The organism is Aeromonas sp. s3 (assembly GCF_040907805.1).
GTDB lineage: Bacteria > Pseudomonadota > Gammaproteobacteria > Enterobacterales > Aeromonadaceae > Aeromonas > Aeromonas dhakensis.
On record NZ_JBFOCQ010000033.1, the window covers coordinates 173,015 to 288,357 of the forward strand.

At 62.3% G+C, this 115,343-nt stretch carries 87 protein-coding genes and 1 other annotated feature (2 of these 88 running past the window's edge); of the genes, 35 read left to right on the plus strand and 52 right to left on the minus strand.

Annotated features, from left to right (window positions below; genetic code table 11):
* From AB5Y98_RS19095 to apbC, 4 genes are all read right to left on the minus strand, one after another.
* Positions 1 to 792: the 5' portion of an inorganic phosphate transporter gene (locus AB5Y98_RS19095; protein ID WP_005300957.1), read on the minus strand. It extends 678 nt beyond the left edge of the window; the window shows 792 of its 1,470 coding nt (coding positions 1-792); the start codon lies at positions 790 to 792; its stop codon lies beyond the left edge, outside the window.
* Positions 793 to 1,191: 399 nt separating this feature from the next.
* The gene (dcd, locus tag AB5Y98_RS19100) at positions 1,192 to 1,773 is read right to left on the minus strand and encodes a dCTP deaminase (RefSeq protein ID WP_005300960.1); all 582 of its coding nucleotides are present in this window, start codon (positions 1,771 to 1,773) and stop codon (positions 1,192 to 1,194) included.
* A 63-nt stretch (positions 1,774 to 1,836) separates the two neighbouring features.
* Positions 1,837 to 2,481, minus strand: a complete 645-nt coding sequence (gene udk / locus AB5Y98_RS19105; protein WP_005300963.1) for a uridine kinase — start codon at positions 2,479 to 2,481, stop codon at positions 1,837 to 1,839.
* Positions 2,482 to 2,591: 110 nt separating this feature from the next.
* The gene (gene apbC, locus AB5Y98_RS19110; RefSeq protein ID WP_005300966.1) at positions 2,592 to 3,674 is read right to left on the minus strand and encodes an iron-sulfur cluster carrier protein ApbC; all 1,083 of its coding nucleotides are present in this window, start codon (positions 3,672 to 3,674) and stop codon (positions 2,592 to 2,594) included.
* A 186-nt stretch (positions 3,675 to 3,860) separates the two neighbouring features.
* Here apbC and metG point away from each other — a divergent pair, with 186 nt between their 5' ends.
* Together metG and AB5Y98_RS19120 are read left to right on the plus strand one after the other, a co-directional pair.
* Positions 3,861 to 5,894: a methionine--tRNA ligase gene (metG, locus tag AB5Y98_RS19115; protein ID WP_368232545.1), complete on the plus strand. Its 2,034-nt coding sequence runs from the start codon at positions 3,861 to 3,863 to the stop codon at positions 5,892 to 5,894.
* A gap of 197 nt (positions 5,895 to 6,091) precedes the next feature.
* Positions 6,092 to 6,727 carry a glutathione S-transferase family protein gene (locus AB5Y98_RS19120; protein WP_010633965.1) on the plus strand — a complete coding sequence of 212 codons (636 nt, stop codon included), beginning with the start codon at positions 6,092 to 6,094 and terminating at the stop codon, positions 6,725 to 6,727.
* Between the two features lie 89 nt (positions 6,728 to 6,816).
* Here the strand turns inward: AB5Y98_RS19120 and AB5Y98_RS19125 are convergent, their stop codons facing one another.
* A complete protein-coding gene (locus tag AB5Y98_RS19125) occupies positions 6,817 to 7,089 on the minus strand; it encodes an acylphosphatase (RefSeq protein ID WP_005300975.1) in 273 nt (90 codons plus the stop codon).
* An 85-nt stretch (positions 7,090 to 7,174) separates the two neighbouring features.
* Between AB5Y98_RS19125 and AB5Y98_RS19130 the strand changes: the two genes are divergently transcribed.
* The gene (locus tag AB5Y98_RS19130) at positions 7,175 to 8,605 is read left to right on the plus strand and encodes a methyl-accepting chemotaxis protein (RefSeq protein ID WP_123246150.1); all 1,431 of its coding nucleotides are present in this window, start codon (positions 7,175 to 7,177) and stop codon (positions 8,603 to 8,605) included.
* A 113-nt stretch (positions 8,606 to 8,718) separates the two neighbouring features.
* On the plus strand, positions 8,719 to 9,912 hold the full coding sequence (locus AB5Y98_RS19135) for a class I SAM-dependent methyltransferase (protein ID WP_005300980.1): 1,194 nt from the start codon (positions 8,719 to 8,721) through the stop codon (positions 9,910 to 9,912).
* Positions 9,913 to 10,385: 473 nt separating this feature from the next.
* Here AB5Y98_RS19135 and AB5Y98_RS19140 read toward each other — a convergent pair whose 3' ends face one another.
* Positions 10,386 to 11,030: a glutathione S-transferase family protein gene (locus tag AB5Y98_RS19140; protein ID WP_368232547.1), complete on the minus strand. Its 645-nt coding sequence runs from the start codon at positions 11,028 to 11,030 to the stop codon at positions 10,386 to 10,388.
* 254 nt (positions 11,031 to 11,284) lie between these two features.
* Here AB5Y98_RS19140 and AB5Y98_RS19145 point away from each other — a divergent pair, with 254 nt between their 5' ends.
* From AB5Y98_RS19145 to AB5Y98_RS19160, 4 genes are all read left to right on the plus strand, one after another.
* Complete coding sequence (locus tag AB5Y98_RS19145; protein WP_368232549.1) at positions 11,285 to 12,469, plus strand: acyltransferase family protein; 1,185 nt, start codon at positions 11,285 to 11,287, stop codon at positions 12,467 to 12,469.
* Between the two features lie 385 nt (positions 12,470 to 12,854).
* Entirely contained in the window at positions 12,855 to 13,892 is a 1,038-nt protein-coding gene (selD, locus tag AB5Y98_RS19150) for a selenide, water dikinase SelD (RefSeq protein ID WP_368232550.1), read from the plus strand.
* Entirely contained in the window at positions 13,889 to 14,989 is a 1,101-nt protein-coding gene (mnmH, locus tag AB5Y98_RS19155) for a tRNA 2-selenouridine(34) synthase MnmH (RefSeq protein WP_368232552.1), read from the plus strand. Before selD ends, mnmH begins: the two co-directional genes overlap by 4 nt.
* 25 nt (positions 14,990 to 15,014) lie before the next feature.
* On the plus strand, positions 15,015 to 15,659 hold the full coding sequence (locus tag AB5Y98_RS19160) for an MBL fold metallo-hydrolase (RefSeq protein ID WP_005300995.1): 645 nt from the start codon (positions 15,015 to 15,017) through the stop codon (positions 15,657 to 15,659).
* Here AB5Y98_RS19160 and AB5Y98_RS19165 read toward each other — a convergent pair.
* The 7 genes from AB5Y98_RS19165 to AB5Y98_RS19195 all read right to left on the minus strand — a co-directional run bounded on the left by AB5Y98_RS19165 (position 15,649) and on the right by AB5Y98_RS19195 (position 27,040).
* Positions 15,649 to 16,650: an HD domain-containing phosphohydrolase gene (locus AB5Y98_RS19165; protein WP_017779003.1), complete on the minus strand. Its 1,002-nt coding sequence runs from the start codon at positions 16,648 to 16,650 to the stop codon at positions 15,649 to 15,651. The two genes, AB5Y98_RS19160 and AB5Y98_RS19165, sit on opposite strands and share 11 nt — an antisense overlap.
* Positions 16,647 to 19,817 (minus strand): response regulator, encoded by a 3,171-nt coding sequence (locus AB5Y98_RS19170; RefSeq protein WP_368232554.1) that lies wholly within the window; start codon positions 19,815 to 19,817, stop codon positions 16,647 to 16,649. The genes AB5Y98_RS19165 and AB5Y98_RS19170 overlap by 4 nt, the downstream gene beginning before the upstream one ends.
* Before the next feature lie 205 nt (positions 19,818 to 20,022).
* Complete coding sequence (rplY, locus tag AB5Y98_RS19175; protein WP_005301003.1) at positions 20,023 to 20,310, minus strand: 50S ribosomal protein L25; 288 nt, start codon at positions 20,308 to 20,310, stop codon at positions 20,023 to 20,025.
* Between the two features lie 106 nt (positions 20,311 to 20,416).
* The gene (locus tag AB5Y98_RS19180; RefSeq protein ID WP_368232556.1) at positions 20,417 to 21,268 is read right to left on the minus strand and encodes a hypothetical protein; all 852 of its coding nucleotides are present in this window, start codon (positions 21,266 to 21,268) and stop codon (positions 20,417 to 20,419) included.
* Positions 21,269 to 21,331: 63 nt separating this feature from the next.
* Positions 21,332 to 25,246: an ATP-dependent RNA helicase HrpA gene (gene hrpA, locus AB5Y98_RS19185; protein ID WP_368232558.1), complete on the minus strand. Its 3,915-nt coding sequence runs from the start codon at positions 25,244 to 25,246 to the stop codon at positions 21,332 to 21,334.
* 216 nt (positions 25,247 to 25,462) lie between these two features.
* The gene (locus AB5Y98_RS19190) at positions 25,463 to 25,885 is read right to left on the minus strand and encodes a CBS domain-containing protein (protein WP_005301012.1); all 423 of its coding nucleotides are present in this window, start codon (positions 25,883 to 25,885) and stop codon (positions 25,463 to 25,465) included.
* Between the two features lie 84 nt (positions 25,886 to 25,969).
* Positions 25,970 to 27,040 carry a transcriptional regulator gene (locus AB5Y98_RS19195; protein ID WP_005301015.1) on the minus strand — a complete coding sequence of 357 codons (1,071 nt, stop codon included), beginning with the start codon at positions 27,038 to 27,040 and terminating at the stop codon, positions 25,970 to 25,972.
* A gap of 595 nt (positions 27,041 to 27,635) precedes the next feature.
* Here AB5Y98_RS19195 and AB5Y98_RS19200 point away from each other — a divergent pair.
* The 3 genes from AB5Y98_RS19200 to katG all read left to right on the plus strand — a co-directional run bounded on the left by AB5Y98_RS19200 (position 27,636) and on the right by katG (position 34,160).
* Entirely contained in the window at positions 27,636 to 28,958 is a 1,323-nt protein-coding gene (locus AB5Y98_RS19200; RefSeq protein WP_368232560.1) for a YjiH family protein, read from the plus strand.
* A gap of 582 nt (positions 28,959 to 29,540) precedes the next feature.
* Positions 29,541 to 31,229, plus strand: coding sequence for a phospholipid carrier-dependent glycosyltransferase (locus AB5Y98_RS19205; RefSeq protein WP_368232562.1), 1,689 nt, complete (start codon positions 29,541 to 29,543; stop codon positions 31,227 to 31,229).
* A 744-nt stretch (positions 31,230 to 31,973) separates the two neighbouring features.
* The gene (gene katG, locus AB5Y98_RS19210) at positions 31,974 to 34,160 is read left to right on the plus strand and encodes a catalase/peroxidase HPI (RefSeq protein WP_368232564.1); all 2,187 of its coding nucleotides are present in this window, start codon (positions 31,974 to 31,976) and stop codon (positions 34,158 to 34,160) included.
* 481 nt (positions 34,161 to 34,641) lie between these two features.
* On the opposite strand, the gene AB5Y98_RS19215 is transcribed toward katG, so the two are convergent.
* From AB5Y98_RS19215 to AB5Y98_RS19230, 4 genes are all read right to left on the minus strand, one after another.
* Positions 34,642 to 34,971: a YbaB/EbfC family nucleoid-associated protein gene (locus AB5Y98_RS19215; RefSeq protein ID WP_005301028.1), complete on the minus strand. Its 330-nt coding sequence runs from the start codon at positions 34,969 to 34,971 to the stop codon at positions 34,642 to 34,644.
* A gap of 113 nt (positions 34,972 to 35,084) precedes the next feature.
* Positions 35,085 to 37,631: a DNA polymerase III subunit gamma/tau gene (dnaX, locus tag AB5Y98_RS19220; protein ID WP_368232566.1), complete on the minus strand. Its 2,547-nt coding sequence runs from the start codon at positions 37,629 to 37,631 to the stop codon at positions 35,085 to 35,087.
* Positions 37,632 to 37,815: 184 nt separating this feature from the next.
* Positions 37,816 to 38,361, minus strand: a complete 546-nt coding sequence (apt, locus tag AB5Y98_RS19225; protein ID WP_005301034.1) for an adenine phosphoribosyltransferase — start codon at positions 38,359 to 38,361, stop codon at positions 37,816 to 37,818.
* A gap of 131 nt (positions 38,362 to 38,492) precedes the next feature.
* The gene (locus AB5Y98_RS19230) at positions 38,493 to 38,870 is read right to left on the minus strand and encodes a YbaN family protein (protein ID WP_368232568.1); all 378 of its coding nucleotides are present in this window, start codon (positions 38,868 to 38,870) and stop codon (positions 38,493 to 38,495) included.
* A 179-nt stretch (positions 38,871 to 39,049) separates the two neighbouring features.
* Here AB5Y98_RS19230 and dusC point away from each other — a divergent pair, with 179 nt between their 5' ends.
* The 3 genes from dusC to AB5Y98_RS19245 all read left to right on the plus strand — a co-directional run bounded on the left by dusC (position 39,050) and on the right by AB5Y98_RS19245 (position 41,322).
* Entirely contained in the window at positions 39,050 to 39,994 is a 945-nt protein-coding gene (dusC, locus tag AB5Y98_RS19235) for a tRNA dihydrouridine(16) synthase DusC (protein WP_010633946.1), read from the plus strand.
* Between the two features lie 97 nt (positions 39,995 to 40,091).
* A complete protein-coding gene (locus AB5Y98_RS19240; RefSeq protein WP_005301043.1) occupies positions 40,092 to 40,460 on the plus strand; it encodes a TraR/DksA C4-type zinc finger protein in 369 nt (122 codons plus the stop codon).
* A gap of 94 nt (positions 40,461 to 40,554) precedes the next feature.
* Positions 40,555 to 41,322: a substrate-binding periplasmic protein gene (locus tag AB5Y98_RS19245; protein ID WP_368232570.1), complete on the plus strand. Its 768-nt coding sequence runs from the start codon at positions 40,555 to 40,557 to the stop codon at positions 41,320 to 41,322.
* Positions 41,323 to 41,361: 39 nt separating this feature from the next.
* On the opposite strand, the gene rnd is transcribed toward AB5Y98_RS19245, so the two are convergent.
* The 7 genes from rnd to AB5Y98_RS19280 all read right to left on the minus strand — a co-directional run bounded on the left by rnd (position 41,362) and on the right by AB5Y98_RS19280 (position 49,016).
* Positions 41,362 to 42,474, minus strand: coding sequence for a ribonuclease D (gene rnd, locus AB5Y98_RS19250; RefSeq protein WP_226008459.1), 1,113 nt, complete (start codon positions 42,472 to 42,474; stop codon positions 41,362 to 41,364).
* Between the two features lie 96 nt (positions 42,475 to 42,570).
* Positions 42,571 to 44,247, minus strand: coding sequence for a long-chain-fatty-acid--CoA ligase FadD (fadD, locus tag AB5Y98_RS19255; RefSeq protein ID WP_010633942.1), 1,677 nt, complete (start codon positions 44,245 to 44,247; stop codon positions 42,571 to 42,573).
* A 198-nt stretch (positions 44,248 to 44,445) separates the two neighbouring features.
* Positions 44,446 to 45,312, minus strand: coding sequence for an alpha/beta fold hydrolase (locus tag AB5Y98_RS19260; protein WP_201880616.1), 867 nt, complete (start codon positions 45,310 to 45,312; stop codon positions 44,446 to 44,448).
* Positions 45,313 to 45,321: 9 nt separating this feature from the next.
* The gene (locus AB5Y98_RS19265) at positions 45,322 to 45,837 is read right to left on the minus strand and encodes a Slp family lipoprotein (protein WP_368232572.1); all 516 of its coding nucleotides are present in this window, start codon (positions 45,835 to 45,837) and stop codon (positions 45,322 to 45,324) included.
* Positions 45,838 to 45,932: 95 nt separating this feature from the next.
* Positions 45,933 to 46,634 carry a tRNA (adenosine(37)-N6)-threonylcarbamoyltransferase complex dimerization subunit type 1 TsaB gene (tsaB, locus tag AB5Y98_RS19270; protein ID WP_017784293.1) on the minus strand — a complete coding sequence of 234 codons (702 nt, stop codon included), beginning with the start codon at positions 46,632 to 46,634 and terminating at the stop codon, positions 45,933 to 45,935.
* Between the two features lie 157 nt (positions 46,635 to 46,791).
* Positions 46,792 to 48,702 carry an ATP-dependent DNA helicase gene (locus tag AB5Y98_RS19275; protein WP_368232574.1) on the minus strand — a complete coding sequence of 637 codons (1,911 nt, stop codon included), beginning with the start codon at positions 48,700 to 48,702 and terminating at the stop codon, positions 46,792 to 46,794.
* 71 nt (positions 48,703 to 48,773) lie between these two features.
* Complete coding sequence (locus tag AB5Y98_RS19280) at positions 48,774 to 49,016, minus strand: hypothetical protein (RefSeq protein WP_005301068.1); 243 nt, start codon at positions 49,014 to 49,016, stop codon at positions 48,774 to 48,776.
* 186 nt (positions 49,017 to 49,202) lie between these two features.
* Positions 49,203 to 49,327, plus strand: a sequence feature (His leader region).
* Between the two features lie 28 nt (positions 49,328 to 49,355).
* Here AB5Y98_RS19280 and hisG point away from each other — a divergent pair.
* The 11 genes from hisG to hisIE all read left to right on the plus strand — a co-directional run bounded on the left by hisG (position 49,356) and on the right by hisIE (position 64,147).
* The gene (hisG, locus tag AB5Y98_RS19285) at positions 49,356 to 50,252 is read left to right on the plus strand and encodes an ATP phosphoribosyltransferase (protein WP_005301071.1); all 897 of its coding nucleotides are present in this window, start codon (positions 49,356 to 49,358) and stop codon (positions 50,250 to 50,252) included.
* 12 nt (positions 50,253 to 50,264) lie between these two features.
* Positions 50,265 to 51,575, plus strand: a complete 1,311-nt coding sequence (hisD, locus tag AB5Y98_RS19290) for a histidinol dehydrogenase (protein ID WP_368232576.1) — start codon at positions 50,265 to 50,267, stop codon at positions 51,573 to 51,575.
* Positions 51,572 to 52,639: a histidinol-phosphate transaminase gene (gene hisC, locus AB5Y98_RS19295; RefSeq protein WP_368232578.1), complete on the plus strand. Its 1,068-nt coding sequence runs from the start codon at positions 51,572 to 51,574 to the stop codon at positions 52,637 to 52,639. Before hisD ends, hisC begins: the two co-directional genes overlap by 4 nt.
* 15 nt (positions 52,640 to 52,654) lie before the next feature.
* Positions 52,655 to 53,794: a bifunctional histidinol-phosphatase/imidazoleglycerol-phosphate dehydratase HisB gene (gene hisB / locus AB5Y98_RS19300; protein ID WP_368232580.1), complete on the plus strand. Its 1,140-nt coding sequence runs from the start codon at positions 52,655 to 52,657 to the stop codon at positions 53,792 to 53,794.
* The gene (hisH, locus tag AB5Y98_RS19305) at positions 53,794 to 54,435 is read left to right on the plus strand and encodes an imidazole glycerol phosphate synthase subunit HisH (protein ID WP_368232582.1); all 642 of its coding nucleotides are present in this window, start codon (positions 53,794 to 53,796) and stop codon (positions 54,433 to 54,435) included. The genes hisB and hisH overlap by 1 nt, the downstream gene beginning before the upstream one ends.
* A gap of 5 nt (positions 54,436 to 54,440) precedes the next feature.
* Complete coding sequence (gene hisA, locus AB5Y98_RS19310) at positions 54,441 to 55,190, plus strand: 1-(5-phosphoribosyl)-5-[(5-phosphoribosylamino)methylideneamino]imidazole-4-carboxamide isomerase (RefSeq protein ID WP_368232583.1); 750 nt, start codon at positions 54,441 to 54,443, stop codon at positions 55,188 to 55,190.
* 151 nt (positions 55,191 to 55,341) lie between these two features.
* Positions 55,342 to 56,451 carry a two-component system response regulator gene (locus AB5Y98_RS19315; RefSeq protein ID WP_368232585.1) on the plus strand — a complete coding sequence of 370 codons (1,110 nt, stop codon included), beginning with the start codon at positions 55,342 to 55,344 and terminating at the stop codon, positions 56,449 to 56,451.
* Entirely contained in the window at positions 56,444 to 58,597 is a 2,154-nt protein-coding gene (locus AB5Y98_RS19320; protein WP_368232587.1) for a PAS domain S-box protein, read from the plus strand. The genes AB5Y98_RS19315 and AB5Y98_RS19320 overlap by 8 nt, the downstream gene beginning before the upstream one ends.
* The gene (locus tag AB5Y98_RS19325; RefSeq protein ID WP_368232588.1) at positions 58,594 to 62,565 is read left to right on the plus strand and encodes a PAS domain S-box protein; all 3,972 of its coding nucleotides are present in this window, start codon (positions 58,594 to 58,596) and stop codon (positions 62,563 to 62,565) included. The genes AB5Y98_RS19320 and AB5Y98_RS19325 overlap by 4 nt, the downstream gene beginning before the upstream one ends.
* A 180-nt stretch (positions 62,566 to 62,745) precedes the next feature.
* Complete coding sequence (hisF, locus tag AB5Y98_RS19330) at positions 62,746 to 63,519, plus strand: imidazole glycerol phosphate synthase subunit HisF (RefSeq protein ID WP_011706044.1); 774 nt, start codon at positions 62,746 to 62,748, stop codon at positions 63,517 to 63,519.
* Entirely contained in the window at positions 63,512 to 64,147 is a 636-nt protein-coding gene (gene hisIE, locus AB5Y98_RS19335; protein WP_017782810.1) for a bifunctional phosphoribosyl-AMP cyclohydrolase/phosphoribosyl-ATP diphosphatase HisIE, read from the plus strand. Before hisF ends, hisIE begins: the two co-directional genes overlap by 8 nt.
* A gap of 91 nt (positions 64,148 to 64,238) precedes the next feature.
* Here hisIE and AB5Y98_RS19340 read toward each other — a convergent pair whose 3' ends face one another.
* From AB5Y98_RS19340 to AB5Y98_RS19350, 3 genes are all read right to left on the minus strand, one after another.
* Complete coding sequence (locus AB5Y98_RS19340) at positions 64,239 to 64,559, minus strand: hypothetical protein (RefSeq protein WP_017764440.1); 321 nt, start codon at positions 64,557 to 64,559, stop codon at positions 64,239 to 64,241.
* A gap of 66 nt (positions 64,560 to 64,625) precedes the next feature.
* Positions 64,626 to 65,324, minus strand: coding sequence for a YafY family protein (locus AB5Y98_RS19345; RefSeq protein WP_017788109.1), 699 nt, complete (start codon positions 65,322 to 65,324; stop codon positions 64,626 to 64,628).
* A 193-nt stretch (positions 65,325 to 65,517) separates the two neighbouring features.
* Positions 65,518 to 67,140, minus strand: coding sequence for an acyl-CoA synthetase (locus AB5Y98_RS19350; protein WP_368232591.1), 1,623 nt, complete (start codon positions 67,138 to 67,140; stop codon positions 65,518 to 65,520).
* 635 nt (positions 67,141 to 67,775) lie between these two features.
* Here AB5Y98_RS19350 and AB5Y98_RS19355 point away from each other — a divergent pair.
* Positions 67,776 to 69,302: a YfcC family protein gene (locus tag AB5Y98_RS19355; protein WP_368206603.1), complete on the plus strand. Its 1,527-nt coding sequence runs from the start codon at positions 67,776 to 67,778 to the stop codon at positions 69,300 to 69,302.
* A gap of 54 nt (positions 69,303 to 69,356) precedes the next feature.
* Here the strand turns inward: AB5Y98_RS19355 and AB5Y98_RS19360 are convergent, their stop codons facing one another.
* Positions 69,357 to 69,545 carry a hypothetical protein gene (locus AB5Y98_RS19360; protein ID WP_017764436.1) on the minus strand — a complete coding sequence of 63 codons (189 nt, stop codon included), beginning with the start codon at positions 69,543 to 69,545 and terminating at the stop codon, positions 69,357 to 69,359.
* A gap of 503 nt (positions 69,546 to 70,048) precedes the next feature.
* Between AB5Y98_RS19360 and AB5Y98_RS19365 the strand changes: the two genes are divergently transcribed.
* Entirely contained in the window at positions 70,049 to 70,594 is a 546-nt protein-coding gene (locus AB5Y98_RS19365) for a glycine zipper 2TM domain-containing protein (RefSeq protein WP_016350791.1), read from the plus strand.
* A 134-nt stretch (positions 70,595 to 70,728) separates the two neighbouring features.
* On the opposite strand, the gene AB5Y98_RS19370 is transcribed toward AB5Y98_RS19365, so the two are convergent.
* From AB5Y98_RS19370 to mocA, 12 genes are all read right to left on the minus strand, one after another.
* Positions 70,729 to 73,947: an ExeM/NucH family extracellular endonuclease gene (locus AB5Y98_RS19370; RefSeq protein ID WP_368232593.1), complete on the minus strand. Its 3,219-nt coding sequence runs from the start codon at positions 73,945 to 73,947 to the stop codon at positions 70,729 to 70,731.
* A gap of 525 nt (positions 73,948 to 74,472) precedes the next feature.
* Positions 74,473 to 74,958 carry a xanthine dehydrogenase iron sulfur-binding subunit XdhC gene (gene xdhC / locus AB5Y98_RS19375; RefSeq protein WP_368232596.1) on the minus strand — a complete coding sequence of 162 codons (486 nt, stop codon included), beginning with the start codon at positions 74,956 to 74,958 and terminating at the stop codon, positions 74,473 to 74,475.
* Positions 74,955 to 75,833, minus strand: coding sequence for a xanthine dehydrogenase FAD-binding subunit XdhB (gene xdhB / locus AB5Y98_RS19380; protein WP_368232599.1), 879 nt, complete (start codon positions 75,831 to 75,833; stop codon positions 74,955 to 74,957). The genes xdhC and xdhB overlap by 4 nt, the downstream gene beginning before the upstream one ends.
* Entirely contained in the window at positions 75,826 to 78,144 is a 2,319-nt protein-coding gene (gene xdhA, locus AB5Y98_RS19385) for a xanthine dehydrogenase molybdenum-binding subunit XdhA (RefSeq protein WP_368232602.1), read from the minus strand. The genes xdhB and xdhA overlap by 8 nt, the downstream gene beginning before the upstream one ends.
* Before the next feature lie 330 nt (positions 78,145 to 78,474).
* A complete protein-coding gene (locus tag AB5Y98_RS19390) occupies positions 78,475 to 79,851 on the minus strand; it encodes an NCS2 family permease (RefSeq protein WP_368232819.1) in 1,377 nt (458 codons plus the stop codon).
* A gap of 285 nt (positions 79,852 to 80,136) precedes the next feature.
* The gene (gene guaD, locus AB5Y98_RS19395) at positions 80,137 to 81,453 is read right to left on the minus strand and encodes a guanine deaminase (RefSeq protein WP_368232604.1); all 1,317 of its coding nucleotides are present in this window, start codon (positions 81,451 to 81,453) and stop codon (positions 80,137 to 80,139) included.
* A gap of 24 nt (positions 81,454 to 81,477) precedes the next feature.
* On the minus strand, positions 81,478 to 82,995 hold the full coding sequence (locus AB5Y98_RS19400; RefSeq protein WP_017780980.1) for a nucleobase:cation symporter-2 family protein: 1,518 nt from the start codon (positions 82,993 to 82,995) through the stop codon (positions 81,478 to 81,480).
* A 95-nt stretch (positions 82,996 to 83,090) separates the two neighbouring features.
* Entirely contained in the window at positions 83,091 to 85,988 is a 2,898-nt protein-coding gene (locus tag AB5Y98_RS19405) for a molybdopterin-dependent oxidoreductase Mo/Fe-S-binding subunit (RefSeq protein ID WP_368232606.1), read from the minus strand.
* Positions 85,985 to 86,761 (minus strand): molybdopterin-dependent oxidoreductase FAD-binding subunit, encoded by a 777-nt coding sequence (gene ygfM / locus AB5Y98_RS19410; protein WP_113995511.1) that lies wholly within the window; start codon positions 86,759 to 86,761, stop codon positions 85,985 to 85,987. Before ygfM ends, AB5Y98_RS19405 begins: the two co-directional genes overlap by 4 nt.
* Before the next feature lie 79 nt (positions 86,762 to 86,840).
* The gene (gene ssnA, locus AB5Y98_RS19415) at positions 86,841 to 88,169 is read right to left on the minus strand and encodes a putative aminohydrolase SsnA (RefSeq protein ID WP_368232608.1); all 1,329 of its coding nucleotides are present in this window, start codon (positions 88,167 to 88,169) and stop codon (positions 86,841 to 86,843) included.
* Between the two features lie 27 nt (positions 88,170 to 88,196).
* Complete coding sequence (ygfK, locus tag AB5Y98_RS19420; protein ID WP_368232611.1) at positions 88,197 to 91,307, minus strand: putative selenate reductase subunit YgfK; 3,111 nt, start codon at positions 91,305 to 91,307, stop codon at positions 88,197 to 88,199.
* A gap of 420 nt (positions 91,308 to 91,727) precedes the next feature.
* Positions 91,728 to 92,381 (minus strand): molybdenum cofactor cytidylyltransferase, encoded by a 654-nt coding sequence (gene mocA, locus AB5Y98_RS19425; protein WP_368232613.1) that lies wholly within the window; start codon positions 92,379 to 92,381, stop codon positions 91,728 to 91,730.
* Here mocA and yqeC point away from each other — a divergent pair.
* On the plus strand, positions 92,362 to 93,210 hold the full coding sequence (yqeC, locus tag AB5Y98_RS19430) for a selenium cofactor biosynthesis protein YqeC (RefSeq protein WP_368232615.1): 849 nt from the start codon (positions 92,362 to 92,364) through the stop codon (positions 93,208 to 93,210). The genes mocA and yqeC overlap by 20 nt on opposite strands.
* A 19-nt stretch (positions 93,211 to 93,229) precedes the next feature.
* Positions 93,230 to 94,822 carry a selenium-dependent molybdenum cofactor biosynthesis protein YqeB gene (gene yqeB, locus AB5Y98_RS19435; RefSeq protein WP_368232618.1) on the plus strand — a complete coding sequence of 531 codons (1,593 nt, stop codon included), beginning with the start codon at positions 93,230 to 93,232 and terminating at the stop codon, positions 94,820 to 94,822.
* Positions 94,823 to 94,891: 69 nt separating this feature from the next.
* On the opposite strand, the gene AB5Y98_RS19440 is transcribed toward yqeB, so the two are convergent.
* The 7 genes from AB5Y98_RS19440 to AB5Y98_RS19470 form a co-directional block, all read right to left on the minus strand.
* Complete coding sequence (locus tag AB5Y98_RS19440) at positions 94,892 to 95,815, minus strand: DMT family transporter (RefSeq protein ID WP_368232620.1); 924 nt, start codon at positions 95,813 to 95,815, stop codon at positions 94,892 to 94,894.
* A 185-nt stretch (positions 95,816 to 96,000) separates the two neighbouring features.
* Positions 96,001 to 96,933 carry a carbamate kinase gene (gene arcC / locus AB5Y98_RS19445; RefSeq protein WP_368232623.1) on the minus strand — a complete coding sequence of 311 codons (933 nt, stop codon included), beginning with the start codon at positions 96,931 to 96,933 and terminating at the stop codon, positions 96,001 to 96,003.
* A gap of 95 nt (positions 96,934 to 97,028) precedes the next feature.
* Positions 97,029 to 98,450 (minus strand): dihydropyrimidinase, encoded by a 1,422-nt coding sequence (hydA, locus tag AB5Y98_RS19450; protein ID WP_368232625.1) that lies wholly within the window; start codon positions 98,448 to 98,450, stop codon positions 97,029 to 97,031.
* A gap of 99 nt (positions 98,451 to 98,549) precedes the next feature.
* The gene (locus AB5Y98_RS19455; RefSeq protein ID WP_201989081.1) at positions 98,550 to 99,767 is read right to left on the minus strand and encodes a YgeY family selenium metabolism-linked hydrolase; all 1,218 of its coding nucleotides are present in this window, start codon (positions 99,765 to 99,767) and stop codon (positions 98,550 to 98,552) included.
* A gap of 97 nt (positions 99,768 to 99,864) precedes the next feature.
* Complete coding sequence (dpaL, locus tag AB5Y98_RS19460; protein ID WP_368232627.1) at positions 99,865 to 101,064, minus strand: diaminopropionate ammonia-lyase; 1,200 nt, start codon at positions 101,062 to 101,064, stop codon at positions 99,865 to 99,867.
* A gap of 127 nt (positions 101,065 to 101,191) precedes the next feature.
* Positions 101,192 to 102,379, minus strand: a complete 1,188-nt coding sequence (ygeW, locus tag AB5Y98_RS19465; protein WP_187267270.1) for a knotted carbamoyltransferase YgeW — start codon at positions 102,377 to 102,379, stop codon at positions 101,192 to 101,194.
* A 428-nt stretch (positions 102,380 to 102,807) separates the two neighbouring features.
* Positions 102,808 to 104,742, minus strand: a complete 1,935-nt coding sequence (locus AB5Y98_RS19470; RefSeq protein WP_368232630.1) for a sigma 54-interacting transcriptional regulator — start codon at positions 104,740 to 104,742, stop codon at positions 102,808 to 102,810.
* 338 nt (positions 104,743 to 105,080) lie between these two features.
* Between AB5Y98_RS19470 and AB5Y98_RS19475 the strand changes: the two genes are divergently transcribed.
* Entirely contained in the window at positions 105,081 to 105,995 is a 915-nt protein-coding gene (locus AB5Y98_RS19475; RefSeq protein WP_368232632.1) for a HEPN domain-containing protein, read from the plus strand.
* A 139-nt stretch (positions 105,996 to 106,134) separates the two neighbouring features.
* On the opposite strand, the gene AB5Y98_RS19480 is transcribed toward AB5Y98_RS19475, so the two are convergent.
* From AB5Y98_RS19480 to fadI, 5 genes are all read right to left on the minus strand, one after another.
* On the minus strand, positions 106,135 to 107,019 hold the full coding sequence (locus AB5Y98_RS19480; RefSeq protein WP_042051728.1) for an AEC family transporter: 885 nt from the start codon (positions 107,017 to 107,019) through the stop codon (positions 106,135 to 106,137).
* A gap of 11 nt (positions 107,020 to 107,030) precedes the next feature.
* Positions 107,031 to 107,588, minus strand: coding sequence for a YaeQ family protein (locus AB5Y98_RS19485; RefSeq protein ID WP_010633897.1), 558 nt, complete (start codon positions 107,586 to 107,588; stop codon positions 107,031 to 107,033).
* A 192-nt stretch (positions 107,589 to 107,780) separates the two neighbouring features.
* Positions 107,781 to 107,921 (minus strand): TIGR02808 family protein, encoded by a 141-nt coding sequence (locus AB5Y98_RS19490; protein WP_005301193.1) that lies wholly within the window; start codon positions 107,919 to 107,921, stop codon positions 107,781 to 107,783.
* 294 nt (positions 107,922 to 108,215) lie between these two features.
* Complete coding sequence (gene fadJ / locus AB5Y98_RS19495; protein WP_368232634.1) at positions 108,216 to 110,339, minus strand: fatty acid oxidation complex subunit alpha FadJ; 2,124 nt, start codon at positions 110,337 to 110,339, stop codon at positions 108,216 to 108,218.
* Positions 110,339 to 111,649, minus strand: a complete 1,311-nt coding sequence (gene fadI / locus AB5Y98_RS19500; RefSeq protein WP_206220119.1) for an acetyl-CoA C-acyltransferase FadI — start codon at positions 111,647 to 111,649, stop codon at positions 110,339 to 110,341. The genes fadJ and fadI overlap by 1 nt, the downstream gene beginning before the upstream one ends.
* A gap of 193 nt (positions 111,650 to 111,842) precedes the next feature.
* Between fadI and AB5Y98_RS19505 the strand changes: the two genes are divergently transcribed.
* The 5 genes in view from AB5Y98_RS19505 to AB5Y98_RS19525 are tightly spaced (at most 34 nt apart) and all read left to right on the plus strand, a layout consistent with a single transcriptional unit that may run on beyond the window.
* Entirely contained in the window at positions 111,843 to 112,793 is a 951-nt protein-coding gene (locus AB5Y98_RS19505; protein WP_368232637.1) for an AAA family ATPase, read from the plus strand.
* A 34-nt stretch (positions 112,794 to 112,827) separates the two neighbouring features.
* Positions 112,828 to 113,718: a DUF58 domain-containing protein gene (locus tag AB5Y98_RS19510; protein ID WP_368232639.1), complete on the plus strand. Its 891-nt coding sequence runs from the start codon at positions 112,828 to 112,830 to the stop codon at positions 113,716 to 113,718.
* On the plus strand, positions 113,703 to 114,275 hold the full coding sequence (locus AB5Y98_RS19515) for a DUF4381 domain-containing protein (RefSeq protein ID WP_124249788.1): 573 nt from the start codon (positions 113,703 to 113,705) through the stop codon (positions 114,273 to 114,275). Before AB5Y98_RS19510 ends, AB5Y98_RS19515 begins: the two co-directional genes overlap by 16 nt.
* On the plus strand, positions 114,272 to 115,282 hold the full coding sequence (locus AB5Y98_RS19520) for a VWA domain-containing protein (protein WP_139724567.1): 1,011 nt from the start codon (positions 114,272 to 114,274) through the stop codon (positions 115,280 to 115,282). The genes AB5Y98_RS19515 and AB5Y98_RS19520 overlap by 4 nt, the downstream gene beginning before the upstream one ends.
* Positions 115,282 to 115,343, plus strand: partial view of a VWA domain-containing protein gene (locus AB5Y98_RS19525; RefSeq protein ID WP_368232821.1) — the 5' portion only. The gene runs 1,429 nt beyond the window's last position; 62 of the gene's 1,491 nt are visible here — the first part of the coding sequence; it begins with the start codon at positions 115,282 to 115,284; its stop codon lies beyond the right edge, outside the window. Before AB5Y98_RS19520 ends, AB5Y98_RS19525 begins: the two co-directional genes overlap by 1 nt.

Consider the following 115,343-nt stretch of genomic DNA (forward strand, 5'->3'; position numbering starts at 1 on the left):
CTGGTTGGCATCCTGGGTGCGATCCAGATCGTAGGAGCGGCTGTTCATATCCAGCGCGAAGTAGGCCGGCGCCATGCAGATCAGTACCAGCATCACCAGACCGATCCCCTTCTGGCCATCGTTGGAGCCGTGCACGAAGCTGACCCCCATGGCAGAAGCTACCAGCGTGAGGCGAGCCCAGAACGGCGGATGCTTCTTGCCATCCACCAGCAGGCGCTCTTCCGGCGTTTTGTGGATCTTGCTGCCCTGCCAGACACGTTTCATGGCAAACAGCAGTATGGCCGCGATGATGAAACCGACGGTGGGCGAGATGATGAGGGAGAGCATGATGTCGATGGCTTTACCGACGTTGATGCCTTCCTGCAGCGGTTGATGGTTGATCCAGGCATAGGCGCCGCCTACCCCCAGGATGGAGCCGATCAACGTGTGCGAGCTGGATGCGGGGATCCCGAAGAACCAGGTGCCCAGGTTCCACACGATGGCGGAAAACAGCAGGGAGAACACCATGATCAGACCCTGGGTAGAGTCCATTCCGAGCAGCAGATCGATGGGCAGCAGGTGAACAATGGCATAGGCCACCCCCAAGCCGCCCATCATGACCCCGGCAAAGTTGAACAGACCGGAAGCCACCACGGCCGTATGTGCCGGCATCGCCTTGGTATAGATGACCGTTGCTACCGCATTGGCGGTATCGTGAAAGCCATTGATGAATTCATAGGCCAACACAAAAAAAACGGCCAATACCAAACCGATTGACCACCACAAACCCAAACCACTAAACATTTCAAACATAAAAAACGAACCTGTTTATGAGTTGCGGCGGATTATGCCAGAAGGCTGATAACGCCATACCCGTTGTTGAAATATTTCAGTAAGAAAAAAAAAGAGCATTCAGCCAAAAAATAGCTTAGCGCCAGTCTCCATGCGGCTTGTCTTGGATTAATTAAACAGACCTTGCCTGACAAAAACAGTCCCCAAACGGGAACAATTCATCATCTCTGGCCCCTTCAATCCCCCTCCACAGGTGCGTGCTGCGTCAATCCTGGACCGACCCAAAAGGGAAAATTGCACAAGGAACCGACAACTTCCCTGCCGACGCAGGTTGCCACCACCATGGATAAGGGCGCCGTTGCGGGCGCCCTTCTTTAGCATATTGTTTCTTGTCGACGGGCAAGGATCACGCAGGCCAGATCAGTCCTGGTTGATGCGGCTGGCCACGGCGCCCTGCTGGCTCTTGTACTTGGCGTTTTCCCGCTTGTTGTAGGGACGCGCCGCCACACCGGAGAGCATCTCGAAGTTCAGTGCACCTATCTTCATCTTGGGGCGCAGCGCCAGCGGCAGCTTGCCGCCGTTGTAGAACTCCAGCACGATGCGGCCGGACCAGCCCGGATCGATGCGGTGTGCGGTCACATGTACCATGAGGCCCAGGCGAGCCAGGGAGGAACGGCCGTCGAGCCAGCCGACGATATCCGCCGGCAGGGTGACCGATTCATAAGTGACCGCCAGCGCCAGCTGACCCGGGTGCAGATAGAAGGCTTCCCCATCGGGAATGTGGATTTCGTCACTCATCACCCGATCGATGGCATCGGCCATCTCGCTGCTCGGCCCGCTCAAGTCGATGTAGGGGGCGGTGTGATCGCGAAACACCCGAAACTCGTTGCCCAGCAGCACGTCGACGCTGACGCCACTGATCCTTTCAATACCGGGTCTTGGCTCAATGACGATCTTGCCTTCATCCAGATGACGTTCGATATCGGTATCACAAAGACGCATTGGGCGACTCTCCTGACAAATTGTTCATTTAAAAAAGCCGGGCATCACCCGGCTTGATATCTCTCAACCAATCAACATATGGCGGATCCGCGCCTTGAGCATGTCGATGGCGATGCGGTTCTTGCCGCCACGGGGCACGATCACGTCTGCGTACTGCTTGGAAGGCTCGATAAACTGCAGGAACATGGGACGCACCGTCTTCTGGTACTGCTTGAGCACCGAATCCATGGTCCGGCCACGCTCCTGCACGTCACGCACCAGGCGGCGCAGCAGGCAGATGTCGAGCGGAGTATCCATGAAGATGGAGGCATCCATCAGATCGCGCAAGCGGCTGTCGGTCAGCAGCAGGATCCCTTCCAGAATGATCACCCGGCGCGGGGCAAAGGGGGTCACATCGCTCATGCGGGTGTGTTCGGTATAGGAGTACTGGGGAATGTTGACGGCATCCCCCTGCACCAGCTGGCTCAAGTGTTGTACCAGCAGGTCGTGATCCAGTGCGTTGGGGTGGTCATAGTTGGTCTTGACCCGCTCTTCCATGGTCAGGTGGGTCTGATCGCGATAGTAGCAATCCTCGGTGATCACGCCAATTTGACCGGCTCCCAGCTCGGCCACCAGCTCTTCATAGATGGTTTGGGCTATAAGACTTTTGCCGGACGCGGATGCACCAGCAATACCGATGATCACACACGAATGTTGAGTATCAGACATTGAAAAATACCTAAAGAGAAGAGCAGTGGGGATTGTTTAAACCGATCCATTATATAAAAAAGGGTGAGCCCTGCCCACCCTCAAATCCACCCCAAACGGCCGACCGCCGATTATTCATCCAGCGCCATGGTATAGAGGGGGGTCGCAATCGGTTTTCCGCTGAAATAGAGTTCAGCCCCCACCCGACGGGCCAGTTTCAGATAGGCCTCTGCCAGCTCCCCTTTCGGTGCGCCGAACACGGTCGGGCAGCCATCGTCCATGTGTTTGCGTATGTCGATGTGCAGTGGCAGCTGACCCAGCAGGGCCACCTGATACTGCTCGGCCATCTTCTGGCCGCCGCCGGTACCGAACAGCGCCTCATGATGACCACAGGCGCTGCAGACGTGATAACTCATGTTCTCGACGATGCCGAGCACGGGCACATTGACCTTGTTGAACATGGCTACCCCCTTGCGGGCATCCGCCAGCGCCACATCCTGAGGGGTGGTGACGATCACCGCTGCCGTGGTCGGTACCTGCTGGGCCAGGGTGAGCTGGATGTCACCGGTGCCCGGCGGCATGTCCACCACCAGGTAGTCCACCTCGCCCCAGCGGGTCTCGTGGAGGATCTGGGCCAGCGCCTTGCTCGCCATGGGGCCGCGCCAGATGGTGGCATCCTGCTCGGAGACCAGATAGCCGATGCTGTTGCTCTTGAGGCCACAGGCCATCACCGGCTCCATCAGCTTGCCGTCATGGCTGACGGGACGCTCCTTGAGGGTTCCGGTCATGGTCGGAATGGAGGGACCGTAGATGTCCGCATCCAGAATGGCGACCCGCGCCCCCTCCTTTTGCAGTGCCAGCGCCAGGTTGACGGCGGTGGTGGACTTGCCCACCCCGCCCTTGCCGGAGGCAACCACAATGATGTTGCGAATGCCCTGCACCGCCGCCAGCCCCTGCGCCCGCGGCATGCTGGCCACCTCGATCTCGCCGACCCAGTCGATACGGGTCGCGCCGGTGACGCTGCGCAGCCGGGCATCGAAGTCCTGCTGGATCTGCTCGAACAGGGAGTGGCCAGCGAAGGGCAGCACCAGCTTGATGGTGAGCGCCGAACCTTGTTTGTCGATGCTGCGCACGAAGCCGGCAGCCACCAGATCCTTGCCCCACCCTGTCGGCTTAAATTCGGCCAGGATCTGTTTTACTGAATCAATCACCATTAACTCCTCATTATCTTGTCATTATCTTGAGGTGAACGGTTACCGCACACAAATCAGTGGCTTGCCTGCTTGCCGACCAGCGTGCGCCGGCGGGTAGGACGAGCCACAACCCTAGGCAGGCTACCCCCAATTCGGGTAACATGCACGGCACTCTATCATCCCAACAAGCACATCAAGAACGACTATATGGCAACTGATCCTCGTACAATGCTGGTAACCTGCGCCCTTCCCTATGCCAATGGCTCCATCCATCTTGGCCACATGCTGGAACACATCCAGGCCGATATCTGGGTTCGTTATCAGCGAATGCGCGGTCACCAGGTGCACTTTGTCTGTGCCGACGATGCTCACGGCACCCCGATCATGCTCAAGGCCCAACAGCTGGGGATCACCCCGGAAGAGATGATCGCGGCCGTCTCCCAGGAGCACCAGGCCGACTTCGCCGGGTTCAACATCAGTTTTGACAACTATCACTCCACCCACAGCGACGAGAACCGTGAGCTGGCCGGGCTTATCTACGGCCGTCTGCAGGCCGGCGGCAAGATCAAGAGCCGCACCATCTCCCAGCTGTTCGATCCGGAAAAATCCATGTTCCTGCCGGATCGTTTCGTCAAGGGCACCTGCCCCAAGTGCAAGTCCCCGGAGCAGTATGGCGACAACTGCGACAGCTGCGGCGCCACCTACAGCCCGACCGAGCTCATCGATCCGAAATCTGCCGTCTCCGGTGCCACTCCGGTGATGAAGGACTCCGAGCACTTCTTCTTTGACCTGCCACAGTTTGAGACCTGGCTGGCCGACTGGGTGCGCGGCTCCGGCGCCATTCAGGAAGAGATGGCCAACAAGATGCAGGAGTGGTTCGAAAGCGGCCTGCAGCAGTGGGACATCACCCGTGACGCCCCCTACTTCGGGTTCGAAATTCCGGGCGCCCCGGGCAAGTACTTCTACGTCTGGCTGGATGCCCCCATCGGTTACATGGCCTCCTTCAAGAACCTGTGCAACAAGCGCGGTGACATCGATTTCGACAGCTACTGGAAAGCGGACTCCGAGGCCGAGCTCTACCACTTCATCGGCAAGGACATCGCCTACTTCCACTGCCTGTTCTGGCCATCCATGCTGGAAGGCGCAGGTTTCCGCAAGCCGACCAAGGTCAACGTGCACGGCTACGTGACCGTCAACGGCGCCAAGATGTCCAAGTCCAAGGGTACCTTCATCAAGGCCTCCACCTATCTGAACCACCTGGATCCGGAGTGCCTGCGTTACTACTATGCCGCCAAGCTCAACAGCCGCATCGACGATCTGGACTTGAACCTCGAAGACTTCGTGCAACGCGTCAACGCCGATGTGGTCAACAAGCTGGTCAACCTCGCTTCCCGCAACGCCGGCTTCATCGCCAAGCGCTTCGACGGCAAGCTGGCCGCCACCTGCGCCGAGCCTGAGCTCTACGCCGAGTTTGCCAATGCCCGCACCGTGATCGCCGAGGCCTACGAGAGCCGCGAGTTCAGCCGCGCCATCCGCGAGATCATGGCGTTGGCCGACAAGGCCAACCGCTACGTGGACGACAAGGCCCCCTGGGTCATCGCCAAGCAGGAAGGGGCGGATGCCGAGCTGCAAGCGGTCTGCTCCGTCGGCATCAACCTGTTCCGCGTGCTGATGGCCTACCTCAAGCCCGTCATGCCGCTCCTGGCCGAGCGCGCCGAGGCCTTCTTGGCCGAGACCCTCAGCTGGGATGGTATCGCCGCCCCGCTGGTCGACCACACCGTCGCCCCGTTCAAGGCGCTCTTCTCCCGCATCGAGCCGGCCAAGATTGACGCCATGATCGAGGACTCCAAGGAGGATCTGGCCAAGGAGCAGGCACCGAAAGCAACCGGCCCGCTGGTTGATGACCCCATCAGCGAAACCATCGCCTACGATGACTTCGCCAAGATTGACCTGCGCGTGGCGCTGATCACGAAGGCCGAAGCGGTGCCGGAAGCGGACAAGCTGCTCAAGCTGCAACTGGACATCGGTGGCGAGACCCGTCAGGTGTTTGCCGGCATCAAGTCCGCCTACAACCCCGAAGATCTGGAAGGCAAGCTGACCGTGATGGTGGCCAACCTGGCCCCGCGCAAGATGCGCTTTGGCATGTCTGAAGGCATGGTGCTGGCCGCCGGCCCGGGTGGCAAAGATCTCTGGATCCTGGAGCCACAGGAAGGTGCCCAGCCTGGCATGCGCGTCAAATAAGCGCTGCCGCAGCCGTTAGCAACGAGGGAGGCCTGGGGCCTCCCTTTTATTTTCTCTCTTTCCTCCTCCCCCTCTCCCGCTGATTGCGCCGTTTTGTGCTTTGCCTCCCCCCTTGGGTGCTTGTTGCTCCCAAGCAATTTGCCTAGACTGGCGATTCACTTCGGGCCCATGGCCCATTCATCAGGCAAGGAGCAAGCATGATCACCTTATATGGCACCCCCGTCAGCCGGGCCCTGCGCGTATCCTGGTTACTGGAAGAGCTGGACGTGGCATGGCAGTTCCAGTTTCTCGACTTCGCCAAGGGCGAGAATCGCAGCGACTGGTTTTTGACCCTCAACCCGAGCGGCAAGATGCCGGTGCTCAAGGACGGGGAGTTCGTGTTGACCGAGTCCGCCGCCATCATGCAGTACCTAGCCGAGGTGTATGGCCCGAACTGGCTGCCGGCCAGAGGGACCCAGGCCTCGGCGCTGCACGCCCAGTGGGTCAGCTTCATCACCTGCGAGCTGGAGCAGCCACTGTGGACCATCGGCAAACACCGCTTCGCCCTGCCCGAGGCCCAGCGCCTGCCGGCCATCTTCCCCACCGCCAAATGGGAGTTTGACAAGGCGGCGGCCATCGCCGAATCCTGGGTGCCCGAGCAGGGTTACCTGCTGGGTGAGCAGGTAACCATCGCGGATCTGCTGCTGGCCCATACCCTGATGTGGGCCACCCGCTTCGAGCAGACCATTCCGCCCAAACTCGCGGCCTATCGGGATCGTCTGGCCAAGCGCCCCGCCCTGCAGGCGGTGCTGGCCAAGACCCAGGCCATCGCCGACGCCGCCCAGGCCGGCTGACCTGCGGACAAAAGAGCGTCAATGCAAACGGGAGCCTGTGTGGCTCCCGTTCTTTATGGCTGTTCGGCATCATTGGCGTGGCAAGGCGCTCAATTGGTATGAAAGCCGCTCCCCTTGGGCGGTGGTGCCACCTCATATTCCATCCGGGTCACCTCGGCGGTACGCGGGCCGCGCTCCAGCCAGCCCAGCATCATTTGCACGCTCTGCTCCGGCCCGCAGATGAGGATCTCCACCGAACCATCTTCCAGGTTGTAGGCATGGCCCCGCAGCCCCAGTTGCAGCGCCCGCTCCCGGGTGAAGTAACGAAACCCCACCCCCTGCACCAGGCCCCACACTCGCACGACAAACGATTGCTCTCCCATTTCTCACACCTTCCCCTTAAGAAATTTCCCTCCAAGGCGATAATGAGCGCGACACTCTCATCCCCTTGCAGGACGCAATACCATTATGAAAGAAGTAAAGTTTCGGTGGGTTGACCGTTATCTCATTCACCTCACGATCAGCGAAAAATTTCTCATCACCTTCTGGTGCCCGCTGCTGTTCATCGCCTTTATCAGCTGGTACCTGCTGGCAGACGGCCATCAGCAGGAGATGCAACTGCGCCTGGATCAGCTCAAGCAGCGGGTCGAACTGAGCGCCCAGCTGGCCAGCCAGCACGCCGATCTGACCCTGCCCGCCGAGCTCACGCTGAGCCCGACCGGCAGCACAGGGTTGACCCAACAGGGCGACATCTATCGATACGGCGCCAGCGCCGGCCAGGCCGGGATCGTCACCGGTACCCTGGATGCCTCCCGCTACTCCCTGTGGGATGGCCAAGGAACCACCCTCACCATCATCGCCGTGCTGGCCGCCCTGCTGGCCCTGGTGACCCACTACCTGATGACCTTCGTGTCGGGGGCGCTCTACTCCACCAACAAGGCGCTGCAGACAGTGGCGGATGGCGATCTCACCTTCCGCCTCAACTTCTTCCCGGTGCGCGACGAGTTCTCCATTCTGGCCGGCAGCATCGACCGCTTCACCGACCGCCAGCACAAGATAGTACAGCTGGTGGAGGAGTCCGCCGAGGCGCTGACCATGGCCGCCGACGAGTTTCGCGATCATGCGAGTGAAGGCGAAACCATGGCCCGTTCCCAGCGCCAGCACATGGACTCCCTGGCCGCCGCCATGGAGCAGATGTCCGCCGCCATTCGCGAGGTTGCCCGCAATGCCAACGACACCCTGCAGCAGACCCGCCAGTCGAGCGAAGAGGCGGCCAACGGCGCCTCCCGGGTATCGCGCACCATCACCGCCATCCGTACCCTGGCCGACGAGATCGGCAACGCCTCCGGCGCGGTAGAGCGGCTGACCCACAATGCCAATCGCATCAACGAAGTGGTCAACGTCATCAACGCCATCTCCCAGCAGACCAACCTGCTGGCCCTCAACGCTGCCATCGAGGCGGCCCGCGCCGGTGAACAGGGTCGAGGCTTTGCGGTGGTAGCCGACGAGGTGCGCACCCTGGCCAGTCGTACCCAGCAGGCCACAGTAGAGATCCAGCAGATGATTGAAGAGCTGCAGGCCGGCACCGGCGCGCTGAACGACATCATGGAGAAGACGGTGGAGCGGGCGGCCAGCAGCCAGCAGCTCATCAGCGAGGTGGGGCTAGACATCGACAAGCTCAGCAACCACAGCGATGCGGTGCTGGAGATGAGCACCCAGATCGCCACTTCGAGCGAACAGCAGAGCTCGGTGGCCGAAGAGATCACCCGCAATCTGGATCAGGTGCGCCACGAAGCGGGCCAGGTGGAAGCGTCCGCCAGCGCCTCGGTGGCCGGCACTGCCGGCCTCAAGGCCACCGCTACCGAGCTGACCCAGGCATTGAAAGGGCTAAAGATCTGATTTTTCTAACAACAAGCTCCCAGAGCCTGACGCTATCTGCCAAGGTTGTTTGAGTTTTGCCAGCGGGCCACATAGAATGTGGCCCCTTTTCTTTTGACCATCTGGCAACTCCCATGAGCGCTTCCATCTATCTCGTCAAAGGCCGCGAAAAATCCCTGCTGCGTCGCCACCCCTGGATCTTCTCCAAAGGGATCGAGCGGGTTCAGGGCAACCCCATTGACGGCGATACCGTCGAGATCCTCACCCATGACGGCAAGTGGCTCGCCCGTGGCGCCTGGTCCGGCAGCTCCCAGATCCGCGCCCGGGTCTGGACCTTCGACAAGGATGAGACCGTCGATCTCGACTTCTTCATCCGCCGCCTGAAATACGCCCAGGAGTCCCGTGACGGGCTCATCAAGCGTCAGGGCCTCACCGGCTATCGCCTGTGCGCCGCCGAATCCGACGGTCTGCCGGGCTTGACCATCGACCGCTACGCCGATTTTCTGGTGTGCCAGATCCTCTCCGCCGGCGCCGAGTTCCAGCGCGAGCTGATCACCCAGGCGCTACGCACCCTCTACCCCGAGTGCAGCATCTATGAACGCTCCGATGTGGCGGTGCGCAAGAAGGAAGGTCTGAAAGAGCGCACAGGCGTCATCCATGGTGAGACCCCGAACGAGCCGGTGGTGATCGAGGAAAACGGCGGCGTCAAGATCCTGGTGGACATTCGCAACGGCCACAAGACCGGCTTCTATCTGGATCAGCGTGACAACCGCCAGGCCGCCGCCAAGTACACCGAAGGCAAGCGGGTGCTCAACTGCTTCTGCTACACCGGTGGTTTTGGCGTCTATGCCCTCAAGGGCGGCGCCAAGGAGGTGGTCAACGTGGATCTCTCCCAGAATGCGCTGGACATCGCCCGCCAGAACGCCGAGCTGAACGGGCTGGATACCAGCAACACCCAGTTTGTCCGTCACGACGTGTTCAAGCTGTTGCGCGAATACCGCGAGAAGGGCGAGAAGTTTGACGTCATCGTGCTGGATCCGCCCAAGTTTGCCGAGAGCAAGGCCCAGCTGCTGGGCGCCTGCCGCGGCTACAAGGACATCAACATGCTGGCGTTCCAGCTGTTGGCGCCGGGTGGCGTGCTGCTGACCTACTCCTGCTCCGGCCTGATGGAACAGAGCCTGTTCCAGAAGATCGTCGCCGATGCCGCGCTCGATGCCGGCCGCGACGCCCAGATCCTGGAGCTTTTGTCCCAGGCATCCGATCACCCCATCGGTACCGCCTATCCGGAAGGCTTCTACCTCAAGGGACTGGTGGTGCGCGCCCGCTAAGCAGAGCAGACCAGCGCTGACAACCCCTTCTCCCCGGTTCCAGATCCGGGCCAGGACGAGGTCCGGCAAGCCATCAAAAAGCCCGCGATCAAAGCGGGCTTTTTTTATGCGGCCGCCAAAGAGATAACCTCACCCCCGACTTTGCCACCAACAGCGATGGGTGCCCCTATCTCTCCTCTTCCACTGTCTGCAGCCATCCTCAATCTGGAATTGCCCCATCGTTAGCCCGCTTCTCATGCCTCTTTCACCCTTGGCATGGCATACACAGCCCACCAGCAGGGACTGCCCGGCATTTTTTTTATGCAAAAACATGAAATGTTACGCACCAACATTAAAAATTACTCGGGAAAATATCGGCCATAAACGCATACTCACTCACCTGAGTGAATATTGTTGTTTTCCCCTGTGGTTGGTCACACCCTGCCTCTCCCGGCTCGTCAAAGCACCAGGTCGGTAGGAATGCATCATTCCATTCAGTCACGCGCTGGCGCCCCCAACGGGAAGTAGTGTCGAAATGGTCTGGCCTCCTCCACCACCCGCACGATGGAGGGACAGCTGAGTAGACGGGCGCGATAGGCACGCAGGCAGCCATGGCTAGCGGGGATCTCGTGGGCCCAGTCGGCGTAGAAGAGCGAGGGCGCGGCGGCGCAATCGGCCAGCGTGAAGTCTGCGCCGGCAATCCAGTGGCGCCCTTCCAGCCGCTGATCGAGCCAGGGGTAGATCTGATCGAGCAGCTCGCGGGCCTCCACTACGCCATAGCGGTCACGCTCAGCGGCCGGGCGCAGCATATCCAGCACCACTTTTTGCATCGGCGTCATCACATAGTTGTCGAAGACGCGATCCAGCATATGCACTTCCAAGCCCGCATCGCCAGGCGGGATCAGGCAGACGGGGCCCGGGTGGTGCGCCTGCAGATGGGCGACTATGGTGCTGCTCTCGAGGATGCAGCGACCGTCATCCAGCAGCACCGGGAAGCGCTTGAGCGGCCAGAGGGCGGCAAGTTCGGCGTTGGCCGCCGGCTCTTCCAGATTCCGGTACTCGAACGGGGTGGCATTCTCGTAGAGGGCGATCAGCACCTTCTGGCTGTAGGACGAGAAAGGATGGGCATAGAGTTTCATCGGGATGCACCTGGCACGCGGATGGATGACTCACCTAGTCTAGATCCCTTCTCCACTTCAGATGCCGCGCTGATCCCTTGCTGGCTTTTGGATGATAAATGCGCATTCATGACGACAATCACACCCGTATGGCTCTCTTTTAGGTAAGGTGATCCCGCCTGTGGCCGCCAAGCCTAGGCGGCCGACTCATTGATGAGCAGCACCACAACAAAAATTGATGTCAGGCCAAGCTGAACATCATCAAGGATCCCGTCATGAATCAATCATTGCCGCTGTTGACGCCGCTGCGGGGCATCGCTGCCCTGATGGTGGTGTTGTTCCACGCCCGCTTGCTGCTCTTTCCCCAGTGGATGGAGTCGATCGCCGGCCACACCCAACTCATCGAGAACGGCTACCTCTGGGTCGATCTCTTCTTTATTTTGAGCGGGCTGGTGCTGGCCCACGTCTACGGGGAAGCCTTCGCCCGCACGCCCCGCACCATAAGTTATGGCCGCTTCCTCTGGCTGCGGCTGACCCGGGTTTATCCCCTCTACCTGGTGACCCTGCTGCTGCTGGTTGGCTGGGAGCTCTACAAGGCCCACCATGGGATTGGCTTCTACGCCGGCCCCCTGTTCAAGATGTGGGAGTGGGAGGGGATGCCTCCTTTCGGCTCCCCCTTTACCCCGGCCGAGGCACTGCCAAGCAGCCTGTTGCTGCTGCAGGTGGTGACCGATCACGGATTGACCTGGAACTTCGCCGCCTGGTCGCTGAGCGTGGAGTGGATTAGCTATCTGCTGTTTCCGCTGCTCATTCCCCTCGCCGTCACCCACAGCCGCTGGAGCAACCTCGCCCCCTTGCTGGCCCTGACTGTGCTGGCCTTTATCGTGCACAGCCGGGGTACCCTGGATGTCACCAGCGGGGCACTGGCCATCGGGCGCGGGGTGAGTGAATTCGTGCTCGGCCTCTGGCTGCTGCCGAAGGTCAAGGCTGCCCGCCAGTGGCCCATGATGCAGAAAGATCTGCCGCTGCTGCTCGCCTTTCTGCTCCCCTTCGCGCTGATGCAGTTCACCATGACGCCGCAGCTGACCCTGCTGCTGATCAGCGCCTACGTGTTGCTGATCTGGATTGCCGCCTGCCAGGGCAATCGCCAGAGCCCGCTGCTGCGCCTCCTGGATAACCGCGTCACCAACTGGCTGGGGGATCTCTCCTACTCTATCTACCTGCTGCACGCCCTGGTACTGCTCACCGGCTGCGAGCTTGTCCACTATCTGGCGCCGGGGCTCACTGCGTGGTGGTATGCCCAGACCACCCCCCTGCTGGGGGTGCTGGCCACCTTGTTGATGCTGGCAGTGCTGATCGGGCTCTCGTCCCTCAGCTACACCCTGCTGGAGCGGCCGCTGCAACGGCGCCTGCGCCGGCTCGGCAAGGCTCGCCAGCCGGTGATGGAGCAAGCCGGCTAAGTTCCCCACCAATGGCCCCGAAAGCAGCATGGCTCGCCTTCGGGGCTACCTTGGGGAGAGCCTTGCCAGCGTCATGCCCAAGACGGATCCCTTCCTCTAAACCCGCCAATTCCCTGCGCTTTGTGTGAATTCCAGTTCGAACCAGAGCGGCTATTTGTGGCATAATGGCCCGTCCTGTGGCCCTTGGCGGGGCTGCGCCGGCGCATCTATCGCCTCTCCTCCCCCGTCCTGCCAGACTGCCTTACACGGCTGCCTGACATCGCTGCGCTCAAAGCCAGCCAAGGCCACCCGAATTTCGCGCGCATGCGCACCCATTTGACGGCTCCGCAGAGCCGCTGCACTTATTTTGTTTGTACACGCACGTTTGCACACACAAGGGGAAAGTATGTCTTCCATTCGTCTGACCCAATACAGCCACGGCGCTGGCTGCGGCTGCAAAATCTCTCCCAAGGTGCTCGGCACCATTCTCAAGAGCCAGATCCCGGGCTTTGACGACCCGACGCTGGTAGTCGGCAACAGCAGCAAGGATGACGCGGCCGTGGTCGATATCGGCAACGGTCAGGGTATCGTCTCCACCACCGACTTCTTCATGCCCATCGTCGATGATCCCTTCACCTTCGGTCGTATCGCCGCCACCAACGCCATCAGCGACATCTACGCCATGGGCGGCAAACCCATCGTCGCCATCGCCATCCTCGGCTGGCCCATCAACACCCTGGCGCCGGAAGTGGCCCAGCAGGTGATCGACGGCGGCCGTCAGGTGTGTCACGAAGCGGGTATTTCTCTGGCCGGCGGCCACAGCATCGATGCCCCCGAGCCCATCTTCGGCCTGGCGGTGACCGGTATCGTACCGCTCAACGCCATCAAGCAGAACGACACCGCCAAGGTAGGTGACACCCTCTATCTGACCAAGCCTCTGGGCATCGGCATCCTCACCACCGCCCAGAAAAAGGGCAAGCTCAAGCCCGAGCACGAGCAGCTGGCCCCCAACGCCATGTGCACCCTCAACAAGATCGGCCAGTGCTTTGCCGAGCTGCCCGGTGTGCATGCCATGACCGACGTGACCGGCTTTGGTCTGGCCGGCCATCTGCTGGAGATGTGCGAAGGTTCCGGCGTCAGTGCCCGTCTGGATTTCAAGGCGCTGCCGCTGCTGGACGAGGTGGATTACTACCTGAGTGAGGGCTGCGTACCGGGCGGTACCCTGCGCAACTTCGACTCCTATGGCGACAAGCTGGACGCCATGGATGACCGCACCCGCAACATCCTGTGCGACCCGCAGACCAGCGGCGGCCTGCTGGTAGCCGTCGGTAAAGAAAGTGAAGCCGAGCTCCTCGCCATTGCCGCACAGGCAGGGCTGACCCTCTCCCCCATCGGCCAGCTGCAGGCCCGCACCGGCAACCAGTTCATCGAGGTTGTCCAATGAGTGCACTGCCACTGGCCACGTATTACGCCCGGATTTTTCTGGATGACGTTCCGCTCATCGACCTGCGCGCCCCCATCGAGTTCAAGGAGGGGGCCTTCCCCTGCTCGACCAATCTGCCATTGATGACGGATGATGAGCGGGCCCAGGTCGGTACCTGCTTCAAGCAGCAAGGTCAGGCGGCCGCCATCGCGCTGGGTCATCAACTGGTCGGTGGCGCGGTGCGGGCCGAACGCCTCGAGGGCTGGCTGGCCCAGCTGCGCCGGCAGCCGGATGCCGTGCTCTACTGCTTTCGCGGCGGTCTGCGCTCGCAAACGGTGCAACAGTGGCTGCATGAGGCGGGAGTCACCCGCCCGCGGGTGGCCGGTGGCTACAAGGATCTGCGTCGCTTCCTCATCGACACGCTCGACGGAGCGGCAGCCGAGTGCCACTGGAGCGTGCTGACCGGCATGACCGGCTCCGGCAAGACCCACATGCTGGCCAAGGTGGCCCAGGCGCTGGATCTGGAGGGGCACGCTCACCACAGGGGGTCGTCGTTTGGCCAGCTGCCCGGCGGCCAGCCCAGCAACATCAACTTTGAAAACAACATGGCCATCGAGCTGCTCAAGCGCCGCCAGCAGGGGGAGCAGCGTTTCGTGGTGGAAGACGAAAGCCGCCTCATCGGCCGCTGCTGCCTGCCCAATTCGCTGTTTGACACCATGAGCCAGGCCCCGCTGGTGGTGGTCGAGGTGCCGCAAGAGGAGCGCGCCGAGCAGATCCGCCAGGACTATGTACACGATCTCTGGCTGCGTTATGAGGAGCGTTTCGGCGCCGAAGAGGGCTGGCCGCTGTTTGCCGCCTACCTCACCGACGCCCTGGCCAGGCTCAAGCGCCGGCTCGGTGATCAAGCCCATCGCGAGCTGGATCAGTTAATGCAAGTGGCCCTCGAAGAGCAAGGCCGCAGTGGCCACACCGAGCTGCACCTGGCCTGGATCACCCTGCTGTTGACCCGCTACTACGACCCGATGTATCTCTACCAGCTTGGCAACAAGCGCGAGCGCGTCATATTCCAGGGTGACAAACAGGCCTGCCTCGATTTCTTTGCCCAGCAGCGCGCCTGATCTTCACCGTACAAGAGGACCCCATATGTTGAAATTCGAGGTGATCCCGGTCACCCAGTTTGCCCAGAACTGCTCCCTCATCTGGTGCGACGAGACCCATCAGGCCGCCCTCATCGATCCGGGCGGAGAAGCGGACAAGCTGCTGGCCGCCATCGCCAAACGGGGGCTGACCCTCACACACATCCTGCTGACCCACGGTCATCTGGATCACGTGGGCGCCGCCGCCGAGCTGCGCGACAGAACCGGCGTCACCATCACAGGCCCCCACAGGGAAGATGCCTTCTGGCTCGACATGCTGCCCCAGCAGAGCCAGATGTTCGGCTTTGCCCATACTCCGGCCTTTACACCGGATAGCTGGCTCGAACAGGGTGACAAGGTGCAGGTTGGCAAGTGCGAGCTGGAGGTCTACTTCTGCCCGGGTCACACCCCGGGCCATGTGGTGCTGCTCAGCCAGGCCGAGCAACTTGCCTGGGTGGGCGATGTGCTGTTTGCCGGCAGCATAGGTCGGACCGACTTCCCGCGCGGGGATCACGGGACGCTGATCAAGTCGATCACCGAGACCCTGCTGCCGCTGGGGGACGACATCGTCTTCATTCCGGGGCACGGCCCCAGCTCGACGTTCGGCCGCGAGAAGGCAAGCAATCCCTACCTGACGCAACCTATCTGGTGATCTCCCGCTCCTCGCGGGTGTCCCATTGGCTCTTGAGGCGCAAGATCTCCGGCATGATCTCGAGAAAACGGGCGAGCAGCCGGGGATCAAAGTGCTGGCCGGCACCGTCACGCAGCGTGGCCAGCACCTGCTCCAGCGGCCAGGGCTCCTTGTAAGGGCGACGCACGCTCAGGGCATCAAACACATCGGCGATGGCCACGATCCGCGACGCCTCGGGGATCTCTTCGCCGGTCTCCCCTGCGGGGTAACCCGAACCATCCCACTTCTCGTGGTGATGCAAGGCTATCTCCGCCGCCATCCGAAAGATGGGGGCGTCTGAGCGGCTCAAGATCTCGTAGCCGATGCGCGGGTGGGTGCGCATGATGACCCACTCCTCTTCGGTGAGAGGACCGGGCTTCTTGAGGATGTGATCGGGGATCCCAATCTTGCCCATGTCGTGCATGGGGGCCGCCAGCTCCAGCAGCTCCGACTGCTCCGGACTCCAGCCCGCCGCACTGGCCAGCGCGCGGGCGTAGGCGGCCATGCGCCAGATATGTACCCCGGTGTCGGTGTCGTTGTAATGACCCGCCTCGCTCAGCATCACGATGGCAGTGCGGTAGCTGTGCTCGAGCTGATCGAGGCGCACCAGAGAGAGGTGGTTGCGCACCCGGGCGCGCACCGTGCTCGGGCAGACCGGCTTGTAGATATAATCCACCCCGCCCGCTTCGAACCCCTGGCTCTCGCTGTCTGCGTTGTCGCTCGCCGTGATAAACAGCACCGGGATCCCGGCGTGGGCCGGATCGGCCTTGAGCCGGCGGCACACCTCGTAGCCATCCATGTCAGGCATACGCACGTCAAGCAGGATCAGGGCGGGCTCGTGGCGCGCCACGGCGGCCAGCCCCTCCTCTCCTCCCTTGGCGAAGAAGAGGCTGTACTCCTCCTTGAGGATTTGTCGCAGCAGCCCGAGGTTGCTCGGCTCGTCGTCGATGATCAGCACACGCGGTCGGTTCATGATCCAGGTGCCTCCCGATTCTCCAGATAATCCTCCAGCTTACAGGTGGCAAGCTGGATGTCGAACAGCTCCAATGCCGCGCTGATCTCGCTCACCAACTCAGCGGGCAAGTAACTCTTGGCCTGACCCAGCGCAGGCTCGATCAGCTCCAGATCCTCGCTCATGAGGGCCTGACGCAGGGCGTGCAGGCACACCTCCTGCGCCTCCCCCTGCGCCAGCGGGGAGCTGACAGCACCTGGCTCGCGCCCGGCATAGATGTCGATGGCCTGCTGCGCCCGCTCCAGCGCCTCGAGCAAGGGGGCGATGAGCTGACTGGTGTCTCCCCCCTGTTCGATGGCCTCGTTCAATTCCGCACTGATGCGCGCCACATCGGTGAGCGACAGGCTGCCCGCCACCCCCTTGAGCTTGTGGGTCAGGCTCGCGGCAGCGTCCGTCTCGTGCTGGGCGATGTAACCCGGCAGCACGGTACCGACCGTCATGTAGTCATCGCGAAAACGCCGCAGGTATTTGAGATAAACCGACGCCTCGCCCCAGTTGCGCAGGCCGGTATCGATGTCGATGCCCGCCACCGGCTCCTGGGCTGGCGGCGCGTCGCTGACCGTGAGCGGCGCCACACTGTCGGGCAGGTAGCGCAGCAGGGTTGCGATGAGCTGCTCCACGTCGAGCGGCTTGGCGATAAAGTCGTTCATGCCAGAGGCCAGCGCTGCTTCGCGTTGATCCTTGAACACCCCAGCGGTGAGTGCCAGCACGGGGATATCCTCCCGTCCCGGCAGCTGGCGCAGACGACGGGTCGCCTCGTAACCATCCATCACCGGCATCTGCACATCCATGAGCACCAGATCGATGCGCTGCGCCGAGTCGGCAAGGCAGGCCAGAGCCCGCTCCCCATCGATGGCGGTGATCACCACGGCCCCCTCCCGCTGCAGCAAGCGGGTTGCCACCTCCAGGTTGATGTCGCTGTCATCGACCAGCAGTATGTGCACGTCCGGCAGGCGCTGATGGCGCTGACCGCTTTCCAGCGGCTCCACATGTTCGCGCTTCTCGTGAATGAGGCGCGCCACCGCATTGTAGAGACTGGAGCCGGTGACTGGCTTGTGCAGCACCAGATCCACCTGCTCCGAGCCGGGGCGGCGCATCAACTCTTCCTGGGAATAGGCGGTCGCCATGATGATGATCGGCGAGCGATCCTGCTGCTCGAAGGCACGGCGAATAGCCACGCAGGTCTCGAGCCCGTCCATGCCCGGCATCATCCAGTCGAGCAGGATCACGTCGAAACGCTCCCCCTGGCGCAGCAGATGGTGCAAGGCCTGCTCGCCCGACTCCACCACCCGTGACTGCCAGCCGAGGGAGCCCACCGTCATCGACAGGGTATCGCGGGTCACCTGGTTGTCGTCGGCGATAAGCAGCGAAACATGTTGCAGCCGCTCGTGGAAGACCTCGGGTCGCTCTACCTGAGCCAGCCGGACACGGAACCAGAATTCGCTCCCCTTGCCCAGTTCGCTGGTGACACCGATGCCGCCCCCCATCAGACTCACCAGACGGCGGCTGATGGTCAGGCCAAGCCCGGTTCCGCCAAACCGGCGGCTGGTGGAGGAGTCGGCCTGGGAGAAGGCATTGAAGATGTTGGCCTGCTGCTCGGGAGGAATGCCGATCCCGGTGTCGCGCACCCGAAACAGCAAGGTGGCCGTGCCATCTTGCTCGTCCTCCAGCTCGACCTTGACCTCCACCTCCCCGCGCTCGGTGAACTTGATGGCGTTGCCGGTCAGGTTGAGCAACACCTGTTCGAGGCGCAAGGCATCCCCTATCAGGTGCGTGGCTCGCTCGGGGGCACTGCTCACCACCAGCTCGAGGTGTTTTTCGCCCACGCAGGTGGACATGATGGCCGCCACGTGATCGAGTACCTCTTCCAGACTGAATGGCACCTGCTCGAGCTCGAGCCGGCCCGACTCAATCTTGGAGAAATCGAGGATGTCGTTGATGATCCCGAGCAGTGCCTGCCCGGCCTGGTGGATCTTGCGCACCAGGGCCCGCTGGCCATCGTCGAGCCCTCCCTGCTCGAGCAGGTAGGTCAACCCCATGATGGCGTTCATGGGGGTACGGATCTCGTGGCTCATGTTGGCGATGAAATCCCCTTTGACCCGCGCGAGCCTGGCCGCCTCCTGCTGCGCCAACTGCTCCCGATGCCGACTGTGCACCAGCGAGGCCACTCCGGCACCAAACAGCAACAGCAAGGTGGCGCAACTGGCCGAGATGAGCCCCCAGATGTGAGTGCGGATGGCCAGCAGCTCGCTGCGTGGCACCATGGAGGCGGCTTTCCAGATCAGCTGATCGTGATTGAGTGCCGGGTACAGGGTAGTCCAGCTCCACAGCCCGTCTGCCAGCTCAACCTGGCCACTCGACGCGCCCCAGAATGCCTGCCAGGCCCGGGGAGAAGATTGCTTCAAGGTGAGGTCCGGGCGCTCGAGCATGAACCCCCACTCTTGCGCCGGATCCGGGCTGCGCAGCCAATAACCGTCCTGGTTGAGCAGCATGGTGTGATCGGCGGCCTTGCCACTGCTGTTGGTGAACTCCTTGAGCATGCGAGCGGCCTGCACGTTGATAAGCAGCAAGCCCAGATCGCGGCCCCCCAGACGCATGCGCTTGGCGATGCGGATCATGGGATTGAAGGGGCGATCGATCACGCCGTGTTCGACGTTGAGATCGAGCGGCGAGACGTAAACCCGCTCCCAGGGCAGCGCCATGGCATCGCGAAAATAGTAACGCTCCCCTTTGTTTTGCAGCTGGTCGTCGGCCACACGCTGCAGATGCTGACCCTGACGATCGATACGCACCCGCTCCATGCCGTCCGGCGCCAACCAGCGCACCTGGGCATAGTCAGGATTGCGGTTCATCAGAACGGTAAACTGGGCAGCCATGGTGTCACGCTCGCCGCGGCCCGCCGCCTCGAGCAGAATGGGCTCTTCCGACATGCTGCGCACATGGCGCAACGGCACCGCCAGTTCGTCATCGAGACGACTGCTGGCGAGCGCCAGGAAGGTGCTCTCATCACTGCGAACACGATAGAGCTCGCGCTCGACCAGTGCGTCCCCCAGCAGGTATCCCCCCACCAGGACCAGCACCAGAATGGGTGAGAACAGCAGGAAATATCCCCGTATGATTCCCTTCATGACGGTCAACACCACCCCGCAATTGGACTTGTTCGAATACTTTATATATGTCAGAGCACCACAATTGGTGTCCTGCTGTCAATCATGCCTACAAGTAAAGACTAACAGCACTAGTTGAGTATTTTATTTTTATCGGGAAAAAATGCCGTAAAAACAAAGAGGCCACCCGATTGGGTGGCCTCTTCACAGGAACGTTCGTGGTCGATTAGACGCGAACGAAGTCCAGGTGCAGCAGCTTGTAACGTACCGGGTGACGCTGGATAGCTTTCACTTTTACGTTAACTTCTTCACCGTTGATAACCAGAGTCAGTACGGACTCATAGAATTCCGGCTTTTCTTGGGCCAGGATGAACTTCTTGTGGTCAACGGTGATGGACACGGCTTCTTTGCCTGCACCGTAAACGATGGCAGGAACTTGGTCAGCGTGACGCAGGCGGCGGCTCGCACCTTTCCCCAGGTCAGAACGGACTTCAGCTTGGAATACGAAAGACATAGTATGTATCTCTTTTAGATGAATTTATGGTGCAGACTGCGACCGGTCGGCACCTCGCAAAACGAGCGCGAATACTATCACGGGCCCCGAGCAGTGACAAGAGACCTCAGCGTCCCTGTTCCAATCTGGCAAAACGCTGCAATCGCTGGGCCGGACTCAGGGCATCGAAACGGGCCAGCGTCTGCGGCGCCGGGCAGTAGAGGGTATCTCCCGCCTTCACCTTGATGCCCTGACCCATCAGCGCCTGGTTGTCATCGACGATGGCCAGCAAATAGCTGTAGGTATCCCCCGCTACCCCGGTCACGGTCCCGTTCTGGGCCAGCATGGCAGCGATGCGCCAGAGGGTCTCTCCTGCGGCGACCTGATGACAGACCCGCTTGCCGCCAGCCGCCGGCGCTGCCAGCGTCAGCGTGCTGCTGACAGGCACCATCATCCCCTGCCCATCCCCCTGCGATGACTCAAATTGCGCCAACCGGGTAGCTGGCGTCTGCCAGCTGGCCTGCTGTGACAAGGCAGCCAGCAGGGGTTCCCCTTGCTCATTTGCCTTGGGTTGGCCCGGTGATGGGGGCACGGCAAACTCCGCCATGAAGGGCACGGCTAGGGTCGCCACCTCTTGTGTCGGATGAGGTTGATAGGCCGCCGGGGTAATGGGTGCCAGCCCGTAGGCCGCTTCGTCGATGCGCCGCAATCTTGCCAGATAAGCTTTGGAAAGCTCGGCCTCCCCCTCGAACAGATCGAAGGGAGGCACCAGCCGTGCCGGAAACAGCACCTGCCAGCGTCCCTTCTTCTTCTTGAGCTCGAGGATGGGAAATTGATTGCCCCGCCAGGCCACGAACATGGCGGGCGGGGTGCGATGCAGCGGGTAGTACTCCGGGTTCAACTGTACCCAGGTTTGCTCGGCAATGGGCTGATAGCCACTGATGTTGACCATCGCCATCCCTAACCAGAATCCAAGCATCCTTGCTCCTCCGTTAGCGTCCAGGCAGCCGGTAGCGCACCCGCGGCCTTTCTCCTCAGCAGATTAGCACTGGGCGATGGCGTTTAGCACCCGTTTATCGGAGACCGGATAGGGGGTCCCCAGATTCTGGGCAAAGAACGACACCCGCAGCTCCTCGATCATCCAGCGGATGTTGGCCACCTCGGTGGGCACCAGCTGGGATTTCGGGATCTTGGCCAGCAGCGCCTTGTATTCCGACTCCACGCTGTGCACCTTGAGCATGTAGACCCGATCCCGGTTGGGATCGATGGCCAGCTTCTCCAGGCGCCGCTCGATGGCGCGCAGGTAGCGCAAGAGATCCGGCAGCCGCTGCCAGCCGGTCTCGGTCACGAACCCCTTGTGAATGAGGTTGCCGAGCTGCTGCTGGATGTCGGACATGGCAAAAGCGGTGTCGAGCTGCATCTTGCCCTTGAGCCGCTTCTTGATCTCATGGGAGAGGGTCAGCACGGCTTCCACCTGTTTGGCCACTTCCACCACCGCATCGTTGAGCTCGGCACGGACATACTCCTTGAGCGCCTCGAAACCGGCCTCGTCCCAGGCCATGCCGCCGTGCTGCTCAATCAGCTTGTCGCAGCCGCAGGCAATGCAGTCATCGATAAGCTCCGCCACCTTGCCAAACGGGTTGAAATAGAGCCCCAGCTTGGCCTTGTTGGGCAGCTTCTCCTGCAGGTACTTGATGGGAGATGGCACGTTGAGCAGCACCAGCCGGCGCTGACCGGCCCACATCAGCTGCTGTTGCACCACCGGGCTCTCCACCAGCTGGATGGCGACCGAATCCTTCTGATCCACTAGGGCCGGATAGGCCTTCACCTCGAAGCCGCCGCGCTTCTGGCTGTACTCCTTCGGCAGCTCGCCAAAGCTCCAGAGGGTGAGGCCGGACTGCTCGATGTCGTCGTCCGCCACTTGCGACAGGGTCTCCTGCACCTTGCCGCGCAGGGACTCTTTCAATGCCTCCAGGTCTTTGCCTTCCGCCACCTTCTTGTGTTTGTCGTCTACCACCCGGAAGGTGAGTTTCAGGTGATCGGGCACCGCAGTCCAATCCCAGGATTCGCGGGGCACGGTGACCCCTGTCATTCGCCGCAGCTGACGCTCCATCTCGTCCAAGAGCGGCCCCTGCTCGGGGTTGATGCTGGCGAGCAGCGCATCGGCATAGTTGGGGGCCGGTACGAAGTTCTTGCGCATCGGTTTTGGCATCGACTTGATGAGGGCCACCAAGAGCTCGTGACGCAGCCCCGGGATCAGCCACTCGAACCCCTTCACCTCCACCTGGTTCAAGAGCGGCAGCGGAATATGCAGGGTCACGCCATCGGCGGCCTCCCCCGGCTCAAACTGATAGGTCAACTTGAGCTTGAGGCGCCCCTGCTGCCAGAAGTTGGGATAGTCGAGATCGCTGATGTGGGCCGCATCCCCCTTCATCAGCATCTCTTTTTCGAAGTTGAGCAGCTCGGGATCCTGCTTCTGCGCCTCCTTCCACCACTTGTCAAAGTGACGGGCGGAGATAATTTCTTCCGGCAGGCGGGCATCGTAGAAGCGGAACAAGTCCTCGTCATCCACCAGGATGTCGCGCCGACGGGATTTGTGCTCCAGCGCCTCCACCTCGGCCAGGAGCTTGCGGTTGTCACTGAAGAAGCGGTGGCGGGTCTCGAAATCCCCCTCCACCAGGGCGCGGCGGATAAACAGCTCGCGGCACAGGGCCGGATCGATGCGGCTGAAGTTGATGGTGCGCTCGTTGACCAAAGTCAGGCCGTAGAGGGTCACCTTCTCCTTGGCCATGACGGCGCCATTTTTCTTCGACCAGTGGGGGTCGCTGTGGTGCAGTTTGATGAGGTGGCCCGCCAGCGGCTCCACCCACTCGGGTTCAATCTTGGCGTTGATGCGAGCGTAGAGACGCGAGGTCTCAACCAACTCTGCGGCCATCACCCACTTGGGCGGCTTCTTGAACAGGCCCGAGGCCGGGAACAGATGGAAACGGCCGTTGCGGGCACCAAGAAACTCCGGCTTTTCCAGATCCTTGTTGCCGATATGGCTCAAGAGGCCGGTCAGCAGGGCGCAGTGCACCGTCTTGAAATCCGCCGGCTCCTGGTTGGCTTTAAAACCCAGCTCTTTCACCGTCTGACGCAATTGGAAGTGAATGTCCTGCCACTCGCGCACCCGCAGATAGGAGAGAAACTCCTTCTGGCACATGCGCCGGAACGGGTTGCTGCCAAGGGCATCCTGCTGCTCTTTCAGGTAGTTCCACAGATTGACGAAGGCGAGGAAGTCGGACTCCTTGTCTTCAAAGCGTCTGTGCTGCTCGTCGGCGGCCTGCTTCTTCTCCATGGGCCGCTCGCGAGGATCCTGGATGCTGAGGGCGGCGGTGATCACCATCACCTCACTCAAACAGCCGGTTTGCGCGGCGCTGATCACCATCTTCGCCAGGCGGGGATCAAGGGGGATGCGCGAGAGCTGGCGACCGGTCTCGGTCAGCTGAAGCTTGGCTTCGCGATCGCCGGTGGCAGGCAGCTCGCGCACCGCCTCCAGCTCTTTCAAGAGGGTCAGACCATCCTTGATATGGCGCGATTCCGGCGGCTCGACGAAGGGGAACGCCTCCATGTTGCCAAGGCCGAGCGCCAGCATCTGCAGGATGACGGAAGCCAGGTTGGTGCGCAGGATCTCGGGGTCGGTAAAGGCCGGACGGCCGTTGAAATCTTCCTCGGAGTAGAGGCGGATACAGATACCGTCCGCCACCCGGCCGCAACGACCCTTACGCTGGTTGGCACTGGCCTGGGAAACCGGCTCGATGGGCAGGCGCTGCACCTTGGTACGCCAGGAGTAGCGGCTGATACGGGCCGTACCCGGATCGATCACGTAACGAATGCCCGGCACCGTCAGCGAGGTCTCCGCCACGTTGGTGGCGAGCACGATGCGCCGTCCGGCGTGGGGCTGAAACACCTTGTTCTGCTCGGCGTTGGAGAGGCGAGCGTAGAGCGGCAGCACCTCGGTGTCGCGCAGGTTGAGCTTGCGCAGGGCATCGGCGGTATCGCGGATCTCCCGCTCGCCGTTCATGAAAATGAGGATGTCCCCGAGCCCCTCGCGGGCCAGCTCTTCGACTGCATCGAAGATCCCCTGCAGCTCGTCGCGCTCCTCCAGCCCTTCGCTCTTGTCACTGCTTTTTTTATCAACAAACAGTGGGCGGTAGCGCACCTCCACCGGGTAGGTGCGACCGGAGACCTCGATCACCGGCGCCTTGTTGAAGTGGCGGGAGAAACGCTGCGGGTCGATAGTGGCCGAAGTGATGATGACCTTCAGATCGGGGCGCCTCGGCAGCAGCTGCTTCAAGTAACCCAGGATGAAGTCGATGTTGAGGCTGCGCTCGTGGGCCTCGTCGATGATGATGGTGTCGTACTGGGTGAGCATCCGGTCGTTCTGGATCTCCGCCAGCAGGATACCGTCGGTCATCAGCTTGATATGGGTCTGCTCGCTCACCTGATCGGTAAAGCGCACCTTGTAACCCACGTAATGGCCAAGCTCGGACTCCATCTCCTCAGCAATACGGGCCGCCACGGTACGGGCCGCCAGACGCCGCGGCTGGGTGTGGCCGATAAAGCCTTTCACCCCGCGCCCCAGCGCCAGACAGATCTTGGGGATCTGGGTGGTTTTGCCCGAGCCGGTTTCGCCGGCGATGATCACAACCTGATGTTCGCTGATCGCCTTGGCGATCTCCGCCTGCTTCTGGCTGACCGGCAGGTTGTCCGGGTAGGTGACCCTGGGCACACCGGCCAGACGGGATTGATAACGCGCCTCGGCCACATCCAGGTCGGCGGCAATGGTCTCGAGCACGGCGGCCTGCTTGGCTTCCGGCAGCTTCTTGGCCCCGTGCAGACGGCTGGAGAGACGGCGGGCGTCGAGGTTCATGCAGGCAGATAGACGGCGGCGCAGCGCCTCGATAGAGAGAGACAAGGTACGAATTCCTTAAAAGAGTGCCCATCAAGGGCCATATCGATAGCTGGGGGAGATCCTAAAGAGCGAGGCTGGACGGTGCAAGCCTTAAAGCGGTGCCGAGGGGGATGAGGCCTGTATCACGGCGGGCATCGGCATTCCCCATGCGGCAATAAAAGAGCAGGCATGGTGCCTGCTCTGTGCTGCCAACGTGCTGACGAGGTGGAAACAGCGTCCTCAGGCACGTGCCTTGTGTACGAAACAGGTTCCCAGCTGGGCGTGGATGGCCTGCATCACGTCGTGGCGGCTGATGACCCCGAGCAGATGCCCCTCCTCCACAACCGGATAGATCTTGGGCTTTTGTCCCATCATCATCTCGGCCAGCTCGAGGATGCTGGTATCGGGGCCGACGGCCAGCACCTCCTTGCGCATCACATCCCTGACCTGGGCCACCTGTTCACAGTGATAGGCCTCTTTCAACATGACGGCGATACAGTCCTGCTCGGAGACCCAACCCACCAGGTGACCCCGTTCGTCCACTACGGGGCCGCCAAGCTGGCGACTGTTGAGAAACTTTTCCACTGCCGCCTGCACCATCATCTCCGCGCTGAAGGTGATGGGACGAGTCTGCATGTAATCCTTTGCCTTGAGTGATTCCATCGTGCGTTCCCCCAACCTGCCTCCCGGGCGGGAGGCGCGAGCCGGGCACTATGTCCGGCTCACTCCAAGCATAGCTCGCATGGATCAGGAGATGGATTGCAGCAACAGCAGCAGCTCGTTCTGGCTGTGGCAGTCGGTCTTCTTGAACACCCCTTTCAGGGTCGAGCGCACGGTTTCCACCTTGACGCCACGCAGCTCGGCGATGTCGTTGCTGCTGTAACCCTTGCTCATCAGCACCAGCAGCTCTTTCTCGCCGATGGTGAGCGGATAGAGGCTGGCCAGCGCTTCGATGTCGGGGTTGAAGGAGTGTTCGGGATCCCGCAGCACCACCTCCACATACCGCTCGAAGCGATTGAGACCGCTCATCAGAGTGCACTGGATCAGCAATGGCCGCAGATTAGGCTGACGAGGAATGGACATATAGGCGCTGGCGCCGGGCAGCAGATAGGCGAAGCCATTCAATATCTCTTTGAACTGGCGCTGCTGCTCCTTATTTTGCAGCGAGAAAATACCATTGCCCGCTCGCAGTTCCACGTTCTCGTCGGCAATACGATTGAAGGCCACGTTGGAATAATGGATATGCCCTTTGTCATCGACGATAGCGCTGGGTTTATTATGGTTTTTTACCAGCTGTTGCAACTGATAGTTCTGGGTTTCCAGGGCCAGCAAGTTCCAATAATGTTGGCTCCAGGCCGCCAGGCCAGAATAAACTTCGCCAAGGGAAGAAATTTCCTGCGCGCTGAAATCATCCTGCGTCGCCGCACGATAGGTAGACAGGCTGCTCAGCCCCCGCCCCTTCACCCGGCAGACACCGCCGGCCGCAAACTGGGCGCCGAAACTGGCCAGCAAACCCGCCGAATTGGAGAGGCTGTTGGCACTGACGATCCCCTGGCAGCCCTTGTCCAGATAGTGATTGAACCACACATCCTGGCGATGGTGCTGGACATAGAACTGCTGCTGGGCTTCGGTCAAACCACTGGAAAAGAGCTTGATGCCGTCGCTCTTGTCGTCATCCCGCAACAAGAACAGCGACGAGCTGCCTGACACGTCGGAGCGGAACTGATCCACCACCAACTTAATGTCAGAATCATTAATACCGCACTCATATAACTGGCTTATATAGGGCGATACCCTTTCTTTTACTAATGCCTTCACACCCGAACTCCTAATTTCTTATTTTTATTGAAGTGGCATCTTACTCTGCAATGAGAAACGCGAAAAGTAGTCAAATGAACAAAGGTTTTATAACTGATCCATAAATAGTAATGATGAAACGACATAAGAGAGCTCGAAAGCGAAAATCTTAAATCCAAGTTAATGTTTTCTATGATTTTTGTCGCTGATGTTGTGCTTGTCTGTGGCAAGCCACAGGCACTATCGATGCGACAATGGTGCAACAAAGCAGCCCTCTCATGCCATTTGCTGCGACAAGTTGCCCAGGGGTGCCAATCAACGCGACTATGTCAGTCCACAGACCTGGTTATTTTGGGCCTCTCCACGCCTAAGGAAGGGCATGACACCTCTCGCCCTCAGCCATGCTGGCACCCTGCCCGACAGCTCCCTGCGCCCCTGATCATTTATCAAATCCAACCGACTCCCTTTGCCGCCAACCTCATCGCTTACTCGCTGTCGTCGCCGCTCAAGGCGTTTCATTTTGGTTAATTTTGTGTTTAATTTACTCCTGAAACACTTAATGTATATACAAATAACAACCCAACACACGGACTGACACCCACCGCAAGGAGCAGGTATGGAATCGGACAACCTACTGTTAACCCCCATGAAGCCAGGCGCGGGTATCAAGCTGCTGCTGACCAGCCTGCTGGGCATCGCCATCTTCTTCATTCCGGTCGAGCTGGGGGGGCGCAGCACCATAGTGGTGGATCATCTGGCCGGCCTGGTGATGGCCCAACGCTCCCTGGCAACCGGCCTCATCCTGCTGCTGATCGGGTATGGAGCCGTGATGCCCTTGCTCGATGGCCGCTGGCGTGCGCGCCCCATCGACAGGGTATTTAGCCTGTTCAAGGTGCTGGGGCTGGGAGTGGCCTTGATCTATGTCACCGGGATCGGGCCGGCCTGGCTGATGACCCCGGATCGACTGCCTTTTCTGTTCGACAAGCTGGCCATGTCGGTGGGCCTCATCGTGCCCATCGGCGCCATGGCCCTCACCTTTTTGCTCGGCTTCGGTCTGCTGGAGCTTATCGGCGTATTGATGCAGCCCGTGATGCGACCCCTCTGGCGCACGCCAGGCCACTCCGCCATCGATGCCGTGGCCTCGTTCGTGGGCAGCTACTCGGTGGGTCTGCTCATTACCAACCGGGTTTTCCTGGCAGGCAAGTACACGGTGCGCGAAGCCGTCATCATCGCCACCGGCTTCTCCACCGTGTCGGCCGCCTTCATGATCACCGTGGCCAAGACACTTGGCCTGATGGCGCAGTGGAATTTCTACTTCTGGTCCACCCTGATCATCACCTTCATCATCACCGCCATCCTGGCGCGCGTGCCTCCCATCGCCACCATGGCTCATGAAGGCGACACCGACGAACCCTTGCCTGCCGGCCAACGCCGCTGGCAAGCGGCCATGGCCGCCGGGCTCGCCCAATCCAGCCAGGCCGAGCCCTTGCTGAGCCAACTGCGGGACAACCTCAGGGACGGTCTTCACATGGCTGCCGCCGTGGTGCCGACCATACTGTCGGTCGGTTTGCTGGGCCTGCTGCTGGCCCAGCACACTCCCCTGTTCGATCTGATAGGCTGGCTGCTCTGGCCGCTCACCTGGCTGCTCGATCTGGGAGAGCCGCTGGCCACCGCCAAGGCGCTCTCGGCCGGTCTGGCGGAGATGTTCCTGCCGGCCATCCTGCTAAAGGATGCAGAGCTGCTGGTGCGCTATGTCGCGGCCGAGGTCTCGGTCAGCTCGGTGCTCTTTTTCTCGGCCTCCATCCCTTGCATCCTGGCCACCCGGATCCCGGTGAGTGTGGGACAACTGGTGGTGATCTGGCTGCTACGTACCCTGCTTGGCATTGTGCTGGCTACGCTTTGTGGCCGCCTTGCCATCGCACTCGGCTGGCTGGCTTGAAGACTCGAAGAGGCTCACGCATCAGCACGTTGGCTGAAACAATAAACAGGGAGGCAAGCCTCCCTGTTTATTTAATTTATCGACCCCCTCTCCAACACTGAAAATAATACATGGCCAGCCCATTCACGATCATCAAATTGATACCGTCTGAGCATCACCAATAATGAACAACAATGGGTCAAGCACATGATGGCCGCTTGAAAAATTTATAAACAATAGAAATCCATTTAAAAAACATATGGCGAGCGTGACCAAGGCAAGTCTTGAATCAGGCCTGTCATGTCGCCCGCAGGCTCACTGTGACAGCTACGTCACCCCGCAGCAGGCCTCCATGCAGCCGGCTTTTAGATTGATAAACCAACCTGACAGCAGAACAGCTGTTCTCCATTTCTTTTTTGAAGGCAATATTTGGTAACAACTTCCTCATTATCATTTCCCCATGGCTGTGATACTACAGTTGACTGCCGATCTCTTATTTTTGGTGACACAGATTAAATATGGATATTGTCATGACACATCATCGCCATGCATTTTTCGACAGGGTCGACAGGCAACCGCAATTCATGCGGTCAGGAGGGGCCCATGCTGCCCACTAGACCCGTAGTCGAGACTCATCTCGGTGCCTTGCTCCTCATGGTCTTCGTCATCGTGCTGATGGGTCAGTTTGGCCACCAGCTATGGACGCCAGACGAACCTCGCGAAGCCGCCATCGCCTGGGAGATGTTCAACAGCCGTGAGCTGGCCATCCCGACCCTGGCCGGCAGCAGCTTTATCGAAAAACCCCCGCTCTATTACATTCTTGCCATCCCCTTGCTGGCCCTGCTGCACGATACCTTGGGCATCACGGTGACGTTGCGCCTGGTGGGGGCACTCTGGGCCCTGGGCACACTGCTGTTCACCGGCCTGCTGGCCAAGCGGGTATTGGGTTCAGGCACTGCGGCGCTCTGGTCGGTCATTGCACTGGGAACCATGGAGGGCTTCATCATGAACAGCCACTGGATCCGGGTAGACACCGGCCTCGCCTTTTTCGTCGCCTTCACCATGTGGGCATTCGCCGAATGGTACCTGGGTGGTCGATCACGGATGCTTTGGTGCGCAGGGCTCGGTCTCTCCCTCTGTTTTCTGGTCAAGGGGCCCATCGGCCCCATCACCCTCTTCTTTGGCTGGCTGACGCTGTTCATCCCGGCACTCAGGCGTCATCTTGCCGCTAACGAGGGAGGCCGTTTCGTGATGCAGCACCTCGGCATGAGCCTGCTGTTCATCATGCCCATTGCAGGCTGGCTGCTAGCCCTGTGGCAACATCCCGAGGGGGAAGCGCTTTGGCAGCAGTGGTTCTGGCAAAATCAGGTGGGCAGGTTGACAGGCAGCGCCGCCGAACTGGGCCACATCAAGTCCGGCGAATACTTCTTCTACCTTGCCGGGCTGGCTGAATACACCCTGCCCTGGCTGCCCCTCGTGCTCTATTGGGGCTGGCAGACCATCAGGCAGAAACAGTGGAGCGTCTCCCGCCTGTTCCTGCTCATCTGGACAGTGGGCACCCTGCTGCTGCTCAGCGTGGCCTCCACCAAGCGGACCCTCTACCTCTTTCCGCTGATGCCGGTCTTTGCCCTGATGATCGGGCAACTGAGCCTCAGCTGGCCTCGCTGGCTGAATGGCTATGGCCGTGGCTGGACCCTGTTCATGTTCCTGTTCGCTCTGGCCCTGCTCATGGCCCCTTTCTACCTGCCGCTGTTGCCGGTGGAGATCCCCGACCAGACCCTTTCCGTAATCAGCACCCTCGGCTGGCGTCATGTGCTGGCGGCGGTATTGCTTATTTTCGCGGCCGAACAGTTGTGGCGCTGGCGTGAAATTGAGGGAGCCACCCTGCTGGCCAGTGCATCCGGCATCATGTTCTTGCTGGCATTTACCTTGGCCTACCCCGCCATTGATGCCGCCAAAGCGATGAAAGGCGATACAGAGCGTTTCTTGCTGAAGATCCCCATCGAGCAGCGCGCCCGGATTGCCGGCTGGAACTTTGGTGAAACCGAGCGGGGACTCTTTTCGGTGTACGGCGACTGGCAGATCAAAAACGTCGACACGGCGCGGCTTCATGACATCTTGACTTGCCGTGACCCCATCTTCACCAGCCTGCTCATCAATCAGGACGACAAGAACTTCCAGCTGGCCAGCTTGCTGGCCGGGCATACCTACCGGTTGCTGGCCACGGGACACCCCAGAGTGGACAGAGATGCCCGCGCCATCTACTGGGTCAAGGGGCGCTGCGACCATTGATGAATTGCACGGGGATAGACCCCATCGGAGAAAGGCCATTGAGATAGACGCTGGCTCAAAGTGGCCAGTCAATTTGCCAACGCCGGCTGAACAGCCTGCTCCTGCATCAGCAGACCAGGCCGCATAAAGCAAAGAAGCCAGGACTGTCCCACTCCTGGCTTCTTTGCTTTTTACGCGCTTACCCGTGTTCAACGCCTGTCAACATGACACGCCTGCACGTTATTCTCTTGCCAATGTCCTTCAGATAAGAGTCGCAGCCAAAAACCCGGCCATGATTGCTTGCCCGGGCTATCAACATGACCGGCTTTTTAATGAAGAGCTCCCACCGCCATCAATTCGATTCAATCAGGCGCCCTCGGTTCACGCTATAGACATTGAGCATGCAATAAAGAGTCGTGATCAGATGGCCTGCGATAAGGCGCAGACTCTTCCCCCACTCATCCATGGCCAGGCTGAGGCAAGGCGCCGGTTCGACGCTCAACTATCATCTATGTCTCCACGATTTAGTCATACTGACAGGCAGCCCGAGATGACGCACATGTCTGCACGCCGGCGCTCTTGTGTGCAAGGAGAGCCGGGGGGTTCAAGCAGAAACTGTCGCATGAAAGCTGATCTTCAATCGTCATTGCCGATGAATGTCAGAGTTTTAACCTTATGTTCAGTAACGCTATTTCAGAGTTAGATTGATCTTAGGAACGAAGAGCACTGTTTCACCGTCATAACGTTAATAAGAGGACATAGTGAATGGACAAACACACTCATGGGGCCGGTCAGTGCCCTTTTGCACACGGAGCCAATACTTCCGCCGGCCAGGAGCCTCAAGTTTGGTGGCCCAATGCCCTCAACCTCGACATCCTGCACCAACATGACCGCAAGACCAATCCGATGGATGAGTCTTTCAATTATGCTGATGCCTTCAGCAGCCTCGATTACGACGCCCTCAAGGCCGACCTCCATGCCCTGATGACCGACAGCCAGCCCTGGTGGCCGGCCGACTGGGGGCACTACGGCGGCCTGATGATCCGCATGGCCTGGCACTCCGCAGGCAGCTATCGCGCCACCGACGGCCGTGGCGGTGCCAACACCGGCAACCAGCGCTTCGCCCCCCTCAACAGCTGGCCAGACAACGGCAACCTCGACAAGGCGCGCCGCCTGCTGTGGCCCATCAAACAGAAATACGGCAACAAGATCTCCTGGGCCGACCTGATGATCCTGGTCGGCAACGTCGCTTATGAATCCATGGGGCTCAAGACCTTCGGTTTTGCCGGTGGCCGCGAGGACATCTGGCATCCGGAAAAAGATGTTTACTGGGGCTCCGAGAAAGAGTGGCTGGCGCCGAGCGGCAGCGAAGGGAGCCGTTACAGTGGTGAACGGGATCTGGAGAACCCGCTGGCCGCGGTGATGATGGGGCTTATTTACGTCAACCCGGAAGGGGTGGATGGCAACCCTGATCCCCTGAAAACCGCCCACGACATGCGCGTCACCTTTGCCCGCATGGGGATGAATGACGAAGAGACCGTCGCCCTCACCGCAGGTGGCCACACCGTCGGTAAAGCCCACGGTAACGGCAGCGCTGCCAAATTGGGGCCCGCCCCAGAAGGGGCGGATGTGCATGAACAGGGGCTTGGCTGGATCAACCACGAGAGCCGCGGCATCGGCCGCGACACGGTCACCAGCGGGATCGAGGGTGCCTGGACCAGCAACCCGACTCGCTGGGACAACGGCTACTTCAAGATGCTGCTGGGCCATGACTGGTGGCTCAAGAAGAGCCCGGCCGGTGCCTGGCAGTGGGAGCCCGTCGCCATCAAGGAGGAAGACCGCCCGGTGGACGTGGAAGACCCCTCCCTGCGCTGCAACCCCATCATGACGGACGCGGACATGGCACTGCGCTTTGACCCCGTCTACCGGGAGATCTCCGAGCGCTTCGCAGCGGATCAGGACCTCTTCTCTGATGCCTTTGCCCGCGCCTGGTTCAAGCTGACCCACCGCGACATGGGGCCGCGCAGCCGCTACCTCGGGCCGGAGGTGCCGAGCGAAGTCATGGTATGGCAAGATCCGGTGCCGGCGGTGAATTACCAGCTTTCCGAGCAGGAGGTGAGCGAGCTCAAGGGCAAGCTGCTGGCCTGCGGCGTGGCGCCAGCCGATTTGATCGCCACCGCCTGGGACAGTGCCCGCACCTTCCGCGGCTCCGATTATCGCGGTGGAGCCAACGGTGCCCGTATCCGCCTTGCGCCGATGAAGGCGTGGGAAGGCAACGAGCCCGCTCGCCTCGAGAAGGTACTCAACGCCCTAATCGCCCTGCAGGCCACCCTGAGCAAGCCGGTCAGCATCGCCGACCTGATTGTGCTGGGGGGCAGCGCAGCGGTAGAGCAGGCGGCCAAGCTGGCCGGCGTTGATATCGTCGTTCCCTTTGCGCCGGGTCGCGGCGATGCCGGTGCCGAGCAGACCGATACCGAGTCGTTTGCCTTCCTCGAGCCGGTGCACGATGGTTTTCGCAACTGGCAGAAGGGGCACTACAAGGTGCAGCCGGAAGAGATGCTGCTCGACCGTGCCCAGTTGCTGGGGCTCACCGCCCGCGAGATGACAGTGCTGGTCGGCGGTATGCGGGTGCTTGGCACCAACCACGGCGGCTCGGCCCACGGCGTCTTTACCGACCGGGTCGGGGTGCTCAGCAACGACTTCTTCGTCAACCTGACCGACATGGCTTATAGCTGGCAGCCGACTGGCCGCAACAGCTACCAGATCGTGGATCGTCAGAGCGGCGCAGTGAAGTGGACCGCCACCCGGGTTGACCTGGTGTTTGGCTCCAACTCGGTGCTGCGTGCCTACGCCGAGGTCTATGCCCAGCAAGATGGCAAGGAGAAGTTCGTACGCGACTTCGTCAAGGCCTGGGTCAAGGTGATGAACAACGACCGTTTCGACCTGAAATAATCCGCCAGGTCCGTAGAAATAACGCCAGCCGTGAGGCTGGCGTTCTCTTTTGTCGGCACGCGCCGCCAGCGGTGGTGCATCGGCCTCCCCTCACGAACGGGGGACAGGAGAGCGGAAAGAGAGTGAAGCAAGAGGGGGCGGAAGGAATGCAAGCAGAGAGGACAGGCCTTGCACCGGTTCGATGTGGTGCGCGGCGTGACAGGGGTGGACCCCTACTCATAAAAACGCAGCTGACACGGGGAAAGTGTCAGCTGCGTCATGACTATTCGCGATGCATCCGGATGGTGAAGGCCCTTGAATCGCTGCGCAAGCCACTGGCTGACAACGAGAGGAAATCACCTGTCCCATCCTGGCCCATGGGTCGGCAACGACGCTCCAGCGTTACCGGAGCGAGTTGGCGGAGAAGCTGGGGCAAGAGCCCCATCACGACCGACGGGCAGACCATCACGCGCAGCCTATTGCTGCGACAGGAAATGAGTCCTTAAAAGGGCATCTTGAAGCCGGGAGGCAGTTGCATGCCGCCGGTCAGCTCACCCATCTTGGCCTTGTTCTGCTCTTCGACGCGACGCACGGCATCGTTGACGGCCGCAGCCACCAGATCTTCCAGCATCTCTTTGTCATCTTCCATCAGGCTCGGGTCGATTTCGATGCGACGCACGCTGTGGCTGCCGGCCATGGTGACCTTGACCATGCCAGCGCCGGCTTCACCGACTACTTCCATCTGGGCAAGCTGCTCTTGCATCTTCTGCATGCGCTCTTGCATCTGTTGGGCCTGTTTCATCAGGTTCCCCATTCCACCTTTACCAAACATATGTCGTCTCTCGTCTTGAAATCCGGCATCCAGCGCCGGGCCGTGGGTTTACCCGTCCTAAGTGGGGACGGACAAACCGTTTTTCAACCGGGCACCAGGCCCGGATGGTGTGATCAGTTGCTCAGCGGCTCTATGCTGTCGTGGTGCAGCATGGCGCCAAACCGCTGTTGCAAGAATTGCACGTTGGGATCCTGCTCCAGATCCCGGGTGACCTGTTCCCGCACCCCGAGGTAGAGGCGGTGCTCAATCTCGAGCGGGGTTTCCCGCTCGGGCACCACGCCCAGGGTGACGTCCACCTGTACCGCCAGCCCCAGTTCGGGGCCGATGATCTCGGCCAGATCGGCGCGCGCCCTGTCGCTCACCAGATGGCGCTGCTCAGGTTTGAGAGTCAGCAGCACCCTGTCGCCCTGCTGCTCCATCACCGAATTGATGGCCAGCTGGCGCAGGCGGCCGCCCACACCAGTGCGGGCAATCAGTTCGGCCCAATGGTCGCCGCAATTGGCCAGCAGCGAAGAGGGGATCAATCTGGCCGCCTCCTCGCTTCCCTGCGGCTGGTTGTCGCTCTCCAGCTCGTTCCAGTCGATGGTTTCCATGACCGAGGCGGCTGACTCGCTGATGGTCGCCTCAGGGTACGTTGCAACGGCGGCCGGGGCACTCGGCGCAGCAACCTCCTGCCGGCCGGCGCTGCCATCCAGATCCCAGGGCGGCAGATCATCCGCCTGGAGACGCGCGGCAGGCGCTGGCTGCATCACCTGGGTGGTTCGCTCCGGCAAGGGGGCGCTGGCGAACGCATCGTTGAAACCCTGACTCAAATACTCTTCGTAGTCGCTGCCGCTCTCTTCATAGGCATCGAGCGGCGGCAATTCATCGTAACCTGACTGGGCTGCCTGGGCAGCTGCCTGCACCCGGGGGGCACTCGGGGAGTGGGGCGTCGAGGGCGGCATGGCCGCAGCCGGTGCCATCGGTGCCGGTTTGGCGGCCGCCATCGGCTTGACCGGCGTCGCCCGGGCTGGCGCCGCACTGCTGCTCGGCTCGCCGCGCAGGCGGCTTCGCAGCAGATTGCGCTTGCCCAGCAGACTTTGCATGCTGGCCACCGTTGAAGAGACACTCCCCTCCCCGCTGTCAGCCACTTCGTCAGCCACATTCGTTGGTACGGCGCCTTGTACGGAGGACGCGGGCTCGGCTGCGGCAGGCTGAGCCGTGGGCGCAATAGGTTCGGGCGCGGCCTCATAGCCCATCTGCTCGGCTTCGCGCAGCAGCTCCGCCTGCTCGGCAAAGAGCGGATCCAGCTCGGCGCCGCCTTCCGGCTCCGCCATGTCAGCCACCTGTGGGTGAGGCTGGGCGGCCTGTCCGGCCTCCTGCGCCCCTTGGTGCTCGACCGATGCAGAAGAAGTGACCGGCGCGGGCGAAGTCGCGGCGTCGGCTGATGGAGCCTGCGGCATCATGCCGGTGGCCGGGGGTGGCTCAACCCCCTCGGGCTTTCCCAAGGCGGGGGCCGGGCTCCTCGCACCTGCGGCGGGCAGGCCACCGAGTGCCGGAGGCAGCGCCGTCAGGCTGGCGGGGTGCAGCACCTCGCGCCGGGGCGAGAAGGCCAGCATCCGCAGGCAGGTCATCTCCAGTGCGGTGCGGCCATCGGGGGCCCAGGGCAGATCCTTGCGGCCGCCCAGCACGATCTGATAGCAGAGCTGCACCTCTTCCGGGCTCATGGCCTGGGCCAGCTGCAGCAAGGCATCGGCATCCGCCCCCTGCTCCTGCACGGTAGCCGGCAACAGCTGCGCCATGGCGATGCGATGGAGCAGCCCTTCCAGCTCGGCATGGAGCTGATCAAAGTCGGGGCCCAGGGTCGCTATCTCGGTGATCTTGGCCATGGTGGCGGGTGCATCCTGGCGCAGCACAGCTTCCAGCAGTTGATGCAGATGGCGGTGATCCAGGGTCCCCAGCATGGCCAGCACGCTGTCGGTGCGCACGCTGCCATTGCCGTGGGCCAGCGCCTGATCGGTCAGGCTCAGGGCATCGCGCATGCTGCCGTCCGCCGCCTTGGCCAGGGCCAGCAGGGCACGCGGCTCGAAGGGTTGTCCCTCCTGATCCAGCACCCATTCGAGCTGCTTGGCGATCTGGGTTTGATCCAGACTCTTCAGATGAAACTGCAGGCAGCGCGAGAGGATGGTGATGGGCAGCTTCTGCGGATCCGTGGTGGCCAGCAGGAACTTCACATAGGGGGGCGGCTCTTCCAGGGTTTTCAGCAGCGCGTTGAAGCTGTGGCGCGACAACATGTGCACTTCGTCGATGAGATAGACCTTGAAGCGGCCACGGGCCGGTCGGTACTGCACGTTGTCGAGCAGCTCGCGGGTATCTTCCACCTTGGTGCGTGACGCCGCATCGATTTCCAGCAGATCGACGAAGTTGCCCTGATCGATCTCGCGGCAGGTGTCGCACACACCGCACGGATGGCTGCTGATCCCCTGCTCGCAGTTGAGGCTCTTGGCCAGGATGCGCGCGATGGTGGTCTTGCCGACTCCGCGAGTACCGCTCAGCAGATAGGCGTGATGCAGCCGTCCCTGATCCAGGGCGTTGGTCAAGGCGGTCAGCACATGATGCTGGCCTACCACTTGTTCAAACGTATGGGGGCGCCATTTACGCGCCAGAACCTGATAGCTCATAGATCTCGATGCAGGGATGACAAGGCATTGAGGCTGGATGCTAACACAAATGCGGGGCGGGCTGTATCGGCTATCGGCCGAGGCGGGAGGGATCGCTTGAATTTCAAACCGATGCCCGCTCGGGCACCGGTTTGGACGCAGGCAACGGGCTGACGAGGCCCGTCTGCGTGATCGGACTGGCGGCTTATTCGCCCGGCAGTTCGACCAGGGAGACCACCTTGACGCCGGCGGCGGTCAGGCGGGCATCACCACCCAGCGACGGCAGGGAGATGATGAAGGCGGCATCAGCCACTTCGCCGCCGGCACGGCGGATCAGCTTGACGGTGGCATCGACGGTGCCGCCGGTAGCCAGCAGATCGTCCACCACCAGTACCTTGTCACCGGGCACGATGGCGTCGGTGTGCAGTTGCAGGGTGTCGGTGCCATATTCGAGGGCGTAGGACTCCTCGATGACGGCGCGGGGCAGCTTGCCCGGCTTGCGAACCGGCACGAAGCCCAGACCCATGGCGAAGGCAACCGGCGCGCCGAAGATGAAGCCGCGCGCTTCGGTACCGACAATCTTGGTGATCCCTTGATCACGATAGTGATTGGCCAGCAGATCGATGGTGGCCTTGAAGGCCTCGGCATTCTCGATCAGGCTGGTGATGTCACGAAACAGAATACCCGGCTTCGGATAGTCGGGAATGGTCTTGATGCTCGCTTCGATAAATTTCAGGGTTTCCGGATTCATGGTTTGACCGTTTGTTTTTCGACGCAGATGGTCGTTTCTCTCAGCTTCCCGCCAGCGGGAAATAAAAAGGCCCGTCACGCAAAAATGACGGGCCGACTCCATAGCATTATTGCCGCAATAGCTTAGGGACTTCACTTCTCCATTGCAACTGGCTCCAGCACCGGCAGGCGCATTAACCAGGTGAGCAGGATCACCATTATGGCAATGAGCAGCAGCCTGACCCACATCATGGGCACCACCGCCAGCGACACCGAGAAGGAGAGCAGAATAAAGAAAATAGCGCGCCGTCTGGCATGGCGGCGAATGCCGCGATACTGCTGCCAGTCAGCAATAGGAGGTCCGAACCAGGGATGGCTTAGCAGCCAGCGATGAAAACGAGGGGACGAGCGGGCAAACAGCGCCGCCGCCAGCAGCATGAAGGGGGTGGTCGGCAACAGGGGCAGGACTATCCCGACTATCCCGGTGGCGAAGGCAAGCCAGCCCAGGGCCATCAAACACCAGCGTTTCATGGGTACTCCTTCTGAATGTATCTCTGCCTTTAGCCTAACAGAGTTGGCCTGGAAGCTGACAGCCTGGCCCAGGCGGTGGCCGTCGATTGGGTTCATCGAGTGGGCAAACGGCTGACAATCCCGGCCATTGCTACTACAATCTGCGCTCTTTTTTCTCTGTTTGCCCTGCGGAACCGGTTATGCGCGTTATTTTGGCCCCCATGCAGGGGGTGCTGGATCACTTGATGCGGGAGGTGCTCACCTCCGTCAACGACTACGACCTCTGCGTCAGCGAATTCATCCGGGTGGTCGATCAGCTGCTGCCCGCCAAGGTGTTCCATCGCCTCTGCCCCGAGCTCAAGCAGGACGGCAAGACCCGGGCCGGCACCCCGGTGCGGGTACAATTGCTAGGCCAACACCCCGAATGGCTGGCCGAGAACGCGCTGCGCGCCATCGAGCTTGGCTCCCCCGGCGTCGATCTCAACTTTGGCTGCCCCGCCCCCACAGTCAACAAGAGCAAGGGGGGCGCCGTGCTGCTCAAGGAGCCCGAGACCATCTATCGCATCGTCAAGGCGGTGCGCGAAGCGGTGCCGGCCCATCTGCCGGTGAGCGCCAAGATCCGCCTCGGCTACGATGACAAGGATCTCTATCTGGAGAACGCCCAGGCGGTTCATCAGGCCGGGGCCAACGAGCTGGCCGTGCACGCCCGCACCAAGCGCGAAGGCTACAAGGCGCCGGCTCACTGGGAGTATGTGGACGCCATTCGCCGTGCCCTGCCCATCCCGGTCACCGCCAACGGCGAGATCTGGAACCATGCCGATGCCCTCACCTGTGCCCGGGTGTCCGGCTGCGATGCCCTGATGGTGGGCCGCGGCGCCATCTCGTTGCCCAACCTGGCCAACGTGATGAAGACCGGCTGTGCCCACATGAGCTGGGCCGAAGTGCTGCAGTTGATGGTGAGCTACACCGAGCAGGATTTGGCGAGCGAGAAGGCCGACTACTACCCGAGTCGCATCAAGCAGTGGTTCAGCTACCTCAAGCGGGAGTATCCCGAGGCAGACCAGCTGTTTCAGGAGATCCGGGTACTCAAGGAGACCCATCCCATTCGGGACGCCCTGCTGCAGGCCGCGAAAACTGTGATCTAACCGTTCTTTACTTGACGCATATCATCTTGATAATCCTGTCGCTTCCCTATACTGCCCACAATTTGTTATTCGTCCGTTGGGGGCTAGTGTGTGTGAAATGACGCAAGCTCAGTTGGCCGTGTGGCGTGATCGCCTGCTGACTGACTGGGCGCAAGTAAGAGAAGAGCTGATCGGTCAGCTCAAAGCCTGTCGGCGTGACGAGTGGGCGGAGCAGGTGGATCACTGCGAGCGGGATCAGCTGGTCGATCTCACCAGCCGCCTCGACTTGCCCAAGGTGGAGCAGAGCGTGGCCCGGCTCAAGCGGATCGATGCGGCGCTTTGCCAGATGGATCTCGGCCTCTATGGCCTCTGCTCCGACTGCGAGGAGCCGCTGGCCATCGAACGGCTGGAGCAGGACCCGACCCTGCAACGCTGCCCGCGCTGCGAAGCCCGCTATCGCAAGGGATTCCACGCCCACGAGCTCTGAGGGATGCACCTTCGTGCATCCTTTCCCCCGGGCTGGTCAGCCCGACATTTCTATTCAATAATCAACAACAACCACGCTGAACAGGGATAGCTCCGTGTACAGAGTCTTGTTGTTATGGTGTTTGTGCACCGCCGCCTGGGCGCAGGAGTCACTGCAGGTGGGCTGGGCCAGTTGGCACCCGTTCAGCTTTCGCGACGAACAGCAGCAGCTGCAGGGGCTGGACATCGACCTGCTGCAAGCCATCTTCAGCCGGGCCGGCTTTAGCGCCAGCTACAGCGAGATGCCCTGGGCCCGCGTACTGCGCGAGCTGGAGTTCGGCACCATCCAGCTCACCATGTCCGCCAACCAGACCGCCGAGCGCGAGCGCTACGCCCGCTTCAGCCTGCCCTATCGCAACGAAGAGACAGTGCTGCTGGTGCGCCGTCAGGACAGGGCGCGCTGGCAAGGGATCACCCAGCTCTCGGACCTGCTGCCACGGCAGGATTTCACCATAGGGATGATGCGTGATTTTGATTACGGCACCGATTTTCGCACCTTCATGCAATCGCCACAGATGCAGGATCGGCTGCTGGCCCGCCTGCGGATGGAGCCCTTGCTCAAGCTGCTGCTGGCCGGTCGCATTCAGGGGGTGGTCATCGATCCCATGGGGCTGCAGGAGATGAACCTGGCCGGTATCCCGCTCGATGACCTCACCCCCCTGCTCAATATCCAGCGCACACCGGTGCATCTGATGCTGAGCCGGCGCACCACCACGCCAGCCCAGCTGCACCGGCTGGACGAGGCCATCCTGGCGCTGCTCACCAGCCCGGAATACACCCAGATCCTGGCCCGCTATCGTTATCAGTTGCCGCCCATCAGATGAAAAAACGGGCCCAGTGGGCCCGTTCTCTTGTGCGCTATCTCATTGGGCCAACAGATGGCCAACCAGCTCAAAGCGCCAGCCCTGCAGCAGCATGGGCTTGTCGGCTCGGGCCCGCTCTTCGTCGCTCATGCGCCAGCTCCAGGTGAAGTACTGGTGAATGATCTTCTTGCTGGCCACCAGTTCGGGCGGAATATTGCTGGCCTTGGCCTTCTCTTCCACCATCCCCTTGATGCGCTTGAGCTCGGCCTTGTACTGGGGGTAATCCACCAGCCGGCGAATGGGCTCGGGCCAGCCGGCGGGATCGCTCTGCTGGGCGGCGGCCACGATATCCAGCATCCGCTTGCCGTGGATCTTGATCTCGATGGGGGCCAGCCCCAGCTCGTTGAGATCCCGCAGGGAGGTGGGCTTGCGCTCCGCCACCTTGAACAGGTGCAGCTCCTTGACCACGAAGTTGAGGGCCAGATCCCGGCGCACCGCCTCCTGCTGACGCCAGGCGGCCAGCTCGCGCAGGATCGCCAGCTCGCGGCGCCCCAGCTGCCAGGCGTTGACGATGTCGAGATAGGCCTGGCGGGGATCGCTGCTCTGGGTCTTGCGGGCAGAGTGGTTCTGACACTCCTGCTCGAACCAGGCGAACTTGCCGCTGTCACGCAGCGCTGCCATCACCTTGTCGTAGAGAGGCAGCAGATAGAAGACGTCGGCCGCCGCATATTCGAGCTGACGGGGGGTGAGCGGGCGCGCCAGCCAGTCGGTGCGCGCCTGATCCTTTTCCAGGGTCACGCCGAGAAACTCGTTGACCAGGGCGCCGAAGCCCACCGAGACCCCGTGGCCCAGAAAGGCTGCCGCCAGCTGGGTATCGTGCATCTGGTTGGGCAGATGGCCCGCCTGATGCTGGATGAGCTCCAGATCTTCGCCGGAGGCGTGCAAAATGGCGATCTGCCCTGCCCGACCGAGTCGCTGCCAGAGGGAGGAGAGATCCAGCGTCAAGGGATCCAGCAGCGCCAGCTGGTGGCCGTCGTAGATCTGGAACAGGCCCAGCTGGGGGTAATAGGTACGGGTGCGGACGAATTCAGTATCGATGGCCAGGGGAACGTCGGCCAGGGAGGCGAGATACTGATCCAGTTCGGCTTGCTGTGAAATGAGTTGATAATGCATCTGTGCCTGCGCGTTGATCAGGGCCAAAAGAAAAAACCGTGGGCTGACCCACGGTTTTGCATAACGACGGCATGCTGCTTGGCAGCGCCACGCCGGTTACTGCTTGGCAATCTCCTCGTCGCGCAGCACGCGGCGCAGGATCTTGCCCACATTGGTCTTGGGAAGTTCGTCACGAAATTCTACCAGTTTCGGGACCTTATAGGCAGTCAGATGTTTGCGGCAGTGCGCAATAATCTCGTCTTCCAGCAGCTTTGGATCTTTCTTGACCACGAAGATCTTCACCAGCTCGCCGGAGACCTTGTGCGGTACGCCGACGGCGGCCACTTCCAGCACTTTCGGGTGGAGCGCCACCACGTCCTCGATCTCGTTCGGATAGACGTTGAAGCCGGAGACCAGGATCATGTCTTTCTTGCGATCGACGATCTTGAAGAAGCCCTGCTCGTCGCACACCGCGATATCGCCGGTACAGAGCCAGCCATCCTGCATCACCTCGGCGGTGGCTTCCGGCCGCTGCCAGTAACCGCTCATCACCTGCGGGCCGCGTACCTGCATCTCCCCCGGCTTGCCGAGTTCGTGGATCACCTGGCCGTTGTCATCCACCAGCCGGATGTCGGTGGAGCAGACCGGCAGGCCGATGGAGCCGTTGTAATCCACCAGATCGTAGGGGCAGACACTCACCAGGGGTGAACACTCGGTCAGGCCGTAACCTTCCAGCAGCGGGGTGTCGGTCAGCGCCTTCCACTGCTCGGCCACCGCCCGCTGCACCGCCATGCCGCCGCCGATGGTGAGCTTGAGCTTGTCAAAGGGCATGCTCTGGAACTCGCCATTGTTGACCAGCGCGTTGAACAGGGTGTTGACCCCGGTGATGCAGGTGAAGGGGTACTTCTTGATCTCTTTGACAAAGCCCGGGATGTCGCGCGGGTTGCTGATCAGCAGGTTGTAGCCACCCAGACGCATGAACAGCAGGCAGTTAACGGTCAGCGCGAAGACGTGGTAGAGCGGCAGTGCGGTGACCACGAACTCCTTGCCCCGCTCCAACACAGGGCCGTAGACGCCGAGGCACTGCTCCACGTTGGCGATCATGTTGCGGTGGGTCAGCATGGCCCCCTTGGAGAGGCCGGTGGTGCCGCCGGTGTACTGCAGGAAGGCGAGATCGTCGTTGTTGATCTCGGGCTTGATGTACTGCAGATAACGACCCTTGGCCAGCGCCTGACGCATGGTGCTGGCGTGGGGCAGATTGTACTTGGGCACCAGCTTCTTGACGTATTTCACCACGAAGTTGACCAGGGTCCCCTTGGCCAGCCCCAGGTTGTCCCCCATCCTGGTCAAGATCACGTGCTTGACCGGAGTGTCGTAGACCACTTTTTCCAGGGTGTGGGCAAAGTTGGAGACGATGACGATGGCCTTGGCGCCGGAGTCCTTGAGCTGGTGCTCCAGCTCGCGCGGGGTATAGAGCGGGTTGACGTTGACCACTATCATGCCGGCACGCAGGATGCCGAACACGGCGATGGGATACTGCAGCAGGTTGGGCATCATCACGGCGACCCGGTCACCCTGGCTCAGCTTGAGCTCGTTTTGCAGGTAGGCGGCAAAGGCGCGGGACTGCTCCTCGAGACGACGATAGGTAATGGTCTGCCCCATGTTGACGAAGGCAGGCTGGTCGGCAAACTCGTTCACCGACTCTTCAAACATCTCGACCAGGGAGCTGTATTGGTCTGGATTGATCTCGGCGGGCACCCCTTCTGGATAACGCTTCAGCCAGACTTTTTCCACGAACTTCTCCTGCATAACTAGCACCTGTGCGCTCACTGTGTTGCCTCCGTCCCTGTTCACATCCATTTCAAGCAGTTGTTTTAAGCTCATACTCTAATGCCGCCCATATTTACATAGGGCAACATCAATTAACAGCGAATTAACAACAGAAAAATGTGAGGGGGAAGACAAACCTGGAATTATTGAAAGCCGCCGATTCTACCGAATTTGACAAAATTTTTCGATACAAACCGCGGTCTCTGCCGAATTTTCCATATGAAAATGGTGGTTTCCCGCCAAAACGACACGTTCAATGCGTGTAAAGGCGGCATGACGCTCTCCCCACTGTACCTGCAGGCTGGCAAAACCCTCTGCGCCGGCGATAAACAGCACCGGGCAACGGATGGCCCGGATCAGGGCCTGGGCCTGCCCCTCGCTCATGCGCATGGGGGAGAGATCCCTAAGACGGGGATCGCTGCGCCAGTGCCAGCGCCCTGCCCGCGCTTCCAGCTGCCGCTCGCAGATAAGGCGTGCCGCACTCGGGGTGATGTCCGCCACCTTGCAGCGCGCCGCCACCGCCTCGTCGATGGAGGCAAAGCCCTGGGAGGCTCGCTCGCGGGTTCTGCTGCGGTTGAGGATGGCTCGGCGCAGCTGCTCCGGCACGGCGTCGTCCGGCTGACTGAGGGGTCCGAGCCCCTCCAGCAGAATGAGCCGCTCCACCTGCTCGGGGAAGACCCCGGCATAGGCGGAGGCAATCAGCGCCCCGAGGGAGTGGCCCAGCAGCACAAAGCGCGACCAGCCGGCAGCCTGGGTGATCTGATAGAGATCGTCCAGCCAGTCGACAAAGACATAGGGTGTGTTCTTGTGATCCGAGTGACCGTGCCCCGGCAGATCGACACAGACGAGGTGAAAGTGAGTCAGAAAGGGGGCCAGGGGCACAAAGCTTGCGCTGTTGTCGAGCCAGCCATGCAGGGCAAGCAGCAGCGGTTTGTCCCCCTGCTCCCCCTGCGCCGGCGGGCTCTCGAGCAAGGCAACCCGGCGGCCGTCGGCCAGGGTCAGGAAGCGCTCTTGCAGCAAGGTGTTCATGCCCAGCTCCTAGCGGCGCAGCGGCCGTCTCGGCCAGTAGGGATCATAGAAGGGGTCGTAGAAGTAGGGATCCATGTAGCGAACCTCCACCTCCTTGACCGGCGGCCACAGCTTGCTGCCCGTCACCTTGAGCACCGAGAAGCGATATTTGTGCTCGCCAATCTGGCTGTCCACCGGCTGGGCTATGGTGCCGAGCACCGTCAGGCTGCGCCCCTTGGCATAGAGGGTCGGGTCGACAAAACCCTGCATGATGGCCAGAAAACGGCCCGGGCTCTGTTCGGTCTGCTCCGGCACCCCGTTGGACTTGAGCGGCAGATAAACCACCTCGATGACGCTCTGATCCGCCTTGTTGTGTACCGACGAGATGACGCCGCTCCAGCGGGCCGGCTTGCCTTCCAGGCCGGCAAGCGCCGGCTGGTAGGCCACCAGCTGGTTGGCGGGCTCATAGGCCAGCTCTTGCGGGACCGAGCTGCAGGCACCGAGCAGAAGGCCGGCGGCCCCCATCACCATTGCACGCTTCGACATGTCACTCTCCTTGAGTCGGGCTAGGCCCGACCTCTCAACCGCCCGCATGGGGCCTGTGTCGACCGGCATGAGCGACAAGTCTGCCACTCCTGCCCTTATTCGCGACCCGGCAGCTTCTTCCAGGTCACCTTGTCACGCAAATATACCGGGGTCGCCTGCTCGACCGCCACCGCCTCGCCGGCCAGCCAGGCGCTGCGGGCCAGCGGCAGCATGTCCTCTGCCGCCGGGAAGCGTACCTGGCTCGCCACCAGCTCGTCGGCCAGCGCGGCGAGGGTCTCGCCATAGGTCTCAAATCCGGTACCGACGCGGGTAAAGCTGCCCGGCAACGTGCCGCGGGACGCCACCAGTGCGGCGGGGCCGCTCACCATCTCTTCGCCCACCAGCTGGATGCGGCCATCGATGAGCTCATATTGGCCGAAGTAGACCTCGTCCATGCGCGCATCGATGGCTGTCAACACCCGCTCGGCCCCGTCCAGGCGATGAGCCCCCTGCGCCATGGCGGCCAGAGTGGAGATGCCGATCAGCGGTACGCCTGCGCCCAGCGCCAGCCCCTGCGCCACGCCGATGCCGATCCGTACCCCGGTAAAGGAGCCGGGACCACGGCCGAAGGCGATGGCATCGAGTTCGTCCAAGGTTACCCCGGCCTCATCCAACACAGCCTGAACCATGGGCAGGATTTTACGGGTGTGATCCCTTGGCGCCTCTTCCCAACGGGAGAATACCTTCTCCCCCACCAGCAAGGCGGCGGAGCAGGCTTCGGTGGCGGTATCTACGGCCAGGATCTTCAACTCGTTCATGCTTTCCAATCTCTATAAAATCAGTCAATTACATAATCTGCAAGCAGGCTCTGCCAGCAGTTTTCATATTCTGGTGCGCGCATTGCGGGGCGCCTCTGCCCCTATCGGCAGCGTGATCGTCTCGCCAGTGCACGGGTAAACAGCATCTTCGGCAAGCTCAGCCCTTGCGATCGAAAAAACCGCCCAGGGTGGCCAGCTCCCGGGTCCGAGGAATCGCGGGCAGGCTCTTGATGAATGTCGCGCCGTAGGGTTTGTTGACCATGCGGGGATCACAGATGACCAGTACGCCGTGATCACCGCGATCACGGATGAGCCGCCCCACCCCCTGCTTCAAGGCAATCACCGCCTTGGGCAGCTGGATATCGGCGAAGGGATCGCCCCCCCTGAGCTTGCAATCATCCACCCGCGCCTTGAGCAGCGGATCATCGGGGCTGGCAAACGGCAGCTTGTCGATGATAACACAGGAGAGCGCGGCACCACGCACGTCGATCCCCTCCCAGAAGCTGCTGGTCGCCACCAGCACGGCGCGGCCATTCTCGACAAACTCCTTGAGCAGCCGCTGCTTGTTGTCCTCCCCCTGCAGCAACACGGTGCGACCGATCTCCCGGCGCAGCACCTCGGCCACCTGGCGCATCACCTGATGACTGGTACAGAGGAAGAAACAGCCCCCCGGCGTCTTGTTGATAAGCGGGATCATCAGGTTGGCCAGCTGTTCGCCCCGACCAAAGGCATTGGGCTCGGGCAGAAAGCGCGGCACGCACAGGCGCGCCTGCTCGCCATAGTCGAACGGACTGTCCAGGATAAGCTCGGCGCTGCCGGCCAGCCCCAACTCCGTCTTGAAGTGATCAAAGCGCATGTCCACCGTCAGGGTCGCCGAGGTAAACACCCAGGCCACCTCGGGGCGCAGCACCTCGGCGCCGAAGCGCTCGGCCACCGACAGCGGGGTCAGATTGAGGGTGAAATGGAGCCGCGAGCAATCATACCAGTAGGAGAATCCGGTCTGGTTGACCGCCAGCACCTCGCCAAGACGAGTGCGCAGCTCGCTGATGCGCTCGAAACAGTGGTCAAGCTGCTCCCCTCGCCCCAGCGCCAGCTTCAGCACCTCGTAACACAGGCCGAGGGCATCGTTGAGGCGGGCCAGCGCCTGGCCCCAGAGCGGTTGGCGCAACATGTCACGGGTGTTGCCACGACCGCCGTCCACCCCGAAGGCGAGCCGCAAGTCCTGGCTTGCGATGGCGAGCCTGTCCGCCGCCTTGCCAAGCTGGCCCATGTCGTGGGCCTCGGCCCGATAGGCAAGCTGGATATCCTGCGCCAGATCCTGGATGGTGCGGCTGCCCACCGACTTGCCAAAGTATTTGGTGGCGATCTCGGGCAGCTGGTGCGCTTCATCAAACACATAGACCTGTGCTTCGGGCACCAGCTCGCCGAAACCTGTGTCTTTGACCGCCATGTCAGCGAAGAAGAGGTGATGGTTGATCACCACCACCTGGGCATCCATGGCGCGGCGGCGGGCCACCACCAGATGGCAGTCGTCGTAATAGGGGCAGTCACGGCCGAGGCAGTTTTCATTGGTGCTGGTGACGTGGGCGAGGATCTCGGCGTTTTCCTGCAGCCCCGGAATGTCCCCCACGTCACCGTTGTCGGTGGCGGTGGACCAGGACTTCACCTTGACCAGATCGTTGAGCACTTCGGGCTTTTGCAGGTGGGATTCGCTGAGCAGCCGGTTCATCCGCTCGATGCACAGATAGTTGCTGCGCCCCTTGAGCAGAGCCACCGGCGGGGTATAGGAGAGTGCGCCGGTGATGGTCGGCAGGTCTCGATAGAAGAGCTGCTCCTGCAGGTTCTTGGAGCCGGTGCTGATCACCACCCGCTTGCCGGATTCCAGCGCCGGCACCAGATAGGCGTAGGTTTTGCCGGTACCTGTGCCCGCCTCCACCAGCAAGCGACCGTGTGACTTGATGGCGTTGGCCACCGCTTCGGCCATCTCCAGTTGCGGGGCGCGGGCGACAAAACCGTCGATATGGCTGGCCAGAGGGCCGTCTGGCTTGAAGAGGGTCTGGATGGTCAAAGGGGCGTCCCGCTGCAACAAAAGGGGGCATTATGCCAAAAAGGTGGCAAAAGCGGGACTGACTTCTGCCCCTAGACGAAGAGATCGATCTGGTGATCGGGATCCGGCTTGTGATCGTCCTCTTCAGGCTTTTCCTGATCACGCTTGGCCGAGGGGTAAGGCTGCTGGCGCTGCTGGGAGTCGCCGTTGTCGGTGCTGGTCTTGCGCAACTGATGCTTCTGGCTGATCTGGGTTACTTCCCGCTTGATGTCGTCACTGCTCGGCGCGGCCGGCGCCCTGGGCAGAATGGGGAATAACAGGTCCTGGCTGGGCATGATGTCGCCTCCTCTGGCTCACCTTGTCTAGTTATCGACCATAAAACCGTTTTCTCAACTTTAATCGACCAAATCACATTTTCCGGTTGCTTTTTCCGTCAAGGCAGGTAGTTTAAATCGGGCGTCAACTACGACATCTTATTTGTAAAGGATTGATTACATGCAGTTCACCAGCCTGAAGACTCATCACCACCATCATCATCCCGAATAGTCTTTCAGGAGGTTGACTGCTGGAAGACACTTAACTGGTGACTTCCAAAAGGACCGCAAGATTCATAAACCCTCGGAAGCACCCACTTCCGAGGGTTTTTTCGTTTTTGACTAGAAGGAAATCGAGCAATGGAAACACAACGTCTGCGCATCGCCATGCAAAAATCCGGTCGTCTGAGCCAGGACTCCCAGGCCCTGTTCAAGAGCTGCGGCCTCAAGATCAACCTGCGCGAGCAGCGCCTCATCGCCCATGTCGAGAACATGCCCATCGACATCCTGCGGGTGCGCGATGACGACATCCCGGGGCTGGTGATGGAAGGGGTGGTCGACCTTGGCATCATCGGCGAAAACGTGCTGGAAGAGGTGCAGCTCATCCGCGCCTCCCAGGGCCAGCCCTTTGCGGTCAAGACCCTCAAGCAGCTCGACTTCGGCGGCTGCCGCCTCTCCCTGGCGGTGCCGGACGACGTCAACTACACCGGGCCAGAGAGCCTCGCCGGCAAGCGCATCGCCACCTCCTACCCTGGGCTGCTCAAGCGCTTCTTCGACGAGAAGGGGCTCGGCTTCAAGAGCGTGATGCTGGGCGGCTCGGTGGAAGTGGCACCGCGCGCGGGCCTGGCCGATGCCATCTGTGATCTGGTCTCCACCGGTGCCACCCTAGAGGCCAACGGCCTCAAAGAGGTGGAGGTTATCTACCGCTCCAAGGCGGTACTGGTACAAGCACCCAACCCCTTGTCCGATGCCAAGCAGAAGATCATCGACACCCTGCTGCCCCGCATTCAGGGGATGCAGCAGGCGCGCGAGAGCAAGTACATCATGCTGCACGCCCCCAAGGACAAGCTCGACGCCATCACCGATCTGCTGCCGGGCGCCGAACGTCCCACCATCATGCAGCTGGCGGGCGAAACCAATCAGGTGGCGCTGCACGTCGTCTCCAGCGAGACCCTGTTCTGGGAGACCATGGAGCAGCTCAAGGCGCTGGGTGCCAGCTCCATTCTGGTGCTGCCCATCGAGAAGATGATGGAATAAGGAAGGGATATCATGCAGACCCTGATCTGGAAGACCCTCTCCCCCGCCCAGCAGGCCGACGTGCTGACCCGGCCAGCCCTGAGTGACGAAGCCGACATCGGCGCCGTGGTGCGGGAGATCATCGGCTCGGTACGCAGCCGGGGTGATGAGGCCCTGCGCGAGCTGAGCCAGCGCTTCGAACGTGCCCCGCGCCAGCAACTGCAGGTAAGCAACGCCGAAATCGAGGCTGCCTGCGCGCGGCTGGATGACGACATCAAAAATGCCATCGAAGCGGCCATTGCCAATATTCGCACCTTCCACGCCGCGCAATCGCAGCCGGTGGTACGAGTAGAGACCCAGCCCGGGGTGGTGTGCGAACTGCGCACCCAGCCCATCAGTCGGGTCGGCCTCTATGTGCCGGGCGGCAGCGCGCCGCTCCCCTCCACCGTGATGATGCTGGCCATTCCGGCACGCCTGGCCGGTTGCCGTGAAGTGGTGCTCTGCACCCCGTCCCCCGCCAGCGAAGAGATCCTGTTTGCCGCTCGCGCCTGCGGGGTCGAGAAGGTGTTCGCCATCGGCGGCGCCCAGGCCATCGCCGCCATGGCCTACGGCACGCAGACGATCCCCAAGGTGGACAAGATCTTCGGCCCGGGCAACGCCTATGTGACCGAAGCCAAGGGCCAGGTGTCGCGCGACTGGCGCGGCGCGGCCATCGACATGCCGGCCGGCCCCTCCGAGGTGCTGGTCATCGCCGACGAGAGTGCCAACCCCGCCTTCGTTGCAGCGGATCTGCTCTCCCAGGCCGAGCACGGCCCCGACAGCCAGGTGGTGCTGGTGACCACCTCACCGCTGCTGGCCGATGCCATCGCAGGGGAAATCAAGAGCCAGCTGGCCAAACTGAGCCGCCGCGATATCGCCGCGAAGGCGCTCGGCAGCAGTCTGGTGATCCTCTGTGACGATCTGGCCGAGGCCTGCGCCATCTCCAACGCCTACGCGCCGGAGCACCTGATCGTGCAGACCCGCGCCCCGCGCGAGCTGCTGGATAAACTCGAGAACGCCGGTTCCATCTTTCTGGGAGCATGGACCCCCGAGTCGGTCGGCGATTACGCCAGCGGCACCAACCACACCCTGCCTACCTATGGCTATGCCCGCACCTGTTCCAGCCTTGGCCTCGCGGATTACCAGCGTCGCTACACGGTGCAGGAGCTGAGCGAGCGCGGCATTCAGGGCCTCGGCCCCATTGTCGAGCGTATCGCTCAGGCCGAAGGGCTCGATGGCCACAAGAATGCCGTCACCCTCAGATTGAACGCACTTTCAAGCCAGCCGCAGAAGGATTTGTCATGAGCATTGCCAATCTGGCTCGCCGCGTGGTGCGGGCCCTCACCCCTTATCAATCCGCTCGCCGCATCGGCGGCAAGGGCCACGTCTGGCTCAACGCCAACGAGGCGCCGCAGGCCTATCCCTTCACCATCGAGGGGAGCCGTCTCAACCGCTACCCCGAGTGCCAACCGGCCGAGGTGGTGAATAGCTACGCCGCCTACGCTGGGGTCAATCCGGATCAGGTGCTGGTGAGCCGTGGCGCCGACGAGGCCATCGAGCTCCTGATCCGCACCTTCTGCGAAGCAGGTGATGATCAGATCCTCATCTGCCCACCGACCTACGGCATGTACGCCATCAGTGCCGAGACCTGCGGCGTCGGTATCGTCGAGCAGCCGCTCACCGCCAGCCGCCAGCCGGACTGGCCCGCCATCGCCGATCGCCTCGGCGATGTGAAACTGGTGTTTCTCTGCTCCCCCAACAACCCCACCGGGGATCTGGTGGGGCGCGATGGACTCATTGCCCTGCTGGAGAAGGCGCGGGATCGCGCCATCGTGGTGGTGGACGAGGCCTATATCGAGTTCTGCCCCGAGGCTTCCGTGGTAGACCTGCTGGCTCGCTTCCCCAATCTGGTGGTGACCCGCACCCTCTCCAAGGCCTTTGCCCTGGCGGGGATCCGCTGCGGCTTTACGCTGGCAAACCCGGAGGTGATCGCCATGCTGGCCAAGGTGATCGCCCCCTATCCCATTCCCGAGCCTATCGCCCAGATAGCGGCGCAGGCCCTCTCCCCCATGGGGCTCGAGCTGATGCACGAGCGTGTGGTGGAGCTCAACAGGCAAAAGGCCGCCTTCAAGGCTGAGCTGGCCAAGCTTGCCTGCGTGAAGGAAGTGTTCGAGGACAAGGGCAACTTTGTGCTGGTGCGCTTTGTGGATGGCGCCAGCGTGTTTGCCGCCATGAAGGCCGCCGGCATCATCTTGCGGGACTTCTCGACCAAGCCGGGCCTGGACAACAGCATTCGCGTCACCATCGGCTATCAGGGCGAGATGGACGCCGTGCTGGCCGTGCTGCGTGATCTGCCCCCCACTTTGTAAGACAAGGATGTAGCGATGAAGACCCCGTTTTTGTTTATCGACCGCGACGGTACCCTGATTGAAGAGCCGGTGACCGACAAGCAGGTGGACAGCCTCGCCAAGCTGCGCTTCGAGCCCATGGTGATCCCGGTGCTGCGCGAGCTGCAGGCCGCCGGTTACGTGCTGGTGATGGTGACCAATCAGGACGGGCTGGGCACCGCCAGCCTGCCGCTGGAGAACTTCCAGCCCCCCCACGATCTGATGATGCACCTGTTCGAATCGCAAGGAGTAAGCTGGGAAAAGGTGCTGATCTGCCCTCACTTCCCCACCGACGGCTGCAGCTGCCGCAAGCCCCACCTCGGCCTGGTCAAGGAGTATCTCGCCTCCGGTCGCATCGACTTTGCCAACTCCTTCGTGATTGGTGACAGACAGACCGATCTGCAGCTGGCCGAGAACATGGGCATCAGTGGTATTCGCTACCACCCGCAGGATCACGACTGGCTCGCTATCCGTGATCAGCTGCTCACTGTTCTTAGTCCAAATAAGGGCCGCGTAGCCTCGGTGGAGCGTTACACCAAAGAGACCCGCATCCAGGTGGCAGTGGATTTGGACCCTTCTGCCACAAACAAGAGCAGCGGCAACCAGATCGCCACCGGCATCGGCTTCTTTGATCACATGCTGGATCAGATCGCCACCCACGCCGGTTTCCAGCTCAAGCTGAACGTCAGCGGGGATCTGCATATCGACGATCACCACACGGTGGAAGATGTCGGCCTGGCGCTGGGTCAGGCGCTGCGCCAGGCCCTTGGCAACAAGCGCGGTATCGGCCGCTTCGGCTTCGTGCTGGCGATGGACGAGGTGCAGGCAGTGATCGATGCGCGTCCGCTGACCGAGCAGGAGGTGAGCACAGCGCTGGATCTGAGCGGTCGCCCCTACTTCGTGTTCGACTGCCCGAGCGGCTTTGGCCGCGACAACGTGGGCGAGATGGCCACCGAGATGGTGCCCCACTTCTTCCGCTCGCTGTCGGATGCCATGGCCATCACATTGCAGATGAAGGTGGGCAGCGGCAACACCCACCATCAGGTGGAAGCGCTGTTCAAAGGCTTTGGCCGCGCCCTGCGTCAGGCCATTCGGGTGGAAGGGAGCGAGCTTCCCTCCAGCAAAGGGGTGCTGTGATGGATGTAAGCAAGCAGAAGCTGGTCATTATCGATACTGGCTGCGCGAATCTGGCCTCGGTCAGAATGGCGTTCGAGCGCCTCGGCGTGCAACCGCGGGTCTCCCGCGAGGCGGCCGATATCGAAGCGGCTGACAAGCTGATCCTGCCCGGCGTCGGCACCGCCGTGGCCGCCATGAAGAACCTCAACGAGCGCAATCTGGTGCCCCTTATTCGTGCCGCCCAGCAGCCGCTGCTGGGCTTTTGCCTCGGCATGCAGATGCTGGCGGAGGCCTCCGAAGAGAGCATGGGTACGGATGACTCGTCAGAGCGGCTTATAGACTGCCTCGGCATTGTGCCGGGCAGGATCAAACTGATGGAGGTAGGTAACCTGCGCCTGCCCCATATGGGCTGGAACCAGATTGAGCATGACGAGACCCATCCCCTGCTCAAGGGGATCCCGAGCGGCAGCTACTTCTACTTCGTCCACTCCTATGCGCTGGAGGTGACCGACGCGACGCTGGCGACCTGCAACTACGGCCAGCCGTTTACCGCCATCGTCGGCGGGGTTGCAGAGCGCAGCAACTTCTTTGGCGCCCAATTCCACCCGGAGCGCTCCGGCGCGGCCGGTGCCCGTCTACTGCAAAACTTTTTGGAGCTTTAACAAGGATGATTATCCCAGCCATTGATCTGATTAACGGCCAAGTCGTCAGGCTCTATCAGGGCGACTACGGCCAGAAGACCGCCTATAGCGACAGCCCGCAGGCCCGCTTCGATGAATATGTCTCCCAGGGGGCGGTACAGCTCCATCTGGTGGATCTGGACGGTGCCAAAGATGCCAAGGCGCGCCAGTTGCCCCTGCTGACCCAGCTGCTGTCGGCCACCGAAGCGCCGGTGCAGGTGGGCGGCGGCGTACGCACGGAGCAGGATGTGGCAGACCTCTTGACCGCCGGTGCCAGCCGGGTGGTGATCGGCTCCACCGCCGTCAAATCCCCGGATCTGGTGGCCAGCTGGATGGAGAAATACGGCCCCGAGCGCATCGTGCTGGCGCTGGACGTCAATATCGATGCCCAGGGCAATCGCCATATCGCGGTAGCCGGCTGGCAGGAGAACAGCGGGGTGACCATAGAGGCGTTGATCGATCGCTTCCTCCCCGCCGGGCTCAAGCACGTGCTCTGCACCGACATCAGCCGTGACGGCACCCTGGCCGGTACCAACGTCGAACTCTACCGGGATCTCTGTGCCCGCTACCCGAGCGTCGGTTTCCAGGCCTCCGGCGGCATTGGCGGCATCGAGGATATCGAGGCGCTCAAGGGCTCAGGGGTCAAGGGGATCATCCTCGGTCGCGCCCTGCTGGAGGGCAAGTTCTCGGTGGGGGACGCCATCGCCTGTTGGGGCAGTCACGGCAACGCCGGCTGATCCCGCCACAGCAGACAACCTCCTGACGTTGACTGGTGAAGGCCCGCCTGCGGGCCTCTCTCCAGCAAGGGGTAAATCGGGGTAAGTCCTTATTACTTGGTAACAATTGACTCTATACTCGAACTCACTGAGACAACGTCACGGAGGATCTATGTTTACATCTCACTCCGCCACCATCCTGATTGTCGACGATTCCCCCGAGAATCTGATGGTGCTGACCGACCTGCTCTCCTCCACCTACCGGGTGCTCGCGGCCCAGAGCGGAGAGAAGTGCCTGCGCATCGCCACCGGCAAGATCACACCGGACCTCATTCTGCTGGATGTGATGATGCCTGGTATGGACGGCTACGAGGTGCTCAAGCAGTTGCGTCTCAACGGGCACACCAGCCGCATCCCGGTCGTGCTGCTCACCGCCCTCGCCGATCCCCAGAGCGAAGAGTACGGCCTGTCGCTGGGAGCCGCCGACTACATCACCAAACCCATCAAACCCGCCATCGTCCAGGCCAGGGTACGCACCCAGCTGGAGGCCAAGCAGGCCCGCGACGGTCTGCAAAACCAGAATGCCGCGCTGGAGGCCGAAGTGGCACGGCGCATGGCGGAAAATGATCTGACCCAGCAGGTCTCCATCCGCGCCCTCGCCCATCTGGCGGAGATCCGCGATCCCGAAACCGGCAATCACATCCTGCGCACCCAGGGCTATGTCAGGCAGCTGGCCAGCGCGCTGTCGACCCATCCCCGCTTTGCCGAGACCCTGACCCCCCGCTACATCGACCTGCTGAGCCGCTCGGCCCCGCTGCACGACATCGGCAAGGTGGGCATACCGGATCAGATCCTGCTGAAACCGGGCAAGCTGACACCCGAGGAATGGCAGATCATGCGCACCCACGCCAAGCTCGGCAGCGATGCCATCGAGGAGGCAGAACGGGACATCGATCAGCCACTGGTATTTCTCACCCTGGCCAAGGAGATCGCCCACTGGCACCACGAGAAGTGGGACGGCAGCGGCTATCCGGACGGTCTGAAGGGAGACGCCATTCCTCTCTCGGCCCGCTTGATGGCGCTGGCGGATGTGTTCGACGCCCTCATCAACGTGCGGGTCTACAAGGCGGCCATGCCCTATGACGAGGCGCGCGCCCTGATCCTCTCCGGCAGCGGCCAGCATTTCGACCCGGACGTGGTGACCGCCTTTGACAATCACTTCGACGAGTTCATCGCCATCGCCGAGCGCTACAAGGACGACAACGAGGTCCCTCATGGCTGAACGGCCGCCCTTGACCCGGGCCCATGTACTCAATGTGGTGCTCACCTATGCCGCCGTGGCGAGCCTGTGGATCCTGCTCTCCGACAAGGCGGTGGAGTGGCTGTTCAGCACCCCGGCGCAATTTGCACTGGCCAGTACCATCAAGGGGTGGCTGTTCATTGTCATCACCGCCACCCTGCTCTACGCCATGCTGCGCCGGCACATCGATCAGCCCACCGTCAGCAGCACGCCATCGAGGCGCCAACTGCTTCCCTTTGTGCTGTTCAATGGCCTCATCATCGCCCTGACCGCCATGGCCATCGCCCAGAACATCAATCTGACCCAGGACAAGGAGGCGACCCGGCTCGAGACCATCGCCGACCTCAAAGGCAAGCGCATCACCGAGTGGCTCAACTCCCGCGAATTCGACGCCCATATCCTGCTGGAAAACCCGCTCTATGGCGCCCTCTATCGCGAAGCCCAGACCAGCCATGCCGGCCAGGCCGACCTGATGGCCAGGCTCGATGAGTTTCTCTCCATCCGCCGTTTCAGCGCCGCCACCGTGCTGGCGCCGAGTGGCGAGGTGCTGTGGCAGACGCAGGGGGCCAGCGGTCTCAACCGCGCGCTGCGCAATGTCCTGACCAGTGTCAGCGCCGGGCGTATCACCCGGGTGGGCCCCTACCTGGACGAGCAAGGGCATGCCCGGCTCGATTTCATCGCCCCCCTGCCGGTGACCGACGGCAAGCCCCCCCTGATCGTGCTGCAGATCAGCAGCAGTGATCCCCTCAACAGCATTCTCAAGACCTGGCCGGTACCGGACAGCAGCGGCGAGGCCCTGCTGTTTCGCCGCAACGGCGAGCAGATCCAGTTCATCAATGACGTCCGCTATCGTCCGGATTCGGCCCTCACCCTGCAGTTGCCGGCCAGCAGCAAGGAGCTGCTGGCGGCCCAGTACCTGCGCCATGATCACGACGCCCAGGACAAAGCGATCTTCTTTGGCCGGGACTATCGCAACGTGCCGGTGTTTGGCACCGCCCGTCCGGTGCTGGGCACCGACTGGTACCTGCTGGCCAAGATAGACGAGGCGGAGCTCAACCGCGCGGTATTGAAAGAGAGCATCTGGATCGGGCTCATCGGCCTGCTTGCCCTCTTTATTACCAATGCGGGCATAGTGCTGCTGCGCCAGCACACCCGGCTGCAGATGGCCGAGCAGGTTCGCCAGTCCCAGGCTGGCCGGCTGCAGGCGCTGCAGTTGCTCTCCGCCATCGCCGACAGCTCGGAAGACGCCATCTTCGCCAAGGATCTGGAGGGCAAGTACATCCTGTTCAACCGCGCAGCCAGCCAGTTCGTCGGCAAGTCGGCCAGCGAGATGCTGGGCCAGGATGACACTGCCATCTTTCCCCCCGATCAGGCGCGCATGCTGATGGAGATTGGCCGCCAGGTGATTGCCAGCAACCGGGTGCAGACCCAGGAGGAGTTTCTGACCCTGCCAGGCGGCGAGCGGGTGTTTCTCGCCACCAAGGGGCCGCTGCAGGGCAGCGATGGCGAGGTGATCGGTATTTTTGGCATCTCCCGCGACATCACCGACTTCAAACGGGCCGAGGCGGGCCTGCGCGAGCGTGAAGGATTGTTCCGCGCCCTGGTGGAGCAATCCCTGGCCGGCATCTACATCATCCAGCAGGGTCAGCTCTGCTACATCAACCCCGGTTTTGCCCGCCTGTTCGGCTACGGCTCGACCGCGGCGCTGCTGAAGATTGGCTCCCTGCCAGCCCTGGCCAGTGCCAAGGACAGCGCCAGAGTGGCCGAACAGCTGCAGCGCTGCGAGCAGGAAGACAGCGAGATCCACACCCGCTTCACCGCCCTGCATCATGATCACCAGAACATCGAGATGGAGCTGTACGGCCGGCGCGTCGACTACCGTGGCCAGCCCGCCGTGCTCGGCCTCTTGCTGGACATCACGGAGCGGGAGCAGGTCGAACAGGCCCTGACCCGTCAGGCGAGCGAACTGCGCCAGCAAAACAACGAGCTGGAGCGGTTCAACAAGGTGATGGTGGACAGGGAGCTCGCCATGCTGGCCCTCAAGCACAAGATCAATGAGTTGTCGCTCCAGCTCGGAGAGCTGCCCCCCTATCCGCAGGCCCCCACTCCGCCGGAAGAGTCCCTATGATGAACTGGTCTTCGCTGTGGCATCTTCGCCCCACCAAACAGCGCTGGGGCGTCTGCCTGCTGGCACTGCTGCTGCCCGTCCTGATGCTGCAGATCCGGGTCCAGCTGCCCATCGCCTTTGGCGAGCGCCCCCTGCTGGTGCTGTTCATGCTGCCCATCATCGTCTGTGCCCTGCTGGGGGGCCTGCTGCCCGGTCTGCTCTGCACCCTGATGAGCGGCCTGCTCACGGCCTACTTCGTGTTGCTCCCGGTCCACGAGCTGCGCATCGACTCCGGCCAGGATCTGGTGCAGTGGGGCATTCTGGAGGTCAACGGCATCCTCATCAGCCTGCTGAGCGCCGCGGTGCACCACTCCCGCAGCCGGGAGACCCAGCGTTGGCAAGAGCTGGCCAGCATCCAGTCCCGTCTGCAACAGAGCGAAACCCGCTTCCAGGCCACCTTCGAACAGGCGGCGGTCGGCATTGCCCTGGTCGCCCCCGACGGCAAGTGGCTGCGGGTCAACCAGCGGCTGTGCGACATGGTGGGCTATCAGGCCGACGAGCTGATGGGAATGACCTTTCAGCAGATCACCCACCCGGACGATCTCTTCATCGACCAGACCTATGTGACCCAGATGCTGGCCGGCGAACGCCAGCAGTACACCCTGGAGAAGCGTTACCTGCGCAAGGGGGGCGAGATCCTCTGGATCACCCTGACGGTGGCACTGGTCAAAAACCTCAAGGGGGAGCCCGACTACTTCATCTCGGTGATCGAGGACAACCAGCAGCGCAAGGAGGCGGAGGAGGCCCTGCGCCGCAACGAGGGGATCCTGCGTGAATCCCAGCACCTGGCCAAGATCGGCAACTGGCGCTGGCACATCGCCGATGACAGCCACTTCTGGTCGCCGGAGATCTACCGCATCTATGGCCGCGATCCCTCCCTGCCCCCCGCCATCTATCCCGAAGTGAAGAAGTATTTCACCCAGGAGGGGTGGCGAACCATCGCCCAGTCGGTCGAGCGCTGCCTGCAGGATGGCCTGCCCTACGAGTGCGACGCCGAGGTGATCCACGATCAGGGTGAGCCGGCCTGGATCATCGCCCGGGGGGCGGCGCTTCGAGACAACGAGGGGACCATAGTCGAGCTTTACGGCACGGTACAGGACATCACGGAGCGCAAGCTGGCAGAGCAGCAGTTGCTGCACAACCAGCAGATAGCGCTCGATACCCAGCGCCGCGCCCGACTGGCGGCGCTCAATCTGATGGATGACGCCATCAGCGCCCGCATCCGCGCCGAGACCACCAGCAGCGCCCTGCGCGAGAGTGAACAGCGGTTGCTGCTGGCCCAGGAGGGGGCGCACATCGGGATCTGGGAGTGGAACATCCAGAGTGGTCGCCTCTACTTCTCCCCCGAATGCGCCCGCCTCTATGGCCGCAGCGCCGAGCAGCTCAGCGAGATCCACACCTGGCAGCGCTGCCTCCATCCGGACGACAAGCCGCGCATCGACAAGCTGCTGGCAGACCTTCCCGCCGGCGGCAAACCGGTGGAGCTCGAGTTCCGGATCCTGCTGCCCAACGGCGAGGTGCGCTGGCTCAGCAGCAAGGGCAGCGTCTATCGGGATGCCCAACAGCGCCCGCTGCGCCTGCTCGGCATCCATCTGGACATCACAGAGCGCAAACTGGCCGAGCAGCAGCTGCGCCAGCTGTCGCTCGCGCTGGAGCAGAGCCCGGACGGCGTCTTCATCACCGATACCCAGGCCCGCATCGAGTATGTCAACGTCGCCTTCCTGACCACCAGCGGCTACCAGCAGAGCGAAGTGATCGGCCAGACCCCGACCCTGCTGCGCTCCGGCCTCACCCCCAGGGCCACCTATATTGCCCTGTGGGACGCCATCAAGCACGGCCAGCGCTGGCACGGCGAGTTCATCAACAAACGCAAGGACGGCTCCCACTATCATGTGCTGGCCACCGTCTCCCCCATCCGCCAGGAGAACGGGGTAGTGACCCACTACGTGACGGTACAGGCCGACATTACCGAGAAGAAGCAGCTCGGCGAGGAGCTGGATCAATACCGCTACCACCTGGAGGAGATGGTTGACGAACGCACCCTGCAACTGGCCCAGGCCCACCAGCGGGCGGAGAGCGCCAACCGGGCCAAGAGCGCGTTTCTGGCCAACATGAGCCACGAGATCCGCACCCCCATGAACGCCATTCTGGGGCTCACCTATCTGCTCAAGCGCGACACGCCGGATCACACCCAGCAGGAGCGGCTGGAGAAGATCGACAACGCCGCCCAGCACCTGCTCACCATCATCAACGACATTCTCGATCTCTCCAAAATCGATGCCGGCAAGATGGCGCTGGAGCAGAGCGACTTCTCCCTCACCGCCATGCTGGACAACGTCAGCGCCCTGATGAGCGAGCAGGCCCGCGCCAAGGGGCTCACCATCATAGTCGACATCGGCGACACCCCGGCCTGGGTGCATGGCGACATCACCCGTTTGCGCCAGGCGCTGCTCAACTACACGGCCAATGCCATCAAGTTCACCGAGCAGGGCTCGGTCACCCTGCGGGTACGACCGGAGCGCCAGCTTGGCAGCGACTATCTGCTGCGCTTCGAGGTGGAGGACACCGGCATCGGCATCAGCCCGGAACAGACCGAGAAGCTGTTCCAGGCCTTCGAACAGGCGGACGTCTCCACCACCCGCAAATATGGCGGCACCGGGCTGGGGCTCGCCATCACCAGCCGGCTCGCCACCCTGATGGGCGGGGATGTGGGGGTCAGCAGCACCCTCGACAAGGGCAGCTGTTTCTGGTTTACCGCCCGCCTCTCGGCAGGAGTGGGCGAGCCGCAACAGCCCGCCCGACTGGAGCAGACGGTGCAGCAGGCGCTCTTTTTCGCCAACCACGCCAGGGTGCTGCTGGTGGAGGACAACGCCATCAACCGAGAGGTGGTGCTGGAACTGCTCGGCAACAGCGGCCTGGTCATAGAGACGGCGGTGAATGGCCAGGAGGCGCTGGCGCGCGTCAGTCAGCACCCCTTCGATCTCATCCTGATGGACATACAGATGCCGCTGATGGATGGCTACAGCGCCACCCGCGCCATCCGGGCACTGCCGGGTTGGGATAAGGTGCCCATTCTGGCGCTTACCGCCAGTGCCTTCGAAGAGGACAGAAGGGCCTGCGAGTCCGCCGGCATGAACGACTTTATTGCCAAACCGGTCACCCCGACCCGCCTGTTTGCAGCGCTGCAACAGTGGCTGCCCAACAGCTCAGCCGCCAAACCTGGTTATCAGCGCCGGGCCAACGATCTGCTGATCGGCCCCCTCGCCCGCCTGCAAGGGGTGCCCGGGCTCGACCTGCAACAGGGGCTGGCGGTGTTGCAGGGCAACCAGAACAAGTACGTGACCCTGCTGCGCCACTTCGCCAGCGAACACAGTCTGGACATGCAGCAGCTGGCCGCTCAGCTGCAAACCGGTGACAAGCCCGCTGCCACCCGGCTGGTGCACACCCTGCGCGGGGTGGCCAGCACCCTGGGGCTGGTCGAACTGGCCGCGCTCTGTCAGCAGCTGGAGCAGGCCCTTGCCAAAGGGAACCCGGCCCCGGCCGAGCTGATGATGCCCATCGAGCGCCACCTCTCTGAGCTGCTCAACCTGCTGGGAGAGGAGGAGCGCCTGGTCCCCGCCACCTCGGCCCCCCTTGGCGGCCAGTGGCAACAACCGCTGCTGCGTCAGATGGAAGATCTGCTGCTGCAAAGCGACACCGCCGTGCTGCCGCTGTTCGAGCAGTATGTCGCCCCCCTGATGCTCACGCTGGGCGCCCGGGGCGAGACGCTGGCACGCCAGCTCAAGGTGTTCGACTTTGATGGGGCCCTGCTCACTCTGCGGGCACTGCTGGCAACGGATGATGCTCATGGGGAACCCCTGGCACGCCAGCCCGATGGCAGCAAGGGATCCCAGGGGGCCAACAGGGCGGATAAAGGGTTGAATCACTGAATAAAGTCGTGCATATAGTGGTGTTCCCCCGCGCGAAAACACCGTCCGGATCCGGTCTTTTCTCCCGTACAGGAACCCGCTGTTAAAGCATGCCATTGACATTTTTTCACTCGCCACCGGGCTCTCGGGCCCGTTAGCAACAACGTTAGTTTTAACAGTGCTTTACATGGAGCAACGAGCATGTTGTCAAAGCGTATTATCCCCTGCCTCGACGTCAAAGATGGCGTGGTGGTCAAGGGAGTGCAGTTTCGTAATCACGAGGTGATGGGCGGCATCGTCGAGCTGGCCCGCCGCTACGCCAGCGAGGGGGCCGACGAGCTGGTGTTTTACGACATCACCGCCTCGAGCGATGAGCGGGTGGTGGACAAGAGCTGGGTGAGCCGGGTGGCCGAGGTCATCGACATCCCCTTCTGCGTCGCCGGTGGCATCAAGAGTGTCGAAGATGCCCGCCAGATCCTGGAATTCGGGGCCGACAAGGTCTCCATCAACTCGCCGGCGCTGGCCGATCCCACCCTCATCACCCGCCTGGCCGAGCGCTTCGGCGTGCAGTGCGTGGTGGTGGGCATAGACTCCTATTTTGATGCCCAGAGCGGTCACTATCAGGTCAAGCAGTTTACCGGCGACGAGAGCCGCACTCGCACCACCGCCTGGCATACCCTCGATTGGGTCGAGGAGGCGCAAAAGCGTGGCGCCGGTGAAATCGTGCTGAACGTGATGAACCAGGACGGCATGCGCCAGGGCTATGATCTCGAGCAACTCAAGCTGGTGCGGGCCGTCTGCAAGGTGCCGCTCATCGCCTCCGGCGGCGCCGGTGCCATGGAGCACTTTCGCGATGCCTTCACCCTCGCCGACGTGGACGGAGCGCTGGCCGCCTCCGTGTTCCACAAAGGCCTTATCCCCATTCCCGAACTGAAACGCTGGCTGAAAACCGAAGGAGTCGCCATCCGTGAATAATCAAGCTGTAAACAACGACGTATCGCTGGCTGAGCGCCTGGACTGGGCGAAATGTGACGGCATGATCCCCGCCATCGTCCAGCATGCCGCCAGCGGCGAGGTGCTGATGCAGGGATTCATGACCCGGGAAGCCCTGGATAAAACCCTGGCGACCGGCCAGGTCACCTTCTTCAGCCGCAGCAAGCAGCGCCTCTGGACCAAGGGGGAGAGCTCGGGCCATGTGCTCCAGCTGGTCGCCATCACCACCGACTGCGATCAGGACTCCCTGCTGATCGCCGCCAACCCCGTCGGCCCCACCTGCCATCTGGGCAATCCCTCCTGCTTCGACGGCCACCCTGTGCCGCCCCTTGGCTTCCTGGCCGAGCTCGAGCAGATCCTGGCCGCACGCAAAGGGGCAGATCCGGCCACCAGTTACACCGCCAGCCTCTATGGCAAGGGCACCAAGCGCATCGCCCAGAAGGTGGGTGAAGAGGGTGTCGAAGTGGCGCTCGCCGCCATGGCCAAGGATCGGGAGGAACTTATCAACGAATCCGCTGACCTGCTCTACCACCTGACGGTCTTGCTGCAAAACGAAGGGCTGGCGTTGAAGGATGTGGTACAGCGGCTTTATGAGCGCCACACCAAGTGATGACCAACCGGTGAAGCACAAACGGGCCCTGATGGGCCCGTTTCCTTTAATGGTCAGCACCGGCACGAAAGCCGGCAGGCCGCACACTCTCTCAGCCGATACGGGTCCAGAAGCTCATGCTCACCGAGTCAGGATCCAGCAGAGTCAGGTACTCCCCTGCAACGGCATTGTGCAACCACTGCTGGCAATAGGCTTCGACCAATGACTGGCTGGGGGCCATCACCAGGTCAGCATAGAGGCCGTCGGTGCCGCGCAGCAGGCAGTGCACAATGAGTTCGGACTGCTGGACAAGAAATTCGGACTCGACCCTGTGTGCCAGGGCAAGCAAATCCGCCTCCGTCACCCCCTCCTTGAGCCTGAAAGTGGCAAACTCGACGCCCCCTGCCCCTTGCATGTCTCCCTTGATGATCATCTTGTTCTCTCCGTTGTGGATGGTCTGGAGAAAACAGCATAACGAAGGGCTACTGACAGCCTTGTGTCAGTCCTGAATTGCCGTTTCGGCACCACTGCGCACATGGGTGAACTCGTCCGACTGTCGCAGGGTGAGGTAATCGGCCAGGGTCACGCCAGGGGGCGCCCCTTCCCTCTGACGGCACTGTGCCAGGGTATCGATGCGATCCACCCTGAAATCCCGGTAGGCCTGACGCAGCGCACACCAGGCGCCGAGCGTCCAGCATCCGCCCCAGTAAAAGAGCCCGAGGGGATAGATGTGGCGGCCCGTCTTGCAGGCTTTGGCATCCTGATAACCTATTTCCAGCCAGCGGCCGGCGGTGATGGCCTCGTGCAACTGATCCCAACGGGCGTATACCGGATGCGCCGTGCGATAGTCCGGTACCCGCACCACGGGGTCGCAGTCCACCTGAATACCCTGTGCCGGCAAAGCGGCCTCTATCTTGGCGAGCAGGGCCCGGGCCGGATCGGCCATCCCCTTGCCGGTCAGCACCGCCACCAGATTCACCCCGGTGATAAGGGCCTCCAGCTCGGCTGCGCTCAACTGCAAGGGGGCCATCTCGAACCCCTCGCTCAGCCGATAGCCCAGCCCGGCTTCACCATAAACGGGAATGCCAGCCAGAGAGAGATCGTCCATATAGCGGTAGATGGTGCGCTCCGAGACACACAGACGCGTTGCCAGCTCGCGGGCGGTCAGAGGCTGGTGAGCCCGCAGCAGGTTGGTCAATTGAAACAGTCGATCCGATTTTCTCACGGGTATCCTCAGGCTGGCGGGACATGCCGGCCATGGTAAGCCGGGACGGGCTCGAAAGGCACGTATTGTTGGCTGGCAACCGCTACCGGCGAGGCCTTGCTTCCTGCATCTCGTAAAGCAAAACGGGCCCGCAGGCCCGTTGATTGACTTGGCGCTCTCGTCAGAGTCACCCCAGCTGCTGGCGCAACATAAATTTCTGCACCTTGCCGGTGGAGGTTTTCGGCAGTGGGGTGAAGATGATGCGCTTGGGGGCCTTGAAATGGGCCATCTGCTCGCGGCAAAACTCGATGAGTTCGGCCTGGCTGAGTTCGCGCCCCTCCTTGAGCTTGACGAAGGCGCAGGGCACCTCCCCCCACTTCTCGTCCGGCATGGCGATCACCGCCACCTCGTCCACATCGGGGTGGCGATAGAGCACGTCCTCCACCTCCAGGCTGGAGATGTTCTCCCCACCGGAGATGATGATGTCCTTGGATCTGTCCTTGATCTCCACGTAACCGTCCGGGTGCCACACTGCAAGATCACCGCTGCGAAACCACCCCTCCGCCATCGCCTCGGCGCTGGCGACCGGGTTCTTGAGATAGCCCTTCATCACCACATTGCCGCGCAGCACGATTTCGCCCATGGTCTTGCCATCCCGGGGGACCGGCTCGCCGCTGACCGGGTTGATGACCCGCATCTCTCCCTGCAACGGTGAGGCTACCCCCTGACGCGCCTTCAGACGCGACAGCGTGGTGGCATCCTGCCCCTGCCAGCTTCTTTGCGGTTCGCACAGCACGCAGGGGCCATAGGTTTCGGTCAGACCGTAGACGTGGGTCACGGCGATCCCCATCGCCTCCATGCCAGCGATCACGGTGGCGGGGGGCGCCGCTCCTGCTGTCATCGCCTTGATGGGGTGGTCGAGCCCGCGTTTGAGGGCCGGATCGGCGTTGTTGAGCATGTTGAGTACGATGGGGGCGGCGCAAAAATGGGTCACCTTGTGCTCGTGCAGCGCCTCATAGATGGCTGCCGCCTGCACATGGCGCAGGCAGACGCTCACCCCGGCCGTCGCCGCCAGGGTCCAGGGGAAGCACCAGCCGTTGCAGTGAAACATCGGCAGGGTCCAGAGATAGACGCTGTGCTTGGGCAGCTCCCAGGAGAGCACGTTGTTGACCGCATTGAGGTGGGCGCCGCGATGGTGATAGACCACCCCCTTGGGGTTGCCTGTGGTGCCGGAGGTGTAGTTGAGCGAGATCGCCTGCCATTCATCTTGCGGCAGCCAGCCGGGCTCATCCCCGCTCCCCTCGGCAAGAAACCCCTCATAGGTGAGCTCGCTTATTATCTCCCCTTGCTGATAGAGGGGATCGTCGATGGCGATCAGCAGCGGCTGGTTCTCGACAAGTGCCAACGCCTTTTGCACCAGGGCGCCAAACTCCCGGTCTACCAGCACCACCTTGCTCTGGGCATGCTGGAAGATAAAGGCCATCGACTCGGCATCGAGCCGGGTGTTGATGGTGTTGAGCACGGCGCCGCTCATGGGCACCCCGAAGTGGGCCTCGAACATGGCCGGGGTATTGGGGGCGACGATGGAGACGGTATCCCCCTCGCCGATGCCGCGCAGGCGCAGGGCCGAAGCCAGCTGGCGGCAGCGTCGCTCGGTCTGGGCCCAGCTCTGGCGCAGGGGGCCATGGATCAGCGCCGGATAGTCGGGGTAGACCCGGGCGGCCCGTCCCAGAAAGCTGATGGGGGTCAGCGCCTCATAATTGGCGGGATTTTTTTCCAGATCGCGCTGATAGATGTTCTGCTCTGTCATCGGGTTCCTTCCTCGCAGGTAGCAAAAGCGGTGCGCTCCCGGGAGCGCCGGCAACCATCCTCTGGCGTCCTGCCAGAGGGTGCTCGTATCGGGGATCACAGCCTAGCGCGAGGCGATGGCCACAGGTATTAGCAAAACGTCTTAGAGGTGCTGCGCCGGCGCCGCCAATCTGACCGAGCTGCATGCTGGTGCCTGTTTTTTCAGCGACAAATATCGACGGCCAATATCCTCAGCATAAAACCCGGCAAATAATGAATATGCTGATGTTGGCATGCAAGCTGGCCATATCGGGTTGCAGGCTTGCCGATATCGATATATTTCGAAACAATGCCAGCTGGATATTTATGGCATAAGCAAGCACATCGGTTTATTGCCAATAAATTAATGACCAATCACTCATGAAATATATTTTGTGACGGCTTCCATAAAGCAGGCCCGCAGCGCTGTTCATGCTTCCCCTCGGCGGGTTATGGTTTCCTGGTGAAACAATCTACCGGATGTTCAATATCAGGCCAGATTTCTCGCCATACGATGCGCCATAACCAGTGAGTTTGCGTACTCCCGCTGCATGACGAAGGAACCCTATCGACCCGATATTCCGCCGAGCCCGAACCTGCTTTATCGAGGAGCATTTTATGTGTGCCGAGCCGAATAACCAGACCCGCAGACAATTTCCCACCGCGTTTACCATCTTGTTTTTGATCATGTTGTTGGCCATCGCCCTCACCTGGATAATTCCGGCGGGCGCCTATGCCAAGCTCTCTTATAATGCCGCCAGCCATATGCTGACCATCAACACGCCGCAAGGGGAAACCCGGCGAGTGCCCGCCACTCAGGATGAGCTGACCAGACTCGATATCAATATCGGGGTGGAGCAGTTCGTCAATGGCACCATCCGCAAGCCCATCGCCATCCCCGGTACCTATGAGCGGCTGGCCCAGGCGCCGAAGGGACTCTCCGACGTGGCGGTGAGCATGGTCAAGGGCACCATAGAGGGGGCCGACATCATCGTCTTCATCCTGGTACTGGGTGGGCTTATCGGCGTCATCAACAAGACCGGCGCCTTCAATGCCGGACTGGTGGCGCTGTCGCGCAAGACCCGCGGCAACGAGTTCCTCTTTGTGGCGCTGGTCTGCTTTGTGATGGCGCTAGGGGGCACCACCTGCGGGCTGGAGGAAGAGGCGGTCGCCTTCTATCCCATCCTGGTGCCCATCTTTCTGGCGCTCGGCTATGACGCCATCGTCTGCGTGGGGGCCATCTTCCTTGCCGCCTCCATGGGCACCACCTTCTCCACCATCAACCCCTTCTCGGTGGTGATCGCCTCCAACGCCGCCGGCATCCCCTTTACCGAGGGGCTGAGCTTTCGCGCCGTCGGCTGTCTGGTGGGCACCCTGGTGGTGATCGGTTACCTCTACTGGTACTGCAAGAAGATCAAGGCCAACCCTGCCTTCTCCTACACCTACGAAGACAGAGAGAGCTTTCGGGCCCGCTTCCTGAAAGAGGGCTCCCTCGATGAAGGGGTCCCCTTCACCCTGCGCCGCAAGATCATCCTGACCCTGTTCATCCTCGCCTTCCCCCTGATGGTGTGGGGTGTCTCCATGGCTGGCTGGTGGTTCCCGCAGATGGCGGCCTCCTTCCTGGCCGTCGCCATCGTCATCATCCTTATCTCCGGCCTCAAGGAGAAAGAGGCTGTCGAGGCCTTCACCCAGGGAGCGTCCGAGCTGGTGGCGGTCTCGCTCATCATCGGGCTGGCGCGGGGGGTCAACCTGGTGCTGGATCAAGGGATGATCTCGGACACCATTTTGGCCTATGCCTCCAGTCTGGTGGCCGGCATGCACGGCGGCGTGTTTGCGGTGGCGCAGATGCTGGTGTTCACCCTGTTGGGGCTGGTGGTGCCCTCCTCTTCGGGGCTGGCGGTGCTCTCCATGCCCATCATGGCGCCGTTGGCGGATACCGTGATGATCCCGCGCTACATCGTGGTGTCGGCCTACAACTGGGGACAGTACGCCATGCTGTTCCTGGCCCCCACCGGGCTGGTGCTGGTCACCCTGCAGATGCTCGGCATCCAGTTCAACCAGTGGGTCAGGTTCGTGCTGCCCATGGTGGGCTTCGTGCTGGGCTTCGGCGCCCTGATGCTGGTGGCGCAGGTGATGATGCTCTAGCCCCTGACCCCGGCGGCGGGGTCAGGCTTAAACTGCGGTGCAGATCCGGGGGAACTAGTGGCGCACCCTGTGCTGCTGGCGAAAACAGAAGAGCTTGAGGCTGATGTCGGCAAGGTCGGCGGGCAGCTCCTGCGCCGTCTCGCAGAGGGGTTGATAGAGGGAGTCCAGCAGCCGCTGGGCTTGTTCCCGGGTGATGATGCCGGCCTGCACGGCCGGTTGTATCCATCTTGGCAGCATCGACATATGAACCCCCTTGCTGACCGGATGACCGCAGCCAATCTGGCCTGACTGCGGGTGGCGCCTGCCGGCTCACATTGGTGCGAGCCGCCATAGACACGCGATTGATTCTCTCTGCCAACAGAGCAAGCATAATGCTTGCCGTGATCTGTTATCGGCCGCCAATCCTCCCGGCAACAGTGATTTATCAAGCGGTTGGCGCACCCTGACTGACGCTGGTGGATGACAAGCCCCTCTGGTTTGCCATTAGGCCAGCCGGCGGTGGCAGGAGATTGGCGCAAAATGGGAAAATAGGCCCAGCTGAATCGCAAAATGCCACTCGCAGATCGCTTTTGCTGCCTTCACCCCGCCTTTGTCGCCAAAGCCCGACACCTTTTTGGCGAGGCACTTTTCGGTGCAGTCAGGGGTTGTCGTGCCCGCACGGGCTTTGCCTTGTGCCTCCTTGCCCTTGTGCCAAGATGAGCGCAAGCAAGAGACGCATCCCGTGATGCATTTGAGGAGAAGAGAAAATGAACAAATCCATGTTGGCAGGAGTCGGGATCGGTGTGGCCTCTGCGCTGGCCTTGTCAGCCGCCGCCAGCGGATCCCTGTTTTCATCACAGCCTCAGTTCGCCGAAGTGCTGGCCAGCAAAGCGGTGACCGAGACCATCAAGACCCCCCGTCAGGAGTGTCGCAACGTCACCGTGACCCACCGCAAACCGGTGCAGGACGAGCACAAGATCCTGGGTACCGTGGTCGGTGCGGCGCTGGGCGGCGTGCTCGGCAACCAGTTCGGTGGCGGCAACGGCAAGAAGGTGGCGACCGCCGCCGGCGCCGTGGCAGGCGGCTACGCCGGCAACCAGGTGCAGGGCAACATGCAGGCCGGTGATACCTACACCACCACAGAGCAGCGTTGCAAGACGGTGCAGGAGAGCAGCACCCGCACTCTGGGCTATGACGTCACCTACCGCCTCGCCGGTCAGGAAGGGGTGATCCGCATGAACAAGGCCCCCGGCGCCACCATCCCGGTCAAGGATGGCAAGCTGGTGATCGACGGTCCCCAGAGCGGCAGCTGATCCCGTCGGCTGGTCCCTCTCAGAGGCCCATCCTGGTGATGGGCCTCGTTGTTTTCGGCACTTTGGCCTGCAACAGCAAGGTGGCCAACAACAGAAAGGGGCCCGCAGGCCCCTTTCTCATTGCTGAATCATCCTCAGTGGCGACCGAAGGGCCACCAGGACTTGTCGTTGTCCAGAATGTCGACCCGGGTCTCCTGCAGGTTGCCCGGCTGGCCACCTTGCAACGCAGCCAGACTCACCTTGAACTGCTCGGTGGGCTCGACAAACCAGTCATCGATGATCAGCACCTTGACCGACTTGCTGCCTCCCTCGCCCGCGGCCCAGCTCACCGACTGACCGAACCAGGGCAGGAAATCCAGCCCCCAGCGCGCCGTGACTCCGTCAAGGGCCACCCGGGCCCGGGCCGGCTTGCTCAGATCGCCGCTGCGCACCAGCGGGATCTCGGCAAACCACTGCCCCTCGTTCACCGTCAGGCTGGCGCGTGCCAGCGAGATGGTGGATGGCGCCAGCTTGTCCTTGATGGTCACCAGGGTCTGGTGCTGATCGCCCAGGGTCGCGCCGCTCGCATCAAACAGCTCCAGAGTAAAGGTCTCGTCCCCCTCGTGCAGGGTGTCGCTCTTCACCGGGATGCTGATGGTCTGGCTGTCGCTCTGGCCAGCGGCCCAGTGCAGGGTGCCGATGAGGGGCGCCACGTCGCTTGCGTCCGCGCTGCCGTAGGCAATGCGATAGCTGACGCTGGCCTCCCCATAGCTGCCGTCGCGGCGCGCCACGCTCAGGGTCAGGGTGTTGCCCTCCTCCACGTTCGCAGCGGCGCTCTCGAGGCTCAAGACCCCGGCGGGCGGCAGCGGGTACTGGATGGCCACCAGCACGGGATCGTGATCCGAGGCGCTGAAGGGCCCTTCGGATTTCGCCAGCTGGCCGCTGTACTTGCTGCCGTACTCGAAGAAGTTGCTCTCGGCGGAGTTGATGTGCCAATCCTCGATGCCGATCACCTTGGCCGCGAGGCTCGGGTTTGCCAGGGCGTGATCCAGGTTGCCGAGCTCCCCTTCGTAGCTGTAGGAGTAGGTGTCGGAGCCGTGGAAGCGGGTGTTGAGGTTGACAAGGCCATACCCCTTGCCAAGGGCGCTGCCGCTCTCCTCGAAGGGTTGACCCGCCAAGGTGGTGAAGGAGGCGCTCATGATCTGACGCGATTGGGCGGCCGGATCATAGTCGGTCAGCACCCGGATGGGATCCTCCATGCCGTAGGCGTTCATGTCGCCGATGAGCAGCAGATCCCCGGCCAGATCCTTGAGGTGCTCCCCCAGTACCTTGGCGGCAGAGACCCGCAGCGCATTGCAGTGGCCCTGGCCGTCCAGCGGATCGGCAGTGGCGTAGTCAGGGTAATCCTCGAAGCAGGCGGAGCCCTTGGACTTGAGGTGGTTGACCACCAGGGTCAGCGGCGCATCCCCCTTGGGCGAGCTGAAGCGCTGCACCAGCGACTCGCGCATCCCTTGGTTGATGGTCACCGGCTTGCCGCTGGCGTCCACCGCCTCGGCCTGCTGCACCGGCAGCGCGATGAGGCTGGCGGCCCCCTCCGGGGTCACCTTGGCGGGCCGGTAGATAAGCCCCACCGTGATGGCGTCGGTGCCTATCGGCTTGCCATCCGGCGAGGCAATCCAGCGGTAGTGATCCGCCTCGTCCGGCAGGGCGGCGTTGAGGGCAGCCACCAGGTTGGCGATGGCGGAGTTGTCACCGTAGCCGTTGTTCTCTATCTCCATCAGCCCCACCACGTCGGCGTTGAGGCGGGTGATGGCGCTGACGATCTTGGTGCGCTGCAACTCGAACTCCGCCACCGTGAGGGCGCCCCGGTTGCTGCCGGTGGGGTTGGCATCGCCCCCCACGACCGTGGTGAAGAAGTTGAGCACGTTGAAGCTGGCGACCCGCAGATCCCCCGCCTCGGCGAGCTCGGGGGTTTCCACCCGATCCCAGCCGCTGTGATCTATCTGGCTTGCATCGATGCGGTTGCTGGCCACCAGCCTGAACAGGTTGTAAGAGTAGCCAAGCGCCCCCTCCAGCCCATTGAGCTTGTCGCCGATGCGCAGGTAACCATCCTCGGCGTTGAAGCCGGGGAACCAGGGCAGCACACCGTCCGGCGCCTTGGCGTCGGTCTCCACCACCAGCTGGTTCTGCTGGTTGCGCAGGGCCCAGTTGTTCGCCTCCTGGCTCATGGCGGCAAATTTTTGGGTCGACTTGATGAGCGGCGCGCCATAGGCCAGCACCAGATTGTTGCGCTTGCCGTCGTAATCGAAGCTGAAGTTGCGGGTCACCACCAGGCTGGATTCAGGCACCAGTCGCACCTGCATCCCCTCGTGACGTTCCAGCAGCTGGCTCAGACTCTCCCCCGCCACCGGCACCAGATCCACCGCAGCCGGTACAGCCCCAGCGGGCCGGGTCACCACCAGCTCGTCGGCGTTGAGCTGGGTCTGATTGAAATACTCTTTCACCTTGCCAGAGACGCACACCTCGGCGCCCGGCACGATGGCAGCGTTGGCCTTGGTGCTGTAGACGAAGAGGCCGTCGGAGGTGGCCGGATCGCCGTCCCCCTGCTCATCCTGAATGAAGAAGCCCTTGTAGAGGCCGCTCACTACCTGAGTCACCACACCGCGGGTGGCGTAGGCCTGCTCCGATTCAAACTTGCCGGCCGGCACCAGCGGGCTGCTGGTACCGGTGCCCTGAATGGCGGGCACCGGCACCAGGCTATCCACCGGGCAGACGAAGGCGGGCGGCTGGGTGCCATCGCAGGGACCATCGCCGCTGCAGCCCAGGCCACTGGCGTCATCTTTCGGGGCCGCCACGTATTCGAGCGCCGGATCGAAAGGCGAAGCCGCATCGACCCGGCCGGTGGTGACGGTGGCCTTGCGGCGCAGGGTCATGTCCAGGGTCGAGACGTTGCCCGACACCCAGGCCGTGCCCGGATCCACACCGACCTGGCCGAAGCTGTCCACTATCTCGTTGCCGCGATAGAGCACCAGGGCGTCGTCACCGTTGAACACCAGGTTGCCGCTGGTGCGGTTGGCCTTGGCCAGGATCTCGCTGCTGGCGGAGGGGTTGGCCAGCACCAGGGTGGCGCCCGGGGCCAGGGTGCCCTGCAGCGCCAGGCTGTTGGTAGGTGATTCGCTGATGGGTTTGCCGTTGGCGTAGAGGGCCAGCCGGTATTGGGAGAGATCGACGGCATCGCTGCCGAGGTTGCTCAGCTCCACCGCCTTGTTGTTGCCCGAGCCTTCCAGGTATTCGCTGATGAGCAGCTGTGCCTGTGCCTGTCCCGCCAGCGCCAGCCCGACGGCCAGCGCTACCAGAGAGTGTCTTCCTGACATGCCAGTTTCCTTTTCTTTTTGACGTTATGTTTTGCGCCCCGCCAGGCGGGCCGCAGCACCTTGTTACGATTCTGATTGAGCATCATGGCGGCCTCGGCCAGCCAAGGCGCCTACTCTGCCCGTTTCGGCACAGGGCCGCCGCGAGCTGGCTAACAATTACAGAAAAATGTTGCGGTCACGTGACGAAAAAGGGGCTTTTTTTCAGCCCCCTTGCCGTTATTTTCCGTTATTTCCCGCCCACCGGTATTTGCTGCCGCCAATAGGCAAAAGAGGCGCACAAGATGGCGACACAAATTGACATAGTGCGTAAAAACAGTCGCTTGCCATTTCCAGGCCGCTACGCGGACCAGACTGTTCGTTATTTGTGCTGACAGCCCGGCAGTGCAGTATGCCTGCTCCCCAGTGCCCGCCCGAAATAACGGGATGCACACTTTACCTGCGCGCCTGAAATAATCTCTCGGTTATTTAAGCGCTGTCATCCCATGCAAGGCTGTCGTTCGGAGGGAGCATCGCAGGAGAGCCCCGTCACCCCTTGCAGCACTTCTTCACCGCCCGCACCACGTTCTGGTAACCGGTGCAGCGGCACAGATTCCCCGACAGGCCGCGGCGGATCTCAGCCTCGGTCAGCGGACGGCGATCTGTCTTGTCGAGCAGGGCGGCGCTCGCCATCACGAGGCCTGGGGTGCAAAAGCCGCACTGCACCGCCCCCTCGTCGATAAAGGCCTGTTGTACATCGGAGAGCTCATTCCCCTTGCGCTCCCCCTCCACGGTGCGAATGGATTTGCCATCGGCCCATACCGCCAGATAGAGGCAGCAGTCGATGGCCACGCCATCGACCCGCACGGTACAGGCGCCGCACTCGCCGACACTGCACCCCTCTTTCACGCTGATCAGCCCCTGCCCGCGCAGGAAGTGAAGCAGCGACATGGTGGGCCGCACAGCATAGGAGTAAGGCTTGCCGTTGATCTCGCACTGGATCGCAACAGTGGGACAGCTTTGCGGTTGCATCATAGGATCTTGCCTCCGGCACGTTCGACGGCGCAGGTGATCACCCGCTGCGCCAGGGTTTTGATCAGGTGCAGGCGAAATTCCTTTTCTGCCCGCCAGGAGGAGCGCGGCGCCACGTCGGCTACCACCGCATCGGCAATCGCTGCCAGTGTGGCGCGAGTCAGGGGTTGCCCCTCGGCCGCCGCTTCGGCGTGCGGGGTGCGCACCGGCGTCGGCGCCGCCACCCCGTAAGCCAGCCGCAGGCGCTTGAAGTGACCATCCTCAATCTGGCAGTAGGCGGCGCAGCCTATGGTGGCGATATCCATGGCCCCTCGCATGGCGTACTTGAAGTAGTGGGAGCCCACCTGGGGGTGCGCGTCCGGGGCAAAGTGAAACGCCACCAGGATCTCCGCTGGTTGCAGCGCCACCTTGCCCGGGCCGGTGTGAAAACCGGCGATGGGGATGCGGCGCGTGCCATCGGGGCCGGCGATCTCCAGCTCGGCTTCCAGCGCCACGGTGGGCGCCGCCGAGTCGGCACTGGTGGCGCCGTTGCAGATGTTGCCGCCATAGGTGGCGACGTTGCGGATCTGCGGGCCGGCGATGGTGGCAGCGGCCTCGGCCAGCATCGGCAGGCGGCGCTGCACCAGCTTGTTTTCGATGAGCTCGGTAAAGGTAGTGCCGGAGCCGATGCGAATAGCGCCGTCGGCCAGCTCGCTCACCCCCTTGAGTTCCGGCAAGTCGTGAATATCGACGATATGGCGATAGGCGGCGTTGAGGTGATGGAGCTGGATCATCACATCGGTGCCACCGGCCAGCAGGCACGCCTCGGGGTCGGCCTGGCGCAGGGCAACCGCCTCGGCCACACTGTGGGCCTTGTAATAACGGGCAATATCAAACATGGCGTTGCTCCTCCCCTGATCCCTCGCCAATCAAACCCGCGGCGACAAACTCCCGGAACAGGGTCTTGGGGGTGATGGGCAGCTCGTTGATGGCCACCCCGGTCGCCATGCGAATGGCGTTGCGAATGGCCGGGCCCGGCGAAATGATGGGCGGCTCCCCCAAAGATTTGTGGCCATAGACCGACTGGGGCTCGTAAGTCTGCACGAAATCGCATTCGAGATCGGGCAAGTCCAGCATGGTAGGGAACTTGTAGTCGAGCAGGTTGGGGTTGCGCACCACGCCGCTCTTGGCGTCGATGATCATCTCCTCGAACAGGGACCAGCCGATCCCCATCCCCATGCCGCCGTGCACCTGCCCCTCTGCCAGCTGCGGATTGAGGATCTTGCCCGCATCGTGCAGGTTGAGGATGCGATTGATGGTCACCTTGCAGAGATCGATGTCGACGCTGAGATCGACAAAGGTGCAGCCAAAGCTCGGCGGGTTGGTGGTGGTCTTGTGGGAGACTTCCGAGGTGATCTGGCCGCCGATGGTGAGGTGGTAGTAGGCGTTGACCGACACCTCGGCGACGCTGATGAGCACCTTGTCCGGTGCACCGGCCAGCACCACGTAGCCGTCGACCAGGGTGAGCGATCCCACATCCTGATGGCAGAGCTGGGCCGCCAGCGACAGGATGCGGGCCCGCAGCTGCAGCGCTGCCTGATGGATGGCGGGGGCCGCCACATAGCTCTGGCGCGAGGCGAACGAGCCCGGATCGTAGGCGGTAATGTCGGTATCCTGAGTCGAAATGACCCGGATCTGATCAAACGGGATGCCCAAGGTCTGGGCCGCCATCTGGGCAAAGACGGTGTCCGATCCCTGCCCTATCTCGGTGGCGCCGATCTGCAGATTGACGGTGCCATCCTGATTGAGCAGCATGCGGGCGCCGGCAATTTCGACCCCCACCGGATAGGTGTTGGATCCATAACTGAAACAGGCAACCCCGATGCCGCGCCGTACCCGGCTTGCCGGATCCTGTGCCAGACATTCGGCCTTGAGCCGCTCCCACTCGAACTGCTCGCTACCCCGGCGCAAACACTCGGGCAAGCCGGCGCTGTAGATGGTCTTCTGGTTGACCTGATTGACATCCCCTTCGCGGGCCACGTTGGCTATGCGCACTGTAAGCGGATCCAGACCCAGCTCGGCGCAGGCATCATCCAGCATGCATTCGAGGGCAAACACCACCTGGGGCGCGCCGTAACCGCGCATGGCACCGGCGGTGGGCAGGTTGCTGTAGAAGGTTTTGGCGTCGTAGCCAAAGGCACTGCGCGGATAGAGGTAACTTATCTTGTTGGCGCCGGCGCTGGCGATGGAGTGGCCGTGGGAGGCATAGCCGCCGGTGTTGGAGAGCACGTCCAGTTGATACCCCTTGAGCACGCCATCCCGGCTGATGCCAAGGGTGCCGTCGATGGCAAAGCCGTGGCGGGTACGAGAGGCAAAGAAGCACTCCTCCCGGCTAAAGGTCACCTTGACCGGCACGCCGCCGAGCTTGTAGCTCAAAAACGCCGCCATCGGCTCTTCCAGCACATCCTGCTTGTTGCCAAAACCGCCGCCCATGTAGGGCTTGATCACCCGCACGCTCGACCAGGGCAGGCCGAGGGATTTGGCCACCCGGCTGCGCACAATCTGGGGGATCTGGGTGCTGGTCACGACTATGATGTGGTCCGGCTGATCCATGTAGGCGTAGCAGGTCACCGTCTCCAGATGGCAGTGCTGCACCACCGGCGTCTGGTAGTGCCCCCTGAACTGCAAGTCGGCGGCGGCGATGGCCTGCTCCGGCTCTCCCGCCCGGATCTGGCTCTGGCGCAGCAGGTTGCCGGTCGGGTGGATGGGACAGGCCCCCTCGGCCAGGGCGCTGGCCGCATCCGTCATCACCGGCAGCGGCTCGTAGGTCACCTTGACCAGGGCGGCGGCCTTCTCAGCGACCAGCGGATCGCGGGCCACCACGATGGCGACGCCATCGCCAAAGTGGCGCACATGGTCGGTGAGCAGGCGCCGGTCTTTCACGTCCCGTTTGGTCTCATCGAGAGACCAGGCGTGGCCGGCGGTACGAAAACAGGTGGTGGGCACATCCTCGTGGGTGAACACGGCTTCAACCCCGTGCAGGGCCAGCGCGTCGCTGGCGTCGATGGTGAGCACCTTGCCGTGGGCGATATGGCTTCGCACGTACTTGGCGTGGCGCATGCCGAGCATGATGTTGTCGTCGGTGTAGCGGGCGCTGCCGGTCACCTTGGCCTCGGCATCCACCCGCTTGAGCGGTAATCCTATGGACATATGCAAGTCCTTTGTCAGGCAGAAAAAATCAGAACCGGTATAAAAAACAGCAAGATATGCGCCCGTTTCCGGCACCTCGGGCCAAGCGGGGGGCAAAGGCGGCGAGCAAAGGGAAGAAGTGTGAAGAAGATCCCATCCGGCGCCCATCAGGCTCTCCGTCATGGCCGTGACCGGCCCCGCAGCAGCTCCCCATGGAGGACTCGGCAGCGCCATTGCCGGGCGGCGTTATCAATCTGGTAAGCCTCGTTATCAAAATGGTATGAGTACGGTTTGAAGGGCGGGGCCGGCCAAGAGAGGCTGGCCCCGCCATAGAGAAGGAAATGATCCGGACTAGATGGCCCAGCCGCCGGCGTAGAAGAGCACCAGCGCCAGGGCGATGATGACGGTGCCGACGTTGAGCTTGCGCCACTCCTTCGAGCAGATGCGGCCGATCACCAGGGCGCTGAAGCCCAGCATGATGCCGGTGACTATGTTGCAGGTGAGCACGATGAAGACGGCGCACAGCAGGCCGGACATGGCGCCGACGAAATCATCGAAGTCGAGCCGGGCGACGTTGCTCAGCATCAAGAGCCCCACGTACATCAGCGCCGGTGCGGTGGCATAGGCCGGCACCAGGTAGGAGAGCGGCGAGAGGAACAGCATCAACAGGAACAAGACCCCCACCACGGTGGCGGTGAGACCGGTCTTGCCCCCTGCCGCCGTGCCCGCCGCCGATTCGATGTAGACGGCGGCCGGCGCGGCCCCCACCAGACCGGAGAAGATGCTGCTGATGGAGTCGGCGCTGAGCGCCTTGCCGCTGTTGATGATGTGACCGTCCTTGTCCAGCAGGTTGGCCTGCCCCGCCACGGCGCGAATGGTACCGGTGGCATCAAACACCGCCGTCATCACCAGCGCCAGCACGCTTGGCAGCACCAGCGGCGAGAGCGCCCCCATCACGTCCAGGCTGAAGATGAGGGAGTTGCCCTGCTCGTCGGCGAGGCTCGGCATGGCGAACAGCCCCTGGTACTTGACCGCCGGATCGAAGATGAGGCCGAAAATGGAGATGGCGATGATCACCAAGAGGATCCCGCCCGGAACTTTAAGCTTCTCCAGCCCGACGATGATCGCCAGCCCGATGAGGGACATGATGACCGGCATGGAGGTAAAGGCCCCCAGCGCCACCGGCAGCCCCTCCAGCGGGTTCTTGATCACCAGCCCCACCCCGTTGGCGGCGATCAGCAGCAGGAAGAGCCCGATGCCGATACCGGTGCCATGGGCGATCCCCATCGGCAGGTTGTCGAGGATCCAGCTGCGCACCCCGGTCACCGAGATGGCGGTAAACAGCACCCCCATCAGAAAGACGGCGCCGAGCGCCACCGGGATGGAGATCTGCTGCCCCAGCACCAGGCTGAAGGCGGTAAAGGCGGTGAGCGAGATGGCGCAGCCGATGGCCATCGGCAGCTTGGCCCAGAGTCCCATCAGCAGCGAACCAAAGCCCGCCACCAGACAGGTGGCCACGAACACGGCGCCGGGCGGAAAGCCCGCCTTACCGAGCATGCTGGGCACCACGATCACCGAATAGACCATGGCGAGGAAGGTGGTGAGCCCCGCCAGCACCTCCTGGCGCACGTTGCTGCCCCGCTCGCTGATCATGAAGTAGCGATCGAGTGCGCCGCCGGCGGGCTGTCGTCCCGCCGCCGCCCCCTTGTCCGCAACTGCCCCGTCCATCTCGTTTATCCTGTTTGTCTGGCTCATGGCCGACTCCTTCCTGCATCCCTGAATGTGTCGTGACGAAATGGCGGTCGGTGCCGTGGATCTCTGCTGCCACGGTCGCCGGCATCATGGGGTTGGCAGACAAGGCAAACGTTTGACTTGCCATCTAAAAAAACCGGGCCATTTCACCTGCTGTGGCGGGGCAAGCGCCTCGCCTGTCGTGCGGCGCAGGCACCACGCTGGCCCCTGCTGCCGTGTTCCCGGGGCGAGCATGCCCGCCCCTCTGCTTTGAAAACCGGATCAACCCCGCTCGTGCACCAGCTGACCATCCACATAGGTGCGGTAGATGGATCTGTCATCCCCCAGTGTCAGCAGTACGAACAGCTTGTCGCGCAAGGTGGTGGAGTTGTCGTAACGCAACTGCTGCAGCGGGGTGGCGACCGGGTCGAGCACCACGAAGTCCGCCTCCTTGCCCACCGAGAAGCTGCCGATCTGCTCGTCCAGCCCCAGCGCATGGGCGCCGCCCAGGGTCGCCAGATAGAAGGCCTGATAGGCCGAGAGCCGCTCCCCCTGCAACTGCATCACCTTGTAGGCCTCGTTGAGGGTCTGCAGCATGTTGAAGGTGGTGCCAGCGCCGATATCGGTGCCCATCCCCACCTTCACCTGCTTGTGCCACGCCTTGTGCAGCTTGAAGAGGCCACTGCCCAGATACAGATTGGAGGTGGGACAAAACGCGATGGTGCAGCCGGTCTCCTTCAGGCAATCCCACTCCTGCTCTTCCAGATGAACGCAGTGGGCAAACACGCAGTTGTGGCCGGTGAGGCCGTGCTGGTGATAGACGTCGAGATAGCCCTGATGCGCCGGGAAGAGGGATTTCACCCAGGCTATCTCGTCCTTGTTCTCGCACAGATGGGTGTGCAGATAGGTGGTCGGGTACTCTTCGCGCAGCCGCCGCGCCATCGCCAGCTGCGCCGGGGTCGAGGTGGGAGCAAAGCGCGGCGTGATAGCGTAGAGCAAGCGGCCGTTGCCGTGCCAGCGCTCGATGAGCGCCTTGCTCTGTTCATAGCTGCTCTCGGCGGTATCGAGCAGATAATCTGGCGCATTGCGATCCATCATCACCTTGCCGGCGATCATCCTCATGTTGATGCGGCTGGCCGCCTCGAACAGGGCATCCACCGACTCGGGGTGGACGGTGCCGAACACCAGCGCCGTGGTGGTGCCGTTTCGCAGCAGCTGCTTGATGAAGAAGGTGGACATCTCGCGGGCATACTCGAGATCGTTGTAGCGCCGCTCGGCCGGGAAGGTGTGGCGGTTGAGCCACTCCAGCAGCTGCTCGCCATAGGCCCCCACCATCTCGCTCTGCGGGTAGTGGATGTGGGTGTCGACAAAGCCGGGCACTATCATCTTGCCGCGATAGTCACGCACCCGCACCTGGGCCGGAATGCGATCACGGCCCTCCTCCCACTGGCCGAACCAGTCGATGCAGCCGTTGCGGATGATCAGCAGGCCGTCTTCGATGAGGCGGGCATTGGGCTCTATCTCCTCGGGCTGGCTCACCACCCGGGTGATGTCGAAGAAGCTGCCACGCACCGCCTTGACGGAGTTGTCGTTTTTCATCTCTCAATTCCCTCTTGTTGTTCGTTAGCCGCGATCCACTTGCGGGGCGCGCACCTGGGCCTCGTCCGTCGCCAGCCCCTGTTGGCGGGCGGTGGCCGACGGGGCGGGCCGGGTGGCAAAACGGGTGTCGGGTTTGTCGCTCAGCTGGATCAGCTCCACCGCCTCGGCGGCATTGGCGGCCGCCTTGCGTCTGCGGCTCTGCGGCAGCACCAGGTTCATGATGATGGCGGTGATGCCGCCGGCGCAGATGGGGTTCTCCACCAGCATGTAGATCCCCGCCGGCAGCACCTTGAAGACGTTCGGGTCGTAGGAGACCCCGAGCCCCAGCCCGAGCGAAGTGGCGACGATCAGGGTCTCGCGCCGATCGAAGCCGTGGCTGATGATGATGCGACCACCGGCGATGGCGATCATGGAGAACATGATGACCATGGCCCCCCCCATCACAGGCGACGGTATGGTGGTGAAGAAGCGCCCCACCACCGGGAAGAGGCCGAGCAGCACCAGGATGACGGCGATGAACTTGCCCACGTGGCGCGAGGCCACCCCGGTCATCTGGATGACGCCGTTGTTCTGGGCAAAGGTGGTGAGCGGCAGGGAGCCGAGCGCCGAGGCGATCACCGATACCAGGCCATCTGCCAGCACGCCGCCGGAGAGTCGTTTTTGAAACTCGGGGCCCTGGATCTGCCGGTGGGAGACCATGGCGGTGGCGGTGATGTCCCCCACCGCCTCCAGCACGCTCAACAGATAGATGGTGCCGGCCAGCACGAAGGCGTGCAGATCGAAGGAAAAACCGTACTTGAACGGGATGGGTACTGTGATGAGTGGCAGGTTCTCAAGGGCGGAGAAGTCCACCATGCCGAGCATCAGGGCCACCGCATAGCCCACCAGCAGGCCGATGGCGATACCGCTCATGCGAAGCAAGGGGCTCTTGCTGCAGTTGAAGGCGACGATGACGCAGAGCACCAGCAGCCCCAGGCCGATGTTCTCGTATTTGCCGAAGGTGCCGCTGCTCATGGCGGAGAAGCCACCGCCAAAGTCGATGATCCCCACCTTGATGAGGCTCAGGCCAATCATCAGCACCACCACCCCGCTCACGGTCGGGGTGATCACCCGCTTGAGATAGGGCAGCACGAAGGAGGAGCCCATCACCAGGAAGGCCCCGACGAAGGAGACCCCGAGCAGGGTCGAGACGATCAGCTCCTCGTGCAGGCCATCTTTTTTCATGGCGCTGCCCAGCGCAATCATCACGGTGACGAAGGAGAAGTTGACCGACTGGATGGAGAGCAGCCCCGAGCCGATGGGGCCGTAGCGGTTCACCTGCAGCCAGGTGCCGATGCCGGAGGCGATCATCGCCATGGAGACCAGATAGGCGGTGGTCTCGGTGGAGAGGCCAAGGGCCCCGCCCACGATCAGGGCCGGCGTCACCATGGGCACGAAAATGGCCAGCAGGTGGGTCACGGCCCCCATCAGGGTTTGGTAAAAGGGAGGTTTGTCTTCGAGCGCGTAAATCAGGTCCGAGTGCTTGCGTGTTGTTTTAGACATCTTGATTGTCCCATCACACAGAATATGGGCGGAGTACTCATTCCGCTGTCAGGTGCTGGGGGCGAGCCTGCGCCCGCCCCTCACCTTTTCTTTTGTTATGCCGACGCTGGTTGCTCCAGCTTGCCCAGTTCGCGCAGGATCTGCTCCGGCGTGAAGTGCCACTTGCGCAGCCAGACACCGCAGGCGTCGTGGATGGCGGTAGCGATGGCAGGTGCGGCGCCGTTGACCCCGATCTCCGAGATGGACTTGGCGCCGTAGGGGCCGACCTTGTCGTCACTCGGTACCAGGAAGGCCCGAAAATCGCGCGGAATGTCGCCAATCTTGGGCGCGCCATAGCTCTTCAGATCCCGGGTGAGCGGGATGCCCTTGCCGTCGTAGCAGATTTCCTCGGTCAATGAGTGACCGATGGCCCGCATGGTCGCCCCGTAGATCTGGCCGAGCGCCAGCTCCGGGTTGATGGGGGTGCCGCAGTCGAGCAGGGCGTAGAACTTGTCGAGCCGGATCTGGCCGGTTCTGACGTTGACCGCCACCTCGGCGAAGTTGGCGCCGTACGGGAAGGCGAGCTCAGAAGTGATGTAGCTGGCGGTGCCCACCAAGATACCGAAGCCGGTACCGGTCTCGGCCTTGTGGGCCAGCTTGGCGAGGCTCACCTCCCCCAGCTTGCCGCGCACCACGCCCGGGAACGCCAGCTCAACATCGGCTACCGGCTCGCCCAGCATGGCGGCGCCGTGGAACAGGATCTTCTCCTTGAGGTTCTCGGCCGCCTTCTTGGCCGCGTTACCGGAGAAGCAGGTACCTGACGAGGCGTAAGCCCCCTTGTCAAACAGGGCGTGGTCGGTGTCGCCCGAGATGACGTGCACATCCCCGAGCGGGCAGTGCAGCACTTCGGCGGTCAGCTTGGCCACCACGGTATCGAGGCCGGTGCCGATATCGGCGCCACCGGAGTGGACGATAAAGGTGCCGTCCGATTCCAGCTTGACCATGCAGTTGGCCTGATCGATGTCCGGGATCCCCGATTTTTGCATGATGATGGCGACGCCACGACCGATGCGCCAATCCCCGTCGACGGCTTTGGGGCTATCCCAGGCGATCAGCTCGCGACCCTGCTTGAGGATGGGTTCGAGGGCGCAGCTGGCCGCATGGGGCACAGAAGTGGGCATCTTGCCCTCGCCGATGGCCCCCAGCACCTTGAGGATGTCCCCCTCGTGCACCCGGTTGTGCTCCACCATGTCGAGCTGATCGATGCCGAGTCGCTCGGCAAGTTCGGCAATCGCCATGGTCAGCGCGAAGTTGCCCTTGGGCGCGCCATAACCCTGATAGGCGCCGGTCGGGCAGATGTTGCTGTAGTAGGTATTGACGGTAAAGCGCACGTTCTCGCACGGGTAGAGCGGCAGGGAAAGCGCCGGGCCGTTGCTCGGCACCGTCAATGAGTGGTTGCCGTAAGGGCCGGTGTTGGCGCGAAAATCCATCTCGATGGCGGTGATGGTGCCATCCTTCTTGGCCCCCACTTTCACCTTCACCTTGGCCACGTGGCGGGAGGTGTTGCTGATGAACTCCTCTTCACGGGTGTAGCGGAAGGTAACCGGACGGCCGGTGACTCTGGTCGCCCAGGCGCACACCTCTTCCAGCAGAATATCCTGCTTGGAGCCGAAACCGCCCCCTACCCGCTCCTTGATCACATGCACCTGATGTTGCTTGAGGCCGACGATACGCGCCACCTGACGGCGTACGTGCCACGGCACCTGAGTGGAAGCGTGGATCACCAGCCGATCCCCATCCATGTAGGTAAAGCAGATGTGCGGCTCGGTCGGGCACTGCTGGGCCTGGGTCGACTCGTAGGTGCGCTCCAGCACCACATCTGCCTCGGCAAAGCCCTTGGCCACATCGCCAATCTGGCCATGGACGCTGGCGGCCAGGTTCTCATGCGGGCGGGAACCGATGGGGAAGTTGATGATCATGTGCTCGTCGCCGCGACGCACCGAGCAGGCGTTCTGCTGCTCGAGATCCGCCGGCGCCCCGGCCATGTAGACGATGGGCTCGTCGTGGACCAGCGGCGCATTAGGGGCCATCGCCTCGTCTATGTTCATGACCGCCGGCAGCACCTGATACTCGACCTCAATGAGTTTGAGCGCCGCCAATGCGATGGCTTCGCTCTCGGCCACCACGGCAGCAACACGATCACCGACGTGGCGCAGCTTGCGGCCAAACATGCGGCGATCGAGCGGTGACGGCTCGGGGGCGCTCTGGCCACCCGGGGTGTAGTAGACATCCGGGCAGTTGAGGTGAGTGATGACGTGCACCACCCCCGGCATGGCTTCGGCGCGGCTCACATCGAGCCTGGTGATCACCGCATGGGGATGGGGGCTTCGCAGCATCTTGATGACCAGCGCATCCTCGCTGACCCTGTCCTCCACGTAGCAGGGCTTGGCCTGCACCATCTTGGCAGCGTCCACTTTCGGGCAACTCTTGCCGATGTGGCGCAGGTCGTCACGAAACTCGGGGGCAATCTGGCACAGGTAATCGGGATCATTGAGGCGCGAGCTGGCCAGCTCGATGGCCTGATAGAACTGCTGGTAGCCGCCGTCGCGGTGAAAGAGGCCCGAGAGCGCGTCGTCGATTTGATCACGGTTGGGGCTGGGGTGGCGATCAAGCAGGTCGGTGACGATGAGCGCCGCGGCCGGATCGTTGTAGCCGGACTGCACCACGCCCACGTCCACCATGGCCTGCTGCACCAGACTGAGCTGGTTCCAGCTGCCCAGCGACTCGGCGGTGCGCACCTCTGATCCATCCAGCTGGGCGGCGATCAGCAGGGAGGCGTTGATCACCTTGCCGTTGAAGAGGATCGCGTCGGAGCCGGCAAAGCCGAAACCGTCGTCACTGTTGCGCACCGAGTGCATCCGGCACTGGTTGAACAGCACCCGCTGGGCATTCTCGCCAGCCGGGGCGATGACGGTGCGCAGGGCACCGTTCAGGGTAAAGTTGAGTTCCATCATGCCTGTACCTCCTGCTGCTGGCACTCCACCAGCAGATCTGCCACCACCACGCCGCTGATATAGCGCTTGTAGGCCACGCTGCCACCGAGATCCGCGCGCGGCGCAATCAGTGCGCTCACCGCCGCCTCCAGCGCTGCATCCCGCAGCTCATGACGCTCCACGTCCCGCAGGCGCATCGGCTGCGGTGTGACGCCCGCCAGGGCGACCCGCATCTCGCCAAGGGCGTCGAGGGCCACCGCGGCTGTCATCACCGCCAGGCCGTCGGCGTTGCGGCTGATGCGGCGAGTGGCGCAGCGCAGCTCGGGCTCCGGCAGCACCACCCCCAGCACCAGCTCCTTGCGCTGGCCGGCCAGGTAGGCATCGATGGGTTGCAGCTGGTTGTTCTCCAGCACCACCACCGCTTCGAGCACCAGCAGCACCGGCAGCAGCGGGGAGTCCTGCTGCTGGCAGGCAAGCTCGCCGCCGAGGGTGGCCTGATTGCGCAGATGGCGGGAGTAGACAAACCCCAGCGCCTCGCACAGGGCGGCCGGGGTACGGGGGTCGTCTTTGAGGGCTTGCAGGGTAACGGTGGCGCCGATGTGGAGCTGGCCGTGCTGCTGCTCAATCTGGCCAAGTCCGAGCTTGTCCAGCGAGATGGCGACCTTCTTGTCGGTGCGGGTCGGGGCGGCGTTGAGCTTGCTGCCGCCCCCCATGTAGACGGCGTCGTTGCCAAAGCGGGCCTTGAGTTCCAAAGCCTGACCCAGTTGCTCGGGTCGGAAGAATTGCTCAATCATGTGTCGTCCTTACTCTTGCTGCCCGCCGCCGGGAAAATCCACAGGGCGGGCAATCCAGTCCAAACGTCGGAGGGTGGCCTCAGGCCAGCTGATCCATCCGTTGCCACAGGCGGCTCGCCACCTTGCTGGCCTGCTGATAAATGGGTTCGACGTCAAAGGCGAACTCGCGATCCTGATAGACCATGCGCCCCTCGACCATCACGCTGTTGACCGAGGATGAGCCCATGCCAAAGGCGAGATGGCCGCCGAGGTTGCGCGGCGCCAGCGGGGTCGGTGCGGCGTAGTCGCAGATGGTGAGGTCGGCCTTGTAGCCCGGCTCCAGGCGGCCAAATTTGGCGCCGAAGTTGCGTTCCAGCAGGGTGTTGCCGTTCCAGAGGAAGCGGGCAAAACTGTCGGGCCACAGCGCTCCGCCAGCATCCCTGTGCTTGAAGTAGGCAAACTTGAGCTCTTCGAACATGTCGGAGCCGATACCATCGGTGCCGAGCGCCAGATTGCGATACTCAGGCAGGTGCAGGTTGTAGCCCACGTGGTTGTTCATGTTGGAGCGGGCGTTATGCACCAGGAAGGCATCGCGGCTGTTGAGCAGTTCGATGTCAGCCGGGCTTAAGTAGATGCCGTGGGCGATCAGGGTCTTGCTGTCGACAAGGCCAAACTCGTCCAGCCGGGCGATGGGCTCCTTGCCATGGTGGTTGTGACCGTGGGCCATGTCGTAGCGGTCTTCCGCCACATGGATATGCAGACCGCGACCGGTGACCTGCACCGCTTCACGCAGCATGGCCAGCCCCTCGTCGGGTACGGTGAAGGGGGCGTGAGCGCCGATATGGGCCTCCACCAGATAGGGTTCGCTCCCCTTGGCTTTGGCCGCATCGATCTGTTGGGCGAACAATATGTTCTCCTCCACCCCGGCCTGCAGCTCGGCGAGGCCGCCGTTGCGATCCGTGGTCTCGAAGCAGGTCATGCCGCGCAGACCCGCCTCCATAAACCCTTTGCGCAGCACATTCAGGGAGCCCTTGATGAAGTTGGGCGACGCGTGGTGGTCGATCACCGCGCTGCAGCCGCTCTTGATCGCCTCCAGCGAGCAGATGAGACCGCTGTAGTAGAGGGACTCTTCATCGAGCGCCCGATCCAGCCGCCACCAGAGGTTTTTCAGAGTGGAAATAAAGTCCGGACAGGGGGCGATGTTGGCCATGATCCCCCGCGACAGGCCTGAGTAGAAGTGGTTGTGGGCACAGACGATACCCGGCATCACCAGCTTGCCGCCCATCTCCCGATAGGTGGCCTCTGGGTAGAGGGCCCGCAGATTGGGCCCCACCGCTTTGATAAGCGATCCTTCGATGGCGATATCCACCCCTTCCAGCACCAGGGTCGGCTCCAGCTGGACGGCGGTGACGTTTTTCAGAATAAACATGGTTGGCTCCTTCGCTTATTCGTTCGCTCAGACCTCGACGGCCCCCAGCAGGTAGTGGTGATGGGCGTGGACATGGCTGATGATGCGGCACATGTCGCCGAGCGCCTCGGGCGCATCCTGGATCCGGCTCTGGGCGTCTATGGTCAGGCGATAGATCTCGCCATCCTGACGCACCCGCAGTTCGCCACCGTCAGCCAGATAGAAACCTGGGTTGCGGCTGTTGTCGAAGTCCTCGGGCAGGCTGAAGATGGTGACTTTGTCCTGATAGGGCTTGCCCTGCCAGGGGCAGAACTGGGCGCAGTTGCCGCATTCGTTGCAGTAGGCATCCAGATGCAATGTCTGAAACGCGTCTTTGAAGCCAGGCACCGCGATGGCGACGTTGGCCCGGTTGGGGCAGACATCCACGCACTTGCTGCAGAGGTAGTTGCACTCGAGGCAGCGGTGCGCCTCTTGCGCCACGAAGGCATCGCGCTCGCTCTTGTCCACCATAGTGACGGCGATGTTTCCCTTGCGGCGGTAGATCTCGTCCTTGCCCGACGGCTGGGTGGTCACTTCATGCTGCTGGCTGGCGATATGCTCACGGGCCAGCACCAGATCCGCGGCGCGGCGGGCACCACCGATGGCACCGACGATGGAGGATGGGCCGCTCTGTACGTCACCGATGAGGAATACGTTGCGACGGCTGGTTTCGCCGCTCTGACTATCCACCTCGGGCCAGCCATCGCTGCCAAGGGGAATGCCCATGGCTTTCAATACCTCGCAGTCAGGCTGCTCGCCGATGGCGGTGATCAAGGCATCCATCTGCATCACTTCGGTCTGCTCGGTGGGCACCGGACGGCGGCGGCCCTGCTCGTCAGGTTCCCCCAGCGCCATCATCCGCACGACAAGCTTGCCATCTTTCTCAAAGCGCTCCGGATTGGTGAGGAAGCAAAAATGCACCCCATCCTCCACCGCTTCCAGATACTCCTCGCGATAGGCGGGCATCTCTTTTTCGCTGCGACGGTAGATAACGGTCACATCGCTGACACCGGGCACCTTGAGGGCGGCTCGGGCGCAGTCCATGGCGGTGTTGCCGGCACCAACCACAGCCACATGGCGGCCCAGCGGCAGCGGTTTGCCCTGATTGAAGCTGCGCAGGAAGTGGAAGGATTTGTAAATCCGCTCGTGTCCCCCCTCAAGGCGCATGCCACCGTTCTTGTCGGCACCGATGCCGACGAAGACATAGCTAAAGCCCTGCTCCTGCAGCTTGTCGACGGTGAGCGCCGGATCGCAGCCGAACTCGAACTTGACCCCGTGGGCGGCGACAAAGTCGATGTCGTGCTGGATAAGCTCGGCCGGAATGCGGAACTCGGGGATGATGTGTTTGACCACGCCACCGGCATCCGCTTCGCGCTCGAACACGGTGACCGGGTGACCGGCGCGGGCCAGGAAGTAACCGGCTGAGAGACCGGCCGGGCCGGCGCCAATGACCGCGACCGGGTGTTTGTCACCGCTGCCGGCCGGTTTGTGCCAGCGTGCCTTGTACCCTTCCCAGCCGCGCTCCAGCGCCACTTTCTTGAGCTCGCGGATATTGAGCGGGCTGTCGTAGTCGAGACGGGTGCAGTTGTACTGGCACTGGTGATCGCAGATATGGCCGGTGATGGCAGGCAGGGCGTTGCGCTGATAAATCAGCTCAAGGGCTGCCACATACTCCCCCTCGCCCATCAGGCGAATGTACTCGGGGATATCCTGATGCACGGCGCAGGCGGTGACGCAGGGCGCCACGTAGCAGTCGGTCAGCGGCAGGCCGCCGCCCACTTCGATGCGATCGTCGGATTTCCACTCCTTCTGGGTGTAATCCATGGTGAGCGCCTTGGCGGCCAGGGCTTCCAGCTTGGCCACATCCACCTGACGCATGCCCCAGCTATCGGAGGCGTCGATCTCGTTGAGGCACTCGATCTGGCGCAGGTAACCACCCGGCTTGAGCAGGTCGGTGGCCATGGTGATGGGACGAATGCCGGTCTCGAAGATCTCGGCAATATTGAACTTGCTGGCACCACCGGAGTAGGAGATGGGCAGCTTGCCATCGAAGACGCGCGACAGCACGGCGGCCACGTTGATGGAGAGCGGGAACAGCGCACGGCCGGACATGTACATCTCATCGCCGGGCAGCGCCCCTTTGCGGTTGATGGTGCCGAGAGTGTTGGTGAGCTTGACCCCGAAGGTGAGCCCCTTCTCGGCCCCCAGCGCCATCAGACGGGTCAGCATGGCCTTGGCCTGATCCAGCTTGAGGTCGTGATCGAACGACGCTTCGCTCAGACCAATGTAATCAAAGCCGCAGGTATCGAGGATCTCGCGCACCCGCGGGTAGCCCAGCAGGGTCGGGTTCAATTTGACGAAGGTGTTGAGCCCCTTCTCTTCCAGCATGTAGCGGCAGATGGCCTCGATTTCGTTGGGCGGGCAGCCGTGCATGGTGGAGAGAGTGACGCCGTGCACCAGGTTGGCCGGGATCCGATCCACCAGCTGTTGCAGGCGAGCGCGCCGCGCCCCCAGTCCCAGCTCGGCGATAAACTGCTCGTCGGCCACCAGCTCGCGCACCACCTGCTGGTACTCGGCAAATTTCGGATTGCTGCCGGCATCCATCAGGCTGTGGATGAACTGCTGCATCGGCGGCTGTTTGATGCCGTCAAGGTTGTAACCCACGCTCATGTTGAAAATGAAGGACTTGGCCTCGTCGCCCTGGCGCGGGTCGAACACCTCCTCCAGCAGGTAGAGGGCAAACCAGGCTTTCAGATACTCGTCAAACGCCTTGGGCAGAGTGAACTCGGTGGACCACTCGGTGTTGAAGCACTCGTCTTCGGCATCGATGCAGGGCTTTTCCAGTTCGAGACGGTCCAGGATCTGCACCGTCTTGAGCTCGATAAAGCGCCCGCCGGTCAGCCAGGAGGTGACGATGTTCTGGGCCAGCTGAGTATGGGGGCCGGCTGCCGGGCCGATGGGAGTCTCGCAGGTTTCACCGAACACCTTGATCTTGCGCTCGTCCTGCTTGCGATAGAATTGCGCGGCGGGAATACCGAAGATGGATTGACTCGCTTTATATTCCGAGAAGATACGGACCAGAAGGTTCTTGAAGGGAACGGGTCGCATAATATCGCCCATGTTGATCTCCTTGCAGCGGCACTGCTCATTGACAGGGTGAATAAATGGGGCCCATCCATAACCACGCATAAAAAGCCCCTTGAAACTGACAAGAGCAACAATCAGGCCAGCGCCGGATCTTTTTATTTTTCAGCCATAAAAACGTGAGGCATCTCCAATTAATAAAACATCGAAAGCCGATACCAGTTTCGACAATGAGAGTGGCTATCAACACCGAATTTAAATAATGGAAACGCCGCCCTTGTTGCTGAAAATGATCTCACTTTGGCGCGGCGCGCTATCAGTTTGATAAAGAGCGAGGCCAGCGCCATTATCAGGCCGGCCAGGATGATAACGGCCGCTGTCGGCCCCTGATAACGGGTTAGACAAGGGGATAAATATGCAAAGCAAGGCCGGACAAACCCCTGCCAGACGACCAGTTCAGCGCTCGAATGCTTCGTTTGCCAGCAGCGCCTGATAACGCTCCGGGGTGTCCACATCCTGCAGGATGGCGGCGCTCTGCATCTCGATGAATCGATGGGGGTGCGCCAGCAGCCAGCGGCGCACCGAACCCTGTGCCGGCGCCGCTGCCAGCGCTGTGGCAAGGGCTCTTGGCAACAGCACGGGGTGGCCCGCCTCCCCCTGATAGGAGGGAAAGAGGGTCTCGTCCCCCCGCGCCTGCCAGAGCGTGCGGTACACCTCGGGGGGGATGCAGGGCAGATCGCCGTGGCTCACGAAGAGGTGATCGCTGCTACAGGCGGCGAGCCCCGCGCGGATGGAGCTGCCAAGCCCCTGTGCATAATCATGGTTGTGTACCAGCCGGATACGGGGGTGATTGGCGTAGCGGCTGATCAGCTCATCGGCGCGGTGCCCCACCACCAGAATGACCCGGTCACACAGCACCAGGGCATTTTTGAGACTCTCATCAAGAATCGTGCTCTGGCGATACGGTAGCATCAATTTCCACGCGCCCATTCGTGATGAGAGGCCGGCCGCCGTAATTAGGCAGTCGCACCGCTCGCGCGAATGCCAGTGCTTCTCACTGACCGCGCCTCTATTTTCATCGGTCGTCGCCATGGCTATTTCATCACCCATTCTGCTCACCTCGCCAAATATCGAGAGTGTATTAAACCCGCTCACCGAAAATATTGATGGGCGTACCACTTTAATTAGTCTTTGCGGCGCCGGGGGGAAAACCAGCACCCTCTTCTGGCTGGCCGACTATTTCCATCAACAGGGCAAGAAGGTGCTGCTCACCACCAGCACCCGGATGTTTCTGCCCGCCCCCTCCTCTCGGCGCACCCTGCTGATCGAGGCCGACCCCATTCGTCAGCTGACCCGCTGCCAGGCGCAGCCCGATGAACCGATGCAGCTGGTGCTGTTCAGCCACCTCGATCGGGCCAGCGGCAAGGCGGTGGGGCCGAGCCCCCAGCAGATCGATCTGCTCAAGGGGCAGCAACGCTTCGACATCATCCTGGTGGAGGCGGACGGCGCTCATCACAAGTTATTGAAAGCGCCCGCTTTGCACGAACCTTGCATTCCTCAGCACAGTGATTGGGTGATTGCCCTGGTGGGCGGCGCCATGGTGGGCACCAGCGCCGACCCGGCGCAGATCCACCGCTGGGCCGAGTTCCAGGCCCTGTGCGGGATTGCGGCCGGCGAGCCGCTCGACTGGGCCCTGTTTGACCGGCTCATCGCCCACCCCGAGGGAGCGTTCAAAGGCACCCCGCCCGGGGCACGCCGGGTCTGGTTTATCAATGGCGATTATCAAAATGAGCAGCAGTGGCTGCCCGCCCTGATAAACCTGCTGCAACGCCACCCCGAGCTCCACGCCATCTGGCAGGGGGCCGTGCGTGAACCCGGCGCCATTCACCATGTTTGCTGTCGGCCTGCCCCCGAAGCCGCGCAGTCGCTGACCCGTTAAGGATGATACGAGGTACCTTATGAATCTGTTTGCACACGCTGCCCGACTGGAGCAGGAGAACACCCCCTTTGCCATGGCCCAGATCATCGAGAGTCGCGGCTCCACCCCGCGCCATCAGGCCCAGATGCTGGTGATGGCCGATGGCCGGATCCTCGGCACCATAGGCGGCGGCATGATAGAGCGGCTGGTGATCGAAGAAGCCGTGGCCGCCATTGCCGAGCGCAAGCCGCGCATCTTCCACGGCCGGATGGCCCGCAACGGCGAACATGCGGTGGGCTCGGATTGCGGCGGCGCCATGTCGGTCTATATCGACGTCTACGGCCTGCGCCCCCGCCTGGTACTGATCGGCGCCGGCCACGTCAACCGGGCACTGGCCCATGCCGCGGCGCCGCTCGGCTTTGACATCCACGTGGGGGATTGCTTCGAGGGGAGCCTCAGCCCAGATCGCTTCCCGGCCGGTACCCATCTGCAGCAGGCCGACACCATCAGCGCGGTGATCGAGGCGCTTGCCATCGAGCCCGCCAACTTCGTCATCATCGCCACCAACCACCAGGACAAGGAGGCGCTGGAGCGGCTGATCAGCCGTCCCCTCGCCTACCTGGGGCTGCTCGCCAGCAAGCGCAAGGTGCAGACCTTCACCCAGGCCCTGCGCCAGCAAGGGGTGAGTCAGGCCCAACTGCAACGGCTGCACGCCCCCATCGGCTACAACATAGGTGCCGAGACCCCCGAGGAGATCGCCATCAGCATCCTCGCCGAGCTGTTGCAGGTTAAAAACGGCAAGGCCGGTGGCCTGATGCAGGACGATGTGCGTCTCAAGCGGGATCGGCTGGTGGTGATGCGCGGCTCCGGCGATATCGCCACCGGGGTGGCGCTGCGCCTGCACAATGCCGGCTTCAAGGTGGTGATGCTGGATCTCGACAAACCGACTGTGATCCGCCGCACCGTCGCCTTCGCTCAGGGGATGTTTGACGGCGAAACCAGCGTCGAGGGCGTGCGCGCCAAGCGGGTCGAGAGCGTCGAACAAGCGTTCGAGCAGCTGGACCAGGGCGTCATACCGCTGCTGGTTGACCCCGACTGCGCGACCCTCGCCGAACTCAAGCCCCGCTATCTGGTGGATGCCATCTTGGCCAAGCAGAATCTCGGCACCCACAGGGAGATGGCCCCCATCACGGTGGCCCTTGGCCCAGGTTTCGAGGCGGGTCGCGACTGCGATGCTGTCATTGAGACCAACCGTGGCCACCATCTGGGGCGGGTCATCTATCAGGGCCCAGCCCAGCCCAATACCGGCATTCCCGGGGTGATCGAGGGGCACTCCGCCCGCCGGGTGGTGCGCGCCCCCGTTGCCGGGGTGATGAAGAGCCTGATCAAGCTCGGCGACCTGGTGCAGGAGGGGGACGTGATCGCCCACGTGGGGGACGCCCCCATCATTGCGCCGCTCTCCGGCATGGTGCGGGGGCTGCTCAGCGATGGCATAGAGGTCACCGTCGGCTTCAAGATCGGTGACATCGACCCCAGGGGCGAGCGGGCCGATCCCACTACCGTCTCTGACAAGGCGCGAGCCATCGGTGGCGCCGTGCTGGAGGCCATGATGCATCTGGCCCAGCGCAGATAAGCCAGCACGCCAACAAAAAGGGCCCGCCATGATGGCGGGCCCTTTTCCATGCTCGTTCCTCTAATCGGCTTAGCCCTGCTTGACCCGGGTCTCCCCCGCCACCGACACCACAGAGCGTTTGCCCTTGCGGCTGATGACGACCAGCGCCAGCACGATCAGGGCGATGCCGCTCCCCTCCACCGCCCCCGGATTTTCACCGAGCAGCCACCAGGAGAGCAGCACCCCGCTCACCGGCACCGCCAGAGTGCTGAGCCCGGCAATCCCCGCCGGCAGCTTTTTCAGCACGAACAACCAGAGGCTCCAGGCCAGCGCCGTGGCGAAGATGGCGCTGTAGGCGAGCGCGCCAAATACGTAGGGCTGCCAGTCGATGGGTCGCTCCGGCACCAGCGCCGCCACCACGGCCATCACCATGGTGGCGTAGATCATCTGCCAAGTGGTGAGGGACATGAGATCCACCGACGGGTGGCGGACATACATCCGCTTGGCGATGATGGCACTGATCCCCCAGCAGATGCCGGAGGCAATGCCCAGCAGCGCGCTCTTCATGGAATCCAGGTGCAACTGCCAGGGCTCGATCACCAACAGCAGGCCGCTGGCGGCCACCCCGACCGCCAGATAGTGCAGCTTGCGCATCCGTTCACCCAAAAAGAGCGCCGCGAAGATCACCACCCAGAACGGCATGGTGTAGCTCAGAATGGCCACCTTGCCCGCCCCGCCGCTGATCAGCGCCCACTGGGCCAACCCCACCATGCCGCAGGTCTGGAACAGGGCGATGGCGAGGGTATAGCGAAACGGGGTGGGCTTGAGATAACGGCGTCCGCGCAGGCACTGCACCAGCAGCAACACCAGGGATCCGCACAGGCAGCGCAGGGCGGTGAACTCGAACGCCCCCGCGTAGAGCATCACCTGCTTCATCACGATCCAGCTGTAACTCCAGATGGCGGTGAGCAGGACCAATCCCCCCAGCGCCGCCATGTTCAACTTGCTATTCATTGTGCTGCCTTGTTGCTGCGGCGGCCGGTGCGTCCGCCATTCGGGGCGCCATCTTACTCCTCTGCCGTCCCCCTGCCCACCGTGGATAAGAGCTGGCCGGCCCATGCGCTCCCTCTGCCAATCCCTGACGCCGGCCAACAGAAAGGGGGCCTTGGGCCCCCTGTTTGCAACCATCAAAGACGAGGCTACAAGCTGATCAGGGTCCCGGTCTTGCCGGCAATCCCCTCGGCCGCCTTCTCCAACAGGGTGATGAGGGATTTGCGCCCCGCCATGGAGCTCGCAAACGAAAGCGCCGCCTCCACCTTGGGCAGCATGGAGCCCCTGGCAAACTGCCCCTGCTCGATAAAGCCCCGGGCATCCGCCACGCTCAGGGTGTCGAGCCACTGCACGTCGGGCTTGCCGAAGTTGATGGCGACCTTCTCCACCGCGGTGAGGATGATCAGCATGTCGGCATCGATGAGCTCCGCCAGCCTGGCACTGGCCCAATCCTTGTCGATCACCGCGCTGGCACCGCGCAGGTGATTGCCCTCCCGCAGCACCGGAATGCCGCCGCCACCGACGGTGATCACCACCTGACCGGCGGCCAGCATGGCAGAGACGGTCTCCTTCTCGATGATGTCGACGGGTTTGGGGGACGCCACCACCCGGCGATAGCCACGGCCGGCATCCTCCTTGAGCCGCTCCCCCTTGGCCATCAGCGCCTCGGCCTCCTCCTTGCTGAAGAAGCCACCGATGGGCTTGCTCGGGTCGAGGAAGGCGGGATCGTTTTTATCCACCTCCACCTGGGTCACCAGGGTGGCAACCGGCTTATGGATGCCGCGCTCAAGCAAGGCCTCGCGCAGGGCATTTTGCAGGTCATAACCGATATAACCCTGACTCAGGGCCACACAGACCGACATGGGCAGATGGGGCGCCTTGGGATCGTGGCGGGCCGCCACCTCGAACGCCTGCTGGATCATCCCCACCTGCGGGCCGTTGCCATGGGTCACCACCACCTCGTGCCCCTGGGCAATCAGGTCGGCAATGGTGCCCGCCGTGCTCTGCACCGCCTTCATCTGCTCGGGCAGGTTGTTGCCCAGCGCATTGCCACCAAGGGCCAGTACGATTCGCTGTTTCATCTTGTTATCTCCAGTGAGGGGACAAGCCGGCGCGATACCGGCCCACCTTTCGTTGTTCGCATAAGTTTGCGGGTTAGCCTGTTTCGAACGGATTGTCAGCCTGCCACCGCGGGACAAGGCGAGTGCAGCTCCGGTGCCAAGGCCGGGTCAAAGGGCGCTCTGGCCAGAAAGCGGCCGTGACCGCGTTGCCCCAGAAACTCGCCATCGCGGGCGACGATCTCGCCGCGGCTCAGGGTCAGCCTGATCCGACCGGGGCAGCGCATTCCCTCGTAGGGGCTGTAGTCACCGTTGTCGTGTAGCGCGGCGTGACGGATCAGTGTCTCGCCACGGGGATCCATCAGCACCAGATCGGCGTCAGACCCAAGTTGCAGGTTGCCCTTGCGCGGCCAGAGGCCAAACAGGCGCGCCGGGTTGGCGCTGGTGAGAGCTACAAAGCGTGATGGCGAGATGCGCCCGCCGAGCACTCCGTGGGCAAACAGCAGCAGCATCCGGTTTTCGACCCCAGGCAAGCCGTTGGGGCAGCGGCTGAAATCGCCGCCCGAGAGGGTCATGCGCTGGACGTGGGAGAAGTTGCAGTGATCGGTCGCCACCACGTCGATGTCGCCAGCAGCGATGCCGACCCACAGCTTGTCCTGCTCGCTGCGCGAGCGCAGCGGTGGGCTGAGCAAGTAGTCGACCCCGTTCTCCTGGTAATAACACTGCTCATCGAGCAGCAGATATTGCGGGCAGGTCTCCACCCAGACCGGCTGGCCCTGGCGGCGCGCCAGTTTCAGATACTCCAGCCCCAAGCCGTTGGAGAGGTGGACGATATAGAGCGGGGCATTGCCCGCGAGCCCCGCCAGATTGATCATCCTAGCGATCGCCTCCGCCTCGCACTCCAGCGGGCGGCTTTGCGGGTGATACCATGGCTCACAGTGGCCAGCGGCCAACAGGGCAGCCCGGCGCGCCGCGATGGCGGCGTCATTCTCCGGGTGGACGGCGGTCAATGCCCCCACCTCTTTGAGGCGCGTCAGCGCACGCAGCACGTCTGTGTCCCCCAGCTTGTACTGGTAGGTGAGGTAGAGCTTGAAGCTGCTCACCCCCGCCTCCACCATGCTGGCCATCTCATGGAGGATGGCGTCATCCACGTGCTGCACCACGCCGTGAAAGCCATAGTCGATCACCGCCTGTGTGGCGGCATAGTCGTGATAGCGGGCCAGCTGGTAATACAGGTTGCACCCCGCCGGGCCAAATCCCATGTGATCGACGATGGTGGTGGTGCCACCACAGGCGGCGGCACGGGTACCGCTGAAAAAGTCATCGCAGCTGCGGGCAATCCCGACATCGATGTTGAAGTGGGTATGGACGTCGATGCCGCCCGGCATCACGTAGCAGCCGCTGGCATCGATCAGCTCGGTCTCGCCATCGGGCTCGATAGCGGCGGCGCGCGCGCGGATCACCCCGTTCTCGATCAGCAGATCCTGACGATATTCACCCTGCGCATCCACCAGCACGCCGTGTTTGATCAGCCGTTTCATCCACTCCCCCTCAACTCCTGTTGCCCTTCATGCAGCAAGCCCCGCCTGAGCGGGGCTGATCATGGTGGACAGGGACGCCAGTCTCCCTGCCCTGCGCTCTTACTTGTCCAGCTCGGCCAGATAGAGCATGGGGATCACCGCGTACATGGCGGCGCACTTGACCAGATGCTCCTTCCAGGTCTTCTCGTTCGGCGCGTGGGCCTCCGGCTCTTTACCCGGGCCAAAGCCGATCACCGGGATGCCGTGACGACCCATGATGGAGACCCCGTTGGTCGAGAAGGTCCACTTGTCCACCACCGGCGCCTTGTTGAACAGCTGGGTGTACGCCTTGGAGAGGGTTTTGACGGTGATGTGATCCTCTTCCACCTTCCAGGTCGGGAAGTAGCACTCGGTCGGGTAGACCAGGCCGGTGTAGGCCGGACGGTCGTACTGATACATGGAGACCTCGGCGCCGGCGGCTTGCACCGCAGGCAGGGCGCGGATCTCGTCGAGCGCCCCTTGCCAGGTCTCGCCCCAGGTGAGACGACGGTCGATGGAGACGGCACAGCTGTCCGCCACGGCGCAGCGGCTTGGCGACGTGAAGAAGATCTCGGAGACGGTCAGGGTGCCCTTGCCGAGGAAGTCGTCATGGCCGAGGTTGTGGCTCAGCTCCTGCAATTCGCCCAGGATCGGGCCCATCTTGAAGATGGCGTTGTCGCCGCGCTCCGGCGCGGAGCCGTGGCAGCTGACCCCCTGCACCTCCACGCGGATCTCCATGCGGCCACGCTGGCCACGGTAGATCTGGCAGTCGGTGGGTTCGGTACTGACCACGAACTCGGGGCGGATCTTGCTCTGCTCGATGATGTACTGCCAGCAGAGGCCATCGCAGTCCTCCTCCTGCACTGTGCCGGTCACCAGCAGGGTATACTCGTCTTCCAGCCCCAGATCCTTGATGATCTTGCCGGCGTAGACCATGGAGGCCATGCCCCCTTCCTGATCGGAGGCACCGCGGCCACCGATGATCTCGTGATCTTCCATCCCCTCATAAGGGTCGAAGGTCCAGTTGGCCATGTTGCCGACCCCCACGGTATCGATGTGGGCATCCATGGCGATCAGGTGCGGGCCGTGGCCGATGTAGCCCAGCACGTTGCCCATGGGGTCGATCTCGACCTTGTCAAAGCCAACCTTCTCCATCTCCTGCTTGATGCGCAGCACCACCCGCTCTTCATCGCAGCTCTCGCTCGGGATGGCGATCATGTCGCGCAGGAACTGAGTCATATCGGCCTTGTACTGGTAGGCCTTCTCCAACACCATTTCAAACGGAATTTGCTTGCTCATTGTGTCTCTCCATAACCAACCTGGGGGTACGGGAGTACGCCTCCCGCCCACTACTCGTCATGGCACCCGCCGGGCACCATCCTGTTTCGATTCATACCTAGTCACAGGCAGGGTGCTTGCCTTCCCACACCACTTCCCGGTAATGGACCACGTCAGTGTCCCCTTCGGTGTTGATCACCAGCACCACCGACTGCTCATCGAGCCCCAGCCGGGCCATCAGCACCGCGCGATCCGGGTGGTGGCGCACCGCCGCCAGCACGCCGGTGCCGACCGAGCCGGACTCGCCGGAGATGATGCGGGGATCATCGCCAAGGGGGTTGCCGAGCACTCGCATGCCAAGCGCCGAGACCTTGTCGTGACAGGAGATGAACTGGGTGGTGCAGCCACGCAGCACCGGCCAGCCGAGGGGATTGGGTTCGCCGCAGGCGAGACCGGCCATGATGGTGCGCATGTCGCCCCCCACGTTGACCATCTCCCCCGCCACGCCGGAGCGGTAGATGCAGTCGGCCTGGTCCGGCTCGACCACGATACTGTGCAGGTTCTTCGCCCCGAAGCAGTCCACCAGATAACCGAGCACGCCGCCCGCCAGCGCCCCTACCCCGGCCTGCAGCAGCACGTGGGTGGGCTGTTTGATGCCCATGGCCTGCATCTGCTCGACCGCTTCATCGGCCAGGGTGGAATAACCCTGCATGATCCAGGTCGGGATCTTGGTGTACCCCTCCCAGGCGGTGTCCTGCACTATGTACCAGCCGCGCTCCTCGGCCATCTTCATGGTCAGGCGCACGGTGTCGTCATAGTTCATGTCGGTGACGATGCACTCGGCCCCCAGCGCCAGGATGTGGTCCACCCGCTCCTGGGCCGAGCCCTTGGGCATGTAGACCACCGCATGCTGACCCACCTGCTTGGCGGCCCAGGCGACGCCACGACCGTGGTTGCCATCTGTGGTGGTGGCGAAGGTCATCGGCTCCTTGATGGTGCGCTTGATGAGATCGAAGGTGAAATCCTCCACCGCCACCCCGTATTTTTCACAGAGCAGGTTGGCGATGGCGTAGACCCCACCCAGCATCTTGAAGGCGTTGAGGCCAAAGCGTTTGGACTCATCCTTCACCAGGATGTTCTTCACCCCGATATAGGCGGCGAGCGCCTTCAGATCGCACAGGGGGGTGGGCTCATAACCGGCCAGTTTTTTATGAAAGGCGCGGGCCTTTTGCGCCTCAACACGGGAAAACAGGGGCAGCGACTCACCGGTAAAGAAACGGTTATCGGCAATCTCCATCTTCAGGGAAAATTGGGACATGAATACCTCGCAAAGAGTCATCTCGCCGGGGATCATCGAGTGAAAAGCGCCCCGGGGAGAGAACCCGTGACAATAACTGCGTGATGACGACGGCCGGGCGGGACTTATTTCCCGCCCGGCCAGGCCATTATTTGACGCGTTTTTGCGCCTCTTTTATCAAGCCTTCGAGGGCGGCGCCCGGTGCCGAGAATTTACGGGCGACAATCATGGCGGCGATAATATAGGGCTTCCAGCTCGCCTCTTTATAAGTGGCGATCCGGTATTTCTCGAATACCCCTTCACTCACTTCCCCTTCCTTGCAGGAGACACCAGAAATATCCGCCGGCAGGCAGTGCATATAGAGCGCCTCGCCCCCCTTGGTGAGGGCCATCATCTCCTCGGTGCAGTGCCAATCCTTGTGCTTGGCGTTCTGCGCCAGGCAATGCTGCTCCAGCTCTTTCAGGCCCGCATGATCGTTGGCCCGCAGCAGCTCGGTACGCTGCTCCATCACCTGATAGGGGGCCCAGGACTTGGGATAGACGATGTCGGCATCCTTGAACGCCTCTTCCATGGAGGTGACCTGGCGGAAACTGCCGCCGGAGGCCTTGGCATTCTCCTTGGCCACTTCGAGCACGTCCGGGATCAGGTCATAGCCTTCCGGGTGGGCCAAGGTCACGTCCATGCCAAAGCGGGTCATCAGACCGATGATGCCCTGCGGCACGGAGAGCGGCTTGCCGTAGCTCGGCGAGTAGGCCCAGGTCATGGCAATCTTCTTGCCCTTGAGGTTCTCGAGGCTGCCGAAGTGCTCCTGCAACCAGGCGAGATCAGCCATGGACTGGGTCGGGTGATCAATGTCGCACTGCAGGTTGACCAGCGCCGGGCGCTGGGGCAGCACTCCCTTCTCGAACCCTTCGTCGAGTGCCGCGCCCACTTCACGCATGTAGGCGTTGCCGGCCCCCAGGTACATGTCGTCGCGAATACCGATGGCATCGGCGCAGAAGGAGATCATGTTGGCGGTTTCACGCACCGTCTCGCCGTGGGCAATCTGGGACTTGCCCTCGTCCAGATCCTGCTGGGTCAGGCCGAGCAGGTTGAGGGCGGAGGCGTAGGAGAAACGGGTACGGGTGGAGTTGTCACGAAACACCGAGATGCCAAGACCGGTATTGAACAGCTTGGTGGCGATGTTTTCGGCGCGCAGTCCCTTGAGGGCCTCGGCCAGCTTGAGCACCAGCGCCAGCTCCTGAGGGGTCTGCTCCCAGGTCAGCAGGAAGTCTTTTTCATGCAGGTTGGACTTGAGTTCATTGATCTCTTTGATTAACTGGTTCACTGCTTTCATCGTTAGCCCCAATCTGTTGATGAGAAATGCATTGCTCCCCTTCCACTCACAGGTCACCAAAACAAGGGCCATTGGGTGAGTTCATCGGTCAGCGTCAAATAAGGGCAATCAATAAGCGTGCCAACGCATAAATAAGCGGGAAATAACCAGAAAAGGCGTCTTGAATGTGAGCCGGCGCACAGCCTGAAGCTATATGGCGCCCCGCCAAGGCAGGTGGACCGGCTTATTTTCCAGCTGATGGCTGCGTGCTGCTGAAATAACACGAGAATAGGGTGAGAGAAGGCCAAGCCGGCCCTGATAATTATCAGTCCGGCTATCACCAGAGCCTGCCAATTGATAGAAAGCGGGGCGACATTCTCATAATGATAACGCCGCGATTATCGGTCGCGGCGCGGTGAGGCGGGGCCGCCAGGCGACCCGCTGCGGGATCAGGCCTGCACGGCTATCTCGTACTTCTTTATCTTGCGATAGAGGGTGGCGATGCCGATCCCGAGTGCCTGGGCGGCCAGCTTCTTGTTGCCAAGGCGCAGCAGGGTCTCCTCTATCATCTGCTTTTCCATGTTCTCCAGCCCGTTTTCGCCAAGTGGCAGTGCCAACCCGCGCTCGACCTGGCCGGCAGCCGACTCTGGCAGGCTTGCCTCTGGCGATGACCAGGGCGTCCCGGCAGCCGATGCCGGGTTGCCAGCGGCAGGGCTGAGCGCAGGGTCGGCCAGCACGCCATGGGAATAAGGGTCGGGCGAGAGCGGCATGCGCGCGATCTGCACCGTGCTTCGTGGCGGCTCATCCGCCCCGCTGCGCTGGTTGCGCAGGATATTGGGGGGCAGCAGTATGCTCTCGATCACCTCCCCCGCCTGCACCACGTTCACCAGGTACTCGATGAGGTTGCTGAGCTCGCGCACGTTGCCGGGCCAACGGTAGCCTTCGAGCAGTGCCATCACCTCCGGGCTCAGCCCCGGATACAGCAGGCCGATGCGGCTGGTGTGCAGGTTGAGGAAGTAGTGGGTCAGCAGCGCCACGTCCCCCTCCCGCTCGCGCAGGGGCGGCAGGTGAATGGGAATGACGTTGAGGCGATAGAAGAGATCCTCGCGAAACTTGCCCTCGGCGATGTACTGCTCCAGATGCTGGTGGGTCGCGGCTATGATACGGATGTCCACCGGCACCGGCCGGCTGGCGCCGATGGGGGTCACTTCCCTCAGCTCCAGCACCCGCAGCAGCTTGGCCTGCATGGTGAGCGGCATGTCCCCTATCTCGTCGAGAAACAAAGTCCCCTGCTGGGCAGCCTGGATCAGCCCCTGCTTGCCGGTGCTGGAGGCGCCGGTGAAAGCCCCCTTCACGTAACCGAACAGCTCGCTCTCGAGCAGCTGCTCGGGGATGGCGGCGCAGTTGATGGCGATGAAGGGCTTGTCGCGGCGAGGGCTGAGCCGGTGAATGGCGCGGGCCACCACCTCCTTGCCGGTGCCGCTCTCGCCGCACACCAGCACGCTGGAGGGGCTAAGGGCGATGCGATGGAGCAGCTTTTTCAGGGCTCGCATCGGCTTGCTCTCCCCGATCAGCATGCTGACTCCCTCGTCGGGCTCCAGCGGCGGGTTCGGCGTACCGTGGGACTGGTGAAACGCCATCAGAAACAGCTGCTGGCCCTGCACGTGGTGCAGCTGACCGATGATCAGCTCCTGACGATCCCCCAGGGTGACGATGTGCTGCAGATGGCCGGTCAACCCCTGCTGGGCAAAGGTGAGCGGGCGCAGCCCTATCTCGCAGCCCAGCAGCGCCTCCTGCTGGCAGTTGAGCTGCTTGAGCGCCACCTCGTTGGCGTAAAGCAGCTGGCTCTTCTCGTCGAGCAGCAGGCAGCCCTGATCCATGTGGTTCATCAGGCTGAGGAAGACCTTGTTGACCCCGTCCGACAGGCCGCGCGAGTCGAGCAGCTTGGCCACGAAGATGCTGGAGATGTGCTGCACATAGTCGCACACCTCCTGCAGGTTGTTGTTGAGACGGGCCTGCTGCTCCGGGTTGAAGGCCACCAGGCTGATCACCCCGATGCAGTTCTCCTCCACCATGATGGGCACCCCGAGAAAGGCCCGCTCCCGGCAGCTCTCCTTGCAGCTGCACCCCTCACAGACTGGATCCTCGCTGGTGTGGGTGACGATCTTCTCGCGCTGATGCTCGATGACGTAGCGCAACAGGCGAGAGTCCCCCTCCAGCTGGCGACCGAAGAACTTGCCGTAAGGGCCGGTTCCCGCCACCCGCACCATGTTGGCGTCCACGATTTCCACTTCCAGTTGCAGCACGCTGGCCAGCATCTTGGCAAAGCGCAAAATGGTGGGCTGGATCTGCATCAACAAACATTGGTTACTGACGGACATCATGTTGTAAATCCCCTGGCTCCCACCCCGGGTGGGATTCATGCTGGCCAGATACTATGCCAATTCGATGGCAGCGACTTCGCCGAGGATCACGAAAAGGGAACTTGTACTCACCCTGCTACCGGGAGTGAGAGCTGGCGCAGGCCTCCAAAAGGGCAAAAACAACAGTGTTGACATAGATTCTTTATGGCAAAGTTTGACGATGGTGCATAGAGATTTTATCCACCTGACAAAAACCAAAATGGATGCAGAAAGAAATACACCCTAATACAGGGTGAGACATGTCAGGTGCTCACTAGACCTGTATACACTGATAATTCCTACAACTGGAGATATTTAGTATGAATACCATCGATATAAATGGATTTCCACACCATATGAGCGTTCTTAAGGGGTACTCAAGTCATGAACAAAATGAAATCATGACCATATGGTTTATGGATAATTTTGATAGAATAAGTTTTGATGATCGTTTGATATTCGGGAGCGTGCAATATGATGCAGTAGAACCATACGAGGTACTAACAGATTTTTTTGGTGGTTGGATACCTGGTGATATTATTGGAGACACTGCATCTGAACTAGATCCAGAAGGTGATGAAATATGGGTTCCGAAAATAGACTATTCAGCATACTGGCCAGAAAATGATATAGAACCTGATGCATACGAGGCATTCCAAGCTAGTATCGATCGTATCAACGAAATGATGAAAAGCGCTCATATGTTAGGTAGTGATGACCTTCAACAACATTTTTTCCAAATTCTCTATGCCAATGTATTCACTACCCTTGAGGCGTATATGGTACGAGCATTCATTAACAAGGTGCTTGAAAATAATGACAATCTTCACCAATACCTTTCTAAGCAGAGAGAGTTTGAATTTGAAAACCCCAAATTGGTTGATATTTTAAGGGGGCAGGAATATATAGATGAATTGATTGAAGCCATACGTAAGAAGTTGAAAGTAGTGTTGATTAAAGCCTCATGGCATGATTTGAGAAAGGTATCATCTCGGTTTAATTGTCTTGGTATTGATCTAAAGGTTTCAGAGTTTAAATTGAATGAAGTTATTAAGAAAAGGCATGACATAATTCATCGAAATGGTCGTACTCCTGACGATAGCAAATTAATCATTAGCCTAGAAGACATTATGTTTGCTATTAATACAGCGACTGTTATTGCCGATACAATAAGGGCTGATGAACTTGGGTTTGAAAGCAACCATGAAGATGTTCGTACTACTAGTGAGAGGTAATCGTTACCTCTAGTAACTCTGGGTGACAATGCTGAAGTGCTCGATTGAAGTCGTAGGTTAGATTAGTAAATCGTAATCGAACTTTCTTTTTAGCAATAAAAAGGACGCCCTCAGGCTTCCTTTTTATTGCTGAGCCGGATCAACTGCCCAGATGCAGGGCCAGCCAGACTGCCAGCGGGATCACCAGCACCGAGAGCGCATTGCCGCCAAGCACGATACTGGCCACCTTCTCGGGCTGGCACTGGTACTGCTCGCACAGCATGTAGTTAAGCACCGCCGGCGGCAGCGCCACCGACAGCATCAGGAGCGGGACCCAGGCCGGTTGCAGCGGCAGCAGCCAGACCGCCAGCCCCAGGGAGATGCCGCCGGCCAGCAGATAGAGCAGGTTGCACTTGAGGGCGAGCCCCAGGTGATCCAGCTCCCCTTCCATCAGCCGGATGCCGAGGGCAAACAGCATCAGCGGCACCGAGATCTGGCCGAGCAGCGAGGCGCTGGTCACCAGGTACTCGGGCAGCGGAATGTGCAAATTGGCCACCAGCAGGCCCGCCAGGGCGGCCCACAGCACAGGGCTTTTCAGCCAGAGCCAGCGGGAGGTGTTGGCCGAGAGGATGAACATGCCCACCGAGAAGTGGAGCAGGTTGGAGAGCACGAACAGTATGATGATGGCACCCAGCTGCTGCTCGCCGAAGGCCAGCACCATCAGCGGAATGCCGAGGTTGCCGGTGTTGCGAAACATGGCGGGCAGGATCAGGGCCGGTCGGCTGATGCTGCTAAGCCTGAGCAGAGAGAGCAGCAGCCCAGGCAGCAGGATCACCAGAGCCCCCGCCGCGATGAGCGAGAGGTGAGCCATCAGATCCAGCGGGTATTTGACCAGCGCCGAGAACACCAGCGCCGGGGTGAACAGCTCGATATTGGCCCGGTTGACGTAACCCAGCGCGCCGCCCGGACGCAACCGGCCGTAGAGGGCGCCAAGCCCCACCACCGCAAACACCGGAATGACGATATTGAGCAGCGCGCTGAACATGGGCGAGTCCTTTACAGTTCGCGGGCGGGGGTTCCCATCAGCAGCACGGGATCCAGGGTCACTTCCTGGCGGCCGTTGCTCACCCAGAGCTGGCCATCGGAGATGGTACAGGTGAGCTGCATGGTGCGCTCGACCATCTCGGTCAGCGGCAGGGTCTGGCTGTCGGAGAGCTCAATCACGGTGAGGTTGTCGTGCAGGCTGAGCTTGCCCTGGTTCTGCTTCCACCAGACGCTGGTGCCACGGCCGCCGTAGAGGTAGAGCACCACATGGCGGGAGCGGTTGCACGCCTTCTTGAGACGGCGCTCGTCGGGCTGACCGAGTTCGATCCAGAGTTCAATCTCGTCGGAATAGTTCTTGCGCCAGAGCTCGGGCTCATCATCGGCAGAGAGGCCCTTGGTGAACTCCAGTCGCTCGGCGGCGTGCCAGGCGAAGGCCGCCAGCCGGATCATCATCCGCTCGTCGGTCTCGGAGGGGTGACGGGCCAGGGTGAGAGAAAAGTCCTGATAGAGATTGCGATCCATGTCGGACAGGCTGAGCTGAGCCTTGAATACGGTTGCCTTGAGAGCCATAGAAAACCTTGAATACCTTGGGAAGCGGGCCGAAACGAAAAACTGCGCGCCAGTGTAATCAAAATCGGCGGCAGGTTCGACCTCAAGCAGCACAGATTTGGCCCGGCTCGCGCAGATAACAGCCTGCAGAGGCTCCAAAAACAAATGCCAGTCCGAAGACTGGCATTTGGCGGTATGAACGAAAGAAGCGGATCACTTCTCGGCGGACTTGACCCCGAAGGCATTGAGCAGCAAGCAGCAGGTCACTGCCACCGCTACAAACCCGCTCAGGAAGATAAAGGGCATGGCCCCGTATCCCAATACAGTCCAGATGGTTTGTTCAAGCAGACTCATTATGTGTCCTTCATCCAGTGAAATGGGTGTCCCTTTCGTGACGGGGTTATTCCCCGTTCCTGATGATGCTATTTGACCCCAACCAGCGCCTGAGTCCTATGCCACCAAAGTAATAAATAGGGGGCTACTTTGCGTTGGATCAACAATTTATCCCTTGCCGAGGAAAAATATGGACGCAATTCAACCCGTTGTCAGCCTGCGGCCCTCTCCTCTCCCATTGCTGCACCAAAAAGAAGGAGGCGACCCTGGGGTCGCCTCCTTGTCGGTTGGGCTGTTGCCGCGAGCGGCGCACCCTCAATAGAAGCGCTGCTGCTCCGCCGCCATCGCCTTGAGGCGATCGCAGGGGGCGAAGCGGTCGCCATGGCGCTTCTGGTAGTGCTCAAGACGCGCCACCAGGTGCTCGATGCCGAGGCTGTCCATGTAGCGGAACGGGCCGCCCAGGAACGGCGGGAAGCCGATGCCGAAGATGGCGCCGATGTCGCCATCGCGGGCCGAGGCCACCACGCCGCTGTCGAGCGCCATGGCCGCTTCGTTGAGCATCATCAGCACGCAGCGCTCGGCGATCTCCGCCTTGGCCTGTTTGGCTTGGGGGCTGACGCCCAAGACGCCGTAGACGCTGTCGTCCACCTTCTTCTTGCCCTTGGCGGCCTTGCCGTAGAGGTAGAAGCCCTTGCCGTTCTTGCGCCCCTTGCGATCGTTTTGCAGCAGCTTGTCAAAGGCCGCCGGCGCCTGGAAGCGCTCGCCCCCCAGCTCTTTCTCGAGGATCGGGGAGATCTTGGCGCCAACGTCGATCCCCACCTCGTCCAGCAGGGTGATGGGGCCCACCGGGAAGCCGAAATCGAGCAGGGCGCCGTCCAGCACCTCCACCGGCTCCCCTTCCAGCACCAGGCGCGCCGCCTCGTTCATGTAGGGTGCCAGGATGCGGTTGACGTAGAAGCCCGCCTCATCCTTGACCACGATGGGGGTCTTGCCCTGGGCCCGGGCAAAGGCCAGGGTAGTGGCAACCGTCTCGGCACTGGTGCCGGCGTGGGGGATGATTTCCGCCAGCGGCATCTTGTCCACCGGGCTGAAGTAGTGCAGCCCCACCACCCGCTCCGGGTGTGCCGCCGCCGAGGCGATCTGGTGGATAGGCAGGGAGGAGGTGTTGGAGGCAAACACTGTGTGCTCGCCGCATTCGCGCTCCACGTCCTGCACCATCTGGTGTTTGAGGGCGAGATCTTCGAACACCGCCTCCACCACCATGTCGACCCGGTGGAAACCGGAGTAGTCGAGGGTGCCGGTCAGCAGGCTCATCTGCTTCTCAAGCTCGCTGCGCAGGATATGACGGCGTTTAAGCTTCTTGGCCAGGATGTCGTAGCTGTAGCGCATGGCGTTGCCGATGCCGGCACTGGCCACGTCCTTGATCCGTACCGGTACCCCCGCCTTGGTGGCGGTGACGAAGGCGATGCCGCCCCCCATCAGACCGCCGCCCAGCACGGCGGCATGACCCACCTTGCGCGGCTCGGCCCCCTGATAGGTGACCTCCTTCTTCATCTCGGTGGTGGCAAAGAAGATGGAGCGCAAGGCGGCGGATTCGCTGGTCATCACCAGCTCGCCAAAGTGGCGGGATTCGGCGGCAAGGCCTGCCTGCATCCCCTCTTCCACCCCGATGCGCACCACCTCCAGGATCAGCTCAGGAGCCGGGTAGTTGCCACGGGTCTTCGCCTTCACCCCCTTGCGGGCCTGATCGAACAGCACCTTGCGGCCCAGCTTGTTGGTCTCCAGCAGTTTGCCCTGCAGATCCCGCTTGAGCTCGTGGCGGGGCTTGCCCTTCTTGGCCAGCTTGATGGCGGCCTCCAGCAGGATGGAGGGCGGCACCACATCGTCCACCAGCCCCAGTTTCTTGGCCTGCTTGGCCCGCACCTGCTTGCCGGTCAACATCAGATCGAGCGCCTTGGCCACCCCGATGAGGCGCGGCAGACGCTGGGTCCCGCCGGAACCCGGCAGCAAGCCCAGTTGTACCTCAGGCAGGCCGAGCACCGTCTTGCCGTGATCGGTGACTACCCGACCATGACAGGCCAGCGCCAGCTCCAGCCCACCACCGAGACAGGGGCCGTGAATGGCGGCGATCACCGGAATGGGTAGCGACTCGATCTCGGCGAAGATCACCTGCCCTTCCCGCGACAGCGTCTCGGCATCCTTGGCGCTGGTACAGGCCGCCAGCATGCTGATGTCGGCGCCGGCGATGAAGGAGTCCTTCTTGCCGGAGACCACCACCAGGCCGATCAGCTCTTTATTGGCTTTCACCTCGGCCAGCACCGCGCGGATCTCGTCCACGAAGGCGGCTTTGAGGGTATTCATGCTCTCGCCCGGCACATCCATGGTGAGAATGCCGATGCCATCCTGGCGCACCGCCAGGGAAAAAGTCTTCTTGCTCATCACTCTACCTCCAACACCATGGCCACGCCGAGACCGCCCGCCGCACAGGCGGTGTTCAGCCCCAATCCTCCTCCCCGACGCCGCAGCTCGTGCAGGGTCTGGGTGATCATGCGCGCACCGGTCGCGGCAAAGGGGTGACCATAGGCCAGCGAGCCACCGAGGACGTTGAATTTGTCCATGTCCACCTCGCCGATGGCCTGCTCACGACCCAGCTTGCTCTGGGCAAACTCGTGGCTGGCAAACATCTTGAGGTTGGCCAGGGTCTGGGCGGCAAAGGCTTCGTGCATGTCGATCAGAGTGAGATCGCTGAGCGTGATGCCGGCGCGGTCCAGCGCCAGCGGGGTGGCGTAGGAGGGGCCCATCAGCATGTCCTGCCACACATCGATGGCAGAAAACGCGAAGCTGCGGATATAACCGAGCGGCTCGAGACCGAGCTCGCGGGCCCGCCCTTCGCGCATCAGCAGCACGGCGGCGGCGCCGTCGGTGAGCGGGGTGGCGTTGGCTGCGGTGACGGAGCCGTGCAGTCGGTCAAACACCGGCTTGAGCTTGGCGTAGCTCGCCAGCTCCGAGCTTTCACGGATGTTGTTGTCTCGCTCCAGCGGCGCCTTGTAGGGGGGCACGTGAGCGGTGAACACCTCGCCACTCAACTTGCCATCGGCCCAGGCCTGAGCGGCCAGGGTATGGGAGCGGTGCGCCAGCGCGTCTTGCGCCTCGCGGCTGATCTGGTGGCTCTTGGCCATCTGCTCGGCGGTCTGGCCCATGGAGAGGCCGGTGGAGTACTCGGCCACGGCGGGCGGCACCGGCAGCAGATCCTTGACCCGCAGCTGGCGCAAAATGTTGAAGCGCTGCTGCAGATTGCGCGCCTTGTTGAGATCCACCAGGGCGCGGGCCAGCTTCTTGCTCACCCCGATGGGCAGCACGGAGGAGGAGTCGGCACCGCCGGCGATGGCGATGTCCACCGTGCCGGCCATGATGGATTCGGTGACGTTGGCGACGGCCTGGAAACTGGTGGCGCAGGCGCGCGACACGCTATAGGCATCGGTGCTGACGCTCATGCCGGTGCCGAGCACGATCTCGCGAGCGATGTTGGGGGCTTCCGGCATCTGTACCACCTGGCCGAACACCAGCTGGTCGATGAGCTTGGGATCGAGATCGGTGCGAGCGAGCATCTCGCTCACCACCAGTTTGCCCAGATCCACTGCAGGCACGCCGTGAAAGGCGGTGGCCTGCTTGGCAAAGGGGGTGCGCAAACCCGCCACGACGGCAATCCGTTCGCCCTGGCGAGTCGTCAGTTTCAATGGCTCTTTCATCCTGGCTCCTTGGTTAAACGAGAAGACTAAAGGGAGAGGTCTGACCTCATTGCGCCACATCTTAACAATCCACTCACAAATTTCATACGGCTGATTGAAACTAAATTGCCGCCATCTTGGCCCCCTCCCTCGCCCTTGTGCGCCAACTGGAGTATAAAAAGATCAACTTCTATGAAAACAACGGGTTTATTGCATGGCAGCGGCCGAGTTCAGACAGCTTGCGGACTATCTGGGTAGTCAGATTCTGGGACAGGGCCCCCTCATCGAGGGGCTGCTGATCGCCCTGTTATGTGAAGGACATGTGTTGATCGAGGGCGCCCCCGGTCTTGCCAAGACCCGGGCCGTCAAGGCGCTGGCCGGCGCGGTGGAGGGACGCTTCGCCCGCATCCAGTTCACCCCCGACCTGCTGCCCGCCGATCTCACCGGCAGCGAGGTGTTTCACCCTCAGGATGCCAGCTTCGTGTTTCAGCCCGGCCCCCTCTTCAACCACCTGGTGCTGGCGGACGAGATCAACCGGGCGCCGGCCAAGGTGCAATCCGCCCTCTTGGAAGCGATGGCCGAGCATCAGATCACCGTGGGCAAGAAGAGCTGGCGCCTGCCGCCCCTATTTATGGTGGCCGCCACGCAAAACCCGATAGAACAGGAGGGGACCTATCCCCTGCCGGAGGCCCAGCTCGATCGCTTCCTGCTCAAGCTGCTGGTGGACTACCCGAGCCCCGCCATGGAGCTCGCCATCCTCCAGTTAAACGCCCAGGGCGACACCCTGCCGGCGCCGCCGCTCACCCTGAGCCAGGCCGATCTGCTGGCGGCCCGCAGCGCGGTGCAGGCGGTGCAGATGCAGGGGCGCCTCGAGCACTATCTGGTGCAGCTGGTCTGCGCCACCCGCCCTGGCAGCGGCCTCTGTCCGGAGCTCGAACCCCTGGTCGCGGTGGGCGCCAGCCCCAGGGCCAGCATAGGTCTGGCCAGAGCGGCTCGCGCCAGGGCCTGGCTGGCCGGGCGGGATTTCGTGCTGCCCGAAGACATTCAGCAGCTGGCACCGGCCGTGCTGCGCCATCGCCTCATCCCCAGTTATCAGGCGCTGGCGGACAACCTCGACAACGAGGCGCTCATCACCCTGCTGCTGGATGCGATCCCATGCCCCTGAGCCCGCTCGCACCCTCTGCGCAGGCCCTGCTGTCATGACGAGCGCCGCCGATCCCCTCGCCCATCCCGATATCGCCCTGCCGCTTGCCAGGTTGCTGGCGATCAGGCTGTGGGCCCGGCAGGGGCCGCGCTCGCGTATTCAACCGGTGGCGCAGGGGCGGCTTGGCCGCACGCCGGGGCTCACCTTTCGCGAGCTGCGCGCCTATCAGGCCGGCGACGAGGTGCGCCACATCGACTGGCGGGTGACCGCCCGCCTCGGTCGCCCCTATACCCGCCTCTACAGCGAAGAGCAGGATCAGGCCCACTGGCTGCTGCTCGACCTCTCCCCGGCCATGTACTTCGGCTCACGCCACCAGCTCAAGGCACGCCTGGGCTGCGAGCTGGCTGCCGCCCTGCTCTGGCAAGGGGAAAAACAGGCCAACACCCTGATCTGCCACGGCGTGGAGACACACCTGCAACATCAGCGCGGCCCGCTGGTGCCGCTGCTAGAGGCCCTCTGCCACCACTACCGGCTGGGGCTGGCACGCACGCCGTCCCCCCACGCCCTGGCCCATACCCTGGCCCGGCTCAACCTGCCCCACGGCGCCAGATTGACCCTGATCACCGATCACAGCCCTCTCGATGAGGCGCTCTGCCGCCAGCTGCAGCTGCTCGGCCGGCGCCACGACATTCATTGCTGGCAGATCCGCGATCCGCTGGAGGCGGCCCTGCCCACCCAGGGCCGTCTGGCGGTGCATGCCGGCCAGCAGAGCGGCTGGCTCGAGGCCGGCGAACCCGGGTTTGCCTTGCGCTATCAAGTGGCCGCCGAGCAACTGGCTCGCCAGAGCCATCAGCAACTGCTGCCGCTGGTGCAGCGCCTCTACCGGCTCGACAACGGCCAGCCGCTGCAACGCCAGTGGCAGGAGGGTGCATGCCGCCAATTCTGAACTGGCTTGCCAGCGCCGTGCCGGGCAGCAATGTGCCCACCTCCCCGCTGGCGGCCCAGCTGCGCGACATTCATCCCGGCCCACCGCTGCAGCTCGCCTCTGATCCCCGCCTGTTGGGCTGGTGGTGGCTGCTGATCGCCCTGCTGGTCGGCACCTTGATCATCCTCGGCGTGCAGAGTCTGCTGCGTTATCGCCGCTGGCAGCGACAGCTCGACTGGCAGGCCCCCGATCTGGTGCCTAGGCTGCAGGCCGTGATGCGCGAGGCCGTGCTGCCGCGCTGGCCCGAGGCGGCCTCCCTGCAGGGCGAGCCCTGGCTCATCTTTCTTGATTCTTTGGGGCTTGATTCTCTGGGGGGCAGCCGCTTTCGCGAGCTGGCCCCGCACTGGTCTGCCTGGCTCTACGGCGGTCAAAGCCCGGATGCGCAGCAGCGCCAGGCGCTGCGCCGGGCCTACCTCGCCTGGGGACGTCACTGCATCTGCCCGCCAGCCTGGTTGCTGGCGCTGCGCACTCGCTGGCGAAGCCATACAAGAGATGTGCACATCCGGAGGCAGCCATGATCCTCGCCTGGCCCTGGTTTGCCCTGGCGCTGGTGCTGCCGCTGCTGGTGCGCTTCGGTCTGCCACCCCGCCCCAGCGGCGCACACGACCCCGGCGTGCTGAACCATGCCGGCTTTCCTCTGCTGCGCCCCCATGCCGGCCAGCCCCTGTGGCGGATGGCGCTGTGCTGGTGCGCCCTGGTGCTGGCGCTTTGCCGCCCCCAGTGGCAGGAGCCGCCTCAGGTGAGCTATCAGAGCAGCCGGGATCTCATCCTGGCGGTGGATCTCTCCGACAGCATGCGCACCCAGGACATGCTGGACGACGGGGAGCAAAAAGACCGGCTCAGCGCGGTGCGCCAGCAGATAGACAGGCTCATCGCCGCCCGCCCCGGCGATCGCATCGCCCTCATCGTGTTCGCCGACCACGCCTACCTGCTCTCGCCCCTGACCCAGGAGACCAACGCCCTGCTCGGCCTCACCCGTGAGCTCGATTTCGAGCTGGTGGGGCGCACCACCGCGCTGGGCGAGGCCATCCTGCTTGCTCGCCAGCACAAGGCTCCCAACCGCTCCACCGCCCTCTTGCTGGTCACCGACGGGCGCAACACCGCCGGCAGCGCCGATCCCCTGAGCGAAGCCAAACGAGCCGCCGCCGCAGGCATTCGCCTCTATACCCTGGGGGTGGGCGCCGATCCGGATACCTTTGCCGAGGCGATGGCACCCGCGCTGGCCCCGGCCCAGAGCGATCCCAGCGCCGAGCTGGACGAAGCCCTCTTGCAGCAACTGGCCGAGGTGGGCCATGGCCGTTACTTCCGCGCGCGCACCCAGGGGGATCTCGAGGCCATCAATCAGGCGCTGGATACCCTGGAACCCGTCGCCACCGCGCAAACCCGTTATCGCCCCAACGTGGAGCTCTACCCCTGGCCGCTGGCGCTGGCCTGGCTGCTGCTGAGCTGGCCAGCCCGGTTGCGCTGGCCGGTGCGGCTGACTCGCAAGGCCCAGCCTGATCAGCCGTCCCGAGGCGCCCCATGATGGAGCTCACCCTGCTGCGCCCGCTCTGGTTGCTGGCCCTGCTGCCCTGGTTGTGGCAGGG

Coding starts and splice junctions, on each gene's coding strand:
- dcd (WP_005300960.1), bottom strand. CDS start 1,773: ATGCGTCTTTGTGATACCGATATCGAACGTCATCTGGATGAAGGCAAG.
- udk (WP_005300963.1), bottom strand. CDS start 2,481: ATGTCTGATACTCAACATTCGTGTGTGATCATCGGTATTGCTGGTGCA.
- apbC (WP_005300966.1), bottom strand. CDS start 3,674: ATGGTGATTGATTCAGTAAAACAGATCCTGGCCGAATTTAAGCCGACA.
- metG (WP_368232545.1), top strand. CDS start 3,861: ATGGCAACTGATCCTCGTACAATGCTGGTAACCTGCGCCCTTCCCTAT.
- AB5Y98_RS19120 (WP_010633965.1), top strand. CDS start 6,092: ATGATCACCTTATATGGCACCCCCGTCAGCCGGGCCCTGCGCGTATCC.
- AB5Y98_RS19125 (WP_005300975.1), bottom strand. CDS start 7,089: ATGGGAGAGCAATCGTTTGTCGTGCGAGTGTGGGGCCTGGTGCAGGGG.
- AB5Y98_RS19130 (WP_123246150.1), top strand. CDS start 7,175: ATGAAAGAAGTAAAGTTTCGGTGGGTTGACCGTTATCTCATTCACCTC.
- AB5Y98_RS19135 (WP_005300980.1), top strand. CDS start 8,719: ATGAGCGCTTCCATCTATCTCGTCAAAGGCCGCGAAAAATCCCTGCTG.
- AB5Y98_RS19140 (WP_368232547.1), bottom strand. CDS start 11,030: ATGAAACTCTATGCCCATCCTTTCTCGTCCTACAGCCAGAAGGTGCTG.
- AB5Y98_RS19145 (WP_368232549.1), top strand. CDS start 11,285: ATGAATCAATCATTGCCGCTGTTGACGCCGCTGCGGGGCATCGCTGCC.
- selD (WP_368232550.1), top strand. CDS start 12,855: ATGTCTTCCATTCGTCTGACCCAATACAGCCACGGCGCTGGCTGCGGC.
- mnmH (WP_368232552.1), top strand. CDS start 13,889: ATGAGTGCACTGCCACTGGCCACGTATTACGCCCGGATTTTTCTGGAT.
- AB5Y98_RS19160 (WP_005300995.1), top strand. CDS start 15,015: ATGTTGAAATTCGAGGTGATCCCGGTCACCCAGTTTGCCCAGAACTGC.
- AB5Y98_RS19165 (WP_017779003.1), bottom strand. CDS start 16,650: ATGAACCGACCGCGTGTGCTGATCATCGACGACGAGCCGAGCAACCTC.
- AB5Y98_RS19170 (WP_368232554.1), bottom strand. CDS start 19,817: ATGAAGGGAATCATACGGGGATATTTCCTGCTGTTCTCACCCATTCTG.
- rplY (WP_005301003.1), bottom strand. CDS start 20,310: ATGTCTTTCGTATTCCAAGCTGAAGTCCGTTCTGACCTGGGGAAAGGT.
- AB5Y98_RS19180 (WP_368232556.1), bottom strand. CDS start 21,268: ATGCTTGGATTCTGGTTAGGGATGGCGATGGTCAACATCAGTGGCTAT.
- AB5Y98_RS19190 (WP_005301012.1), bottom strand. CDS start 25,885: ATGGAATCACTCAAGGCAAAGGATTACATGCAGACTCGTCCCATCACC.
- AB5Y98_RS19200 (WP_368232560.1), top strand. CDS start 27,636: ATGGAATCGGACAACCTACTGTTAACCCCCATGAAGCCAGGCGCGGGT.
- AB5Y98_RS19205 (WP_368232562.1), top strand. CDS start 29,541: ATGCTGCCCACTAGACCCGTAGTCGAGACTCATCTCGGTGCCTTGCTC.
- katG (WP_368232564.1), top strand. CDS start 31,974: ATGGACAAACACACTCATGGGGCCGGTCAGTGCCCTTTTGCACACGGA.
- AB5Y98_RS19215 (WP_005301028.1), bottom strand. CDS start 34,971: ATGTTTGGTAAAGGTGGAATGGGGAACCTGATGAAACAGGCCCAACAG.
- dnaX (WP_368232566.1), bottom strand. CDS start 37,631: ATGAGCTATCAGGTTCTGGCGCGTAAATGGCGCCCCCATACGTTTGAA.
- apt (WP_005301034.1), bottom strand. CDS start 38,361: ATGAATCCGGAAACCCTGAAATTTATCGAAGCGAGCATCAAGACCATT.
- AB5Y98_RS19230 (WP_368232568.1), bottom strand. CDS start 38,870: ATGAAACGCTGGTGTTTGATGGCCCTGGGCTGGCTTGCCTTCGCCACC.
- dusC (WP_010633946.1), top strand. CDS start 39,050: ATGCGCGTTATTTTGGCCCCCATGCAGGGGGTGCTGGATCACTTGATG.
- AB5Y98_RS19240 (WP_005301043.1), top strand. CDS start 40,092: ATGACGCAAGCTCAGTTGGCCGTGTGGCGTGATCGCCTGCTGACTGAC.
- rnd (WP_226008459.1), bottom strand. CDS start 42,474: ATGCATTATCAACTCATTTCACAGCAAGCCGAACTGGATCAGTATCTC.
- AB5Y98_RS19260 (WP_201880616.1), bottom strand. CDS start 45,312: ATGAACACCTTGCTGCAAGAGCGCTTCCTGACCCTGGCCGACGGCCGC.
- AB5Y98_RS19265 (WP_368232572.1), bottom strand. CDS start 45,837: ATGTCGAAGCGTGCAATGGTGATGGGGGCCGCCGGCCTTCTGCTCGGT.
- tsaB (WP_017784293.1), bottom strand. CDS start 46,634: ATGAACGAGTTGAAGATCCTGGCCGTAGATACCGCCACCGAAGCCTGC.
- AB5Y98_RS19280 (WP_005301068.1), bottom strand. CDS start 49,016: ATGCCCAGCCAGGACCTGTTATTCCCCATTCTGCCCAGGGCGCCGGCC.
- hisG (WP_005301071.1), top strand. CDS start 49,356: ATGGAAACACAACGTCTGCGCATCGCCATGCAAAAATCCGGTCGTCTG.
- hisD (WP_368232576.1), top strand. CDS start 50,265: ATGCAGACCCTGATCTGGAAGACCCTCTCCCCCGCCCAGCAGGCCGAC.
- hisC (WP_368232578.1), top strand. CDS start 51,572: ATGAGCATTGCCAATCTGGCTCGCCGCGTGGTGCGGGCCCTCACCCCT.
- hisB (WP_368232580.1), top strand. CDS start 52,655: ATGAAGACCCCGTTTTTGTTTATCGACCGCGACGGTACCCTGATTGAA.
- hisH (WP_368232582.1), top strand. CDS start 53,794: ATGGATGTAAGCAAGCAGAAGCTGGTCATTATCGATACTGGCTGCGCG.
- hisA (WP_368232583.1), top strand. CDS start 54,441: ATGATTATCCCAGCCATTGATCTGATTAACGGCCAAGTCGTCAGGCTC.
- AB5Y98_RS19315 (WP_368232585.1), top strand. CDS start 55,342: ATGTTTACATCTCACTCCGCCACCATCCTGATTGTCGACGATTCCCCC.
- AB5Y98_RS19320 (WP_368232587.1), top strand. CDS start 56,444: ATGGCTGAACGGCCGCCCTTGACCCGGGCCCATGTACTCAATGTGGTG.
- AB5Y98_RS19325 (WP_368232588.1), top strand. CDS start 58,594: ATGATGAACTGGTCTTCGCTGTGGCATCTTCGCCCCACCAAACAGCGC.
- hisF (WP_011706044.1), top strand. CDS start 62,746: ATGTTGTCAAAGCGTATTATCCCCTGCCTCGACGTCAAAGATGGCGTG.
- AB5Y98_RS19340 (WP_017764440.1), bottom strand. CDS start 64,559: ATGATCATCAAGGGAGACATGCAAGGGGCAGGGGGCGTCGAGTTTGCC.
- AB5Y98_RS19350 (WP_368232591.1), bottom strand. CDS start 67,140: ATGACAGAGCAGAACATCTATCAGCGCGATCTGGAAAAAAATCCCGCC.
- AB5Y98_RS19355 (WP_368206603.1), top strand. CDS start 67,776: ATGTGTGCCGAGCCGAATAACCAGACCCGCAGACAATTTCCCACCGCG.
- AB5Y98_RS19360 (WP_017764436.1), bottom strand. CDS start 69,545: ATGTCGATGCTGCCAAGATGGATACAACCGGCCGTGCAGGCCGGCATC.
- AB5Y98_RS19365 (WP_016350791.1), top strand. CDS start 70,049: ATGAACAAATCCATGTTGGCAGGAGTCGGGATCGGTGTGGCCTCTGCG.
- AB5Y98_RS19370 (WP_368232593.1), bottom strand. CDS start 73,947: ATGTCAGGAAGACACTCTCTGGTAGCGCTGGCCGTCGGGCTGGCGCTG.
- xdhC (WP_368232596.1), bottom strand. CDS start 74,958: ATGATGCAACCGCAAAGCTGTCCCACTGTTGCGATCCAGTGCGAGATC.
- xdhB (WP_368232599.1), bottom strand. CDS start 75,833: ATGTTTGATATTGCCCGTTATTACAAGGCCCACAGTGTGGCCGAGGCG.
- xdhA (WP_368232602.1), bottom strand. CDS start 78,144: ATGTCCATAGGATTACCGCTCAAGCGGGTGGATGCCGAGGCCAAGGTG.
- AB5Y98_RS19390 (WP_368232819.1), bottom strand. CDS start 79,851: ATGGACGGGGCAGTTGCGGACAAGGGGGCGGCGGCGGGACGACAGCCC.
- guaD (WP_368232604.1), bottom strand. CDS start 81,453: ATGAAAAACGACAACTCCGTCAAGGCGGTGCGTGGCAGCTTCTTCGAC.
- AB5Y98_RS19400 (WP_017780980.1), bottom strand. CDS start 82,995: ATGTCTAAAACAACACGCAAGCACTCGGACCTGATTTACGCGCTCGAA.
- AB5Y98_RS19405 (WP_368232606.1), bottom strand. CDS start 85,988: ATGATGGAACTCAACTTTACCCTGAACGGTGCCCTGCGCACCGTCATC.
- ygfM (WP_113995511.1), bottom strand. CDS start 86,761: ATGATTGAGCAATTCTTCCGACCCGAGCAACTGGGTCAGGCTTTGGAA.
- ssnA (WP_368232608.1), bottom strand. CDS start 88,169: ATGTTTATTCTGAAAAACGTCACCGCCGTCCAGCTGGAGCCGACCCTG.
- ygfK (WP_368232611.1), bottom strand. CDS start 91,307: ATGGGCGATATTATGCGACCCGTTCCCTTCAAGAACCTTCTGGTCCGT.
- yqeC (WP_368232615.1), top strand. CDS start 92,362: ATGGCTATTTCATCACCCATTCTGCTCACCTCGCCAAATATCGAGAGT.
- mocA (WP_368232613.1), bottom strand. CDS start 92,381: ATGGGTGATGAAATAGCCATGGCGACGACCGATGAAAATAGAGGCGCG.
- yqeB (WP_368232618.1), top strand. CDS start 93,230: ATGAATCTGTTTGCACACGCTGCCCGACTGGAGCAGGAGAACACCCCC.
- AB5Y98_RS19440 (WP_368232620.1), bottom strand. CDS start 95,815: ATGAATAGCAAGTTGAACATGGCGGCGCTGGGGGGATTGGTCCTGCTC.
- arcC (WP_368232623.1), bottom strand. CDS start 96,933: ATGAAACAGCGAATCGTACTGGCCCTTGGTGGCAATGCGCTGGGCAAC.
- hydA (WP_368232625.1), bottom strand. CDS start 98,450: ATGAAACGGCTGATCAAACACGGCGTGCTGGTGGATGCGCAGGGTGAA.
- AB5Y98_RS19455 (WP_201989081.1), bottom strand. CDS start 99,767: ATGAGCAAGCAAATTCCGTTTGAAATGGTGTTGGAGAAGGCCTACCAG.
- dpaL (WP_368232627.1), bottom strand. CDS start 101,064: ATGTCCCAATTTTCCCTGAAGATGGAGATTGCCGATAACCGTTTCTTT.
- ygeW (WP_187267270.1), bottom strand. CDS start 102,379: ATGAAAGCAGTGAACCAGTTAATCAAAGAGATCAATGAACTCAAGTCC.
- AB5Y98_RS19470 (WP_368232630.1), bottom strand. CDS start 104,742: ATGATGTCCGTCAGTAACCAATGTTTGTTGATGCAGATCCAGCCCACC.
- AB5Y98_RS19475 (WP_368232632.1), top strand. CDS start 105,081: ATGAATACCATCGATATAAATGGATTTCCACACCATATGAGCGTTCTT.
- AB5Y98_RS19480 (WP_042051728.1), bottom strand. CDS start 107,019: ATGTTCAGCGCGCTGCTCAATATCGTCATTCCGGTGTTTGCGGTGGTG.
- AB5Y98_RS19485 (WP_010633897.1), bottom strand. CDS start 107,588: ATGGCTCTCAAGGCAACCGTATTCAAGGCTCAGCTCAGCCTGTCCGAC.
- AB5Y98_RS19490 (WP_005301193.1), bottom strand. CDS start 107,921: ATGAGTCTGCTTGAACAAACCATCTGGACTGTATTGGGATACGGGGCC.
- fadJ (WP_368232634.1), bottom strand. CDS start 110,339: ATGAGCAAGAAGACTTTTTCCCTGGCGGTGCGCCAGGATGGCATCGGC.
- fadI (WP_206220119.1), bottom strand. CDS start 111,649: ATGAAAGAGCCATTGAAACTGACGACTCGCCAGGGCGAACGGATTGCC.
- AB5Y98_RS19505 (WP_368232637.1), top strand. CDS start 111,843: ATGGCAGCGGCCGAGTTCAGACAGCTTGCGGACTATCTGGGTAGTCAG.
- AB5Y98_RS19510 (WP_368232639.1), top strand. CDS start 112,828: ATGACGAGCGCCGCCGATCCCCTCGCCCATCCCGATATCGCCCTGCCG.
- AB5Y98_RS19515 (WP_124249788.1), top strand. CDS start 113,703: ATGCCGCCAATTCTGAACTGGCTTGCCAGCGCCGTGCCGGGCAGCAAT.
- AB5Y98_RS19520 (WP_139724567.1), top strand. CDS start 114,272: ATGATCCTCGCCTGGCCCTGGTTTGCCCTGGCGCTGGTGCTGCCGCTG.